The organism is Staphylococcus equorum (genome assembly GCF_029531845.1).
In the GTDB taxonomy this organism is placed as follows: Bacteria; Bacillota; Bacilli; order Staphylococcales; family Staphylococcaceae; genus Staphylococcus; species Staphylococcus equorum_C.
This window is the reverse complement of sequence record NZ_JAMBPV010000003.1, coordinates 230,687-312,000: the sequence shown is the minus strand read 5'-3', so window position 1 is coordinate 312,000 and position 81,314 is coordinate 230,687. Positions and strand designations below refer to the sequence as shown.

Sequence of the window (81,314 nt, the reverse complement as noted above, 5' to 3'; positions counted from 1 at the left end):
GCATTATAGGATGCGATGAGCCCGAGACCGAGAGGTCTCTTTTTTTATGCGTAAAAGGAGCTTAACTTCTAAAAAATAGCTGGTTTAAGAAAGCGTTTGAAGCTGACGAAATTAGCGAAAGACGCGACGAGCTTACAAGCGGTAAGTGAGTAAGGAAAATATTAAGTGTTTACAAGAGCTGCTGCTCTTGCATAAGCACTACTAATCTTGCAGGCAAGAAAGTAGTGCTTTAAAGCGCCTTAGCGCCGATGGTAGCCGACTTACGTTCCGCAAGAGTAGGACGTTGCCAGGCAGCATTATAGGATGCGATGAGCCCGAGACCGAGAGGTCTCTTTTTTTATGCGTAAAAAAGTGTAAATGGCCCCGATAGACATATATATAATTTAAGGGTTACAAGAGCTCGTGCTCTTGTATAAGAACTACTAATTTCACAAGCGAAAAAGTGGTTCTTTATAAATTAAGAAGTAGTTATTTAGAAGCTGACGAACTCAGTGAAAGATGCAACGAGATTACAAGTAGGTGCCAAAGAAGTAACTAGGTACGTGTTAAATGTTTACAAGAGCTGTGGCTCTATAAGTACTACTAATCTTGCTGGTAACAAAGTAGTGATTTAGAGATCAGGGCTTCTTTAAAATTGTCAAAGCACGAATTAGTGCTTTGGTGTGTTCCTCTAATTGTGAAAAAGGTATTCCACCAAAACCTAAAATGAATTTTACAGATTGCTGTGACTTATTATATTTGCTAAAAGGTATAATTTTTAATTTATTTTCTTCAGCGTTTTTTAGACATTGATTCATAGTCAAACCATTTTTTACAGTTAGTGTAAAGTGCATGCCTGCTAATGCACCATCAATTTCTAATTGTTCTTGGTAGGGTTTGAGGGCATCTAATATAAATTTAAGTTTGTCTCTATAAACGTTTCTCATTTTATTTAAATGCCTTTCAAAACTACCTGACTGCATAAAGCTTGCCACCATTTTTTGTATGTGTGCGGGTACTGTATTGCCTTCCTTATTTTCTAGTGCGTTATATAACTTCAGTAGCTTTTTAGGCAATACTAGGTAAGCAACTCTGCAACTTGGGAATAAAGATTTTGAAAATGTACTAATATATATGACTTTATCTTTTGTATCTAAACTTTGTAATGCAGGAATAGGTTTTCCAAAGTAACGGAATTCCGAATCATAATCATCTTCAATAATGTATCTATTTTCAAATTGCTGTGCCCAATGAATAAGTTGGGTACGCTTTTTTAAATTCATTACGTAGCCGGTTGGGAATTGATGAGATGGTGTAACATAAGCGATGTTGTTATTAGATTCATCAAAATATTCTAGTTCAATTCCTGTATTATTTACAGGCACTTGAAGATAAGTAATTTGTTTTTTGTCTAAAACTTGTTTGATCGGGGGATAGCTAGGATTTTCAATTATAAAGCGTCCTTTATTCAAAATATCAGTCAATAAATTAATGAGTTGTTCTGTAGAAGAGCCAATAATAATTTGTTCTGGATGACATGTTACGCCTCTACTGTTAAATAAGTAATGAGCTATTTCCTGGCGTAGTGTCCATTCTCCTTTGGGATTGGTATGTTGTAGTAAGTTTAATTGACTATCCTCAAAAGCATCACGTGCGTATTTTCTGAATTGTTGCATGGGAAAATATTCAGCATCGATTTCTGATAAATTAAAGGCAAACTCATATGTTTGTTGAGCCTGATTGTCGTTATTTTCTTCGTGATATGTGTTTGATGCGTGTAGATCTCTATCTCTAGCAATAATTGGTAAAGTTTCAACGTCAGATACAAAATAGCCTGATCGAGGTTTGGCATATATGTAACCCTCATCAGATAGAATTTGGTAAGCATGTTCGATTGTTGTGTTGCTCACAGAGAGATGTTGTCCTAACGCTCGTTTAGAAGGAAACTTATCTCCTGATTTATATTGACCTTCAATGATTTGTTTTTTTAGGTTCTCGTACAGGTTGATGTATAAATGTTCTTTTGTCATTATAACTGACCCCTTTAATTAATTAAGAATTGTCCCTTTTTAAATACCAGTTTATCTTTTAAAATGAATTTAATCAACTAAGCAAAGGGGTTAAATAAATATGTCTAAAGTAATTGGATCTGAAAGAGTTAAAAGAGGAATGGCTGAAATGCAAAAAGGTGGCGTCATTATGGACGTCGTAAATGCGGAACAAGCTAAGATAGCTGAGGATGCAGGCGCTGTCGCAGTAATGGCATTAGAACGTGTGCCTTCTGATATTAGAGCTGCAGGTGGCGTGGCACGTATGGCTAATCCTAAAATAGTAGAAGAAGTTATGAATGCTGTCTCTATCCCAGTTATGGCTAAAGGCCGTATTGGTCATATAACTGAAGCTCGTGTATTAGAATCTATGGGTGTTGATTATATCGATGAATCTGAAGTACTAACACCAGCTGATGAAGAGTTTCATTTACGCAAAGATACATTCACTGTACCATTTGTATGTGGTTGCCGTAATTTAGGTGAAGCCGCACGCCGCATTGGTGAAGGTGCTGCTATGTTACGTACTAAAGGTGAGCCAGGTACTGGGAATATCGTAGAAGCAGTAAGACATATGCGTCAGGTCAATTCAGAAGTGAATCGTTTAACAGTTATGCATGACGATGAAATTATGACTGAGGCTAAAAATATTGGTGCACCATACGAAATTTTAAAATCTATTAAAGAAAATGGTAAATTACCAGTAGTTAATTTTGCAGCTGGCGGGGTAGCAACACCTCAAGATGCTGCGTTAATGATGGAATTAGGTGCTGATGGAGTATTTGTTGGATCTGGTATTTTTAAATCAGAAGACCCAGAAAAATTTGCTAAAGCAATTGTACAAGCAACTACACATTATCAAGACTACGAACTAATTGGACGTCTAGCTAAAGAATTAGGCACAGCAATGAAAGGGCTAGATATCAATGAGTTGTCATTAGAAGAGCGTATGCAAGAGCGTGGATGGTAATATGAAGATTGGTGTTTTAGCCTTACAAGGCGCTGTGAGAGAACATATACGTCATATTGTACTAAGTGGTCATGAAGGTGTAGCAGTTAAACGTGTTGAACAGTTGAATGACATTGATGGATTAATCATACCAGGCGGAGAATCTACTACGTTACGTCGCTTAATGAATCTTTATGGATTCAAAGATGCTTTGCAACAATCTACATTACCTATGTTTGGTACGTGTGCTGGTTTAATTATCTTAGCAACGAACATTGTTGGTGAAGAAGGTTATTTAGATAAATTGAACATCACAGTTCAAAGAAATTCCTTTGGCCGACAAGTTGATAGCTTTGAAAGTGAATTAGATGTGAAAGAAATTGCCAAAGATATTGAGGGTGTATTTATTAGAGCACCTCATATAGAAAGTGTGCATGGCGAAGCTAGTGTGCTTAGCACTGTTGGTGATAAAATTGTAGCTGTCCAACAAGGATGTTATTTAGGTGTTTCATTTCATCCTGAATTAACAGATGACTACAGAGTCACACAGTATTTCATAGAATCAATAGTTAAACCATCCTTAACTGAAAAAGTATAAAAAAGAGCGACAAGGTCCCCAATACGCCTTGTCGCTCTTTTGAATATTAAAATTTAAATAAAGAATCCTGCAATAGCTGCAGAAATAAATGACACTAATGTAGCACCGAATAATAATTTTAGACCAAAACGTGCTACCATATCTCCTTTTTCGTTGTTAAGCGATTTGATTGCGCCAGAGATAATACCGATAGAGCTAAAGTTTGCGAATGACACTACGAATACTGAGATAACACCTTTAGCGTGTTCACTCATGTTTTTAACTTCACTTAGACTTTGCATTGCAACAAATTCATTTGATAATAATTTCGTTGCCATAATAGAACCAGCTTGTACTGCTTCATTCCATGGCACACCAACTAAGAATGCGAATGGTGCAAAGATGAAACCGATAAGTGTTTGGAAGTCCCAAGTGATACTACCACCTGAAATACCAGTGAAAATCGCACTAACTACACCATTAAGTAAAGCGATGATAGCGATGTAACCAATTAACATTGCCCCTACAATGACTGCTACTTTAAACCCATCTAAAATATATTCCCCTAACATTTCGAAGAAGGATTGTTTGCTTGTTTCACTTTTTTCAACAATTAATTTATCTTCTTTTGCATCAACTTTATATGGGTTGATGATAGAAGCAATAATGAAACCACCGAAGAGGTTTAATACAACTGCTGTAACAACAAAACGAGGTTCAATTAACGCAAAGTATGCACCGATAATAGATGCAGACACAGTAGACATTGCTGAAGCAGTTAATGTATACAGACGTTGTCTTGGAATATGAGCAAGTTCTTTTTTCAATGAAATAAATACTTCTGATTGTCCCAAAATTGCTGCTGCAACAGCATTATATGATTCTAAACGCCCCATACCATTAATTTTAGAAATAACTAAACCTAAGACATTAATGATTACAGGTAAAATACGTGTATATTGTAAGATACCAATTAATGCTGATATGAAAACAATTGGTAATAATACGTTAAAGAAGAATGGAGGATTTTCTGGATCTATGTATTGAAATCCACCAAATACAAAATTCACACCTTCTGCTGCTTGTGCTAATAAGTAATTAAAGCCGACTGAAATGCCGCCAATGACTGTAATCCCAAATTGTGTTTTTAACAAAATAAATGCCATGATAAGTTGTATTACAAGTAATAACCCAACATATTGCCATCGAACATTTTTTCTGTCGGAGCTGAAAAGAAAGGCTAACCCAATAAATACTGCAATCCCAATTAAACCGATAATAATATGCATATTTTTCATCCCTTTTAATTTTTTCTTAATACCTATAATACAATAAAAGTGATAGCACTTACATCCATAAACTAATATTTTTTAATCATATTGGTTGAAAAAGGTCAAAGTTGGTCATATAATATAGTCAAAGAAGGTCAAAAGAGGTGATAATCATGCACAATATGTCTGACATCATAGAACAGTACATTAAGAAATTATTTGAAGACACCAATAAAGACGTTGTAGAACTTCAACGTGCAAATATTGCACAGCGCTTTGACTGTGTGCCTTCTCAACTGAATTATGTAATCAAAACACGTTTTACAAATGAACATGGTTATGAGATTGAAAGTAAAAGAGGTGGCGGTGGGTACATTCGAATCACCAAAATTGAAAATAAAGACGAAACAGGTTACATTAATCACTTACTTCAATTAATAGGACCATCAATTTCTCAGCAACAAGCGTATTACATTATAGATGGTTTATTAGATAAAAAATATATCAATGAACGTGAAGCTAAGATGATTTATGCTGTCATTGATAGAGAAACACTAAAAATGGATGTATTATCGAGAGATATTATACGGGCTAATATTATTAAACGATTATTACCTGTAATAAATTATTACTAAAGCGAGGTGTTTAGTCGTGCTATGCGAAAATTGTCATTTAAACGAAGCAGAAGTTAAATTAGCAGTAAAAGGACAAGACGGTGTCAATGAAAAATGGGTTTGTTCGACATGTGCTCAGGGTGGAAACCCTTGGACACAAAATCAGCAGTTACAATCCCAAGATGATATTGAAGGTGCATTTGTTGTAAAACAAATTTTACAACACTTAGCAGCTAAACATGGTATTGATTTTGATGAAATTGCTTTTAAAGAAGAAAAAAGATGTCCTACTTGTCATATGACGTTAAAAGATATTGCACATGTTGGTAAATTTGGTTGTGCAAACTGCTATGCAGCTTTTAAAGATGACATTGTCGACATCGTGCGTCGTGTGCAAGGTGGTCAAATAGAACATACAGGGAAAACACCTCGATCTTCCCATAGAAAATTAGCGCTTAAAAAACAAATTGAAGAAAAAAATTCATATTTAAATCAGCTTATTGAAGATCAGAATTTTGAAGAAGCTGCAGTTGTTCGGGATGAAATTAAAGCATTGAAAGACGATGGCGAGGTGAAACAGGATGAGTGAAAATAATATCAGTGCATACATGAGTGAGTGGATGCGCGATAAAGAAGAAAGCCCTGTTGTGATGTCTTCAAGAATCCGATTGGCTAGAAACTTAGAAAATCATGTCCATCCATTAATGTTTCCGTCAGAGCAGGATGGCTATAGAGTAATAAATGAGGTACAGGATGCGCTTCCTAACTTGTTTATGCAGCGCTTAGATACTATGGATCAGCAAAGCAAATATAAACTCGTTGCGAAACATCTCATAAGTCCTGAATTAATCAGACAACCTGCATCAGCCGTGTTACTAAATAGTGATGAATCATTGAGTATTATGGTGAATGAAGAGGATCATATTCGAATTCAAGCTATGGGAAATGATTTGTCACTGCAAACATTGTACGAGAATGCTTCCACTATAGATGATACGCTTGATAGTGAGTTGGATGTAAGTTTTGATGAAACATTAGGTTATTTAACAACTTGTCCGACAAACATTGGTACGGGCATGCGTGCGAGTGTGATGCTACATTTACCGGGTTTAACAATTATGAAGCGTATGAATCGCATCGCTCAAACGATTAACAGATTTGGTTTTACTATAAGAGGAATATTTGGTGAAGGTTCACAAGTTTATGGTCATATTTATCAAATTTCAAATCAACTAACTTTGGGAAAAACAGAAGAAGAAATCATTGAAAGTTTAACTGAAGTTGTACAACAAATCATTAACGAAGAATTACAAATTCGCGAACGTATGAACCGTCACAATCACATTGAAACATTAGACCGAGTATATCGTTCGTTAGGAATATTAAAATATAGTAGACTGATATCTATGGAGGAAGCATCACTGAGATTAAGTGAAGTGAAACTCGGTATTGATTTAGGCTATATTGAACTAGAAAACTTCAAATTTAATGAATTAATGGTAGCAATACAATCACCATTCTTATTAGATGATGAAGATGACAGAGTAGTAAATGAAAAAAGAGCAGATATATTAAGAGAACATATAAATTAGGAGGTCATGCTATGCTATTTGGTAGACTGACAGAACGTGCACAGCGTGTATTAGCACATGCTCAAGAAGAAGCAATTCGCTTAAATCATTCAAATATTGGAACAGAACACTTACTTTTAGGTTTGATGAAAGAGCCTGAAGGTATCGCAGCCAAAGTATTAGAATCATTTGAAATTACTGAAGAAAAAGTAGTAGAAGAAGTAGAAAAATTAATTGGCCATGGTCAAGAACAAATGGGCGCTTTACACTATACGCCTCGTGCGAAAAAAGTCATTGAATTATCAATGGATGAAGCGAGAAAATTACACCATAATTTTGTGGGAACAGAACACATTTTACTTGGTTTAATTAGAGAAAATGAAGGTGTAGCAGCACGTGTATTTGCGAACTTAGACTTAAATATAACTAAAGCACGTGCACAAGTTGTTAAAGCATTAGGTAGTCCAGAGTTAAGTAACAAAAATGCGCAAGCTAATAAATCTAATAACACACCAACTTTAGATAGCCTTGCACGTGACTTAACAGTTATTGCAAAAGACGGCACACTAGATCCAGTTATTGGTAGAGACAAAGAAATTACAAGAGTAATTGAAGTTTTAAGTCGTCGTACTAAAAATAACCCAGTATTGATTGGTGAGCCAGGTGTTGGTAAAACTGCAATTGCAGAAGGCCTAGCCCAAGCAATTATTAAAAATGAAGTGCCTGAGACACTTAAAGGCAAACGCGTAATGTCACTTGATATGGGAACAGTTGTAGCTGGAACGAAGTATCGAGGCGAATTTGAAGAGCGTTTGAAAAAAGTAATGGAAGAAATTCATCAAGCGGGTGACGTTGTACTATTCATCGATGAATTACACACATTAGTTGGCGCAGGTGGAGCTGAAGGTGCTATTGACGCATCAAACATCTTGAAACCAGCACTTGCACGAGGAGAACTACAATGTATTGGTGCAACGACATTAGATGAATACCGTAAAAACATTGAAAAAGATGCAGCACTTGAACGTCGTTTCCAACCAGTTCAAGTTGATGAGCCAACAGTTGAAGATACTATTGAAATCTTAAAAGGATTACGTGATCGCTATGAAGCACATCATCGTATCAATATTTCAGATGAAGCGGTAATTTCAGCTGCTACTTTAAGTCACCGTTATATTTCGGATCGTTTCTTACCTGACAAAGCAATCGACTTAATTGACGAAGCAAGTTCTAAAGTTAGACTTAGAAGTCATACAACACCACCGAACTTGAAAGAATTAGAACAAGAAATTGAGCAAGTTAAAAATGAAAAAGATGCTGCGGTACATTCACAAGAATTCGAAAATGCAGCAAATCTTCGTGATAAACAAACGAAATTAGAAAAACAATACGAAGAAGCTAATAATAACTGGAAGAATGCACAAAATGGCGACAATACTTCTTTATCAGAAGAAGACATTGGAGAAGTTATCGCTGGTTGGACTGGTATTCCATTAACGAAAATTAATGAAACTGAATCAGATCGTCTATTAAACTTAGAAGATACACTTCATAATAGAGTCATTGGACAAAAAGCTGCTGTAACATCTATAAGTAAAGCAGTTAGACGTGCGAGAGCTGGATTGAAAGATCCTAAACGTCCTATCGGTAGCTTTATCTTCTTAGGCCCTACAGGTGTAGGTAAGACTGAATTAGCTCGTGCTTTAGCAGAGTCTATGTTTGGTGAAGATGACGCAATGATCCGTGTGGATATGAGTGAATTTATGGAGAAACATGCGGTCAGTCGTTTAGTTGGTGCTCCTCCAGGTTATGTAGGACATGATGATGGTGGGCAATTGACTGAAAAAGTAAGACGTAAACCTTATTCAGTTATCTTATTTGATGAAATTGAAAAAGCACATCCAGATGTATTTAACATCTTATTACAAGTGCTTGATGATGGACATCTTACTGATACAAAAGGACGTCGTGTAGATTTCCGTAATACAGTAATTATCATGACATCAAACGTTGGTGCTCAAGAATTACAAGATCAACGATTCGCAGGTTTCGGCGGTGCAGCAGAAGGTCAAGATTACGAAACAATTCGTAAAACAATGATGAAAGAATTGAAAAATGCTTTCCGCCCAGAATTCTTAAACCGTGTTGATGACATTATTGTATTCCACAAACTTTCTAAAGAAGAATTGAAAGAAATTGTAACAATGATGATTAACAAACTAACAGATCGTCTATCTGAACAAGACATCAATATTGAAGTTACAGAGGCGGCAAAAGAAAAAATTGCTGAAGAAGGCTATGACCCAGAGTATGGTGCTAGACCATTAATTCGTGCAATTCAAAAAACAGTAGAAGATAATTTAAGTGAGTTAATTTTAGACGGTAACCAAATAGAAGGTAAAAAAGTCGAAATTGATCATGATGGAAAAGAATTCAAATATAATATTCAAGATAGAAAAGAAAAAAAGAAAAATAAAGAAACAACAGAATCATAAATTTAATCACTAAAAGTGAGTTTTTATAGATTAAAGCGCCTCTCAAATGTGTTAGTTCGCCTTTGAGAGGTGCTTTCTGTTTAATAGTAGAAATTTTATGGAGTGCTTAAAAAATTTGGAGATGATTTTCCTTCAACAAATATATAATATTGTTGGTAGTATATATCTATGCATGGTATTTTATAAAAACAGCTCTTATGTAACTAAAGTTAGAGTAGGGTATGATTAAATGCCATTGAAAAAACCAATCATAAAGAGTGCAGTAATTTAAATAAGATTAAAATTTGTTTTTAAACAAGTAGAGGTATAAAATAGATTTGTTCAATGAAAGATGGAGGTGCAGTTGTGGCCAAGAAGAAAATTGTGTTTGAATGTATGGCATGTGGTTATCAGTCCGCAAAATGGATGGGTAAATGCCCAAATTGCGGTGGCTGGAACCAAATGGAAGAAATTGTTGAGCAAAAGGCAGCAAGTCCAAAACACGGAGTGCGCAGTCGTGATCGTGACAATGTTTCGAAAGTACAGAAGTTAAACGAAATAAAACAAGAAACGACACCACGTGTTAAAACCAAGTCAGACGAATTTAATCGTGTGCTCGGTGGCGGTATCGTCAATGGTTCTCTCGTATTGATTGGTGGGGATCCTGGTATAGGGAAATCTACATTACTATTACAAATATGTGCAGCGTTATCACAGTCGCATAATGTCTTATACATAACAGGTGAAGAATCATTAAACCAAACTAAGCTAAGAGCTGAGAGATTGGATGAAGATTCAAGCGAACTCAATGTATTTGCAGAAACGGATTTAGAAGTCATCCATGAGACAGTAAAACAATTAAAACCGGATTTACTTGTAGTTGACTCAATCCAAACGATATTTCATCCAGAAATCAGTTCAGCCCCTGGCTCAGTGTCTCAAGTAAGAGAAAGTACACAAAGCTTAATGAATATCGCTAAACAAATGAATATTGCAACATTTATCGTGGGACATGTGACGAAAGAAGGACAAATTGCCGGTCCACGTTTATTAGAACACATGGTAGATACAGTACTTTATTTCGAAGGTGATGAACACCATGCATATCGTATATTAAGAGCGGTGAAAAACCGTTTTGGTTCTACAAATGAAATGGGCATTTTTGAAATGAAACAAAGCGGATTGAAAGGTGTTAAAAATCCATCTGAGATGTTTTTAGAAGAACGTTCGACAAATGTGCCCGGCTCGACTATCGTCTCTACAATGGAAGGCACAAGACCCTTGCTCATAGAAGTTCAAGCACTTGTTACACCTACTACTTTTAATAACCCTAGACGGATGGCAACAGGTATTGATCATAACCGCTTGAGTCTGTTGATGGCAGTGTTGGAGAAAAAAGAAAATTATTTACTGCAACAACAAGATGCATATATTAAAGTTGCGGGTGGTGTAAGGTTAACGGAACCTGCTGTTGATTTAGGTATCATTGTGGCAACAGCTTCAAGTTTTAAAGATCTAACAGTAGATGGTTTAGATTGCTTTATAGGAGAAGTTGGACTGACTGGAGAAGTGAGACGTGTATCTCGAATAGAACAACGTGTGCAGGAAGCAGAGAAACTTGGATTTAAGCGTATTATTATCCCAGAATCAAATATAGGTGGATGGAAATTCCCTAGTGAAATTAAGGTTATTGGTGTGAAAAGTGTTCACGAAGCCTTGAAATATGCTTTAACCAAACATTAAATTAAATTCAAAAAACATACAGATAAAAAAAAACATTTAATATGAAAGAGTTTTTAAAGAAAGGGGGTTAGAACTTGAACATGATAAGAATCATTGTTATTTTGTGTTATGTTATTTTAGGCGCTAGTTTAGGCGTATATCTTATTCCGGAAATTGCTGCGGATACTGGATTAAGTGATTATATGTTATTAACTAATAATTATTTTAATGGCCTGCTTGGTATTGTTATTTTCTTTTTAATTTTTGGTTGGTTTATTAAAAAAGCAACGTTAACGCTGAAAGAATTAGAGCAAACCATAATGCGTCAAAGTGCTGTAGAAATTTTGTTTGCTACAATTGGACTGATGATAGGTTTAGTTATTTCTGTTATGATATCATTTATTTTTCAAATTATAGGTAATAATGTGTTGAATCATTTTGTGCCAATCATTGTTACAATCATTTTAGGTTATTTCGGTTTTCAATTTGGCTTACGCAAACGTGATGAAATGTTATTGTTCTTCCCGGAAAATATGGCACGCTCAATGTCTATCAATGCACGTAACGCAGTGCCCAAAATCATTGATACAAGTGCAATAATAGATGGTCGCATTTTAGATATTATAGAGTGTGGTTTTATTGATGGTGAAATACTCATACCTCAAGGTGTCATAAATGAGTTACAAGTTGTTGCTGACGCAAACGACAGTGTGAAACGTGAAAAAGGCCAACGAGGATTAGATATTTTGAATTCGTTATATGATACTGATCATCCTACGCGCATTATTCATCCGACGAAGTCTCATAGTGATATTGATGCAATGTTAATCAAGTTAGCGCAACACTATAGAGCGCATATTATCACCACAGATTTTAACCTCAATAAAGTATGCCATGTACAAGGCATACAGGCCTTAAACGTTAATGATTTATCCGAAGCGATTAAACCTTCAGTACATCAGGGTGACCGTTTTAACTTATTACTTACTAAAATGGGTAAAGAATCAGGTCAAGCAGTCGGTTATTTAGATGATGGAACTATGGTCGTTGTAGATAATGCTAAAAAACATATTGGTGAATATATTGATTTAGAAGTAATCAGTTTATTACAAACATCATCAGGAAGAATTATTTTTGCGAAAAAGATTAATTAAGTAAATACTAAGGGTTTTATATGGAAATGTAGCTAAAATTGTTACAGTTTCACATGAAACCTTTTTTTGATATTTGAATATTATTTTTATAAAATTTAGGGACTGCTAACTTTGAATATAAGCACAGTGATTTCATATTAAGCCTTAAAGTGCTACAATAGATAGCGAAATTGTATTACTATAAAAGGAATTGCAACTGTGCAGTATATGTGTGAAATCACACAGTTTTTTGGATAGTGATACTTTTAAAAATTATAAGCTATGGTATTATTAATAAGCGTATGAATAACAAACTTATTAATGGTTGAGCGTCATTATTATTGTTAACGACATAAAGTTAAGTTGATATACGTTCAGCTTATTTGATGTGTTTATGTGTGACTATAATAATTGAGAAAACATAAAACGCAACAAAAAACATTACTAATTAATATTAAAAACGGGAGTGAACATAATGAGTGATCGTGTAAGAGTTAGGTATGCCCCAAGTCCAACAGGTTATTTGCATATCGGTAATGCAAGAACTGCATTATTCAACTATTTATTTGCTAAACATTATGATGGAGATTTTGTAATTCGTATAGAAGATACAGACAGTAAACGTAATCTAACTGATGGAGAATCTTCACAATTTAATAATTTAAAATGGTTAGGCATCGATTGGGACGAATCTGTCGATAAAGATAAAGGTTATGGTCCTTATCGCCAATCAGAACGTGGCGAAATTTATAATCCACTTATTCAACAATTATTAGATGAAGATAAGGCGTATAAATGTTATATGACTGAAGAGGAACTTGAAGCTGAACGTGAACAACAAATTAAACGTGGAGAAATGCCACGTTATGGTGGGAAACATGCACACTTAACTGAAGAAGAACGTCAACAATTCGAATCAGAAGGTCGCCAACCTGCCATTCGTTTCCGTGTGCCTAAAGACACAACGTTCACTTTTGAAGATATGGTTAAAGGTGAAATTTCATTTGATTCAGATAATATGGGTGATTGGGTTATTGTTAAAAAAGATGGTGTACCTACGTACAATTTTGCAGTAGCTATTGATGATCACTATATGGAAATTTCAGATGTTATTCGTGGCGATGATCATATTTCTAATACACCAAAACAATTAATGATTTATGAAACATTTGGTTGGGAAGCGCCTAGATTTGCGCATATGTCACTTATCGTCAATGAAGATCGTAAAAAATTAAGTAAACGTGACGGACAAATCCTACAATTCATCGAACAATATCGTGATTTAGGTTATTTACCAGAAGCGTTATTTAACTTTATTACATTGCTAGGCTGGTCACCAGAAGGCGAAGAAGAAGTTTATTCTAAAGAAGAATTCATTAAAATCTTCGATGAAAAACGTTTATCTAAATCACCTGCATTTTTCGACAAGCACAAATTAGCATGGGTTAATAATCAATATATGAAGCAAAAAGATACTGAAACAGTATTCGAATTAGCTTTACCACACCTTATCAAAGCAGAATTACTTCCTGAAGATCCAAACGAAGCAGATTTGGAATGGGGTCGTAAATTGGTTGCACTTTATCAAAAAGAAATGAGTTACGCTGGAGAAATCGTTCCTTTATCTGAGCTATTCTTCCGTGACGAACAAATTTTAGGTGACGATGAACAAGAAATTATCGGTGGTGAACAAGTACCAGAACTAATGGACCACTTATATGGAAAACTAGAAGCACTTGAACCATTTGAAGCGGCAGAAATTAAAAAAACAATCAAAGAAGTTCAAAAAGAAACTGGTATTAAAGGTAAACAATTATTCATGCCAATACGTGTTGCTGTAACGGGTCAAATGCATGGACCGGAATTACCAAATACGATTGAAGTATTAGGTAAAGAAAAAGTGTTACTACGTTTGAAAAAATACGTTTAATAAAGCAGGTTGTGTGCGATGATATTGTTTTAAGGTGAAAATACTTGAAAAATTACATCGAACCACCTATTATTAAAATTGAAATAGCCAGAGGATTAGTAAGTGATGAAACGTGTAAAGAGAGTGTGCGGCTGCTGTGAGCACACCACTGAAATTACTGAATGCACCTTTGTGTTAATGAACTAAATAAACTTTAATGAGTGAAAATAAGTTGCTTTGATATTATTAAACCGGATTTAGGGTTAATATAATCAACTTATACTTAAAAATAAGAGTGGAACCGTGCAAAGCACCTCTAACAAGTCAGTTAGAGGTGCTTTTTTTAATAAGGAGGTAGCAACCTTGTTTAAGATATTGAAAAGAATAAAAGACGATGTAAACATGGTGTTTGAACAAGATCCAGCTGCACGTACTACATTGGAAGTTGTCACTTCTTATGCAGGTATACATGCGGTGTGGAGCCATTTGATTGCGCATGCATTATATAAAAAGAAGAAATATATATTAGCAAGATTGATTTCGCAAGTTGCGCGTTTTTTCACAGGAATTGAAATACATCCAGGTGCTAAAATAGGCAAACGTCTGTTTATTGACCACGGCATGGGTGTTGTTATTGGAGAGACATGTAATATAGGTAATAATGTCACGATTTATCAAGGTGTTACATTAGGCGGTACTGGTAAAGAACGAGGTAAACGTCACCCTGATATAGGTGATAATGTATTAATTGCTGCAGGTGCCAAAGTATTAGGTGATATTAAAATTGATTCAAATGTAAACATAGGAGCAAACTCAGTTGTGTTAAATTCTGTGCCAAGTTATTCAACAGTCGTAGGTATACCAGGTCATATCGTTAAGCAAGATGGTAGACGTATTGGTAAAACGTTCGATCACCGTAACTTACCAGATCCTGTTTATGAACAATTAAAAGAATTAGAAAAGCAACTTGAGAAAACAAGAAATGGAGAGATACAAGATGATTACATTATATAATACGCTAACACGTCAGAAAGAGACGTTTGAGCCTATTGAACCAGGTAAGGTTAAAATGTATGTTTGTGGACCAACTGTATATAATTATATACACATTGGTAATGCAAGACCTGCAATTAATTACGATGTGGTAAGAAGATATTTCGAATATCAAGGATATGAAGTCGTATATGTGTCGAATTTTACTGACGTTGACGATAAGTTAATTAAGCGTTCTAAAGAATTAGGCGAATCTGTAGAAACGATAGCAGATCGTTATATCGACGCCTTTTACGAAGATGTAGGTGCGCTAAACGTTAAAAAAGCAACGTCTAATCCACGTGTCATGAACCATATGGATGATATTATTAAGTTTATTAAAGAACTTGTAGATCAAGGCAATGCTTATGAAAGTGGCGGCGACGTATACTTTAGAACACGTAAATTTGAAGACTATGGTAAATTAAGTCATCAATCATTGAATGATTTGAAAGTAGGCGCTCGAATAGAACAAGGTGAACAAAAAGAAGACGCCCTGGATTTCACATTATGGAAACAAGCGAAACCGGAAGAAATAAGCTGGGATAGCCCATTTGGTAAAGGTAGACCAGGTTGGCACATTGAATGTTCTGTAATGGCATATCATGAACTAGGCGCAACAATTGATATTCACGCAGGTGGCACAGATTTACAATTCCCTCATCATGAGAATGAAATTGCACAATCAGAAGCACATAACCATGCGCCTTTTGCTAACTATTGGATGCACAATGGATTTATCAATATTGATAATGAAAAAATGAGTAAATCGTTAGGTAATTTCGTACTCGTTCACGATATTATAAAACAAATTGACCCTGATGTATTACGTTTCTTCATGATTAGTGTACATTATAGAAGCCCAATTAATTATAATGTAGAACTTGTTGAAGCAGCTAAGAGTGGCTTAGAGCGTGTGCGTAATAGTTATCAAGCCATTGAAGAACGTGAAGCTATCGCGACAAATATTGAAGACCAATCTGCATATATAGAAGCAATTGATGATATTTTAAAACAATTTGAAGCAGTAATGAATGATGATTTTAATACAGCTAATGCAATTACTGCTTGGTATGATTTAGCCAAACTAGCTAATAAATACATCTTAGAAAACACAACTTCTACAGCAGTGATCGAACGTTTTAAAGAAGTATATAAAATTTTCAGCGATGTGCTAGGTGTGCCACTTAAAAGTAAAGAGAGCGACATGCTTTTAGATGAACAAGTTGAAGCGCTTATAGAAGAAAGAAACAAGGCGAGACAAAATAAAGACTTTGCGCGTGCAGATGAAATTCGTGATGACTTAAAAGCACAAAATATTATTTTAGAAGATACAGCGCAAGGTGTGAGATTTAAGCGTGGCTAATATGGATAACAAATTATTGAATCCTTTGACGTTGGCATATATGGGCGATGCTGTTTTGGATCAACACGTAAGAGAATATATAGTGTTGAAATTGAAAGCTAAACCCAATCGATTACACCAAGAAGCAAAACGCTATGTGTCTGCTAAGAGTCAGGCAGAGACACTTGAATTTTTAATGGAAAACAATTGGTTTACTGAAAGTGAACAAGATATTGTTCGTCGCGGTAGAAATGCTAAAAGTTATACAAAAGCGAAGAATACAGATATACAAACGTATCGCAAAAGTTCAGGATTAGAAGCCATCATTGGTTTTTTATACTTGGAAAAAGAATGTGAACGTTTAACATCATTGTTAGAATGTATCGTAAAAAATGTAGACGAAAGGTAGTGGTACTGTGGAAGAGATAGTTATAGTCGGTCGCCATGCAGTAAAAGAAGCGATTGTCTCAGGACATACAATTAATAAAATTTTAATTCAAGATACTATCAAAAAAGGTCAAATAAATGAAATTTTAAAAAAGGCAAATAGTCAAAAAATCATTGTACAAACAGTGCCAAAATCTAAAATAGACGGGTTGTCAGAGTCACCTCATCAAGGGATTGCAGCATATATTGCACCATATGAATATGCAGATTTCGACGAATTTTTGGTTACGCAAAAGGCACAAGACAAATTATCTACAGTACTTATACTAGATGGTTTAGAAGACCCGCATAATTTAGGGTCGATTTTAAGAACGGCTGATGCCTCAGGTGTGGATGCAGTTATCATTCCTAAGAGACGTTCAGTTGCGCTAACACAAACGGTAGCTAAAGCATCTACAGGTGCGATAGAGCATATACCTGTTATCCGTGTGACGAACTTAGCTAATACGATTGAAACTTTAAAAGACAATGGCTATTGGATTGTTGGTACTGAAGCGGAAAATTCGACGGATTATAGAGAAATGGATGCAGCTATGCCTTTAGCGATTGTAATCGGAAGTGAAGGACAAGGTATGAGCCGTTTAGTTAAAGATAAATGTGACTTTTACATCAATATCCCTATGGTCGGTCATGTAAATAGTTTAAATGCGTCGGTAGCAGCAAGTCTGATGATGTATGAGGTTTACCGTAAACGTCATCAGATTGGAGATAAGAGATGAAGGATCGTTACTTAATCATTGATGGTTATAATATGATAGGACAATCGCAGGACTTAAGTCGTATAGCAAAAGATAATCTCGAGGAAGCACGCGATCAATTATTAACAGCTATAGCGAATTACAATGCTGTAATAGCTGATGAAGTGGTCTGCGTCTTTGATGCTTACGAACAATCCGGCCCGCCTTCAGAATATATGTACCACGGGGTTAAAACGATATTTACCAAAGAAAAAGAGACGGCAGATAGTTATATAGAACGTTACGTCTATGATTTATATGAGAAACATACAAGGCACATTACCGTTGTTACAAGTGATATGAGTGAACAACATGCAATATTCGGTGCGGGCGCCTATCGTGTTTCTTCAAGAGAGATGTGGAGAGATTTAAGAGAGAACGAAGTATCTGTATCTAAAGAACTTGATGGCTTCAACGAACAAAAGCCGCGAACACGAATCGAGCTTTCTCATGAGATTCTTAAAGAATTTGAAAAATTAAGACGCGGAGATAATCATAAATAACGATTTTGTACCCTTGATTTTTTTATAGCAAACTCTGTATCCTATGCTTACTTTAAGGAAAGGATAACAGACATGATTGATAGAATTCACAACAAAGAATGTACAACCTATTTCAAGAATCGATTACAAAATGAAATTGATGTAGGACAAATTATTGATGAAATCACGCCATTGATTAACAAAAGATTAAATCATTTTTCAGTTCATCCGAGTGACAAAGAAGATTTGTGCCAAGAAGTAATTTTAAAATTGTATGGTGCGTTAAGTCGTTTTGATTTTACAGAAGCTACACCCTTAGAACATTATGTCAATTGCGTCATAAAAAATGTGAAAAACGATTATATTCGCAAAAAAATGTATACGCAACACCGTCAAGAAATGCTTGTGAATGAATTTATAGTTGCTTATAATAATTCTAAATCTGAAAAACCCGTAGACAGGTACATCATTGCACGAGAAGTATCTTCGCAATTAAAACAATACTTGAAAAGGCTAACTGATTTAGAGCAACAAATTATAAGCTACATTTTAATAGACTATAAACCACAGGAAATAGCACAAATTTTAAATTTAAACATCAAAGTAGTTTACAATGCTATACATCGTTGTAAAATAAAGATAAGACGTTGTTTAGATAAATAAAAAATATGTATTGAAACCAAGCTGTATCTCGAGCTAGTATCACGAAAATAGCATATTTGAATGGATTGCTGACAATTGACAATTGACTCAGAAGTTCTGTATAGTAGATTGGTATTATAATGAGTAAGGTGAAGTCTAATGAAAAAAGTACCACTGAATTGTGAAGTCTGTGGCAATAGAAATTATAATGTTCCAAAACAAAGTAACCTTACATCTAGAATGACATTAAAAAAACATTGTCCGAGATGTAATGCGCATACGATGCACAAGGAATCAAAATAATAAGACGACATATTAAGTAATCAGTTGAGTGAATATATCTTTCCAATTAAGTTGAGAGTATTGTATTTGCTTGATTTGTTGTATGGAATAAGCAAATAAGGAATAACGAAATAATACGGAGGTCTTGTTAATGGCTAAAAAAGAAAATTTCTTCCAAGGCGTAAAGTCAGAAATGGAAAAGACAAGTTGGCCAACGAAAGAAGAATTATTTAAATACACAGTCATTGTTGTAGCTACAGTAGTATTTTTCTTAGTGTTCTTCTATGCCTTAGACTTAGGAATTGGTAGAATTATAGAGTTAATTAAATAGTTAGGAGTGACGACATGTCTGAAGAAGTTGACGCAAAGCGTTGGTATGCTGTGCATACTTATTCTGGTTATGAGAATAAAGTTAAAAAGAATTTAGAAAAACGTGTTGAATCTATGAATATGACAGAAAAAATATTCAGGGTTGTTATACCAGAAGAGGAAGAAACACAAGTTAAAGATGGTAAAGCCAAAACATTAACTAAAAAAACATTCCCTGGTTATGTATTAGTTGAATTAGTGATGACTGATGAATCATGGTATATCGTGAGAAATACACCTGGCGTAACAGGATTTGTTGGTTCAGCTGGTTCTGGGTCTAAACCTAATCCATTACTCCCAGATGAAGCACGTTTCATACTTAAACAAATGGGCATGAAAGAAAAAACAATTGATGTTCAATTGGATTTAGGTGAACAAGTAAGAGTTAAATCAGGTCCGTTTGCTAACCAAGTTGGCGAAGTTCAAGAAATTGAGGCTGATAAATTCAAACTTACTGTTCTCGTAGACATGTTTGGTCGAGAAACACCAGTAGAAGTAGAATTTGATCAAGTTGAAAAACTGTAATTGTATACAAATGCAAGAACACTTGCATAAGTGATACTAATCTTGCTAAAGCGAGAAGAGTCACTTTACATGCATAACAATATCTAATCACTAAAGTGATAAATGTTTTGCGGATTACATTAGCTAAAGCTAATGCATAAGAAGACCTAATCAATGAAATTGATAAGGTCTAGTAAAAGGATTACCTGAGCTAAAGCTCATGCATAACAATATCTAATCACTAAAGTGATAAGATATTGTTTAAAAAAGTTACACTTTACCATTGCTTTATAGATTGGGTTAATGGTATAATACTGTGGTCGCGCTCATAGAGCGTTCATTTCGTCACGAAATGTAGAAGAGTGGGAGGACAAAACTGAGTCCTGTGACCACATCACGATATCAAGGAGGTGCACATCGTGGCTAAAAAAGTAGAAAAAGTAGTTAAATTACAAATTCCTGCAGGTAAAGCAAATCCAGCACCACCAGTTGGTCCGGCATTAGGTCAAGCAGGTGTGAATATTATGGGATTCTGTAAGGAATTCAACGCACGTACACAAGAAGACGTAGGTTTAATCATACCGGTAGAAATCAGTGTTTATGAAGATCGTTCATTTACATTTATTACAAAAACACCACCGGCTCCAGTACTACTTAAAAAAGCTGCTGGCGTTGAAAAAGGTTCAGGCGAACCTAATAAAAACAAAGTAGCAACAGTAACTAAAGATCAAGTACGTGAAATTGCAAGCCAAAAAATGCAAGATTTAAACGCTGCAGACGAAGAAGCAGCTATGCGTATTATCGAAGGTACTGCTCGTAGTATGGGTATTACAGTTCAATAATTAAAATTAGTAATGAAAACATAGATTGACGATAGAAGCAGATGACAGAAAAGACAAACATGATGACAGCATTCAATATTGTCGTAATATGAGGAATAAATGTCATTTATTAAGGAAGTTCATTCCAACGATAAAATACAATTAAACCTCTCTGTTATCTGCTCTTAACTTGTGAAAACAAGTAAATGTGGGAGGGAATTCCGCTAAAACCACTGAAGGAGGAACATGAAATGGCTAAAAAAAGCAAAAGATATCAAGAAGTAGCTAGCAAAATCGATCGTGAAAAACACTACAGTGTTGAAGAAGCGATTGCATTAGCTAAAGAAACAAACATTGCTAACTTTGACGCATCAGTTGAAGTAGCATTCCGTTTAGGTATTGATACACGTAAAAACGATCAACAAATCCGTGGAGCAGTAGTGCTTCCAAACGGTACTGGTAAATCACAAAGTGTATTAGTATTCGCAAAAGGCGAAAAAGCAGCTGAAGCAGAAGCAGCAGGTGCTGATTTCGTTGGTGAAGGTGAATACGTAGAAAAAATCCAACAAGGTTGGTTTGACTTCGACGTAGTAGTAGCTACACCAGACATGATGGGCGAAGTTGGTAAACTTGGTCGCGTATTAGGACCTAAAGGTTTAATGCCAAACCCTAAAACTGGAACAGTAACTATGGATGTTACTAAAGCAGTTGAAGAAATCAAAGCTGGTAAAGTTGAATACCGTGCTGAAAAATCAGGTATCGTTCATGCATCAATTGGTAAAACATCATTTGATACTGAAAAATTAGTTGAAAACTTCAGAACTTTACAAGACGTTTTAACTAAATTAAAACCTGCATCAGCTAAAGGTACTTACTTCAAATCTGTTGCTGTAACAACAACAATGGGTCCTGGAGTTAAAGTTGACACATCAGGCTTTAAACTTTAATTTTTAATATAAAATATTTTAAGGTTGAAAGTAATGCTTTCGACCTTAAATAAATATTGACATAACACATTAAACCAGTTATATTGGTTAATGTATTATTTTACCTAAGACAGTAGGAGTTAGTGATAACTTAAAATTATATCCTGCCGAGGCTAAAATTGACTTGAACGTGAAGATTTTAGATCTTTCAAGCACTTTTTGCCACGGGTAGAAAGTGCTTTTTTTATTGAGAATGTTTAATAAAACAGCGTCTCAAGATTAAAAGCACCAAACTAAATCTATGGAGGTGTCTAAATGTCTGCTATCATCGATGCAAAACAACAACAAGTTGATATCATTGCAGAACAACTTAAAAACTCAGTATCTACAGTTATCGTTGACTATCGTGGTCTAAGCGTTGCTGAAGTAACTGAATTACGTTCGCAATTACGTGAAGCTGGTGTTGAGTATAAAGTTTACAAAAACACTATGGTTCGTCGTGCAGCTGAACAAGCTGGAATTGACGGGTTAAATGAATTCTTAGTAGGTCCTACAGCAATCGCAACTTCAACTGAAGATGTAGTTGCTCCAGCGAAAGTTATCGCGGGATTCGCTAAAGAACATAAAGCATTAGAAGTTAAAACAGGTGTTATGGAAGGCAATGTTATCTCAGCAGAACAAGTTAACACTGTTGGTACATTACCATCACACGACGGTCTTGTTTCTATGCTTTTATCAGTATTACAAGCTCCAGTACGCAATTTCGCTTATGCGGTTAAAGCAATTGGAGAAGAAAAAGAAGGAAAAGAAGAAAGCGCTGAATAATTGCGCATAAACTAATAACAATTAATGGAGGAATATTAAAATGGCTAATCAAGAACAAATCATTGAAGCAATCAAAGAAATGTCAGTTTTAGAATTAAATGACTTAGTAAAAGCAATTGAAGAAGAATTTGGTGTAACTGCAGCAGCTCCAGTAGCAGCAGCAGGCGCAGCAGCAGGCGGAGACGCTGAAGCTGAACAAACTGAATTCGACGTTGAATTAACATCAGCTGGATCATCTAAAATCAAAGTTGTTAAAGCTGTTAAAGAAGCAACTGGTCTTGGATTAAAAGACGCTAAAGGTTTAGTTGACGATGCTCCTAAAGTAATCAAAGAAGGACTAGCTAAAGAAGACGCTGAAGAACTTAAAGCAGCATTAGAAGAAGCTGGCGCTACAGTAGAAATCAAATAATTTTTGCTGTCTAACAGTTAATAATTATATATTGAAGATGATACAAGCAGCTTAATACATCGCTACTTCGGTACGCTGATTTTAAGTGAAATGTATTTAATCTGAAATCTTTGAGAAATGAAAACCCCGTTATTACTATAACGGGGTTTTATCTTATTTGATCTATATCCATGGTTCACACTGTGGTTTGACCATGATGTGGCATATACTATGGGTATAGTATTAATCTAAGAAGAATTAGATTAAAAGAGGTGTAGTCATGAGTCATTATTATGATGAAAATCCTGAAGTAGAAAGTGATGAGTTGCTTTTTACGTACTCCTACGATAACTGTAAATTAGAGCTAGTAACAGATTCGGGTGTCTTTTCAAAAGGAAAGATTGACTTTGGATCCGATTTATTAGTGAAAACTTTTTTGAAAGCATATCCTCCTGGTCCTACTAAACGCATCTTAGATGTTGGTTGTGGTTACGGCCCTATCGGTTTAATGATTGCAAAAACTTCCCCACACCATGAAGTGACGATGGTTGATGTTAATCAACGCGCACTTTCATTATCAAGAAAAAACAGAAAAAAGAACCGTATAGACAATGTGGAAATCAAAGAAAGTGATGCTTTATCACAGGTAGAAGCGGAAGCTTATGATTTTATGCTGACTAATCCGCCGATTAGAGCAGGAAAAAAAGTCGTTCACAGCATTTTAGAAGACGCATATAAGGTATTAAAGCAAGGTGGCGCGTTATATGTAGTAATTCAAAAAAAGCAAGGCATGCCATCAGCAAAGCAAAAAATGCAAGACACTTTTAACAACGTAGAAGTCTTAGAAAAAGACAAGGGCTACTACATTTTAAGAAGTACTAAAGCTTGATTTAAAAGTGTCAATCTGATATAGTAATAGAATGTAAAAATTTATGTTCAATAAGTGTGTACTTTTACGCGCAAATGGACAATGTATATGAGGTAAAATGGAAAATGGTGTCATTTGGTATGCTACCGTTTTCTTTTTATCTCATTATATTGGCTCATTTAGTAAAAGTAAACACGCAATTTTTGAGGGGTGAATCTGTTTGGCAGGTCAATTTGTCCAATATGGAAGACATCGTAAACGTAGAAACTATGCGAGAATTTCAGAGGTATTAGAATTACCGAATTTAATTGAGATTCAGACTAAGTCTTACGAGTGGTTCTTAGAAGAAGGTTTATTAGAAATGTTTAGAGACATTTCTCCGATTGAAGATTTCACAGGCAATCTTTCTTTAGAGTTTGTAGATTATAGACTCGGAGAACCGAAATATGATTTAGAAGAATCAAAAAACCGTGATACAACGTATTCTGCACCTCTACGTGTAAAAGTACGTCTAATCATCAAAGAAACTGGCGAAGTGAAAGAGCAAGAAGTATTTATGGGCGATTTCCCATTAATGACAGATACAGGTACATTCGTAATAAATGGTGCTGAACGTGTAATCGTTTCACAATTAGTTCGTTCACCATCCGTATACTTCAATGAAAAACTAGATAAAAATGGTCGTACAAACTTCGATGCAACAATCATTCCTAACCGTGGTGCATGGTTAGAATATGAAACTGATGCGAAAGATGTTGTTTATGTACGTATTGATAGAACAAGAAAATTACCATTAACAGTATTATTACGTGCTTTAGGTTTCTCAACTGATCAAGAAATCGTTGATCTTTTAGGTGAAAACGAGTACTTACGTAATACTTTAGAAAAAGATGGTACTGAAAACACTGATCAAGCATTATTAGAAATTTATGAGCGCTTACGCCCTGGCGAACCGCCTACAGTTGAAAATGCTAAGAGCTTATTATATTCTCGTTTCTTTGATCCGAAACGTTATGACTTAGCTAGTGTAGGTCGTTACAAAGCGAATAAAAAACTTCATTTGAAACACCGTTTGTTCAATCAGAAATTAGCTGAACCAATTGTTAATACTGAGACAGGCGAAATTGTAGCTGAAGAAGGTACAGTCTTAGATCGTCGTAACTTAGATGAGATTATGGACGTACTAGAAGCAAATGCAAATAGTGAAGTCTTTGAATTAGAAGGTACTGTTATTGATGAACCTGTTGAGATTCAATCAATCAAAGTTTACGTTCCGAACGATGAAGAAGGACGTACAACTACAGTGATTGGTAATGCTTTCCCTGATTCAGAAGTGAAATGTATTACACCAGCAGATATTATTGCATCAATGTCATACTTCTTTAACTTATTAAGTGGTATTGGCTTTACAGATGATATTGACCATTTAGGTAATCGTCGTCTACGTTCAGTAGGTGAACTATTACAAAATCAATTCCGTATTGGTTTATCAAGAATGGAACGTGTTGTACGTGAAAGAATGTCTATTCAAGACACTGATTCTGTTACGCCTCAACAATTAATCAATATTCGTCCTGTTATTGCATCTATTAAAGAATTCTTTGGTAGTTCTCAGTTATCACAATTCATGGACCAAGCCAACCCATTAGCTGAGTTAACGCATAAACGTCGTTTATCAGCATTAGGACCCGGCGGTTTAACACGTGAACGTGCTCAAATGGAAGTACGTGACGTTCACTATTCCCACTATGGTCGTATGTGTCCAATCGAAACACCAGAGGGTCCGAATATCGGGCTTATCAACTCACTATCTAGTTACGCGCGTGTGAATGAATTTGGTTTCATTGAAACACCTTACCGTAAAGTAGATCTTGAAACGCATTCAATCACAGAACAAATTGACTATTTAACTGCTGACGAAGAAGACAGCTATGTAGTAGCTCAAGCAAACTCTGTATTAGATGAAAATGGTCGTTTCGTAGAAGACGAAGTTGTTTGTCGTTTCCGCGGCAATAACACAGTTATGGCTAAAGAAAAAATGGACTACATGGATGTTTCACCTAAGCAAGTTGTTTCTGCTGCAACAGCATGTATTCCTTTCTTAGAAAACGATGACTCTAACCGTGCATTGATGGGTGCAAACATGCAACGTCAAGCAGTGCCATTGATGAATCCTGAATCACCATTTGTAGGTACTGGTATGGAGCACGTGGCAGCACGTGACTCTGGTGCAGCAATTGTTGCTAAAAACAAAGGCCGTGTTGAACACGTTGAATCTAATGAAATTCTTGTACGTCGACTTATTGAAGAAGATGGTCAAGAATATGAAGGCGAATTAGATCGCTATCCATTATCTAAATTCAAACGTTCAAATACGGGTACATGTTATAACCAAAGACCTATCATTTCTACTGGCGATGTAGTGACTAAAGGCGAAATTTTAGCTGACGGTCCTTCAATGGAACTTGGTGAAATGGCATTAGGAAGAAACTTAGTTGTTGGTTTCATGACTTGGGACGGTTATAACTACGAGGATGCTGTAATCATGAGTGAACGTCTAGTTAAAGATGACGTATACACTTCTATTCATATTGAAGAGTATGAATCTGAAGCACGTGATACAAAACTAGGGCCTGAAGAAATCACTCGAGATATTCCTAACGTTTCAGATAGTGCACTTAAAAACTTAGATGACCGCGGTATTGTATACGTAGGCGCTGAAGTTAATGATGGTGACATCTTAGTCGGTAAAGTAACGCCTAAAGGTGTAACAGAATTAACTGCAGAAGAACGTTTATTACATGCAATCTTCGGTGAAAAAGCACGTGAAGTTCGCGATACATCATTACGCGTACCTCATGGTGCAGGTGGTATTGTTCTAGATGTTAAAGTCTTTAACCGTGAAGAAGGAGACGACACATTATCTCCAGGTGTTAACCAATTAGTTCGTGTTTATATCGTTCAAAAACGTAAAATTCACGTTGGTGACAAAATGTGTGGTCGTCATGGTAACAAGGGTGTAATTTCTAAACTTGTTCCTGAAGAAGATATGCCTTATTTACCAGACGGTACGCCAATCGATATCATGTTGAACCCACTTGGTGTTCCATCACGTATGAATATCGGACAAGTATTAGAGCTACATTTAGGTATGGCTGCTAAAAACTTAGGTATTCATGTTGCTTCACCAGTATTTGATGGTGCCAGTGATGAGGACGTATGGTCAACAATTGAAGAAGCTGGTATGGCTCGTGACGGTAAAACGGTATTATACGATGGACGCACAGGTGAACCATTTGATAACAGAATTTCAGTTGGTGTAATGTACATGCTGAAACTTGCTCACATGGTTGACGATAAATTACACGCACGTTCAACTGGACCTTACTCACTTGTTACACAACAACCACTTGGTGGTAAAGCACAATTTGGTGGACAACGTTTCGGTGAGATGGAAGTATGGGCACTTGAAGCATACGGTGCTGCATATACACTTCAAGAAATCTTAACTTATAAATCCGATGATACAGTAGGTCGTGTGAAAACATATGAAGCTATTGTTAAAGGTGAAAATATCACTAAACCAGGTGTTCCTGAATCATTCAGAGTATTGATGAAAGAATTACAAAGTTTAGGATTAGACGTTAAGATTATGGACGAGCATGACAATGAAATTGACATGCAAGACACTGAAGATGATGATGTCGTTGAACGTAAAGTGGATCTTCAACAAAAAGAAGTGCCACAATCACAGAAAGAAATTACAGACTAATTGCATTTAAGTTTATAAAAGAATATACCAAGTTGAGGTACAATACGTCTTTGTATTTGCCTTAATCTTGGTTATTCCATTATTGATATAGAGCAATCAATCAATTTGCACAGCTAATCTAAATTGAAGGAGGTAGGCTCCTTGATTGATGTAAATAATTTCCATTATATGAAAATAGGACTTGCTTCACCCGAAAAAATCCGTTCATGGTCTTTTGGTGAGGTTAAAAAGCCAGAAACAATTAACTATCGTACTTTAAAACCAGAAAAAGATGGTCTATTCTGTGAGAGAATATTTGGACCTTCGAAAGACTGGGAATGTAGTTGTGGTAAATACAAACGTGTACGTTATAAAGGTATGGTTTGTGACAGATGTGGAGTAGAAGTAACTAAGTCAAAAGTGCGCCGTGAAAGAATGGGCCATATTGAATTAGCTGCGCCTGTATCACACATTTGGTACTTCAAAGGTATTCCAAGTCGTATGGGTCTTTTATTAGATATGTCACCAAGAGCGTTAGAAGAAGTTATTTACTTCGCTTCTTACGTTGTTATTAATCCAGGACCAACTGGATTAGAGCAAAAGACATTATTATCTGAAGCAGAATTCAGAGATTACTATGATAAATTCCCTGGTAAATTCAACGCCAAAATGGGTGCTGAAGGTATCAAAGAATTACTCCAAGAAATCGACTTAGACGGTGAACTTAAAAAGCTAAGAGATGAGCTAGAATCAGCAACTGGTCAAAGACTTACACGTGCAATTAAACGTTTAGAAGTAGTTGAATCATTTAGACATTCTGGGAATAACCCAGCATGGATGGTGTTAGACGTACTTCCAATTATCCCACCAGAAATCAGACCGATGGTTCAATTAGACGGTGGACGTTTTGCTACAAGTGATCTTAATGATTTATATCGTCGTGTTATCAACCGTAACAACCGTTTGAAACGTTTATTAGACTTAGGTGCTCCAGGCATCATCGTACAAAACGAAAAACGTATGCTACAAGAAGCTGTTGATGCGCTTATCGATAATGGTCGTCGTGGCCGTCCAGTAACTGGACCAGGTAACCGCCCATTAAAATCTCTTTCTCATATGTTAAAAGGTAAGCAAGGACGTTTCCGTCAAAACTTATTAGGTAAGCGTGTTGACTATTCAGGTCGTTCAGTTATTGCAGTTGGACCGAGCTTGAAAATGTACCAATGTGGACTACCTAAAGAGATGGCACTTGAATTGTTTAAACCTTTCATCATGAAAGAATTAGTTCAACGTGAAATTGCTACAAACATTAAAAATGCGAAAAGTAAAATTGAACGCATGGATGATGAAGTTTGGGACGTATTGGAAGATGTTATCAAAGAACACCCAGTACTTTTAAACCGTGCACCAACACTTCACAGATTAGGTATTCAAGCATTTGAACCTACATTAGTTGAAGGTCGTGCGATTCGTCTACACCCACTTGCGACAACAGCTTACAACGCTGACTTTGATGGTGACCAAATGGCTGTTCACGTACCGTTATCTAAAGAAGCTCAGGCAGAAGCACGTATGTTAATGCTTGCAGCACAAAACATCTTAAACCCTAAAGATGGTAAACCGGTTGTAACGCCTTCACAGGATATGGTGCTAGGTAACTATTACTTAACTTTAGAGCGTAAAGAATCAGTGAATACTGGTACGATTTATAACGATACAAATGAAGTGTTGAAAGCTTATGCAAATGGCTACGTACACTTACATTCACGTATTGGTGTACATGCTAAATCGTTTAATAATCCAACATTTACTGAAGAACAAAACGAAAAAATCTTGTTAACTTCAGTTGGTAAAGTTATATTCAATGAAATCATTCCAGATTCATTTGCATATATTAACGAACCAACACAAACTAATTTAGAAAATAAAACACCAGCTAGATATTTCATATCTGCTACTGAATTAGGAGAAGGCGGATTAAAAGAATACTTCGATAATCAAGAATTAATTGAACCATTCAATAAGAATTTCTTAGGAAATATTATTGCAGAAGTCTTCAATCGTTTCAGCATCACAGATACTTCTATGATGTTAGACAGAATGAAAGACTTAGGATTCAAATTTTCAACTAAAGCAGGTATCACTGTTGGTGTATCTGATATCGTAGTATTACCAGACAAACAAAAAATCTTAGATGAACACGAGAAATTAGTTGATAGAATTACTAAACAATTTAACCGTGGTTTAATCACTGAATTTGAACGTTATAACGCAGTCGTTGAAATTTGGACTGACGCAAAAGACCAAATTCAGAAAAAATTAATGGGATCACTTGATAAAACAAACCCAATCTTTATGATGAGTGACTCTGGTGCCCGTGGTAACGCATCTAACTTTACACAGTTAGCAGGTATGCGTGGTCTTATGGCTGCACCATCAGGTAAGATTATTGAATTACCAATCACTTCTTCATTCCGTGAAGGTTTAACAGTATTAGAATACTTTATCTCTACCCATGGTGCGCGTAAAGGTCTTGCCGATACAGCACTTAAAACAGCCGATTCAGGTTATCTTACTCGTCGTCTTGTTGACGTTGCTCAAGATGTTATTGTTCGTGATGAAGATTGTGGCACTGACCGTGGTCTACTTGTTTCTGATATCAAAGAAGGTACAGAAATGATCGAACCATTCATCGAACGTATCGAAGGACGTTATTCTAAAGAAACTGTCCGTCATCCAGAAACGGATGAAGTAATTGTACAACCAGATCAATTAGTAACTGCAGACATTGCTAAACAAATTACAGACGCTGGTATTGAATCAATGTATATACGTTCAGCATTTACATGTAATACACGTCATGGTGTTTGTGAAAAATGTTACGGTAAAAACCTTGCTACTGGTGAAAAAGTTGAAGTTGGTGAAGCAGTTGGTACAATTGCTGCACAATCAATTGGTGAACCAGGTACACAGCTTACAATGCGTACATTCCATACAGGTGGGGTAGCAGGTAGCGATATCACGCAAGGTCTTCCACGTATTCAAGAGATCTTCGAAGCACGTAATCCTAAAGGTCAAGCAGTGATTACAGAAATCGAAGGTGTCGTTGATGACATCAAGATTGCAAAAGACCGTCAACAAGAAATCGTTATTAAAGGTGCTAACGAATCTAAATCATATTTAGCTTCAGGTACTTCAAGATTGAAAGTTGAAGTTGGCCAAGGCGTTGAACGTGGTGAAGTTCTAACTGAAGGTTCAATCGAGCCTAAGAACTATTTATCTGTATCAGGCTTAAATGCAACAGAAAGTTATCTATTAAAAGAAGTTCAAAAAGTTTACCGTATGCAAGGTGTGGAAATTGATGACAAACACGTTGAAGTTATGGTTAGACAAATGCTACGTAAAGTACGCATTATCGAAGCTGGAGATACTAAGTTACTTCCAGGTTCATTAGTAGATATTCATAGCTTTACTGATGCAAACCGTGATGCATTTAAAGAACGTAAACGTCCAGCAACAGCTAAACCAGTCTTACTAGGTATTACGAAAGCGTCTCTTGAAACAGAAAGCTTCTTATCAGCAGCTTCGTTCCAAGAAACAACACGTGTACTTACAGATGCTGCAATTAAAGGTAAACGTGATAACTTACTCGGACTTAAAGAGAATGTTATCATCGGTAAATTAATTCCAGCTGGTACTGGTATGAGACGTTATAGAGACGTTAAATACGACACAGTTGCACCAAAAAAAGAAGTTACTGAAGAAACACATACAACTAAGATATAATTCTTTTTACTGAATAAAACAAGGTGATCGAGATATTATATTTCGATCACTTGTTTTTTATAATTTCCGAAGAATTTATCGCATTTAAAGTTGACTCAACAGTAACTAAGATGTTATTATTATTAAGGTTGATGCAAGCAGAACTTTGGAGGATATTTTAATGTCTAATGAAAAAGTTGCACGCTTTAACAAACAACATCATGTTATTGGACTTAAACAAACGCTTAAGGCTTTGAATAAGAACCAAGTTACATCATTGATTATTGCTGAAGACGTTGAAGTTCATTTACTGACTCGCGTGTTAAGTCAAATCAATCATAAACAAATACCTGTTTCATTTTTCAAAAGTAAACAAGCTTTAGGAGAATATGTAGGTATTAACGTTAATGCGACAATTGTTGCGTTATTAAAATGAGATTAGTAAGAATTATTCTTACTAAATTTTATTTGCCCTTGAAATGAACCACCTGGATGTGTGGGATTATAAATGATGAGAGGAGGAAACATTCAATGCCAACTATTAATCAATTGGTACGCAAACCTAGACAAAGCAAATCGAAAAAATACGGTTCACCAGCTTTGAACAGAAACTTTAACAGCAAAAAGAAAAAATACACTAGTTTAAACTCTCCACAAAAACGTGGTGTTTGTACTCGTGTAGGTACTATGGCTCCTAAAAAACCTAACTCCGCGTTACGTAAATATGCCCGTGTACGTTTGTCAAACAGTATCGAAATTAATGCGTATATCCCTGGTATCGGACATAACTTACAAGAACACAGTGTTGTACTTGTACGTGGTGGACGTGTAAAAGATTTACCTGGTGTACGTTATCACGTTGTACGTGGTGCGCTTGATACTTCAGGCGTAGATGGACGTAGAAAGAGCCGTTCAAAATACGGAGCTAAAAAACCTAAAGCTAAAAAATAAGTTTAAGATTGCGTAAATTTTCGCTATAAATTAAAAAATTATACTATAATAGGAAGGGAGGATTTACATTATGCCTCGTAAAGGATCAGTACCAAAAAGAGACGTATTACCGGATCCAATCCACAACTCTAAATTAGTTACAAAATTAATCAACAAAATCATGTTAGATGGTAAACGTGGGACAGCTCAAAGAATTCTTTATTCTGCTTTCGACTTAGTTCAAGAACGTAGTGGTCGTGAAGCTGTTGAAGTTTTCGATGAAGCTATCGACAACATCATGCCAGTATTAGAAGTTAAAGCTCGCCGTGTAGGTGGTTCTAACTATCAAGTACCAGTTGAAGTTCGTCCAGAACGTCGTACGACTTTAGGACTTCGTTGGTTAGTTAATTATTCGCGTCACCGTGGTGAAAAAACTATGGAAGAGCGTTTAGCTAACGAAATCTTAGATGCAGCCAACAATACAGGTGGCGCAGTTAAGAAACGTGAAGACACTCACAAAATGGCTGAAGCTAACAAAGCCTTCGCTCACTATCGTTGGTAGGATAGTAGCTTTATCCCTGAGCATGTTCCACATTGATAGTTTACTATCGAAGGCGCATGCTTAGGGCATCGCCATATTTATAGTATTTATTCGCAGTTATACTGGAAGGAGAAAAATACATGGCTAGAGATTTTAGTTTAGACAGAACTCGTAATATCGGTATCATGGCTCACATCGATGCTGGTAAAACAACTACGACAGAACGTATTCTTTACTATACTGGACGTATCCACAAAATTGGTGAAACTCATGAAGGAGCTTCACAAATGGACTGGATGGAACAGGAGCAAGATCGTGGTATCACAATCACTTCTGCTGCAACAACAGCACAATGGGATGACCACCGTGTAAATATCATCGATACACCAGGACACGTAGACTTCACTGTTGAAGTTGAACGTTCTTTACGTGTACTTGATGGCGCAGTAACAGTACTTGATGCACAATCAGGCGTTGAGCCTCAAACTGAAACAGTTTGGCGTCAAGCAACAAATTACAGCGTACCTCGTATTGTCTTCGTAAACAAAATGGACAAAATGGGCGCTAACTTTGAATATGCAGTTAGCACTATTCATGACCGTTTACAAGCTAATGCACAACCAATTCAATTACCAATTGGTGCTGAAGATCAATTTGAAGCAATCATTGACTTAGTTGAAATGAAATGTTTCAAATACAACAATAACGAAGGAACTGAAATTGAAGAAATTGAAATTCCTGAGGATCATAAAGAAAGAGCTGATGAAGCTCGTTCAGCATTAATTGAAGCAGTAGCTGAAAGTAATGATGAATTAATGGAAAAATATTTAGCTGACGAAGCAATCACTGTCGCTGAATTAAAAGATGCTATCCGTCAAGCAACAAATGATATTGAATTTTATCCAGTTCTTGTTGGTACAGCGTTCAAAAATAAAGGTGTTCAGTTATTGCTTGACGCAGTAATTGATTATCTACCATCGCCATTAGACGTTAAACCGATTGTTGGTCACCGTGCTGATGAGCCAGAAGAAGAAGTTATCGCAAAAGCTGATGACGAAGCTGAGTTCGCTGCTTTAGCGTTCAAAGTAATGACTGACCCTTATGTTGGTAAGTTAACATTCTTCCGTGTTTATTCAGGACATCTTTCATCTGGTTCATACGTTAAGAACTCTACGAAGGGTAAACGTGAACGTGTAGGTCGTTTACTACAAATGCACGCTAACTCTCGTCAAGAGCTAAACACAGTATACTCAGGAGATATTGCTGCTGCGGTAGGTCTTAAAGATACTGCTACTGGTGATACTTTATGTGGTGAGAAAAATGACATCATCTTGGAATCTATGGATTTCCCAGAACCTGTTATTCACTTATCTGTTGAACCAAAATCTAAAGCTGACCAAGACAAGATGACTACAGCTTTAGTTAAGTTACAAGAAGAAGATCCAACATTCCATGCACACACAGACGATGAAACTGGACAAGTTATCATTGGTGGTATGGGTGAACTTCACTTAGATATCTTAGTAGACCGTATGAAGAAAGAATTTAACGTTGAATGTAACGTTGGTGCTCCAATGGTTTCATACCGTGAAACATTTAAGCAATCAGCTCAAGTTCAAGGTAAATTCGCTCGTCAATCTGGTGGTCGTGGTCAATATGGTGACGTTAAAATTGAATTCGCTCCTAACGAAACTGGTGGCGGTTTTGAATTCGAAAACGCTATCGTTGGTGGTGTAGTTCCTCGTGAATACATTCCATCAGTTGAAGCAGGACTTAAAGATTCAATGGAAAACGGTGTATTAGCTGGTTATCCTTTAATTGATGTTAAAGCTAAATTATATGATGGTTCATACCATGATGTCGATTCATCAGAAATGGCCTTCAAAATTGCTGCATCATTAGCGCTTAAAGAAGCTGCTAAAAAATGTGATCCAGTTATCTTAGAACCAATGATGAAAGTAACAATCGAAATGCCTGAAGAGTACATGGGTGACATCATGGGTGACGTAACATCTCGTCGTGGACGTGTTGATGGTATGGAACCTCGTGGTAATGCACAAGTTGTTAACGCTTTTGTGCCACTTTCAGAAATGTTCGGTTATGCAACATCATTACGTTCTAACACTCAAGGTCGCGGTACGTATACTATGTACTTTGACCATTATGCAGAAGTTCCAAAATCAGTTGCTGAAGGTATTATCAAGAAAAACAGTGGTAATTCAGCAGAATAATTAAATTTATTTTGTAAGACCACAGTCTATCTGTTAATTACATGTAAAGCTTAATTATGTAGCTTACAGTTTTATCAATTGATTTTTTAGCTGAAATGCATTATAAAGGTACTATATAGTCCTTTATTACAAGTAACAAATATCCTTCTCATGATAGTGAGTAACTGTCATGAGAGATAAATTTTAAAAATTAATTTTCTAACGAATAGGAGAGATTTTATAATGGCTAAAGAAAAATTCGACCGCTCAAAAACCCATGCCAATATTGGTACTATCGGACACGTTGACCATGGTAAAACTACTTTAACAGCTGCAATTGCAACTGTATTAGCAAAAAATGGTGACGCTGTAGCTCAATCATATGACATGATTGATAACGCTCCAGAAGAAAAAGAACGTGGTATTACAATTAATACTTCTCACATCGAGTACCAAACTGAAACTCGTCACTATGCTCACGTTGACTGCCCAGGTCACGCTGACTATGTGAAAAACATGATCACTGGTGCTGCTCAAATGGACGGCGGTATCTTAGTAGTATCTGCTGCTGATGGTCCAATGCCTCAAACTCGTGAACATATCTTGTTATCACGTAACGTTGGTGTTCCAGCATTAGTTGTATTCTTAAACAAAGTTGACATGGTTGACGATGAAGAATTATTAGAATTAGTTGAAATGGAAGTTCGTGACTTATTAAGCGAATATGACTTCCCTGGCGACGACGTTCCTGTAATCGCTGGTTCAGCATTAAAAGCGCTTGAAGGCGTAGAAGAATATGAAGAAAAAATCTTAGAATTAATGAACGCTGTTGATGAATTTATTCCAACACCAGAACGTGATTCTGACAAACCATTCATGATGCCAGTTGAGGACGTATTCTCAATCACTGGTCGTGGTACTGTTGCTACAGGCCGTGTTGAACGTGGTCAAATCAAAGTCGGTGCTGAAATTGAAATCATCGGTATGCAAGAGGAATCAACTAAAACAACTGTTACAGGTGTTGAAATGTTCCGTAAATTATTAGACTATGCTGAAGCTGGCGACAACATTGGTGCTTTATTACGTGGTGTATCACGTGATGACATCTCTCGTGGACAAGTTTTAGCTGCGCCTGGTACTATTACACCGCATACTAACTTCAAAGCAGACGTTTATGTTTTATCAAAAGAAGAAGGTGGACGTCATACTCCATTCTTCACTAACTACCGTCCGCAATTCTATTTCCGTACTACTGACGTAACTGGCGTTGTTAGTTTACCAGAAGGTACTGAAATGGTTATGCCTGGCGATAACGTTGAAATGCAAGTTGAATTGATTTCTCCAATCGCTATTGAAGATGGTACTCGTTTCTCTATCCGTGAAGGTGGACGTACTGTTGGATCAGGCGTTGTAACTTCAATTATTAAATAATAAATAATTTCTATCTTTGATAGAGATTTTAGGAGCCTCCATTATGGAGGCTCTTTTTTATATAGAAGCCCTTATCACAACAAGTGATTAGTGCTTCTTAATGCAATAGCAAAGCTATTGTAAACCACAGAAACCCGAAATGGATTAGGGCGCATTAATGCAATGATCTTTGGTAGTTTTTGTGCTCGCTTTCCTGAGGCACAACCTCAGCCTGTAGTCTACGACTAGTGCTTTTTCTGTAGGAGCCGGCCCAAATAACTGCCGTTTTAAGCAAATAGTATAATTGAATTAATAAAAATAAAAATGAAAACAAACAAGCACAATGCCAAAACGGCATTGTGCTTGTTTGTATATATAGGTAGTTAGAGAAATTAATGTATCTTCAAAAGTTTATATAAAAATAAAATGCCTGTGTGTTGTAGTGGATCACATATGCTGAAGCACTACTAAAGTAACAGAGTTACGAAGTGATAAAAGTTCGCCTGCGCCAAGGCGCATGCATAAAAACCACTAACGTAATAAAGTTAGTAGTCTAGGAACGCCTGAGCTAAAGCTCATGCATAAGCGCCACTTGCTCATTTCATTCCTAAGTGGCGCTAACAATCACATTTTCGAGTTCTAGAATTTTGAGGAATTGGCTAACAGTGTATTTCATTGCCTTTTCATCAATATTGAAGTTTGGGCTGTGATGTGGATGTGTTGTATCTTTTTCTGGATTACCGCATCCTGTTAAGAATAAAGCGCCTGGGCGGACTTTTAAGTAATGAGAGAAGTCTTCACCAATCATCATTAATTCTGATTCGTTAAATCTTAAGTTAATATCGTTTGCTGCTTTTTTAACAACTTCATAACTATTTGGATGGTTATGGACAGGTAAGTAGCCCTTAATGTAATCCATCGTGTATGTAATGTCATTTGCCACAGCAAGTCCTTGTAAAAGTTTATCCATCTTAGTCATAACATGAGTTTGAACTTCTGTATCGAATGTACGTACAGTGCCTTTACAAAATGCAGTGTCAGGAATGATATTATCTGCAGATCCTGCTTGGACCATACCAAAACTTATCACTGCCTGTTTGACAGGATCAATGGTTCTTGAAACGATTTTTTGTGCACTCATAATAAATTCAGCCATAATTACTACAGGATCAATAGTTTCATGTGGTTTGGCACCATGCCCGCCTTTACCTTGAATTGTAATATTGAACTCATCAGGAGAAGCCATCATTGCACCAGCACGTGAGTAAATTGTACCTGTCGGGTAGCCGCTCCATAGATGGTTAGCGTATATTTTATCTACGTCTTGTAAACAACCATCATCTATCATTTCTTGAGAACCACCTGGCATCACTTCTTCACCATATTGGAAGATGAGCACCACGTTGCCATTTAAAAATTGCAGATGATTTTCTATAATTTCTGCTACGCCTAATAAAGTCGCTGTGTGACCATCATGACCACATGCGTGCATTGCACCTGGATTTTTAGATTTGTAATCGACTTCTGTAAGTTCCTCTATAGGTAGTGCATCAAAGTCTGCACGTAATGCTACCGTGGGTCCGTCGCCACGACCTTTAAAAGTCGCCACGATACCATTGCGACCAACTGGTGTACGTATTTCACATGACAATTGACTCAATTGATTTTGAATATAATCATGGGTATGGTACTCTTCGAACGATAATTCGGGGTATTGATGTAAGTACCGACGTACTTGTATCATTTTACTTTCTTTTTCTTGCGCTAGTTGAAACCAATCAAACAACTTCAACCCTTCTTCCTTAGTCATTTTTATCCAGTATACCATTTAAAATAACTTAACTGTACCACCAATTATTAACGTATAAATCTAATTGCGGAAAACGCTTTCCTTTTATTGTTATTCTACTTCCATGTAATTTAAAAATAGGTTATGATTAACTTAAACACAAAGACAATCCAAAGGGGGACTTGCAGTGGTACAATCACTACATGGCTTTTTAGATGAAAATATTCAGTATTTAAAGGATAACGGGTTATACAATGAAATCGATACAATTGAAGGTGCAAACGGCGCTGAAATTAAGATCAACGGGAAAAATTATGTTAACTTATCTTCGAATAATTATTTAGGACTAGCAACAGATGAAGATTTAAAACAAGCTGCGAAAGATGCAATTGATACACATGGTGTTGGTGCAGGCGCAGTACGTTCGATTAATGGTACATTAGATTTACACGATGAATTAGAAGAAACATTGGCTAAATTTAAAGGAACTGAAGCAGCAATTGCATATCAATCAGGGTTCAACTGTAATATGGCAGCTATTTCTGCTGTTATGAATAAAAATGATGCCATTCTTTCAGATGAATTAAATCACGCATCTATTATAGATGGTTGTCGTTTATCTAAAGCGAAAATTATTCGTGTAAACCACTCAGATATGGAAGACCTACGTGCGAAAGCAAAAGAAACAGTAGAGTCTGGTCAATATAATAAAGTTATGTACATTACTGATGGTGTATTCAGTATGGATGGCGATGTTGCGAAATTGCCAGAAATTGTTGAAATTGCTGAAGAATTTGGCTTAATTACTTATGTAGATGACGCACATGGTTCAGGCGTGATGGGTAAAGGTGCAGGCACAGTAAAACATTTTGGCTTACAAGATAAAATTGATTTCCAAATGGGTACGTTATCAAAAGCGATTGGTGTTGTAGGCGGTTATGTAGCTGGTACGAAATCATTAATTGATTGGTTGAAAGTACAATCAAGACCATTTCTATTCTCAACATCATTAGCGCCTGGAGATACTAAAGCTATCACTGAATCAGTGAAAAAATTAATGGCTTCTACAGAATTACATGATAAACTTTGGGATAATGGTAATTATTTAAAAGCTGGGTTAAAAGAACTTGGATTTGATATTGGTAACTCAGAAACACCAATCACACCAGTAATTATTGGCGATGAGAAAGAAACGCAAGCATTTAGTAGCCGTTTAAAAGACGAAGGCATCTATGTGAAGTCAATTGTCTTCCCAACGGTCCCGAAAGGCACAGGACGTGTTCGAAACATGCCAACAGCTGCACACACGAAAGAAATGCTAGACCAAGCATTAGCTGCGTTTGAGAAAGTAGGTAAAGAGCTAGGAATAATTAAATAGTAATTATTTAAACTAGAGTTTGAGGCATTAATATGTGGCTCAGACTCAACCGTTATAGTGGTAGTAGATGTCTGATACCTAACCAGTATTATGAGAGCAGAACAGAAATCAAATTTTGATTTCTGTTCTGCTCTCGTTTTTTTTATGAATTGAAAGGGAATAAATTGAGTATAACTAAAGTAACCAGGGTTTTCATCGTTATTTAAAGTCCTGTTTTAGACTTTAAACGTTTGCGTGTTTGTTTATTTTGGATAAATGGGATTGTGAACCATAAGATATGAAGCATACTTGCTAGTATGACAAGTACAATTGGAATAAATATTTCAACAATACTAATATCTACTACGAATGATGCCAGAATAAACGCAGTAATTGATGGTACTGCACAAATAATGACTACAGTTAACAGCACAAATTGTAATACTTGTGTTGCGATAGGACTATATATATCAAGTACTAAGGTAGCGACATAAAATAATGTGATGAAGACAAGTAGTACAATAATCCAACCGAGTGCCAAACCATTTTTAGATTCAATATAATTTTGATAAGGTGCTAAGATTGGCAGAATGAATAAAATCATTACTGATAACCATGACAGTACACCAAAAAACAGAAATAACTTTTTAGATCTATTATGAGTCATAGTAAAAACCTCCTTAAGATACCAAACTCATGTCATTTTATAGTTAAGAGATGTGTTTTTTACTAGAGGTAATTCTAAATGTCTAAGCACAATATAATTCATCCAATACTTTCACTTATCCATATACCCTTAAAATGGTATTTTTACACTATAAACTAATGGTCTTTCTATTAACAGAAAAGTAATTTTAAATGTTAATTTAAAATTACTGCTAATATTTAAGTAATGACTTAAAAGCATAAATGTACTTTTATAAAGTGTTGGAAATTTTAATTAATTAGCGCTAAGTTATAAAGCGTAGTGAAAGATACGCTTTCATGGTGAAAAATGTTATAGTTTAGATAACAGATGGCGGTATGAAGGGGATTTTAGATGACAAAAAATTTAGGGTTGCATTTTACTACACAACGCCTTATCATTAGACCGTTGGAAGAAAATGATTATGAAACATGGTTGCGTGGTTTTGTAAACCGTAAGCCATCTCAATTTAAATATGATAAGGGCCAAGTAGATATGTCACATTCGACTGAACCCTGGTTTGCGGCACTTATAGTAAGGCAGCAAGAAGCCATTGAAACAGATGATTTATATATCTTTGGGATTTTTGATAAAGATATGAATCATTTGGGGATGCTTGATATTAAAAACTTAAGCCGAGACAATTTTCAGTGGGCTGAAATTGGTTATTTTATTCATAATCAGTACTGGAATCAAGGCTTTGCTTATGAAGCAGTGACAGAATTAGTTAAACAAGCACGAGATACACTGCATTTTCACAGACTTGAAGCACATATCAACGTAGATAATGTGCCTTCAATCGGTTTGATTGAGAAAGTGGGCTTTCAATTCGAATGTGTGCGCAAAGGTTTCATATTTGAGAATGGTAAATGGACAGATCATTATGTGTACTATTTAAATACACACAACGAAATCATAGATGAGTAATTACTTAGAAGGAAGGAGTGTCAACATGGTTGAATTTAGAGAATTAACAATGGGTGACGAAGCATTATATTGTGATTATATGAGAGAATGGATTGATCATGATGAGAAGGTAGTGCCCGAGATTACGAACATTACGAAATATAGTAATTTTGAAGAAATAGTTCACGAATTAGCAGATAACAAGTCACACGATGAATCTGTAGATAATACGACATTGTTTTTAATAGATGATGATGAAATCATCGGTGCTGCCAATATTCGTCATAACTTAAACGATAGACTGAAAAAAGTCGGCGGCCATGTTGGCTACGGCATTCGCAAAAAATACCGTGGTAAAGGTTTTGGCAATAAGTTGTTGAAGAAATCATTAGACTACTTATCAAGAATTGGTGTTCAAGAAGCTTTGATTACTTGTGATCAAGATAATGAAGTTTCCGTAGCAGTAATTAAACATAACGGTGGCGAAGAAATCGAACCATCTACATTAGATGATGGTACAGTAATACGCCGTTTCCAGATTGAGATAGCATAAAAAACAGAATAACGGTTAGAGGGAAGAGAACGTAATTTATTACGTTCTCTTTTTTTAATATTGAAAAAAATATAGTTATGAAGTTCATTGATTACGCGTTTTTTTGAGTATTCATAATAAATAATATTTTTGTATGTAATGATAACTTAATCTGAATTTTATTTAAGGATTATAGCTTTAAATATTTTAGTACATTATAATGGACGTAGTTTTTATATGAACGCTAAGGGAAAATGACGACTTAAATTACAGTTGAGCAAATGGGGAATATTGAGTGAATGAAAGGTGAGGTAATGAATATTAATATTTTGGGACACAATATTTTTGCCAAAGGAGGAACATCAAGAAGTAACATAAATTTGATAAAATCATTTTTAGAAAATGGACATCACATAAATTATTTCAATAAATTAGATTTTAAAGATGATGAAATAACACGATTAATTATTCATGAAAACATTGATAATACGAATTTAAATATATTGAAATTTGATAAAATAGATGATATAGCATACGGAGATTTGTTGATTATAACGAGAGAAGAATTATTTGTTTGTGCAAAAGACGTCAAGAACAAAAACCAGGACATTAAAATTATTGGGGAAATACACGGTCCGTTAGAGTATATTGATGAAACATTAGATTTATCTTTAGATGTTATTGATAGTATTAGAGTTAGTACTGAAGGCATAAAAAATAAATTTATTAATAAATATAATTATGAGTCAGTATTCTATCAATATGTTAATGCAGAACATATTGATATTAAAGAAAAACCGATTAATACTAAAAGAAATTTATTAATTAAAGCTAGATTTGAAGATAGTATTAAGGATATATCATATGTGATTAAACTGATGAATTATATCGTTAAGAATACAAACAAAAATGATATACAACTATATATTATAGGTTATGGTCCATCAGAGGTATTATATAAAAACCTTGTGAAGTATTATAATTTACAAAGCAACGTTCATATAAATGAGAAAGAACCGTTTAACTATATTTATATATCTTCATCTCCTTATGAAACACTAGGTTATTCTATTTTAGAAACAATTGCTCATGGGAATAGAGCATTAGTTTACCCTGGTAATGATAATGTATTACAAGATGTTTATTCAAAATACTATGCTGTTCGATTTTTAGAAAAAAACATTATAGAAGATAGTGAAATATTAATATCATTGATTGACAGTAAATATACGCAACAAGAAAGAGATATTGATTTTGATAATTTAAATAAAGAATTTATTGATAGTGAATATAGCGAAAAATATATAGCTAATTTTAACCAAGTTATAAAAGGTCATTCATTAGCAATAAAAAACTATAAGGGCAAATATACTTTCAAACCTAAAAATAAAATAGAAAAACTAAATAGTGGCAAAATTTTATATAAAAAGTTAAAAGAAAAGCCTTTTTTAAGTAGAATCTTTAAAAATGAATTTTTCTTCCGAGGATTTAAAAATTATTATAAAAAAAGAAAAGAAAATCTAAATAAAAAAATACTGGATAACATTACACCACAAGAGAACAAAGTGTTTATTGAGTCATTTCATGGTAATAATTTTAGTGGAGACCCTAAATATATTGCCTTAAGTATACAGAAACATTATAACGAAAAAGAAATTTTTGTGAGTTCTTCTAACTCATTAGTAGATATTGAAATTAGAAATTGTGGGTTCATTCCCATACGATTCGGTACTCAAAATTATATTGAAAAATTTAGAAATTGTAAGTATATCTTTATGAACGGTAATTCATGGGATAAAGTTTATAAGCATAATAATCAAGTGTTTATTCAAACATGGCATGGTTTTCCGTTGAAAAAAATGGTCAACGATTTAAGTGACGAAACTGAAAAGACAACCCAAGTGATGCAATTTAAACCTCGTATGATGAAATGGGACTATTTAATTACTTCTTCGAATACTAATACAATGCTTCTCAAATCTGCATTTCCGTTGAAAGAAAATCCAAATTTAAACATTTTACAGCATGGTGCACCTAGAAATGAATATTTAATTGAAAATAATAATTATGAAGAAAGAAAGAGATTACAAAGAAAATACTTATTTACAGTTAATGACGATAAAAAATATGTCTTGTTTTGTCCTACTTGGAGAAAAGATGAAAGAGAGCATCTGACGAGTATTGATTTAAAAAAATTACTGAGTTATTTGCCTGAAGAATATGAAATTATCATTAAACTACATCCTAATGAAGGCATGTTGAGAAGTAAATATAATGATTTAGATGCTAGAATCCACTGTTTTTATAATGAATTTGTAGATATACAAGAGCTTTATATATTGTGTGAATCTATGATAACAGACTATTCATCAACAATTTTTGATTTTGCACATTTAAATAAACCGATATTACTTTTACAAGAAGATGCGGAAGGGTACCAAAAAGATATTGGTTTTTATTTTGATATTTTTGAGTTAGGAAATTTCCCAATTGCATCGTTAGATGAATATAAACTAGGGCTTCAAATTAAAAGTATTAGCCACATCGATTATTCCACTTTAATTAATCGCTTAATGACGAACGATAAAATAGGTAGCGGACAAAATATATTGGCTGAAGTATTTAGTGATTCTACTGGTATTACAGATAATCAAAGTGAAAAGTAATTTTAACTATTTAAATAACCTCGTTTAAACAATAGAATGTTTCGATGTTATTTATCAAGGATTGGTCTGATATTTATATCAGGCTGATTTATTACATACTATATAACGAAAGTAAGTGAAAAAATGACTGTAAAAATAGCAACTATTGGTTCATGTATTACAAGAGATAATTTTAATACAAAATTCAATCCTAATTATAAAGGCTACTTTGATGTTATAGCACATCAAAACCAAACAACACTTCCGAGTTTAATGTCTAATGAGTTAGAATTAAATGTCAATAAAACGTTTTTAGATAAATCACCATATGTGCAAAGTTTATTATATAAGGAATATAGTAAAGAATTCTTATCAATACTAAAAGAGAAAGCTCCAGATTATTTATTAATTGATTTAGACCCAGATGTTAAATTTGGGCTAATTAAAATAGAAGATAATCAATATATAACCGCTAACCCAAACTTTAAAGATTTACCTCAATTTAAAAATCTAGAGAGTATCAATATAATTGAAAACTATAAGGCATACATTAATATCTGGAAAGAAGCAGTGGCTAAATTCTTTAATTTCATGAAAACAGAAGTGCCCAACTGTGAAGTCATATTAGTGAAGGCTAGATTCTCTGACTTGTTCGCAGATGGTACTTCATTAACAAAAATGAGAGAAGAAAAAGGAATAGCATTGCAAGAATTTAGTAAGATGAATGAAGTGTGGAATAGCTTAGATGATTATATTATTAATAACTATGATGTCTCTGAGTTAGATATGACTAAAAAACAATACTTTCTAAATAAAGACCATTTGTGGGGGCCATATTACTTACACTATGAAGACAAGTTTTATAATGCATTTTTAAATAAACTAATTAAAACTGTGGAAAATCATAAAGGAAAAGATGCAATTTTAAAAGAAGGCCATAAAACGATCCAAAGAATGTATTTAGATGATGAATATGAAATTTTAAATACTAAAGTTGTTGAAGTTATTTTAAATTCCGAGAAAAATATAATTGAATTAGCTAGGAAAAATGAAGTTGCTTATAATCTATATAAAGATTTATTGGCAAATGATTATATTTTGTATTTTCACACCGAAGGTATTTCTAAATTATACAAGAGAAACTATGTAAAGGAATTGTGGAGAAGAAATGATTTAATTCAACAAGGTAATAGTTTTTACACACTAGATGAACCAAAAGATAAAAAAGATAATAGGAGCGAAGATAATAAAAAATTACTTGTTATTTTCACATGTATGCCAGCTGCAGATGTATATGATAACTACTTAATGACGGACAGAATGTTTCCAAAATTTTTTAACGGTATAGAAAGAAGCTTAGTGAAGAATGTTCATACTATGAGAATTATGGATTTAAATTGTTCACATGGCTCACATTATATAAATAGTACTAATAATCATAATTTAGAAATGGATATTTCAAATGCAATTCACCGTGTAAAAGATGAATTACGTATTGAAGAAGACGATATAGTATTATATGGAGCATCAAAAGGCGGTACAGGCTCGTTATATTTTGGTTCTAAATTAGATTTGAAATGTTTAGCAATAGATCCGATTATAAGTTTAGGCGAGTATAACGTTAAAGACGACCACTTCTTAAAAGGATTAAGAAAAGAAGATATTAGCGAAGATATTAATAATAATTTATCAAAACAGAGTACAAAAGAAAAATATATAATTGGTTCTGAAAATGTTCCATTTAATTTTTCTATGATTTCTAAGATTCAAGGGAATAATATTAATAAAATCAATAGAGTCGATGAGCATATTAAAAGTCATCCAGATGTTTCTAGAAATAGTATACCAGAGCAGTTAATGTTATTGAATAAGATGTTATTAAATAAATAAAATATAGCAATTATAGTAAGGATAGATAGGTAGCCATTATCAGGCTGCCTATTTTTTATTGTTAATTGAACTACAAATATAAATGTAACCGCAAACATAAATAAAAGACTTCCCTAGAACTTTCAAGTATAATCGTTTTTAGTACTAGGTGTTAAAACAATAGATAGAAATGAGGTTTATTTATGTCGAAAGTAATTAATGATATACATACAGCATTCGATGGACTAGAGGATGGCATGACTGTGCTTGCTGGTGGCTTCGGTTTATGTGGCATACCAGAACACGGTATCGAAGCAATCCGCACGAAAGGCACGAAAGCTTTAACAGTAGTAAGTAATAACTGTGGTGTAGATAATTTTGGCTTAGGCCGTTTATTAGAGAAAAAACAAATTGCTAAAATGATTAGTTCCTACGTGGGTGAAAATAAAATATTTGAACAACAATTAATTAATGGTGAATTAGATGTAGAATTAACACCACAAGGTACATTAGCTGAGAAATTACGTTCAGGTGGCGCTGGGATACCTGCTTTTTATACAAAAACGGGTGTAGGCACGTTAATCGCTGAAGGTAAAGAGACGCGTGAATTTGATGGTGAAACTTATGTCATGGAACGTGCGATTAAAGGTGATTTCGGTATTGTAAAAGCACAAAAAGCAGACACCTTCGGCAATTTAGTATTTGAAAAAACTGCGCGTAATTTCAATCCCTTATGTGCAATGGCTGCCACAACGACTGTCGTTGAAGTTGAAGAATTAGTTGAAGTTGGAGAAATCGATCCGGATGAAGTACACATGTCAGGCGTATACGTAGACTATATTTATTTAGGAGAGCATTTTGAAAAACGCATTGAAAAACGTACAGTGAAGGAGGCTAATCATGGATAAACAATTACAACGTAAGAAGATTATTCAACGTGCTGCCCAAGAGATTAAAAGCGATATGGTGATTAATTTGGGCATCGGTATGCCTACGCTTGTGGCAAATGAAATCAATAATCACGTAGAGAATGTTTTTTTCCAATCTGAAAATGGTTTGCTAGGTATCGGACCCTATCCAACAGACGCAGAAGTGAATCCAGACTTAATCAATGCTGGTAAAGAAACGGTAACTGCTGCGAAAGGTGCCTCTTATTTTGATAATGCGGAATCCTTCGCTATGATTCGTGGTGGACATATCGACTTAGCAATCCTTGGAGGTATGGAAGTCTCACAAACAGGAGATTTAGCCAATTACATGATTCCAGGTAAATTAGTTAAAGGTATGGGTGGCGCGATGGATTTAGTAGTCGGCGCACAAAAGGTAGTCGTTATCATGGATCACATGAATAAACATGGGGCATCTAAAATTAAAGCACAATGTGAATTACCACTTACTGGTGCGGGTGTCGTTAACACATTAATTACAGATTTAGCAGTATTTCAATTTGAAAACGGAGTGATGAAGCTTGTTGAATTACAAGATGGCGTCACTTTGGAAGACGTTGAAGCGAATACAGAAGCGCAATTTGAAAATCATTTGAAGTAGGTGGTTAGAATGGTCAAAGATAAAGTAGTAATTATTACAGGCGCGGCAAGTGGCATTGGTTTAGGAATCGCTAAAGTATTTTTAGAAAATGGTGCTAAAGTTGTGTTAGCTGATTTAAATAATGAAAAATTGGCTCAAGAAACACATGATTTGAAAGACCAAGGTTACGATTGCATGCCAGTTCAAGTAGATGTCACTGATGAAGCTGCTGTTAAGAATATGATTGATGTCACTGTAGCAAAGTATGGTCGTTTAGACATTTTATTTAATAACGCAGGCTTACAACATGTTGAAAGTATCGAATCGTTCCCAACTGACAAGTTCAGACAAATGATTGATATCATGTTAACTGGCAGTTTTATTGGTATAAAATATGCATTACCGATTATGAAAGAACAACAATGTGGGCGTATTTTAAATATGGCTTCAATTAATGGCGTGATTGGTTTTGCAGGCAAAGCAGCGTATAACAGTGCTAAACATGGCATTATCGGTTTAACAAAAGTCTCGGCTTTGGAAACGGCTACGGAGGGCGTTACAGTCAACGCGATTTGTCCAGGTTACATAGATACGCCACTTGTACGAAATCAAATGGAAGATTTAGCTAAAGATAGAGGCGTCGAGGTAGATCAGGTGTTAGAAGACGTATTATATCCACTGATTCCACAAAAACGCTTATTAGATATTAAAGATATCGCAGGTTATGCATTATTCTTGTGTAGTGATAGCGCTAAAAGTGTCACCGGACAAGCCATCTTAATAGATGGCGGCTATACTGTTCAATAATTTTAAAAAATAAAAATAATATTTAATTATAAATCAGTGATAATTTTCAATAAAAATATGTTACGTTATAGATAACTTAATATATTGATGACTTGAGGGTGAAATACTGATGAAAGGTCCAGACGCAAATGATACAAGTTGGGTGGCTGTTATTTTTGCTATCGCTTGTATCACAATGTCAGAAATACTAGAAAATAGTTTATATAATAAGCTCCTCACTGCAATTATGCTTTTAATGCTTATTTTCGTCGTAATTCGAGGATTGAAAACCACTTTATATGATATACAAACACAAGATTCAAATATAAACACATTTATTAGTGTTAAAGCTGACTATTGGATTTTATTCATTAAAAATATGATTGCTTATGGGTTGATGGCAGCGATCTTTTTTGACTTTATATTTATAAAAAATAGTTTGGCTTGGCTTATATTATTAATAATAGTCATTTTATTTGGACTCTTAATACTATTTGAGAATAAATTTGAGAAGAAAACCGACATTCTTGAAATAAATGATACGGAATAGGGGTGTTTTATGCTTTTTATAAATGCAGAAGAACAAGCACAATTATTAGATATGGAAGAAATTGTTGAAGCGGTATCGGAATCTTTACGTGCGTATTCAGAAGGTAAGACTGATACACCTTTGCGCTATTCGTTACCTTTTAATGAAGATAACCGTTATCTCGTGATGCCGGCGTTGTCAGATGAATTGAAAATTGTCGGGCTTAAAACAGTAACCATGGCACCAAATAATACTAAAGTGGACAAGAAGACCATTGTAGGTTCTGTCATTTTATCTGATTATGAAACGGGTGAAACGTTAGCGGTACTTGAAGGGTCATATTTAACGAAGATACGTACAGGTGCAATATCAGGTGTGGCAACGAAATACCTTGCACGTGAAGATGCTAAAACATTATGTGTAATAGGCACAGGCGATCAAGCGGAAGGTCTTATTAAAGCAGCGCTTGCTGTAAGAGCGATTGACCGCATACAGTTGTACAATCGCACATATGAAAAAGCTGTGACCTTTGCTAAACAAGTGAAAAGTGCATATCCAGACCTAGATTTAACAGTATTTGATAATGTAGACGATGCCATAGAAGGCGCAGATGTCATCATAACTGCTACCAATGCTTCAGAACCAGTATTTCATAAACGCTTAGCGCCAGGTGTTCATTTAAATGCTGTCGGTTCATTTAAACCTGATATGCAGGAAGTGCCATCTCAAGCGATTGCCAGTGCAGACAAAGTTGTTGTAGAAGCAGTAGAAGCGGCAATGGAAGAAACAGGAGATTTAATTAATCCTGTAGCAGAAGGTGTATTTAAAGCAGATAGTTTATACGGAGAACTCGGGAACATTGCTTCTGCAAAATTAGAGGGCAGAGTATCAGAAGACGAGATTACGATTTTTAAATCCGTAGGCGTAGCCATTGTTGATATCGTAGTAGCCAATTACTTTTATCAAAAATTATTAAAACAACAAAGTGAATAAGTTAAAAATGACTATCATTAAATTGGTAGTCATTTTTTTGCTAGTCACACTATTATCCCTTTTTACTTCAACCTAATACACACATAAGGTATGATATTTATTATTAATAATAAATACATTCCAAAAATGGAAAGGAAATTTATATGAAATCAATTTTACTAATAGGACAGTCTAATATGGCAGGTCGTGGCTTTGTTGATAGTGTGAAACCTATTATAGATGAGCGCATTCAAGTGTTGAAAAATGGGAGATGGCAAATGATGGACGAACCGATACATAGTGATCGTTCTGTTGCAGGTATAGGCCCCGCAGCATCGTTTGCTAAATTGTGGTTAGATGATCATCCAGATGAAACAATTGGCTTAATTCCGTGTGCAGATGGTGGTACATCGATTGATGATTGGGCAGAGGATCAAGTGTTAACACGACATGCGATTTCTGAAGCTGAATTTGCAATGGAAAACAGTGATCTCATCGGAATATTATGGCATCAAGGGGAAAGTGATAGTTTAGACGGCAAACATCTTGACTACGAAACTAAGTTAAATCAAGTCGTGGATCATTTTAGACAAGCACTTAATGTGCCTCAATTACCGTTTGTAATGGGCTTGCTAGGAGATTTCTTAGGACAAGAAGCATTTGGTCAAAGTGCAATAGAGTACACCCAAATTAGTGAAGTGATTAAAACTGTAGCAGAAGCAAAAGATAATTGTTTCTATGTAACAGCAGAAGGCTTAACAGCCAACCCAGATGCGATTCATATCGATGCCCAGTCTCAGCGATTATTAGGTATGAGATATTATGCAGCATTTTCACAAGGTGACAACATTAGAAACCCATTAGCTGAAGAAAAAGAAGCGGATAATTTATTATATAAAAAAGAATATACAAAGAACGAACAAATGTATATGTTAATAGCACGATTATCTAAGAATGAAATAACTTATCAAACGTTTACAGCAGAAATGGCCAAGATGTATTAAAGCTATTACCCAGGAAATTTTAAAAACAATACAAAAACACCCCAACAATGCACACACTTTTTCATGTGATGATATTGCTGGGGTGTTTTTAATGCGCTACTATCAAAAAACTACTCAACACGACCGTGTGTAATCTGTGTTAAACCTTCATTTATAGTGAAGATTTTTGCGTTGATTTCAGTCACACCCATAGCGTTCAAACGTTTACTATGCATATCCAAGTAACCTTCAGCATGTGCTTTACTGTCGAAAGCGTAAATGCCACCTGCTTCTTTGGCTGATTCGTTTTCAGTCCAAATTTTCCATAAAAATCCTGGTTCCTCATTAATTGATTTTGCTAAATCCTCGAATTGTTGTGCCATTTCATCTCCAAACGGGCCATCTAAAGGAAAATCCACTTGTAAAATATGTACCATAAAATATCATCCTTTCAAAGTTTATAATCATATATTCACTATACATGGTTAATCCATATACTGATAAAATTTTAACTTTTTAGAATATGACTTTCTAATAAACAAAAAATGTAACAATGCTCCAAATACCAATGTTATAGCGCTTAAAGCTTATAAAAAATATAATTTAATTTCGATAATAATTTTAATGAATAAAAGAGATAATTCTTGCAATTAGCATAAATTGGAGTATGATAAAGGTGAATAATTACACTTGTCAAAAAGGAAACTACAAATTAGGGGTGATTTATTATGAATAAAGTAGTAAAGTTACTATCTTCCACAGTCATAGTATCAACACTTGTCGTAGGTTCTTCCGCAGCGTATATCACGAGTAATAATCAAGAAGTCCAAGCGCAGTCAGAGCAAGTACAGAAATGGGGGCACGGTGAAGGTGGCGCTAGCGGTGCCAACACTGAAAGTAGTGCAGGGTTAAAAGCTGAAACACCATGGTATAATTACGAAGGTTATACAACATATGATGCATCATTTACACAAGATTATAACTTCGTTCGTGCGTTAAAATATGATAATGTATCAATCGATGGCTATAAAGTAGATACAAGTCTAGACGATAATTTTGATCACACTAAGCAAGTTTATGATACAACCGTAGAATTTAATAGTGATAATGAAGTTATAGGAATTTCTTTCTTAACTAAACCAGACTCAGTATCTAAAGCAACTTTTAAAAAAGCACATACGTCTAATAAAATAATTGATGAAGGTGTCACTAATGGTGGTGAACAGGGTGACGGCACATTTGTGAAATATGCGACGAATGATGGTTCATATACAGCGTACTTTGACAAAGATAACAAATTGATGCAAATGAATATTGGCTAATAGCTTGATATGAAAATTACATGTGAATATGAAATATATTTATGGTTATAGTCATCAGTTTAGTAGCATAATTTTTAAATTCTAAGCCAAAAGGGAAACTACAAAATAGGAGTGATTTATTATGAATAAAGTAGTAAAGTTACTATCTTCCACAGTCATAGTATCAACACTTGTCGTAGGTTCTTCCGCAGCGTATATCACGAGTAATAATCAAGAAGTTCAAGCGCAGTCAGAGCAAGTACAGAAATGGGGATATGGTGAAGGTGGTGCTAGTGGTGCCAACACTGAAAGTAGTGCAAGTTTAAAAGCTGAAACACCATGGTATAACTACGAAGGTTATACAACATATGATGCATCATTTACACAGGATTATAACTTTGTAAGAGCATTAAAATACGATAATGTATCAATCGATGGCTATAAAGTAGATCCAAAAGCAGACTCCGAAGTTGAGTATAACGAAACAGTTTATGATACAACAGCATCATTCAATAAAGATGATGAAGTTGTTCAAACAACTTTCTTCACTAAACCAGATTCAGTTTCAAAAGCTACATTTAAAGATGCGCACAGTTCTAATGAAATATCTGAAGAAGGGAAACTGGGTAACGGAGATGGTACGTTTGTAAAATATAAAACAAATGAAGGTAGCTACACAGCGTTCTTTGACACAAAAGATAATTTAATGGAAATGACTATAAGCCAATAGACGTATAGAATAATCAGTTATAGTAATTATAAAGCAAGCCAAGATTGCTCCTCATTGTTAGTGATTATGACAATGAGGGGTTTTTAATGCAAAAAATAGAAATTAAAAGATTTATAAATAATTGTACTTTTGCAATATTATAATTATAGTTAACATAAGCATAGTGAATATTTAAATAAAGTGGAGGGGAAATTATGAAAAGAATTATATTTAGTGTCATCTTAGGAATAGTATGTTTATCCTTAAACAATGGCACAGCATCAGCGAATGAGTTTGATAAAATAGAAAAAGATAATAACACAACAGTTGGGGTATATGGAATTAATACTGAGAATGGTAAAAAAGTTCAACACAATGCGAATGAACGGTTTGCATTTGCTTCTACTTTTAAAGCCATCGCGAGTGGTGTTTTATTAAATAATTATTCAGAAAAAGATTTGAATAAAAAAATAACAATCAATGAAGCAGATATCGTAGAATATTCACCTGTAACTGAAAATTACATAGGCAAAGAGATGACGCTTAAAGATTTAATCAAAGCATCTATGTTACAAAGTGATAATACGGCTAATAATAAAATAATGGAAGAAATTGGTGGCGTAAAGGCCTTTAAACATGAGTTGAAGCAATTAGGTGACAATATTTCTAATCCGCAACGATTAGAACCGGAGTTAAATCTCTATAATCCAAATAGTACAGCTGATACTACAACACCTAGAGCTGCAGCAAACACATTAAATTCAATTTTGACTAGTGACCAAATAAGTGACGGAAACTTAGATTTATTGAAACAAGTGATGATTGAAAATGAAACGGGCGATACTTTAATTAAAGCAGGTGTACCAGACAACTATATCGTTGGAGATAAAAGCGGTCAGGGCTTAACATATGCTACGCGTAATGATTTGGCGTTTATCTATCCAGATAAGCATAAAAAACCAATCATTCTTGCAATTTATACAAAACAAGATGATAAAGATGGCCAGCCAGATGATAAAGTCATCGCAGATGCTGCTGAAGAAGCAATTGCACAATTACGCTAAGTTAATCAAACAATTATAGGGCTATTCAGAGGAGCAGAAAATGGAAATAAAACAAATGAAATATTTTGTGGAAGTTGTGAGAAACGGTGGAATGACACAAGCTTCAGAACATTTATATATCGCACAGTCTACAATTAGTAAAAATATTAAAAGCATTGAAAACGAATTTGATATTACTTTGTTTGATAGAAGAAAAAAACATATTATTCTAACGGATATAGGACAAATTTTTTATGATAAATGTGTTGAAGCATTAGCAGTGTTGGATGATTTATCTTTAGAAATGGGTGACGTCACGAATTTAGAAAGAGGTCATATCCGCATTGGTATATCAGCAATTATGAATGTGAGATTATTTACGGAAAGTTTAAATCAGTTTCATTCCAAGTATCCGAATGTGACCTATGAAGTCATTGAAGGTGGCGGAAAAGCGGTTGAATTTTATCTGAACAACGACGAAATTGACGTCGGTATTACAACTTTACCAGTCGATGATGATATCTATCATGCGGTGCCTTTATATAAAGAAAAGTTATTACTTATCGTGGATAAAAATTCTGAGTTAGCGCAACAATCCTCCATCTATTTAGGTGATTTGAAAGATGAAAGCTTTATCATGTTTCATGATGACTATTACTTGAAAGATCAAATTATAGAAAGCTGTAGGAAAGTAGGCTTTCATCCTAAAACAGTAGCTAAAATGTCTCAAATTACTTTTATAGAAAATATGATTCGTGATGGTATTGGTGTGAGTATATTACCTGAAAGCATCGTCAACATTTTAAATGACGGTGTGGTCGGTATTGAAATAAGTGGTGCTGACGTAGCGTGGAATTTAGGCGTTATATGGAAGAAAGAAAGTTATATGAATCACGTTACGCATGAATGGATTAATTTTTTGAAGGATTTGAAATAAAAAGAATCATTAAAGTTAAAGTATTCCACTAGGGAATGTCATATATTCCAACTATGTATTTTAATCATAGATAAAGGAGTAATATAATAGAAGCTGTAGAGGGTTATGAGTACTGATTAACTGATCATTGCAAGATGGTTATAAGTTGAGTTTTCAATATGTATGAATATCCACGTACAATCAATATATGATAGCTTTTATAATAAACGATAATTCAACTCAGGACTCATAACGGCAGAAGATAACTAAGGGAGTCCTCAAATTTTATAAAAATGGTAAGCATAACGTACTAATCAGAGATGAAAGTAGGATTAGATACGTGATGCATTTGTAATATAGATACAGATGCATCGTATGTTACCCAATGTTTGCACAGTAACGTGTTTTAGAAAAAAGTTTAAACCAATATAATTCATCAGTTCTCCCATTTAAAAACTGAAAACAATCCCGCTCCCCCTAAATTAAATATTGGATAACTTTTTTCTGTACAGACAAGATGCGTTGTAACACATGACCTGCAAGCAATATATAAAGCGCGCGTTATATTAACGGCATTTCAGCAAGTAGAATGTCATTATATTAGAAAGTTGATAGGTGTATGCTATGTTGTATAACAGACAACAAGCTAAGCACAACGCAACTTTATAATGACATTCCTAGATTATAAAAATCACTTGCTAGATGTCTTCATATAGTTAAGAAAGCTTATGCTTCAGTTGAAGTAATTTTAAAAAGTAATAACCCTCTAGATAAATATCTCTCAAACAAGTGCGACCCTAACTACACTGTCCAATGTAGTTAGGGTCGCTTTGTTAATTTGATGAAAATTGCATGTATTAAATATTATTCTGTAATGTTGGATGTAAATGATATGCTGCATCGGTTGGTTCATTTTTAATGACTTTATCTAATGTAGTCACGATTTTTTGAGCAATTTCAGATGTAGGCACACCGATAGCGTTGACAGGATAATCTAATTTTTTAATTTGTGGAATATTATCGTAAGAGTAAATCATTGGTTGGTTTTGAGGTCCAATGGCATTGATGGTTCCTACAGCAATATCGTAACTTCCGCAAATCACACCAGGAGAAAGTGATTTGGTTTTCAAATATTGTTTCACTGATGCTTCGGCTTCTATAGCATTCAATCCTCGAGAGTCGATAATACGATAAGCAATATTTTGTTCTTTACAGTAATTAATAATCGCATCTTTTTTAGCGATTTGACGGGCGTCATTGGTATTAATATCGCCTATGTAATCAATCATCTGGATACCTTGTTCTAATAAGGCGTTGATGGCCATAATCATCGCTTCTGCGTGATTAACATTGATAATAGGATAAGGAATGTCTCTGTCTACGCCGTAAGCAACAACCGGAACGTTATTATAAATTTCAGGTGGTAAGTTTGAATTGTCGCCTTCATCAAAGATAACAATGCCATCACAGCCAAATTCAACAAATTTCTTTGAAGCGGCCGCAACATCGTCAATCGAAACGAACATGACATAACCGAGCGATTTAATGACTCTATTAATTTCTGAAATAAGATGTGTTACGGCAACACGATCTACGGATGGCCAGATTAATCCAATCGTGCCACTTCTTTTAGAAACGAGTGCTCTAGCTGAGTGATTGGGTATGTAATTCATTTCAAGCGCTTTTTGTTGGATTATTTGTTTTGTTTTTGGTTTAACGAGTTGGGAATTTTTCAATGCTTTACTGACCGTGGAATAACTGACACCACAGGCTTCGGCAACATCTTTTAAAGTTACAGCCATAAAAGTTCTCCTTGAAATAGATTGATTTAAGTTAGAATTAATTATACCATAGAGATAAGCGTTAGAATATTTTTTTGAATCTCAATAACAACGTTGTTATTTTCAGGAGCCAAACACAAAAGATGAAATTTATAAGGAGATGTAAAGATGAATTCAAGAGATACAATGAAGTATATTCAAGAAGGTCAACATATTGCAGTAATGCGTACAGACAACCCGGAGACATTTTTAGATATTTCGAATCTAATTATAGAACAAGGGCTTAATATTATCGAAGTAACGTTAACGACGCCAAATGCGATAGAAATCATTGCTGAATTATCTAAAAGAGAAGATGCACTTATTGGGGCAGGTACTGTGCTTGATAGTGTATCAGCACGTACAGCGATTTTAAACGGTGCTAAATTTATTGTAAGTCCATCTTTCGATAAGGAAACAGCTAAAATAGCTAACTTGTATGACGTTCCTTATATTCCAGGGTGCATGACGGTTAAAGAAATGGTTGAATCGTTACGCTATGGTTGTAAAGTATTGAAGCTATTTCCAGCAACACAGTTCTCACCTAAATCTATTAAAGATTTCAAAGGTCCATTACCACAAATTGAGATTGTTCCAACTGGTGGCGTGGGCAAAGACAATCAAAAAGAATGGTTAGACGCAGGTAGTTTTGCAGTAGGCATTGGCAGTGAAATTACAAAAATTTATCAACAACAAGGAAAAGAAGCTTTAGTGCAATATATTTCTGAACTAAAAAGAGAGGTATAACTATGACGGTATTTGGATTTGGAGAAGTATTACTACGCTATACTCCACCTGATTACAAACAACTGAAAGATGCCAATACATTTGGTGTTAATGTTGGAGGTGCAGAATTAAATGCGCTCGTGACCCTATCTCAATTTGGTCACGCGACTGAAATGTTAACAGTATTACCACAACACGCATTAGGCAATTTAGCTATGAAAAAGATGTATCAGACTCAAGTAGGTACAACATGTGTGAAATATCATGACGGTAGAATAGGCACATATTATATGGAAGAGAGCTTTGATTTCCGAAGTGGTAAAGTCATTTATGATCGCGAACATTCAACTTTCGCAGAACATGGGGAAAGCGTCATCGATGGCTTACCAATACAAAGTGGTGATTACTTTGTATTGACTGGTATTACATTGGCAGTTAACAAAGTAGTACGACAACACATCGTTGATACACTAGCTAAATTGAAACAACAAGGCGTTAAAATCGTATTTGATATTAATTTCAGAAGTAACCTGTGGTCTAAAGAAGAAGCTGTACCAGTAATCAAGTCTGTTCTGCCACTTGTTGACGTACTCTTCTTTGGTAAAAAGGATGCGACGCATTTACTTGAGACAAATTCAGAAGAAGATGATATGAAGACATGTGCTGAAACGATTCAATCACAATATGAGATCCCATTAATGGCTTCCAGTAATAGAGATATTGGTCAAAGTACATTACAAGGTATTATGTTATCACAGCAAAACTATATTGAAGGCCAGGCTTATCAATATACGGTATTGAATCGCATTGGAGCCGGTGATGCATTTATGGCTGGTGTCTTACATGGATTGATTCGTAATTGGCAATTAGACGAGACTATAGATTTTGCGACGAAATGTTCAGTCTTACAACATACAACAAACGAGGATGCATTAAGTGTAGACGAAAGTGATGTGCATAATTTATCCTCTCATTTCGGGGAGCTTAGTCGATAGAACCTTAAACAAAGGGGCGTAAGACACATATGAAAAAATTTTTAACATCGTTTGTAAGCGCATTCTTTATAGTGGGAATGTTAGCTATATCACTTCCTCATACTTATATTAATGCGGAAGAGAAGAAAAAAGAAATTATGCTAGCACATAATCAACCAACGAGCCATCCGGTTCATAAATCTCTTGAGATTTTTAAAGAAAGATTAGAGAAAACATCTCATGGGCAAATCAAAGTTAATATTTATCCGAATGGTCAATTAGGTAGTGAGCGTGAAGCAATTGAGATGACACAGACGAATGCAATACAAATGACTAAAGTGTCATCGGCTGCATTGGAAAGTTTTTCTCCAACATATTCATTGTTTAACATGCCTTATCTATTTGAATCAGAAGAGAATTATCGTCATGTTATGAAAAAACAAGAAGTACAAGATGCGTTTTTTAAATCCACTGGAGATAAGGGGTTTCTAGGGATTACATACTATGACGCTGGCGTGCGTAATATATACACGAAGGATAAAAAAATTGAAGATAATAGTGATTTGGAAGGTTTGAAAATAAGAGTTCAACCAAGTAAAACGAGTGTCGATTTAATCAAGTCATTAGGCGGCACACCAACACCAATGGATTACGGTGAAGTATATACAGCGATACAATCAGGTGTGATTGATGCAGCTGAAAATAATGAAACTTCACTTACAACAAATAACCATGGTGAAGTTGCTAAAAATTATCATTATACGGAACACGCAATTGTTCCAGACATCTTAATTATGAACAAAGAAACGTATGATGACTTAACGAAGCAACAACAAAAATGGTTAAAAGATGCAGCGGCTTATTCTACTGAGAAACATGAAGTGATTTGGGATAAAGAAGTGAAAGAAGCTAAAAAGACAGCCAAAGAAGACATGGGTGTGAAATTCCATAACGTAGATAAAACTTCTTTCAAAAAAGCTTCGCAACCTCTACAAGATGAATTTAAAAAGAATCCAGATACAAAAGATGATTATAAATTAATCGAGAAGGAGGAGCAACTTTATGAAGAAAGCAAAAAAGATCATTGATAAACTGCTCCTCACGTTAGCTGGTATTGCACTTTTTGTAATGGTTATATTATCGGTTTATCAAGTTGCCACACGTTTTATTTTTAATAGTCCAAGTACAATGAGTGAGGAAATCGTTAGATTCTTATTGATATGGTTTGGTTTGCTTAGTGCAAGTTATGTATTTGGTGTAAAACAACATATAGCGATTTTATTTATTCGAGAAAGGTTTTCTAAAAAAATACAACTTATTATGGAAAAAGCCTCAGATATTATCATAATTATCGTAGCACTTGTGCTCATGATTTGGGGTGGCTATGAAGTTGTGAATTTAACATGGTCACAAATTGCACCATCTACAGGATTGTCTATGGCAGCCATGTACGGCGCACTTCCTGTTTCAGGCGTCTTTATCATTTTCTACGCAATCTATAACTTGTTAGATAAAGGAGAACTTGAAGCGGTTAAAGAAGGCAATCAAGAAGATGGAGGTGAGCGTGTATGACAGTTGCAGCAGGTTTAGTATTGTTCATCACATTCTTCGCTTTCTTGATATTCGGCTTGCCTATCGCCTTGGCGATTATTTTGAGTTCTATCATAACGTTATTAATGATATTACCATTCGATGTAACGATTATAACGGCAGCACAGCGTATGGTCACAGGTATTGATGATTTTACAATGCTTGCCATTCCGTTATTCGTCTTGGCAGGGATCATTATGAATAACGGCGGTATCGCTTTTAGATTAGTGAACTTTGCCAAAGTGTTAGTAGGTAGGTTACCTGGCTCACTGGCACATACGAACATTGTAGGTAATATGTTGTTCGGTTCTATTTCAGGTTCTAGTGTCGCTGCGGCGGCCGCGATGGGACGTATTATGGGACCTATGGAAGAAAAACAAGGTTATAAAAAAGAATACTCTGCAGCAGCGAATATAGCATCTGCACCATCTGGATTACTTATCCCACCAAGTTCACTGTTGATTGTTTATTCACTTGTAAGTGGCGGAACATCAATTGCAGCATTATTTATAGCAGGCTATATTCCAGGTATCTTATGGGGCATTGCTTGTATGATTGTGGCTTACGTTATGGCGAAGAAACAAGGCTATAAAGTATCGGAACGCATTAGTTGGAAGGATAAATTATTTTTAACATTAGATGCTTTGCCAAGTCTGTTTTTAATTGTTGTAGTAATTGGCGGGATTGTGTCAGGTGTCTTCACGGCAACAGAAGGTGCAGCAGTAGCAGTGTTATACGCTACAGTATTATCGCTGATATATAAAAGTCTGACGCTCAAACAAATACCTAATGTAATCAAAGAAACAGCCGAAATCAGTGGTATGATTCTGTTCCTTATTACTGCTTCTGCACTATTTTCACTCGTGATGAGTTATACAGGATTACCTGAAGCCATTTCAAATGGCATCCTTTCAATGACAGATAATCCAATCCTTTTACTACTGATGATTAACTTAATTTTATTAGTCATCGGAACATTTATGGATATAACACCAGCAGTATTGATTTTCACACCTATCTTCTTACCTATTTCAGAAGTTTTAGGTTTAGATCCAATTCACTTTGGTATCTTGATTGCATTTAATTTATGTATTGGTAATATCACGCCACCAGTTGGCAGTGCACTATTTGTTGGGGCAAGTGTCGGCGGTGTTCGCGTTGAATCTGTATTTAAATATTTAGTGCCTTACTTTATCGCACTTATTATTTTACTGTTAATCGTAACGTTCATTCCGCAAATTTCATTATTCCTTCCTAAATTATTAGGATTATAGAAAAGGGGCAATAACATGGCATTAATTAATGACAATTTTTTATTAAATAATAAAACAGCAGTTAAGTTATATCAAAAGGTTAAAGATCTACCTATTTATGATTTTCACTGTCACTTAGATCCAAAAGAAATTTATGAAAATAAAAACTATGAAAATATCACACAATTGTGGTTAGCCGGAGATCATTACAAATGGCGCTTAATGAGAGCATACGGTTTAGAAGAAGGATTAATTACAGGCGATGCAGATGACTTTGATAAATTTGAAGCATTTATGAACATGCTACCTTATTCAATCGTTAACCCAATGTACCACTGGTGTTCACTTGAATTAAAACGCTATTTTGATGAAGACACAGATTTAGATAAAGTGAATGTTAAAAAGTTATATAAATCTTTGAATCGTAAATTAGCAAAATCATCGCATACACCACAAAACTTAATTAAACAAAGTAATGTATCTGTAGTTTGTACAACGGATGATCCATGTGACGATTTGGAATATCACAAATTATTAAATCAAGATAAAAAAGTAACGTTTAAAGTGATTCCTACGTTCAGACCAGATAGCTACGTATTCTTAAGTGAAACAACGGTTAAAGACAAGATTAAGCAGCTGGATCAAAAAATTGACGGTGAAATTAAAGATTTAAACAGTTATATCGAAGCACTTAAAACACGCGTTCATTATTTTAATAGACAAGGCGCAAGAAGTTCAGACCAAAGTTTTGAAAAAGCACCATTGATGTATGCGACAACAGAAGAAGCTACGTCAATCTATGACTCCATGATGAAGGGTGAAGCAGTTTCTGAAACGCAACAATACGAATTAGCGGGTTATATATTAACTGAAATTAGTAAAGTATATAACGAATTAAATTGGGTCGTACAATTCCATTTAGGCCCAACTAGAAATAATAATTCGAAAATGTTGAAAGTAGCAGGCACAGATAGTGGATTTGATAGTGTAGGTGAACAACTGAGCGCTAAAACATTGAATGCGATGTTAGACCACCTTGAACAAAACAAGGCATTATCAGATACGATTATTTATCCTAATAATGGTAATGACCACCTTATGGTACAAGCCACAGCTGGTAACTTTACCAACAGTGAACATAAAGTTCAATTAGGTGCAGCATGGTGGTTTAATGACACGAAAGAAGGCATGGAACAGCATTTAGTAGATTATGCCAACGTCGGTTTATTGGCTAAATTTGTAGGTATGCTTACAGATTCGCGTAGCATGATTTCTTATACACGCCATGAGTATTTCAGAAGAATTTTATGTAATTTCCTAGGAGATAAGATTGAAAAAGGTGAGATTGCATTATCAGATGCAACAATTGAACAAATGTTAAAAGATATTTGCTATAACAATGCAGTGAATTTATTCAAAATAGAAGGCGTTAAGGAGGTATAACGATGGAATTATCATTTCGTTGGTACGGTGAAGATGATCCAGTAACATTAGAGAATATCAAACAAATTCCAGACATGAAGCATATCGTTTCTGCAATTTATGATGTACCTGTAGGTGAGGTTTGGACAAAAGAAAGAATCGCAAAATTAAAACAAACAATCGAAGCGGCAGGATTGAAATTTGAAGTCGTTGAAAGTTTACCTGTAAGTGAGGAAATTAAATTAGGTACTGAAAAACGTGATGAACTGATTGAAAATTATAAGACATCATTAGTGAATTTAGCAGAAAATGGTGTTAAGACAGTGACATATAACTTTATGCCTGTCTTTGATTGGACACGTTCACAATTAGACTATGAATTAGCTGATGGCTCTAATACATTGATTTATAAACATGATCAGTTAAAAGATATTGACCCATTAACAACAGATTTAAACTTACCAGGTTGGGACGAAAGTTATTCAAGAGAAGAAATGAATCATTTGATTACATCTTATCGTGAAACATCGGACGAGCAATTGTGGTCGAACTTGAAGTACTTCTTAGATGGTGTATTACCAACTGCAATCGAACATGATATTGATCTGGCGATACATCCGGATGATCCACCATGGCCTATATTTGGTATCCCACGTATCATTAAAAACAAAGATAGCTATGAACGTTTACTATCAATAAATGATAGCAAAAATAATGGTATTTGCTTCTGTACGGGATCTTTAGGTTCATTAGCAGAAAATGATTTACCAAGCATGATTAGAACGTTTGGCGAGCATATCCATTTCGTGCATATGCGTAATGTGAAACGATTAGATTCACATTCATTCTTAGAAACAGGTCATTTATCGAAACATGGCTCGGTAGATATGAAGGCTGTAGTAGAAGCACTGAAAGAGGTTAACTTCAAAGGCACAATCAGACCAGATCACGGACGTATGATTTGGGGTGAAACAGGTAAAGCAGGTTACGGATTGTTCGACAGAGCATTAGGCGCAACTTATATTAACGGTTTAATTGAAGGAGTGAGTAAATAATGACAAGACAATTTGAAGGAGTCAATGTAGTAATCACTGGTGCAACAGGTGTTATTGGATCAACGTTTGTCAAAGGACTGGTAGAAAAAGGTGCCAACGTAGGTATTTTAGGACGTTCTGAAGATAAAATTGTTAAATTACAAGATGAAATAGATAAAGAAAGAAAACAAACAGTCGCATTAGTGGCAAATGTGTTAGATAAAGATGCTTTAACACATGCAAAACTAAAATTTAACGATACATTTGGCGCAGTTACAATTCTCATTAATGGTGCAGGTGGTAATAACCCGAATGCTACAACAAATGATGAAATGTATGATGAAAATGGTGATAAAACATTCTTTGATTTAACAGAGGATGGTATTGATAAAGTATTTAAATTAAATTATACAGGTACATTTTTACCGTCCCAAATATTTGGTAAAGATGTTGTCACATCTGAGACAGGCACAATTATTAACATTTCTTCAATGAATGCATTTACACCACTAACTAAGATTCCAGCATACAGTGGCGCGAAAGCATCCGTGAGTAACTTTACGCAATGGTTGAGTACTTACTTTGCTGGTCAAATTCGAGTGAATGCAATTGCACCTGGATTCTTTGAAACAGCTCAAAATAAAGCGTTACTTAGAAATGAAGATGGTTCTTATTCAGAACGCGCTTCAAAAATTCTATCACAAACACCAATGAACCGTTTTGGTGTACCAGAAGATATCCTAGGTACACTTTATTGGTTAATGGATAAAGAATTAAGTGGCTTTGTTACAGGTATCATTGTTCCTGTAGATGGCGGCTTCTCATCTTACTCTGGCGTATAAAATAGATGTAAATTTTAAAATAAACTCCTTAATTCAACCTTGATTAAGGAGTTTATTTTTTGTTGTTATTTTATATGGTAAAGATGAAAAGGAATGAAATAAAAATTTATTTGAGTGTTATAAATTTATTTTTACAAATGTCACGAATATTAGTTGAATGATATTGATAATCTGTATCAATTAATCCATAATATAAATCATGTGTGAGGGATTAAGTTATAGAATAGGTGGGACGTTGTGAAAGCATTTTTTAACTACTACAAACCATATAAAGGTTTGTTTTTCTTAGATTTTGGATCGGCAATTATTGTTGGTTTGTTGGAATTAATTTTCCCGCTTATTACAAGTTTATATATTGACCGTTTATTACCTACAAATCAATGGAACCTCATAGTGATTTTTGGAGTTGCATTATTGTTTGTGTTTGCAATCGAAGCGGTGCTTAAATTTATCGTGACATATTGGGGACATAAGTTAGGTACAAATATAGAGCGTGATATGCGCAATGATTTATATAGTCATATTCAGAAATTGAATTTTAAGTATTTTGATAACCAAAAATCCGGAAAACTCATTGGCCGACTGACGAATGATTTGATGGATATTGGTGAAGCTGCACATCATGGCCCAGAAGATGTATTTCTATCTATCATGACGCTTATTGGTGCATTTGTCATTATGTTAACGATTGATGTGAAATTAGCGCTCATTACATTTTGTGTGGTGCCAATTGTTTTTATCTTGGCCATATTTTTCAGCCAAAAAATGTCTCGTGCATTTAAGAATTTATTTACAAATGTGTCACGTTTTAATGAATTAATCGCAGATAATGTGGGTGGCATAAGACTTGTACAGGCTTTTACAAATGAAAATCATGAGCAAACGAAATTTAGAAATATAAACGATAATTTTAGAGCTACAAAATTAAAAGCATATAATTATATGTCTTGGAATATTACAATCAGTCATATTGCCCAAAAACTGACATTAATTATTGTTTTAGTAGTCGGAAGTTATTTTGTGTTGAATGGTGATTTATCTTATGGTGGTATCGTTGCATTTATCATGATTACGAATGTACTATTTAAGCCATTACAACAAATTAATATGATTATAGAGCTATTTCCTAAAGCGATTGCAGGATTTAAAAACTTTAGAGAAATATTAAGTATTGATCCAGAAATACAAGATGCGCCGGACGCAGTCGGAATGCCGAATGATCCTAAAGTGATTCAATATAAAGATGTAACATTTGGGTATGGCGAAACACCGATTCTAAAAAAACTGAATTTAGATATTCAGCAAGGCGAGAAGATTGCCTTAGTTGGGCCGAGCGGTAGTGGTAAAACGACAATCAGTTCTCTATTACCAAGATTCTATGAAGTTGATGATGGTGATATCTTAATTAACGGGCGAAGCATCAAATCGATTCAATTAGCATCACTACGTGCAGAAATTGGTGTCGTACAGCAGGATGTATTCCTATTCTCTGGTACTTTAAGAGACAATATCGTATATGGTCATTTAGAAGCTGATGAAACTGCAATATGGGACGCAATTAAAAATGCGCAATTAGAAACATTTATCAAAGACTTACCATTTGGTTTAGATACACTTGTGGGTGAGAGAGGTACGAAATTATCTGGTGGACAAAAACAACGAATTTCCATTGCTAGAATGTTTTTAAAAGACCCATCTATTATTATTTTAGATGAAGCTACAAGTGCATTAGATATAGAAACAGAAAATAAAATTCAATTGGCATTTAAAAAACTATCAGAAAATAGAACGTCGCTCATTATTGCGCATCGTCTATCAACGATTAAAGACGTAGACCGTATTATCTTTATCAAAGATGGTGAAATCTTAGAAGAAGGTAGTCATGAAGTCTTGATGCAGCAAGATAGCCATTATAAACAACTTTATTTATCTCAGTTTAATGAAGTTGAGACGTTTTAAATTGTTTTAGTGTGACAATGATAATAAGTATTATGGGGGGCGGGAATACGAAATCAAATTTTGATTTCTATCCCGCTCTCTTGTATTTTTATAGAATCTTAATTATGATTTAAGAAAGCGTTTTCTGAAATGTAGAAAGATCTGGAGGGTTAAAGTATGGCTTACAGTATAGGTATAGATTTTGGAACAGGTTCTGGGAGGGCCTTCCTTATAAATACAGAGAATGGTGAAATTGTAGAACAATTTATTAAAGCGTATACGCATGGCACGATTGAAGGAGAACTTGATGGTCAAAAACTACCTCAAAGTTTCTCACTACAAAATGCGAATGATTATATGGAAGTCATTGAAGAAGGCATTCCAGCTATTTTAGCAAAAACGCAAATTGCGCCAAACGAAATCGTCGGCATCGGTATAGATTTCACATCGTCTACTGTGGTATTTGTGGATGAAAATATGGAACCCATTCATAATAAGGAAGGATTTAAAGATAATCCACATGCTTACGTCAAATTATGGAAGCATCATGGCGCGCAAGATGAAGCAGATGTATTATTTAAGACTGCGTTAGAAGAAAAGAATCGTTGGTTAGGCTACTATGGCTTTAATGTGAGTAGTGAGTGGATGATCCCTAAGATTATGGAAGTGAACAATAAGGCGCCTGAAGTTATAGCAGAGAGTGCGTATATCATGGAGGCGGGTGATTGGATTGTCAATCGGCTTACTGAGCAAAATGTCAGATCAAATTGTGGCTTAGGCTTTAAGTCGTTCTGGGAAGCGGAGACAGGGTTCCATTACGATTTGTTTGATAAAGTGGATAATAATTTATCTAAAATTGTAAGAGATAAAGTGGAGGCACCTGTCGTTAATATTGGTGAAACTGTAGGTAAGGTTAGTCAGGCAATGGCAGAAAAATTAGGACTTTCACCAGAAACGCAAGTAAGTCCTTTTATTATTGATGCACATGCGAGTTTATTAGGAATAGGTTCAGAAAGAGATAAAGAAATGACTATGGTCATGGGCACAAGCACATGTCATTTAATGCTTAATAAAGAACAACACAAGGTGCCTGGTATTTCTGGTTCAGTTAAAGGTGCCATTATTCCAGAGCTTTATGCGTACGAGGCAGGTCAAACAGCTGTAGGAGACTTATTCGAGTACGTGGCGAAACAAACGCCGTATGATGACGTCAAAGAGGCGAAGACACGTGATATTTCAATTTTTGAATTATTAAATGAAAAGGCAGCTAAACTATATCCCGGTGAAAGTGGGCTCATTGCACTAGATTGGCATAACGGCAATAGAAGTGTACTCAGTGATAGTCATTTGAAAGGTTGCTTATTTGGCATGGGATTACATACAAGACATGAAGAAATTTATCGTGCTTACATGGAGGCAACTGCATTTGGTACTAAAATGATTATGCAACAGTATGAAGGATGGAACATGGAAGTGGATCATGTATTTGCTTGTGGTGGCATTCCTAAAAAGAATACATTACTCATGGATATCTATGCAAATGTGCTCGACAAACGCGTAACAGTTATTGATAGTGACTATGCACCAGCAATTGGCGCAGCTATTCTAGGCGCAATATGTGGTGGGGCGCATACAGAGTTTAGTGAAGCGGTAAAAGCAATGAAAGAACCCGTCTTATACACTGTCGAACCTCAACCCAATAAAGTGAAAATCTATAAAAAGTTATTTGACGCATATCAATCATTACATGACATCCATGGCTATAAAAAAGCGAGCATTATGCGTGATGTTGCGCAATTGATGTAAGAGAATTAACGGTATAATTAAAAAACCCAGAAACAATATATCAGTGATGATACGTTGTTTTTGGGTTTTCGTCATTTTTTATTATGAATTTATCCTGAAACGAAAGTTGTTATGGCATCAATAAGACTATAGATACCTAAGAAGGAAACAGTTAAGACAACGAGTCCTCCGATAATATTGAGCCAAAGTGTATTTGCAAAACGGCCCATTAAATTTTTCTTATTAATAATAATAAAGATAAGTATTGCAACAAGAGGTAAGATCATACCATTTAATGCTTGAGCAATAAGTAAGACTTGAAGCGGTTCGAAACCAAGTGCTGAAGTAATGATTCCAATAATGATAATCACAACAAAGACAAGTTTGTACTTCTTACTTTGCATACCGCCTTTCCAACCAAGTAAACTACTAATCGTTGCAGCGGCACCAGTTGGAGAAGCAATTGCTGATGACAGACCTGCAGCGAATAACCCTATACTAATCGCTATTGGCGCAGCATCACCAAGTACAGGTTCTAACGGACCGGCAAGTTGAATGACACTTGTTACTTCTTCGCCTTTAATTAAAGTTGCCGCTGAAATTAATATCGCGGCTGAAATAACTCCACCGATTGTGATTGAAATAATCGTATCCCAACGTGCGAACTTCAATTCTTTAACTCCGCTAAAACGTTCATGCACAGCTGTTGAATGGATGAAAAAGTTATATGGCACAACTGTTGTGCCGATTAGAGCAATAACAGTAAGAATAGAACCATCTGGTATTGTTGGAATAAAGGCACCTTTTAAAATGCCCATAACATCTGGTTTTATAGCAATCATCGTAGTGATAAATATAACACCCATAATAACCATGAGTACAAGCATAACTTTTTCTAAAAATTTATAGTTACCAAATAATCCAATAAGTAATATTATGACACCAATAACTGGAGCAACCCAGTTTTCAGGTAAATTAAGTAAGTAAGATGCACCAAGTGAAGTTCCAATCAAGTCACCACTAATATAGGCAGCACACCCAATGGTGACAGCAATAAGCGTGAACCACACGATGATCAGCTTACCGATTTTATTAGAAAATAAATCTTGAATCGCTTCACCTAAACCTTCACGTGTAACGAGAGATAACCGGATAATCATTTCTTGTAACACGATAGTGGCGATGATTGAAAAGGCAACTGCCCATAATAAGCTATAGCCAAAGCTTGCGCCGCCTTGAGTCATGGTTGTTACTGTACCAGGGCCAATAAATGAAGCAGTGATAATCATCCCTGGGCCAAGTGATCGTAAAATCTTACCCGTGTTTTTAAACATTTAACCACTCCTCAAATTATTTTAATTTATTTAAATAAGCGACGTGGCCAGCAAGTACATATAATACTGCTGTAGAAACGAAATGGGCAGAATTTTGATTGGCATCTTTCATAGGGTAAACTTCTACATAATCCATACCACATAGGCCGAGTGCACCAAATTCGTGGATCATCGTTAATAATTCATAGGACGTTAGACCATTGCCATCGACAGGGCCACCTGGATTATAGGCAAAATCCAATACGTCACTACATATCGTTAAATATACGACATCTACACCGGCACTTGCTTGAGCGTAGATATCACGGGCAAATTGTTTTATGTTATTTGATTCACGAATATCGTTGATTGTTATCGTCACTGCACCAGCTTCTTCAGCGTAACGTCCTGTTGCTGGATGATTTCTCGGGCCGTGAATACCTGTGTGAATAATACTTTCGTTACGTACACCTTCTGTTTCATAAAGTCTCATGAAAGGTGTATTACGGGCATAAGCTTCACCTTCATAATCTGGCATATTATCATAATGTGCATCTAAATGGATGATGCCGACTTTTTTACCAGTTTCTGTTAATGATTTAAGAATGGGGTAAGTGACTCCGTGTTCGCCGCCAAAGCCAACTAAGAATTTTTCACTTTCCCACAATTTTTTTGTAAAATCTGTAATGTTGTCATAGCTTTCTTTATTGTCATGAGCCACAAATGGCACATCACCGACATCCCCCATAGATAAATGTTCACTAATATCAATGTGGTTTAATTCAGGTAGGTATTGACTGTAACGTGCAGAGGACAGTCTAATTTGCTTTGGACCAAGCTCTACCCCTGTGTAATCTCCCCAAGTGCTTTCGCCTTCAAAAGGTACCCCATATACAATTACATCAGTATCTAAAGTATTTGATTGATTTAAATTTTTACTATTTAAAAAACATGGTGTATTACCATAAATATTATTATTCATAATTTATATCCTCCCCTTTATTGTAAATAATTATATAGAGTATTTTTTTATTTTTCAAATAAATCAGAAAATTCAACTATTTAATAATTGAAAATATATATGAAATAGGGGGTTAGTGATAAATTTTTTGTCAGAGAATTAAGTCGAAATGGGGGATGAAAAGTTTTAGGAAGTGTTTTTTGAAAGGTGTATAGATAAATATAATAATAAAAAAGCCACACCAATTAAGGTGTAGCTTTGAAAATAAAATATTTATCTAATCAGTACAATATGAAAAATTATGCCCAACCACGGAAACGTGTAGCTTCAGCTGTACGTTTGATACCTACAACATAGGCAGCTAAACGCATATCCAATTTTCTACTTTCAGCTAAGTCATAGATTTTATTGAATGCTTCTACCATTTTTTCGCGGAGTAGACTGTTTATTTCTTCTTCGGACCAATAATAACCTTGATTATTTTGTACCCACTCGAAGTAAGAAACAGTTACACCACCAGCACTTGCAAGTACGTCAGGTATAATTAAGACACCACGTTCTGTTAATATACGCGTAGCTTCTTTTGTCGTGGGGCCGTTTGCTGCTTCTGCAACGATGCTTGCTTTAATGTCGTGTGCGTTTTCTTCAGTTATTTGATTTGATAATGCAGCTGGTATAAGAATATCACAATCGACTTCAAATAATTCTTTATTAGGGATAACGCCCTCAAATAAGTGTGTAACACGTCCATGTTTTTCTTTAAGCTCTACAAGCTCGTCAACATCTAAACCATCTGGATCGTGTAAAGCGCCAAAACTTTCAGAAATAGCTACAATTTTTGCACCCATATCATGTAAGATTTTGGCGATAAAACTACCAGCATTACCAAAACCTTGAATCGCAACACGAGACCCTTTGATATCAATATTTCTACGTTTAGTCGCTTCTTCAATAGTAATAACAGCACCAAGAGCAGTGGCACGGTTACGACCTTCAGAACCACCTAAAGAAAGTGGTTTACCTGTAATGAAAGCAAACGCATTTGAACGATTGATTTTACTATACTCATCCATCATCCAAGACATGATTTGTGGATTTGTATAAACATCTGGTGCTGGGATATCACTCGCAGGACCTACGAATTGTGATATAGCTCTAACAAAACCACGAGATAGACTTTCAAGCTCTTGATTACTCATTTGACGTGGGTCACAGATGACGCCGCCTTTACCGCCACCAAATGGTAAGTTAGTAATACCACATTTCATCGTCATCCACATTGCAAGTGCCTTAACTTCTTCTTTATTTACATCAGGGTGGAAACGTACGCCACCTTTGGTAGGACCAACAGAATGATTATGTTGCGCACGGTAACCGGTAAAAGTTTTAACGGTACCATCATCCATGCGGACGGGTATACGGACTTCTAGTATTCTTAAAGGTTCTTTGATTAAATCATACATGCCATCGTCAAAGCCTAATTTATGTAATGCTTCTTTTGTAATTTCTTGGGTAGATTTCACTAAGTCGTTATGTTCTGTCATTTATTTTTTCCCCTCTATCTATTACTTATTATATTTATACTTACTTATCTATAAATGTTATAGACTTTACGACTGAAAATCAATACTAGAGATTGAATTTTTATAAAAATTTGAAAATTCAGTGAATAATTAGGTGAAATTTTCTTTGAAAATTAAAAAATTGGTAAAGTTAATGCATGAAAGAGCAAGGAATTGACGATGATTGTATTGACTAAATTTTCAGAAATCAATAGAATGAATAATTATATTTAAAATGAGTAGAACTTGAAGATAAGGAGAACATTAATGGAACAACCATCATTTAAACGTGCAATGAAACAACGTCATCTTATGTTACTTAGCTTTGGTGGTGTTATTGGAACAGGATTATTTTTAAGTTCTGGATATACTTTGCAACAAGCAGGTCCATTTGGAACGGTACTATCTTATTTAATTGGTTCGATTTTAGTTTATCTCGTTATGTTATGTCTAGGTCAATTAGCAATCAAACATCCTGTTACAGGTGGATTTCATACATATGCAAGTCTTTACATTCATCCATCTGTTGGATATATCGTAGCATGGTTTTATTGGTTAACTTGGACCGTAGCATTAGGTTCTGAATTTACAGCAGTGGGTATTTTGATGCAGAAATGGATGCCTGAAACCCCCGTTTATATTTTTGCGACTATTGCAATTATATTAATTTTATTATTTAACATTATATCGACACGTTTTTATGCAGAAGTTGAATTTTATTTTTCTTTAGTAAAAGTTATTGCGATTATCGTATTTATTATTTTAGGTCTTTTGGTAATTATCGGATTTATTCACTACGATGGTTATGAAGGTTTAAACACAATTACACATAGGTATACGAATCCTACTTTTCCTAATGGTATAGGTTCTGTGTTTTTAACAATGCTAGCTGTGAATTATGCATTTAGTGGCACTGAATTAATCGGCATAGCTGCTGGTGAAACAGAGAATCCTGAAAAAGTAATACCAAAAGCGATTAGAGCAACGTTATGGCGTCTTATTGTCTTTTTTATAGGTACAATGGTTATTATTTCTATTTTAATACCAAGTTATCAAGGGAAGTCATTAGAAAGTCCATTTGTTGTTATTTTTCAGAAAATGGGAATTCCTTATGCGGGTGACATTATGAATTTAGTGATTATAACAGCTTTGTTATCTGCAGCTAATTCAGGATTATATGCTGCGAGCAGAATGATTTGGAGTTTATCGAATGAAGGTGTATTTCCTAAATGGTTTGGAAAGCTAAATAAACATCATATGCCAGTAAATGCAACATTATTTAGCATGATTGGTGGCTTATTGGCTTTATTTTCTAGCGTGTATGTAGCAGATTCATTATATGTAATTCTAGTTTCAATTGCTGGTTTAGCAGTTGTTATCGTGTGGATGAGTATCTGTATTGCATATTTTAATGCTAAAAAAATTGACCAAAGCTTAAAAGTACATAAATCGATTCCGATTATTGGGTTTATATTATGCTTAGTTTCTTGTGTTGGAATGCTTTTTGATTCTAATCAAGCACCTGCACTTTATTTCGGGCTACCGTTTGCAGCGATTGCGTTAATTTATTACTTTATTAAATTTAATAAGAAAAGAGGAGTATAGATGAGAATGTTAGAAAAAGTAAAAACACAATCTCCAATTGTCTTAGATGGCGGACTAGCAACTACATTAGAACAAGCTGGTTGTAATTTGAATTCTTCGTTATGGTCTAGTGAAGTGCTTAGACATCAACCAATTAAAATAAAGCAAGCACACCAAGATTTTACACATGCGGGTGCCGACATTATTTTAACGAGTACATATCAAGCTAGTTACCAAACATTTAAAGACATAGGAATGCAGAATGAGGAAATTGATGACCTTTTTACAGTAGCGGTAGAGCAAGTTATGGATGTAACAAATAATAATCAAGTGGTTGTAGGTAGTTTGGGTCCATATGGTGCATATTTAAGCGACGGCTCTGAATATACAGGGAATTATGAAATAAGTCGAGAATCCTATTTTAAGTTTCATGAACAACGTATAAACGCTTTGATTTCAAGAGGAATAAATGATTTTGTGTTTGAAACTGTTCCTAATTTTGAAGAGATTCAAGCAATCGTAGAAAATATTATACCGAGTTACACAGAGGAGCAAACATTTTGGCTTTCTGTAACTGTTGATGACACAGGAAATTTATCAGATGGGACAGAATTCGAGAAACTAATCGATTATATAAAAAAGAAGGGCACTATTATTCCAATTTTTGGTATTAATTGTTCTTCGGTTGAAGGAATCAATCGATCATTAGACAAAGGATTAGCTAGTTTGAGTCAGACAATTGCGTTGTATCCTAATGGAGGTTCTCATTATAATGCGGATAGCAAAAAATGGGAAAATGATGCTCACAGTGATGAAATTATTGAACAAGTTCCGAAGTGGTTAGTGGAAGGTGTTCAAATTATAGGGGGATGTTGTCAAACAACACCCGAGGACATTAAAAAGATTAAATATAGCATGAGGTAACCAAAATTGAAGCTTCAGAATAAGAAAAGGAGAAGTGCTTGGGTTAACAAGCATTTCTCCTTTATTGTCTATTTGAATATTAAACGATTATAAAGTTTGTTTATTTCTAAGTGAAAATTCTTTAAAAGTTATAAAACGTTTATGACTTTTATCATATAATTTGAATTTTAATGATGTTAGACTTTCTCTTAGCGTAATAGATGTCGCATGATGCAGAGGTGTAACAGTTTCATGTGTTTCCTCTAATGAGTAGTTAGGAATTCTAGGGTTCAAATGATGTACATGATGATAACCTATGTTTCCTGTAACCCAATGTAGTACTTTTGGTAATTTATAGTACGAACTACCATCGATTGCTGCTTTTACATAGTCCCACTCAGAAGATTCTTCGAAATAAGAATCTTCAAATGTGTGTTGGATGTAAAATAACCAAATACCTAACATGCCAGAAATAAAGAGCATTGGTGCAAATACTGCAAAGAAATGACCTGCACCTAATAGATAAATTAGACCGCCGTAAACGACTATTAATAAAATATTGTTCATCCAAGTATTGATACGTTCTTTCTTTTTAGCGTCTTTAGAATTAAATCGATTAGAAATAAAGACTAAGAAGAACGGTCCTAATACAAACATCACAAGTGGATTACGATAAATTCTATACGTTAGACGTTGGAATTTAGATGATTCTGCATACTCTTCTACCGTCATAACCCAGATATCACCGATACCACGTTTTTCTAAATTACCACTACCAGCATGGTGAATTAAATGTTCTCTACGCCATTTTCTATAAGGGAACAGTGTAAGGAAACCAGTAACATTTCCGAGTAAATCATTGTGCTTTTGTTTTTTTAAATATGATCCGTGACAAGCATCGTGAAAAATGATGAATGTTCTAATTAAAAATATAGATGCGAATATACTACTAATAATTGCTAATGACCAATGCACATTATATAAAAGTCCGCTTACTACTAAAATTGCAATAAGGGGAAGTAATGTATTTATAATTTGTATTGTACTTTTCGTGTAGTTAGTTTTAGCGAAAGGCTTTACCATTTTGTTCAACATCTTTTTCTTATCTTTTTCCATATACACCTAACTTTCTTTTACTGAATAAGTTAAAAACAGAGTACACACTCTCACCAGTATTTCACTAATTGTATATAAATATAGAGGGATTTACAAACATTTATACTAAAAAATTGAAAAATTAAAAATAATAAGAAATTTGAAAACACAAAAGATGCGTCTAATAAGGGATTGAAGAGAAATTATAGGAAAATCAATTTCTCTGTTGTAGTTGATTAAATAGTCATCAATACCGCCATTTCAGTTCATATTGATTATATTGAATTTCATTAATATATATATAATGAATACATGTAATTTAGAAATAATTCATAACGAAGAAGGGTAAAACATACTAATATAAGTCTAGGTAAAATAGCAAGAAAGATCGCAAATTCAAATTTTTCCTAGCTATGCTTTAATTTGAGAGGAGAATTTTAAATATGGAAGTACAATACTCAAAAGATGGACACGGTGTTTATCAAACATTGAAAATAAATATAGATGCAGATAAGGAAGCAATATTTAAATATCTGAGTACAACTGAAGGAATACAACAATGGTTTCCGCAATTGTCATTTGAAACACGAGGAGTGAATGGAAAAATCTACTTCCATTTAGAGAAACAAGACGATTTAGAAATGACAATTACATATTTTAAAGAAAATAAGACGATTGGTTTCACGTGGGATATCGGTACTGTGAAGTTTGAATTAAACAACAAAGTTCAGCAAACAGAACTTACATTTATTGAATATTTACCGTCTGAATTTCCACATATCATCTTAGATTTTGCAGGTTGGCAATTTCATATGGAAAGTATAAAAAGTATTGCAGAAACGGGGAAGCCGATAAATTCTCAAGACTATGACTTTGATAATAAAAATGAAGCTATTGAAGCGCAATTAAAGCTAGAAAATGAAATGTAAAAAGAGTTGTTTATTGCATATAAAAAGACGATCTTATGAACAAAAGGTCGTCTTTTTATATATATTTGGATAGTTAAATAATTTTAAGTTTATATAAATGAACCTACATTGCTATTAGAATCCAAATAATACCTATTAAAACGAGTATACTGAAAACAAGTAACACAATGCCTAAAGTTAATACTTTGTGTGATTGTTGTTTTACACCTATTCTTTCGTTTTCATTACGCTTCGCTTGTTTACTTTGGTCAATTTCAGCTTTACTTTCTTTAAAACAAAAATAACTTAAAATTAATGACATGATTAAAACAGCGAATAAAATAATGATTAAATAAGTCATTATGTCATCCCTCTCACTGCATATTTATTTGTTAATAATATCAGTTATTCTCCAAGATATACATTAAAGTACTTATTATTGAGTTGAATTTTGTGAAAGATGTATAGGTGACCAAGGTATTTATATTATCAAGATACTAAACACCAGGTTTGTATAGCTTATGTACGGAGCTCAATTATACGTGCGTTAAATCCAATAATATAGGCTATAGAATGCTTGTATTTTCATTGACTAAGGTATTTAAACAATATTACTATAAGTTTCGTGCATTGATGTACCAATCCCCTCGCTATTAATGGTAGCGAGGGCCTTTTTACGTTTGAAATAAATTTGTTCTAAGTGAAATGAGCTTTTGTGACCCTAAAATAAGCATTTTTTTAAAGTGAAAATAATAAAATATATATATAATGTACGCTCAATGTATACAATAAAGCGCTTTTATTGTATAATTTAGATGAAAATATGGATTGTGTATATATGAGAAAAACATTGCAGTTTCTGTAATGCACAAGGGGAGATAAAAATATGAAAAAAATTATGATTACAGGTGCGTTAGGACAAATTGGAACCGAACTCGTAGTGAAATGTAGAATGTTATATGGAAATGATAATGTTTTAGCTACAGATATTAAACAGCCAGAAACAGATTCAGCGATTGCAGATGGGCCATTTGAAATACTAGATGTTACGGATAAAGAGCGTATGTTTGAGTTGGTTGAGACATTTAAGCCAGATACATTGATGCATATGGCAGCACTATTGTCAGGAGTTGCTGAAAAGAATCCATTATTTGCTTGGGATTTAAATATGGGTGGTTTAATGAACGCTTTAGAAGCAGCACGTGAACACAAATTACAATTTTTCACACCAAGTTCAATTGGCGCATTTGGACCTTCAACTCCTAAAGTAAATACACCACAAGTGACTATTCAACGACCAACATCAATGTATGGTGTGAATAAAGTTGCTGGAGAGTTGTTATGTCAATATTACTTCGACAAATTTGGTGTCGACACACGTAGTGTTAGATTCCCAGGTTTAGTTTCTCATATGAAAGAACCAGGTGGCGGTACGACAGACTATGCTGTAGACATTTATTTTAAAGCTGTGAGAGAAGGTCGTTATGCTAGCTTTATCGAAAAAAGCACATATATGGATATGATGTATATGGAAGATGCAATAGATGCCATTATTCAACTTATGGAAGCAGACGGCGTTAAATTAATTAATCGTAATGCATATAATTTAAGCGCAATGAGTATTGAACCAGAAATGGTGAAAGAAGCGATTCAAGAATTTTATCCGGAATTCCAATTGGAATATGATGTAGATCCAGTAAGACAGTCGATTGCTAATAGTTGGCCAAACAGTATAGATGTTAGTTGTGCACGTGCAGAATGGGGATTCAATCCACAATATGATTTAACTAAAATGACTCAAACGATGCTAAAGGCTATCGAAGATAAAGAAAAAGTAAGATAATATAACTTAAAGCCCTCACTCATGCAGTAGTGAGGGCTTTAAGCATGTAAACAAAGTCTTTTGTTGGCAGTTTTTTGTGTACGCTTTCCGCGGGCACAGCCTGTATTCTTCGGCTAGCGCTTTATTAACTAGTCAGGGGTCGGCCCAAATTACTGCCGTTTTTAAAACAAAACATATAACAAATCATTGTTGGTATAAGGGTAATTCGTAGTCATATAGGCATATTTTTAATAATAAAATGGTTTTTAAAATTAATAGTTGATAATTTTAGTATATTTGAAATTGTTTGAAAATTATTGAACAGCGGCCTGTGGATTGGTATAATTTAAAGTAATACTTAAGGAAATAGCATTAGGAGGAAAAAATCATGTCAGAAAAAATTGAATTTGTACAACGAGAAACACTTAAAGAAAAACCGGATCCAAGTGGTTTAGGCTTTGGAAAATACTTCACAGATTATATGTTAAGTTTCGACTACGATATTGATCAAGGATGGCATGATTTAAAGATTGTGCCTTATGGTCCAATTGAACTTTCCCCAGCAGCTCAAGCACTTCATTATGGGCAAGCTGTATTTGAAGGCTTGAAAGCATATAAGCATGATGGCGAAGTTGATTTATTCCGTCCATCTGAGAACTTTAAACGTATTAATAACTCTTTATCACGTTTAGATATGCCGAAAGTTGATGAAGAAGTTGTATTAGAAGGTTTGAAACAATTAGTAGATATCGAACGTGATTGGGTACCAGAAGGCGAAGGCCAATCACTCTACATACGTCCATACGTTTTCGCGACTGAAGGTATATTAGGCGTACGTCCTTCATATTCTTATAAATTACTTATCATTTTATCACCATCAGGCTCTTATTACGGTGGCGAGTCATTAAGCCCAACTAAGATTTATGTAGAAGATGAATATGTACGTGCTGTTCGTGGTGGCGTAGGTCACGCCAAAGTTGCAGGTAACTATGCAGCAAGTTTATTAGCACAGACAAATGCTTCAGCACAAGGTTATGATCAAGTACTTTGGTTAGACGGTGTAGAGCAAAAATATGTGGAAGAAGTAGGTAGTATGAATATCTTCTTCGTAGAAAATGGCAAACTTGTAACACCAGAATTAAACGGTAGTATTTTACCTGGTATTACACGTAAAACAGTCATTGAATTAGCTGGAAATTTAGGCTATGAAGTAGAAGAACGTCGTGTATCTATCGATGAATTGATTGAATCACATAATAAAGGTGAGTTAACTGAAGTATTTGGTACAGGTACTGCAGCAGTTATTTCTCCAGTAGGTCAATTGAAATATGGTGAAACTGAAATTGTGATTAATAACAATGAAACTGGTAAAATCACGCAAGACTTATATAACAACTACACTGGTATCCAAAGTGGTAAACTTGAAGATCCACAAGGTTGGAGAGTCGTAGTACCAAGATATTAATAGTTAACCAAAAGGCGCTTCTTTTTTTAAAGAAGCGCCTTTTATATTTTATATATTTAGTAACTCAAATTGCTTTATCTGTTTTTCAATATTTACTGAAGTGGTGTATTCTTTTTCAGCCATGTTCATATCCTTATGTTCTTCAATATGTGATGTGTTCGTGTCAGCCATAATTGGAAATCTTCTTTTTGGCTCCATTTAGATACAACAAAATATGATATTTTCGCATTTTCCTAAACAAACTATATTGTTAGACGGATTCTAAAATAACGACTACACTTATTAAACTAATATAGAGGGGTGTATAAAATGGATATAAAAAACAACACAATATTAATTACTGGTGGCGCTTCTGGTATAGGACTCCAGTTTACTAAAAAATTTTATGAAAATGATAATAAAATTATTATATGTGGACGTAATACTGAAAAATTAAAAAGTATTAAAGAACAATTTCCAGAAGTAGTAACGAAGAAATGTGATATATCTAGTGCTGAAGAACGCTTGGGTTTATATAATTGGGTAAGCCAAAATTATTCGGATATTAATGTACTCGTAAATAATGCTGGTATCCAAAACCGCTTTGATATTTTAAAAACCAATGCTACAACGAATTGGGAGAGCTTAAATACAGAAATAAAATCCAATTTTGAAGCAACGGTCCAACTTTCAACATTATTTAGCCAATACTTTTCTGAAAAGACAACAAATTCAAATATAATTAATGTTTCTTCAGGACTTGCTTTCTCACCTATGGCAATTGCGCCAATATATTCAGCGACCAAAGCTGCAGTACATTCATTTACAGTTAGTTTAAGACATCAATTGTCGAACACAAACACAAGTGTTTATGAGGTTATTCCTCCTGCAGTAAATACTGATTTAGGCGGGGAGAATATTCATACTTCTGGTGCGAATCCTGTTGATTTTATTAATGAAATTTTTGATGGTTTAGTTCAAGGAAAAAATGAAATTGGATATGGCTCATCCAAAAAACGCCTTCAAATGTCAAAAGAAGCGTTAGATGATTATGCAGAAGAGATGTATCATACTTTGAAAAATACAATATAACTTTAATTTATACAAAGATATCAAATAACAGTTAATGCTTATTACTTTTACGAATAAAGGGTAAAGAACATGTGTAAAACATAGAAGTATATAAAAATGTAATTAAGCATATAAATAGAAATGGTGAGCTATTTTTTAATTTTGAGGGGAGGAAAATTTTATGAAATTTCGCGAG

General features: G+C 34.7%; 75 protein-coding genes and 1 other annotated feature (1 of these 76 cut by a window edge). Of the genes, 63 read left to right on the top strand and 12 right to left on the bottom strand.

Going from position 1 to position 81,314, the window contains the following annotated elements; genetic code table 11:
* Positions 1–491 precede the first annotated feature (491 nt).
* Positions 492–614: a hypothetical protein gene (locus M4L39_RS06185; protein WP_277581245.1), complete on the top strand. Its 123-nt coding sequence runs from the start codon at positions 492–494 to the stop codon at positions 612–614.
* 3 nt (positions 615–617) lie between these two features.
* Here M4L39_RS06185 and M4L39_RS06180 read toward each other — a convergent pair whose 3' ends face one another.
* Positions 618–2,009, bottom strand: coding sequence for a PLP-dependent aminotransferase family protein (locus M4L39_RS06180; RefSeq protein WP_277581244.1), 1,392 nt, complete (start codon positions 2,007–2,009; stop codon positions 618–620).
* 100 nt (positions 2,010–2,109) lie between these two features.
* On the opposite strand from M4L39_RS06180, the gene pdxS reads away from it, so the two are divergent.
* Together pdxS and pdxT are read left to right on the top strand one after the other, a co-directional pair.
* On the top strand, positions 2,110–2,997 hold the full coding sequence (gene pdxS / locus M4L39_RS06175; protein ID WP_277581243.1) for a pyridoxal 5'-phosphate synthase lyase subunit PdxS: 888 nt from the start codon (positions 2,110–2,112) through the stop codon (positions 2,995–2,997).
* Position 2,998: 1 nt separating this feature from the next.
* Complete coding sequence (gene pdxT / locus M4L39_RS06170) at positions 2,999–3,574, top strand: pyridoxal 5'-phosphate synthase glutaminase subunit PdxT (protein ID WP_277581242.1); 576 nt, start codon at positions 2,999–3,001, stop codon at positions 3,572–3,574.
* Between the two features lie 53 nt (positions 3,575–3,627).
* Here pdxT and M4L39_RS06165 read toward each other — a convergent pair whose 3' ends face one another.
* Positions 3,628–4,842 carry a NupC/NupG family nucleoside CNT transporter gene (locus M4L39_RS06165; protein WP_277581241.1) on the bottom strand — a complete coding sequence of 405 codons (1,215 nt, stop codon included), beginning with the start codon at positions 4,840–4,842 and terminating at the stop codon, positions 3,628–3,630.
* 155 nt (positions 4,843–4,997) lie between these two features.
* Between M4L39_RS06165 and M4L39_RS06160 the strand changes: the two genes are divergently transcribed.
* The 28 genes from M4L39_RS06160 to tuf all read left to right on the top strand — a co-directional run bounded on the left by M4L39_RS06160 (position 4,998) and on the right by tuf (position 36,543).
* Complete coding sequence (locus tag M4L39_RS06160; RefSeq protein ID WP_002508589.1) at positions 4,998–5,459, top strand: CtsR family transcriptional regulator; 462 nt, start codon at positions 4,998–5,000, stop codon at positions 5,457–5,459.
* A 16-nt stretch (positions 5,460–5,475) separates the two neighbouring features.
* On the top strand, positions 5,476–6,027 hold the full coding sequence (locus M4L39_RS06155) for a UvrB/UvrC motif-containing protein (RefSeq protein ID WP_277581240.1): 552 nt from the start codon (positions 5,476–5,478) through the stop codon (positions 6,025–6,027).
* Positions 6,020–7,030 (top strand): protein arginine kinase, encoded by a 1,011-nt coding sequence (locus M4L39_RS06150; RefSeq protein WP_277581239.1) that lies wholly within the window; start codon positions 6,020–6,022, stop codon positions 7,028–7,030. The genes M4L39_RS06155 and M4L39_RS06150 overlap by 8 nt, the downstream gene beginning before the upstream one ends.
* 11 nt (positions 7,031–7,041) lie before the next feature.
* Complete coding sequence (locus M4L39_RS06145) at positions 7,042–9,504, top strand: ATP-dependent Clp protease ATP-binding subunit (protein ID WP_277581238.1); 2,463 nt, start codon at positions 7,042–7,044, stop codon at positions 9,502–9,504.
* Positions 9,505–9,849: 345 nt separating this feature from the next.
* The gene (gene radA / locus M4L39_RS06140) at positions 9,850–11,226 is read left to right on the top strand and encodes a DNA repair protein RadA (protein ID WP_277581237.1); all 1,377 of its coding nucleotides are present in this window, start codon (positions 9,850–9,852) and stop codon (positions 11,224–11,226) included.
* A gap of 74 nt (positions 11,227–11,300) precedes the next feature.
* The gene (locus M4L39_RS06135; protein WP_277581236.1) at positions 11,301–12,359 is read left to right on the top strand and encodes a PIN/TRAM domain-containing protein; all 1,059 of its coding nucleotides are present in this window, start codon (positions 11,301–11,303) and stop codon (positions 12,357–12,359) included.
* A gap of 454 nt (positions 12,360–12,813) precedes the next feature.
* The gene (gltX, locus tag M4L39_RS06130; protein ID WP_277581235.1) at positions 12,814–14,268 is read left to right on the top strand and encodes a glutamate--tRNA ligase; all 1,455 of its coding nucleotides are present in this window, start codon (positions 12,814–12,816) and stop codon (positions 14,266–14,268) included.
* Between the two features lie 351 nt (positions 14,269–14,619).
* Positions 14,620–15,261, top strand: a complete 642-nt coding sequence (gene cysE, locus M4L39_RS06125) for a serine O-acetyltransferase (protein ID WP_277581255.1) — start codon at positions 14,620–14,622, stop codon at positions 15,259–15,261.
* Positions 15,245–16,645 (top strand): cysteine--tRNA ligase, encoded by a 1,401-nt coding sequence (gene cysS, locus M4L39_RS06120; protein ID WP_277581234.1) that lies wholly within the window; start codon positions 15,245–15,247, stop codon positions 16,643–16,645. The genes cysE and cysS overlap by 17 nt, the downstream gene beginning before the upstream one ends.
* Before the next feature lies 1 nt (position 16,646).
* On the top strand, positions 16,647–17,033 hold the full coding sequence (locus tag M4L39_RS06115; protein ID WP_277581233.1) for a Mini-ribonuclease 3: 387 nt from the start codon (positions 16,647–16,649) through the stop codon (positions 17,031–17,033).
* A gap of 7 nt (positions 17,034–17,040) precedes the next feature.
* Complete coding sequence (gene rlmB / locus M4L39_RS06110; protein ID WP_277581232.1) at positions 17,041–17,790, top strand: 23S rRNA (guanosine(2251)-2'-O)-methyltransferase RlmB; 750 nt, start codon at positions 17,041–17,043, stop codon at positions 17,788–17,790.
* Complete coding sequence (locus M4L39_RS06105) at positions 17,787–18,311, top strand: NYN domain-containing protein (protein WP_277581231.1); 525 nt, start codon at positions 17,787–17,789, stop codon at positions 18,309–18,311. Before rlmB ends, M4L39_RS06105 begins: the two co-directional genes overlap by 4 nt.
* 72 nt (positions 18,312–18,383) lie before the next feature.
* Positions 18,384–18,953: a sigma-70 family RNA polymerase sigma factor gene (locus M4L39_RS06100; protein WP_277581230.1), complete on the top strand. Its 570-nt coding sequence runs from the start codon at positions 18,384–18,386 to the stop codon at positions 18,951–18,953.
* A 138-nt stretch (positions 18,954–19,091) separates the two neighbouring features.
* Entirely contained in the window at positions 19,092–19,235 is a 144-nt protein-coding gene (gene rpmG / locus M4L39_RS06095; RefSeq protein ID WP_277581229.1) for a 50S ribosomal protein L33, read from the top strand.
* Between the two features lie 130 nt (positions 19,236–19,365).
* Positions 19,366–19,545: a preprotein translocase subunit SecE gene (gene secE, locus M4L39_RS06090; protein WP_002484168.1), complete on the top strand. Its 180-nt coding sequence runs from the start codon at positions 19,366–19,368 to the stop codon at positions 19,543–19,545.
* Positions 19,546–19,559: 14 nt separating this feature from the next.
* Complete coding sequence (nusG, locus tag M4L39_RS06085) at positions 19,560–20,108, top strand: transcription termination/antitermination protein NusG (RefSeq protein WP_002508575.1); 549 nt, start codon at positions 19,560–19,562, stop codon at positions 20,106–20,108.
* 398 nt (positions 20,109–20,506) lie between these two features.
* Positions 20,507–20,929 carry a 50S ribosomal protein L11 gene (gene rplK, locus M4L39_RS06080; protein ID WP_056935249.1) on the top strand — a complete coding sequence of 141 codons (423 nt, stop codon included), beginning with the start codon at positions 20,507–20,509 and terminating at the stop codon, positions 20,927–20,929.
* Between the two features lie 230 nt (positions 20,930–21,159).
* On the top strand, positions 21,160–21,855 hold the full coding sequence (rplA, locus tag M4L39_RS06075; RefSeq protein WP_069817721.1) for a 50S ribosomal protein L1: 696 nt from the start codon (positions 21,160–21,162) through the stop codon (positions 21,853–21,855).
* Between the two features lie 85 nt (positions 21,856–21,940).
* Positions 21,941–22,088 (top strand) — a sequence feature (ribosomal protein L10 leader region).
* A 61-nt stretch (positions 22,089–22,149) separates the two neighbouring features.
* Positions 22,150–22,659 carry a 50S ribosomal protein L10 gene (gene rplJ / locus M4L39_RS06070; RefSeq protein ID WP_057511705.1) on the top strand — a complete coding sequence of 170 codons (510 nt, stop codon included), beginning with the start codon at positions 22,150–22,152 and terminating at the stop codon, positions 22,657–22,659.
* A gap of 40 nt (positions 22,660–22,699) precedes the next feature.
* Positions 22,700–23,068, top strand: coding sequence for a 50S ribosomal protein L7/L12 (rplL, locus tag M4L39_RS06065; protein ID WP_277581228.1), 369 nt, complete (start codon positions 22,700–22,702; stop codon positions 23,066–23,068).
* Between the two features lie 259 nt (positions 23,069–23,327).
* Entirely contained in the window at positions 23,328–23,936 is a 609-nt protein-coding gene (locus M4L39_RS06060; protein ID WP_277581227.1) for a class I SAM-dependent methyltransferase, read from the top strand.
* 199 nt (positions 23,937–24,135) lie between these two features.
* The gene (gene rpoB / locus M4L39_RS06055) at positions 24,136–27,687 is read left to right on the top strand and encodes a DNA-directed RNA polymerase subunit beta (RefSeq protein ID WP_277581226.1); all 3,552 of its coding nucleotides are present in this window, start codon (positions 24,136–24,138) and stop codon (positions 27,685–27,687) included.
* Between the two features lie 168 nt (positions 27,688–27,855).
* A complete protein-coding gene (gene rpoC, locus M4L39_RS06050; protein ID WP_277581254.1) occupies positions 27,856–31,452 on the top strand; it encodes a DNA-directed RNA polymerase subunit beta' in 3,597 nt (1,198 codons plus the stop codon).
* Positions 31,453–31,612: 160 nt separating this feature from the next.
* Positions 31,613–31,867: a ribosomal L7Ae/L30e/S12e/Gadd45 family protein gene (locus M4L39_RS06045; RefSeq protein ID WP_277581225.1), complete on the top strand. Its 255-nt coding sequence runs from the start codon at positions 31,613–31,615 to the stop codon at positions 31,865–31,867.
* A 95-nt stretch (positions 31,868–31,962) separates the two neighbouring features.
* Positions 31,963–32,382: a 30S ribosomal protein S12 gene (rpsL, locus tag M4L39_RS06040; protein WP_277581224.1), complete on the top strand. Its 420-nt coding sequence runs from the start codon at positions 31,963–31,965 to the stop codon at positions 32,380–32,382.
* A 70-nt stretch (positions 32,383–32,452) separates the two neighbouring features.
* Positions 32,453–32,923 (top strand): 30S ribosomal protein S7, encoded by a 471-nt coding sequence (gene rpsG / locus M4L39_RS06035; protein ID WP_002508565.1) that lies wholly within the window; start codon positions 32,453–32,455, stop codon positions 32,921–32,923.
* Between the two features lie 119 nt (positions 32,924–33,042).
* Positions 33,043–35,133: an elongation factor G gene (gene fusA / locus M4L39_RS06030; protein ID WP_277581223.1), complete on the top strand. Its 2,091-nt coding sequence runs from the start codon at positions 33,043–33,045 to the stop codon at positions 35,131–35,133.
* A gap of 222 nt (positions 35,134–35,355) precedes the next feature.
* Positions 35,356–36,543: an elongation factor Tu gene (gene tuf / locus M4L39_RS06025; protein ID WP_277581222.1), complete on the top strand. Its 1,188-nt coding sequence runs from the start codon at positions 35,356–35,358 to the stop codon at positions 36,541–36,543.
* 586 nt (positions 36,544–37,129) lie between these two features.
* Here the strand turns inward: tuf and M4L39_RS06020 are convergent.
* Positions 37,130–38,308 (bottom strand): M20 family metallopeptidase, encoded by a 1,179-nt coding sequence (locus tag M4L39_RS06020; protein ID WP_277581253.1) that lies wholly within the window; start codon positions 38,306–38,308, stop codon positions 37,130–37,132.
* 190 nt (positions 38,309–38,498) lie between these two features.
* Between M4L39_RS06020 and M4L39_RS06015 the strand changes: the two genes are divergently transcribed.
* Positions 38,499–39,689 (top strand): glycine C-acetyltransferase, encoded by a 1,191-nt coding sequence (locus tag M4L39_RS06015; RefSeq protein ID WP_277581221.1) that lies wholly within the window; start codon positions 38,499–38,501, stop codon positions 39,687–39,689.
* A 202-nt stretch (positions 39,690–39,891) separates the two neighbouring features.
* Here M4L39_RS06015 and M4L39_RS06010 read toward each other — a convergent pair whose 3' ends face one another.
* The gene (locus M4L39_RS06010; RefSeq protein WP_277581220.1) at positions 39,892–40,335 is read right to left on the bottom strand and encodes a hypothetical protein; all 444 of its coding nucleotides are present in this window, start codon (positions 40,333–40,335) and stop codon (positions 39,892–39,894) included.
* A gap of 372 nt (positions 40,336–40,707) precedes the next feature.
* Here M4L39_RS06010 and M4L39_RS06005 point away from each other — a divergent pair, with 372 nt between their 5' ends.
* The 10 genes from M4L39_RS06005 to M4L39_RS05960 all read left to right on the top strand — a co-directional run bounded on the left by M4L39_RS06005 (position 40,708) and on the right by M4L39_RS05960 (position 51,123).
* Positions 40,708–41,280: a GNAT family N-acetyltransferase gene (locus M4L39_RS06005; RefSeq protein ID WP_277581219.1), complete on the top strand. Its 573-nt coding sequence runs from the start codon at positions 40,708–40,710 to the stop codon at positions 41,278–41,280.
* 25 nt (positions 41,281–41,305) lie between these two features.
* On the top strand, positions 41,306–41,812 hold the full coding sequence (locus M4L39_RS06000) for a GNAT family N-acetyltransferase (RefSeq protein ID WP_277581218.1): 507 nt from the start codon (positions 41,306–41,308) through the stop codon (positions 41,810–41,812).
* Between the two features lie 293 nt (positions 41,813–42,105).
* Positions 42,106–44,457, top strand: a complete 2,352-nt coding sequence (locus M4L39_RS05995) for a CDP-glycerol glycerophosphotransferase family protein (RefSeq protein WP_277581217.1) — start codon at positions 42,106–42,108, stop codon at positions 44,455–44,457.
* A 123-nt stretch (positions 44,458–44,580) separates the two neighbouring features.
* Positions 44,581–46,326, top strand: a complete 1,746-nt coding sequence (locus M4L39_RS05990) for an accessory Sec system protein Asp2 (protein ID WP_277581216.1) — start codon at positions 44,581–44,583, stop codon at positions 46,324–46,326.
* A 182-nt stretch (positions 46,327–46,508) separates the two neighbouring features.
* Positions 46,509–47,213 carry a CoA transferase subunit A gene (locus tag M4L39_RS05985; RefSeq protein ID WP_277581215.1) on the top strand — a complete coding sequence of 235 codons (705 nt, stop codon included), beginning with the start codon at positions 46,509–46,511 and terminating at the stop codon, positions 47,211–47,213.
* Positions 47,206–47,853 (top strand): 3-oxoacid CoA-transferase subunit B, encoded by a 648-nt coding sequence (locus M4L39_RS05980; RefSeq protein ID WP_277581214.1) that lies wholly within the window; start codon positions 47,206–47,208, stop codon positions 47,851–47,853. Before M4L39_RS05985 ends, M4L39_RS05980 begins: the two co-directional genes overlap by 8 nt.
* Before the next feature lie 9 nt (positions 47,854–47,862).
* Complete coding sequence (locus M4L39_RS05975; protein ID WP_277581213.1) at positions 47,863–48,639, top strand: 3-hydroxybutyrate dehydrogenase; 777 nt, start codon at positions 47,863–47,865, stop codon at positions 48,637–48,639.
* A gap of 109 nt (positions 48,640–48,748) precedes the next feature.
* Complete coding sequence (locus M4L39_RS05970) at positions 48,749–49,168, top strand: hypothetical protein (protein WP_277581212.1); 420 nt, start codon at positions 48,749–48,751, stop codon at positions 49,166–49,168.
* Between the two features lie 9 nt (positions 49,169–49,177).
* Positions 49,178–50,140 (top strand): ornithine cyclodeaminase family protein, encoded by a 963-nt coding sequence (locus tag M4L39_RS05965; RefSeq protein WP_277581211.1) that lies wholly within the window; start codon positions 49,178–49,180, stop codon positions 50,138–50,140.
* A gap of 143 nt (positions 50,141–50,283) precedes the next feature.
* Complete coding sequence (locus tag M4L39_RS05960) at positions 50,284–51,123, top strand: sialate O-acetylesterase (protein WP_277581210.1); 840 nt, start codon at positions 50,284–50,286, stop codon at positions 51,121–51,123.
* Positions 51,124–51,233: 110 nt separating this feature from the next.
* On the opposite strand, the gene M4L39_RS05955 is transcribed toward M4L39_RS05960, so the two are convergent.
* A complete protein-coding gene (locus M4L39_RS05955; protein ID WP_277581209.1) occupies positions 51,234–51,539 on the bottom strand; it encodes a monooxygenase in 306 nt (101 codons plus the stop codon).
* A gap of 291 nt (positions 51,540–51,830) precedes the next feature.
* Between M4L39_RS05955 and isaB (M4L39_RS05950) the strand changes: the two genes are divergently transcribed.
* The 4 genes from isaB (M4L39_RS05950) to cidR all read left to right on the top strand — a co-directional run bounded on the left by isaB (M4L39_RS05950) (position 51,831) and on the right by cidR (position 55,092).
* Complete coding sequence (gene isaB, locus M4L39_RS05950; RefSeq protein WP_277581208.1) at positions 51,831–52,424, top strand: immunodominant staphylococcal antigen IsaB family protein; 594 nt, start codon at positions 51,831–51,833, stop codon at positions 52,422–52,424.
* A gap of 121 nt (positions 52,425–52,545) precedes the next feature.
* Positions 52,546–53,133: an immunodominant staphylococcal antigen IsaB family protein gene (isaB, locus tag M4L39_RS05945; RefSeq protein WP_277581207.1), complete on the top strand. Its 588-nt coding sequence runs from the start codon at positions 52,546–52,548 to the stop codon at positions 53,131–53,133.
* A gap of 194 nt (positions 53,134–53,327) precedes the next feature.
* Positions 53,328–54,176, top strand: coding sequence for a class A beta-lactamase (gene bla / locus M4L39_RS05940; RefSeq protein WP_277581206.1), 849 nt, complete (start codon positions 53,328–53,330; stop codon positions 54,174–54,176).
* A 40-nt stretch (positions 54,177–54,216) separates the two neighbouring features.
* Positions 54,217–55,092, top strand: a complete 876-nt coding sequence (gene cidR / locus M4L39_RS05935; RefSeq protein ID WP_277581205.1) for a cidABC operon transcriptional activator CidR — start codon at positions 54,217–54,219, stop codon at positions 55,090–55,092.
* 836 nt (positions 55,093–55,928) lie between these two features.
* On the opposite strand, the gene M4L39_RS05930 is transcribed toward cidR, so the two are convergent.
* Complete coding sequence (locus tag M4L39_RS05930; protein ID WP_277581204.1) at positions 55,929–56,873, bottom strand: LacI family DNA-binding transcriptional regulator; 945 nt, start codon at positions 56,871–56,873, stop codon at positions 55,929–55,931.
* A gap of 147 nt (positions 56,874–57,020) precedes the next feature.
* Here M4L39_RS05930 and eda point away from each other — a divergent pair, with 147 nt between their 5' ends.
* The 10 genes from eda (at position 57,021) to M4L39_RS05880 (ending at position 68,476) form a co-directional block, all read left to right on the top strand.
* Positions 57,021–57,638 (top strand): bifunctional 4-hydroxy-2-oxoglutarate aldolase/2-dehydro-3-deoxy-phosphogluconate aldolase, encoded by a 618-nt coding sequence (gene eda / locus M4L39_RS05925; protein WP_119627546.1) that lies wholly within the window; start codon positions 57,021–57,023, stop codon positions 57,636–57,638.
* A gap of 2 nt (positions 57,639–57,640) precedes the next feature.
* On the top strand, positions 57,641–58,612 hold the full coding sequence (locus tag M4L39_RS05920) for a sugar kinase (protein WP_277581203.1): 972 nt from the start codon (positions 57,641–57,643) through the stop codon (positions 58,610–58,612).
* A 29-nt stretch (positions 58,613–58,641) separates the two neighbouring features.
* Positions 58,642–59,679, top strand: a complete 1,038-nt coding sequence (locus tag M4L39_RS05915; protein ID WP_277581202.1) for a TRAP transporter substrate-binding protein — start codon at positions 58,642–58,644, stop codon at positions 59,677–59,679.
* The gene (locus M4L39_RS05910) at positions 59,654–60,163 is read left to right on the top strand and encodes a TRAP transporter small permease (protein WP_277581201.1); all 510 of its coding nucleotides are present in this window, start codon (positions 59,654–59,656) and stop codon (positions 60,161–60,163) included. The genes M4L39_RS05915 and M4L39_RS05910 overlap by 26 nt, the downstream gene beginning before the upstream one ends.
* Complete coding sequence (locus tag M4L39_RS05905) at positions 60,160–61,455, top strand: TRAP transporter large permease (RefSeq protein WP_277581200.1); 1,296 nt, start codon at positions 60,160–60,162, stop codon at positions 61,453–61,455. Before M4L39_RS05910 ends, M4L39_RS05905 begins: the two co-directional genes overlap by 4 nt.
* Positions 61,456–61,470: 15 nt before the next feature.
* On the top strand, positions 61,471–62,877 hold the full coding sequence (uxaC, locus tag M4L39_RS05900; protein WP_277581199.1) for a glucuronate isomerase: 1,407 nt from the start codon (positions 61,471–61,473) through the stop codon (positions 62,875–62,877).
* A 2-nt stretch (positions 62,878–62,879) separates the two neighbouring features.
* A complete protein-coding gene (locus tag M4L39_RS05895) occupies positions 62,880–63,911 on the top strand; it encodes a mannonate dehydratase (protein ID WP_277581198.1) in 1,032 nt (343 codons plus the stop codon).
* A complete protein-coding gene (locus M4L39_RS05890) occupies positions 63,911–64,732 on the top strand; it encodes an SDR family oxidoreductase (protein ID WP_277581197.1) in 822 nt (273 codons plus the stop codon). The genes M4L39_RS05895 and M4L39_RS05890 overlap by 1 nt, the downstream gene beginning before the upstream one ends.
* A 237-nt stretch (positions 64,733–64,969) precedes the next feature.
* Entirely contained in the window at positions 64,970–66,691 is a 1,722-nt protein-coding gene (locus M4L39_RS05885) for an ABC transporter ATP-binding protein (RefSeq protein ID WP_277581196.1), read from the top strand.
* A 156-nt stretch (positions 66,692–66,847) separates the two neighbouring features.
* Positions 66,848–68,476, top strand: a complete 1,629-nt coding sequence (locus tag M4L39_RS05880; RefSeq protein ID WP_277581195.1) for a ribulokinase — start codon at positions 66,848–66,850, stop codon at positions 68,474–68,476.
* An 89-nt stretch (positions 68,477–68,565) separates the two neighbouring features.
* Here M4L39_RS05880 and M4L39_RS05875 read toward each other — a convergent pair whose 3' ends face one another.
* The 3 genes from M4L39_RS05875 to M4L39_RS05865 all read right to left on the bottom strand — a co-directional run bounded on the left by M4L39_RS05875 (position 68,566) and on the right by M4L39_RS05865 (position 72,273).
* Complete coding sequence (locus M4L39_RS05875) at positions 68,566–69,789, bottom strand: Nramp family divalent metal transporter (protein ID WP_277581194.1); 1,224 nt, start codon at positions 69,787–69,789, stop codon at positions 68,566–68,568.
* Positions 69,790–69,805: 16 nt separating this feature from the next.
* On the bottom strand, positions 69,806–70,750 hold the full coding sequence (locus M4L39_RS05870) for an agmatinase family protein (protein ID WP_277581193.1): 945 nt from the start codon (positions 70,748–70,750) through the stop codon (positions 69,806–69,808).
* A gap of 278 nt (positions 70,751–71,028) precedes the next feature.
* Entirely contained in the window at positions 71,029–72,273 is a 1,245-nt protein-coding gene (locus M4L39_RS05865; RefSeq protein WP_277581192.1) for a Glu/Leu/Phe/Val family dehydrogenase, read from the bottom strand.
* A 285-nt stretch (positions 72,274–72,558) separates the two neighbouring features.
* Between M4L39_RS05865 and M4L39_RS05860 the strand changes: the two genes are divergently transcribed.
* Both M4L39_RS05860 and mmuM read left to right on the top strand, forming a co-directional pair.
* Positions 72,559–73,896 (top strand): amino acid permease, encoded by a 1,338-nt coding sequence (locus tag M4L39_RS05860; RefSeq protein ID WP_277581191.1) that lies wholly within the window; start codon positions 72,559–72,561, stop codon positions 73,894–73,896.
* Positions 73,897–74,799, top strand: a complete 903-nt coding sequence (gene mmuM / locus M4L39_RS05855) for a homocysteine S-methyltransferase (protein WP_346816943.1) — start codon at positions 73,897–73,899, stop codon at positions 74,797–74,799.
* Between the two features lie 87 nt (positions 74,800–74,886).
* On the opposite strand, the gene M4L39_RS05850 is transcribed toward mmuM, so the two are convergent.
* Positions 74,887–75,894 (bottom strand): fatty acid desaturase, encoded by a 1,008-nt coding sequence (locus tag M4L39_RS05850; protein ID WP_277581189.1) that lies wholly within the window; start codon positions 75,892–75,894, stop codon positions 74,887–74,889.
* 422 nt (positions 75,895–76,316) lie between these two features.
* Between M4L39_RS05850 and M4L39_RS05845 the strand changes: the two genes are divergently transcribed.
* On the top strand, positions 76,317–76,802 hold the full coding sequence (locus tag M4L39_RS05845) for an SRPBCC domain-containing protein (RefSeq protein WP_277581188.1): 486 nt from the start codon (positions 76,317–76,319) through the stop codon (positions 76,800–76,802).
* Positions 76,803–76,905: 103 nt separating this feature from the next.
* Here M4L39_RS05845 and M4L39_RS05840 read toward each other — a convergent pair whose 3' ends face one another.
* A complete protein-coding gene (locus tag M4L39_RS05840) occupies positions 76,906–77,142 on the bottom strand; it encodes a hypothetical protein (RefSeq protein WP_277581187.1) in 237 nt (78 codons plus the stop codon).
* Positions 77,143–77,667: 525 nt separating this feature from the next.
* On the opposite strand from M4L39_RS05840, the gene M4L39_RS05835 reads away from it, so the two are divergent.
* Both M4L39_RS05835 and M4L39_RS05830 read left to right on the top strand, forming a co-directional pair.
* Positions 77,668–78,624: an NAD-dependent epimerase/dehydratase family protein gene (locus M4L39_RS05835; RefSeq protein ID WP_277581186.1), complete on the top strand. Its 957-nt coding sequence runs from the start codon at positions 77,668–77,670 to the stop codon at positions 78,622–78,624.
* Positions 78,625–78,991: 367 nt separating this feature from the next.
* The gene (locus M4L39_RS05830; RefSeq protein ID WP_046465042.1) at positions 78,992–80,068 is read left to right on the top strand and encodes a branched-chain amino acid aminotransferase; all 1,077 of its coding nucleotides are present in this window, start codon (positions 78,992–78,994) and stop codon (positions 80,066–80,068) included.
* A 48-nt stretch (positions 80,069–80,116) separates the two neighbouring features.
* On the opposite strand, the gene M4L39_RS05825 is transcribed toward M4L39_RS05830, so the two are convergent.
* Positions 80,117–80,239 (bottom strand): hypothetical protein, encoded by a 123-nt coding sequence (locus M4L39_RS05825; protein WP_277581185.1) that lies wholly within the window; start codon positions 80,237–80,239, stop codon positions 80,117–80,119.
* A gap of 138 nt (positions 80,240–80,377) precedes the next feature.
* Here M4L39_RS05825 and M4L39_RS05820 point away from each other — a divergent pair, with 138 nt between their 5' ends.
* Positions 80,378–81,139 carry an SDR family oxidoreductase gene (locus M4L39_RS05820; RefSeq protein WP_277581184.1) on the top strand — a complete coding sequence of 254 codons (762 nt, stop codon included), beginning with the start codon at positions 80,378–80,380 and terminating at the stop codon, positions 81,137–81,139.
* Positions 81,140–81,299: 160 nt separating this feature from the next.
* Positions 81,300–81,314: the 5' portion of an aldo/keto reductase gene (locus tag M4L39_RS05815; RefSeq protein ID WP_277581183.1), read on the top strand. Its footprint extends 969 nt past the window's final position; only the first 15 of its 984 coding nucleotides appear in the window; its start codon is at positions 81,300–81,302; its stop codon lies beyond the right edge, outside the window.

What these genes read in the sequence shown, in the direction of transcription:
- M4L39_RS06180 (WP_277581244.1), bottom strand. Translation starts at nt 2,009, where the DNA reads ATGACAAAAGAACATTTATACATCAACCTGTACGAGAACCTAAAAAAA.
- pdxS (WP_277581243.1), top strand. Translation starts at nt 2,110, where the DNA reads ATGTCTAAAGTAATTGGATCTGAAAGAGTTAAAAGAGGAATGGCTGAA.
- pdxT (WP_277581242.1), top strand. Translation starts at nt 2,999, where the DNA reads ATGAAGATTGGTGTTTTAGCCTTACAAGGCGCTGTGAGAGAACATATA.
- M4L39_RS06165 (WP_277581241.1), bottom strand. Translation starts at nt 4,842, where the DNA reads ATGCATATTATTATCGGTTTAATTGGGATTGCAGTATTTATTGGGTTA.
- M4L39_RS06160 (WP_002508589.1), top strand. Translation starts at nt 4,998, where the DNA reads ATGCACAATATGTCTGACATCATAGAACAGTACATTAAGAAATTATTT.
- M4L39_RS06150 (WP_277581239.1), top strand. Translation starts at nt 6,020, where the DNA reads ATGAGTGAAAATAATATCAGTGCATACATGAGTGAGTGGATGCGCGAT.
- M4L39_RS06145 (WP_277581238.1), top strand. Translation starts at nt 7,042, where the DNA reads ATGCTATTTGGTAGACTGACAGAACGTGCACAGCGTGTATTAGCACAT.
- gltX (WP_277581235.1), top strand. Translation starts at nt 12,814, where the DNA reads ATGAGTGATCGTGTAAGAGTTAGGTATGCCCCAAGTCCAACAGGTTAT.
- cysS (WP_277581234.1), top strand. Translation starts at nt 15,245, where the DNA reads ATGATTACATTATATAATACGCTAACACGTCAGAAAGAGACGTTTGAG.
- M4L39_RS06115 (WP_277581233.1), top strand. Translation starts at nt 16,647, where the DNA reads ATGGATAACAAATTATTGAATCCTTTGACGTTGGCATATATGGGCGAT.
- M4L39_RS06105 (WP_277581231.1), top strand. Translation starts at nt 17,787, where the DNA reads ATGAAGGATCGTTACTTAATCATTGATGGTTATAATATGATAGGACAA.
- M4L39_RS06100 (WP_277581230.1), top strand. Translation starts at nt 18,384, where the DNA reads ATGATTGATAGAATTCACAACAAAGAATGTACAACCTATTTCAAGAAT.
- rpmG (WP_277581229.1), top strand. Translation starts at nt 19,092, where the DNA reads ATGAAAAAAGTACCACTGAATTGTGAAGTCTGTGGCAATAGAAATTAT.
- secE (WP_002484168.1), top strand. Translation starts at nt 19,366, where the DNA reads ATGGCTAAAAAAGAAAATTTCTTCCAAGGCGTAAAGTCAGAAATGGAA.
- nusG (WP_002508575.1), top strand. Translation starts at nt 19,560, where the DNA reads ATGTCTGAAGAAGTTGACGCAAAGCGTTGGTATGCTGTGCATACTTAT.
- rplA (WP_069817721.1), top strand. Translation starts at nt 21,160, where the DNA reads ATGGCTAAAAAAAGCAAAAGATATCAAGAAGTAGCTAGCAAAATCGAT.
- rplJ (WP_057511705.1), top strand. Translation starts at nt 22,150, where the DNA reads ATGTCTGCTATCATCGATGCAAAACAACAACAAGTTGATATCATTGCA.
- rplL (WP_277581228.1), top strand. Translation starts at nt 22,700, where the DNA reads ATGGCTAATCAAGAACAAATCATTGAAGCAATCAAAGAAATGTCAGTT.
- M4L39_RS06060 (WP_277581227.1), top strand. Translation starts at nt 23,328, where the DNA reads ATGAGTCATTATTATGATGAAAATCCTGAAGTAGAAAGTGATGAGTTG.
- rpoC (WP_277581254.1), top strand. Translation starts at nt 27,856, where the DNA reads ATGAAAATAGGACTTGCTTCACCCGAAAAAATCCGTTCATGGTCTTTT.
- M4L39_RS06045 (WP_277581225.1), top strand. Translation starts at nt 31,613, where the DNA reads ATGTCTAATGAAAAAGTTGCACGCTTTAACAAACAACATCATGTTATT.
- rpsL (WP_277581224.1), top strand. Translation starts at nt 31,963, where the DNA reads ATGCCAACTATTAATCAATTGGTACGCAAACCTAGACAAAGCAAATCG.
- rpsG (WP_002508565.1), top strand. Translation starts at nt 32,453, where the DNA reads ATGCCTCGTAAAGGATCAGTACCAAAAAGAGACGTATTACCGGATCCA.
- fusA (WP_277581223.1), top strand. Translation starts at nt 33,043, where the DNA reads ATGGCTAGAGATTTTAGTTTAGACAGAACTCGTAATATCGGTATCATG.
- tuf (WP_277581222.1), top strand. Translation starts at nt 35,356, where the DNA reads ATGGCTAAAGAAAAATTCGACCGCTCAAAAACCCATGCCAATATTGGT.
- M4L39_RS06010 (WP_277581220.1), bottom strand. Translation starts at nt 40,335, where the DNA reads ATGACTCATAATAGATCTAAAAAGTTATTTCTGTTTTTTGGTGTACTG.
- M4L39_RS06005 (WP_277581219.1), top strand. Translation starts at nt 40,708, where the DNA reads ATGACAAAAAATTTAGGGTTGCATTTTACTACACAACGCCTTATCATT.
- M4L39_RS06000 (WP_277581218.1), top strand. Translation starts at nt 41,306, where the DNA reads ATGGTTGAATTTAGAGAATTAACAATGGGTGACGAAGCATTATATTGT.
- M4L39_RS05995 (WP_277581217.1), top strand. Translation starts at nt 42,106, where the DNA reads ATGAATATTAATATTTTGGGACACAATATTTTTGCCAAAGGAGGAACA.
- M4L39_RS05990 (WP_277581216.1), top strand. Translation starts at nt 44,581, where the DNA reads ATGACTGTAAAAATAGCAACTATTGGTTCATGTATTACAAGAGATAAT.
- M4L39_RS05985 (WP_277581215.1), top strand. Translation starts at nt 46,509, where the DNA reads ATGTCGAAAGTAATTAATGATATACATACAGCATTCGATGGACTAGAG.
- M4L39_RS05980 (WP_277581214.1), top strand. Translation starts at nt 47,206, where the DNA reads ATGGATAAACAATTACAACGTAAGAAGATTATTCAACGTGCTGCCCAA.
- M4L39_RS05975 (WP_277581213.1), top strand. Translation starts at nt 47,863, where the DNA reads ATGGTCAAAGATAAAGTAGTAATTATTACAGGCGCGGCAAGTGGCATT.
- M4L39_RS05970 (WP_277581212.1), top strand. Translation starts at nt 48,749, where the DNA reads ATGAAAGGTCCAGACGCAAATGATACAAGTTGGGTGGCTGTTATTTTT.
- M4L39_RS05965 (WP_277581211.1), top strand. Translation starts at nt 49,178, where the DNA reads ATGCTTTTTATAAATGCAGAAGAACAAGCACAATTATTAGATATGGAA.
- M4L39_RS05960 (WP_277581210.1), top strand. Translation starts at nt 50,284, where the DNA reads ATGAAATCAATTTTACTAATAGGACAGTCTAATATGGCAGGTCGTGGC.
- M4L39_RS05955 (WP_277581209.1), bottom strand. Translation starts at nt 51,539, where the DNA reads ATGGTACATATTTTACAAGTGGATTTTCCTTTAGATGGCCCGTTTGGA.
- isaB (WP_277581208.1), top strand. Translation starts at nt 51,831, where the DNA reads ATGAATAAAGTAGTAAAGTTACTATCTTCCACAGTCATAGTATCAACA.
- isaB (WP_277581207.1), top strand. Translation starts at nt 52,546, where the DNA reads ATGAATAAAGTAGTAAAGTTACTATCTTCCACAGTCATAGTATCAACA.
- bla (WP_277581206.1), top strand. Translation starts at nt 53,328, where the DNA reads ATGAAAAGAATTATATTTAGTGTCATCTTAGGAATAGTATGTTTATCC.
- cidR (WP_277581205.1), top strand. Translation starts at nt 54,217, where the DNA reads ATGGAAATAAAACAAATGAAATATTTTGTGGAAGTTGTGAGAAACGGT.
- M4L39_RS05930 (WP_277581204.1), bottom strand. Translation starts at nt 56,873, where the DNA reads ATGGCTGTAACTTTAAAAGATGTTGCCGAAGCCTGTGGTGTCAGTTAT.
- eda (WP_119627546.1), top strand. Translation starts at nt 57,021, where the DNA reads ATGAATTCAAGAGATACAATGAAGTATATTCAAGAAGGTCAACATATT.
- M4L39_RS05920 (WP_277581203.1), top strand. Translation starts at nt 57,641, where the DNA reads ATGACGGTATTTGGATTTGGAGAAGTATTACTACGCTATACTCCACCT.
- M4L39_RS05915 (WP_277581202.1), top strand. Translation starts at nt 58,642, where the DNA reads ATGAAAAAATTTTTAACATCGTTTGTAAGCGCATTCTTTATAGTGGGA.
- M4L39_RS05910 (WP_277581201.1), top strand. Translation starts at nt 59,654, where the DNA reads ATGAAGAAAGCAAAAAAGATCATTGATAAACTGCTCCTCACGTTAGCT.
- M4L39_RS05905 (WP_277581200.1), top strand. Translation starts at nt 60,160, where the DNA reads ATGACAGTTGCAGCAGGTTTAGTATTGTTCATCACATTCTTCGCTTTC.
- uxaC (WP_277581199.1), top strand. Translation starts at nt 61,471, where the DNA reads ATGGCATTAATTAATGACAATTTTTTATTAAATAATAAAACAGCAGTT.
- M4L39_RS05895 (WP_277581198.1), top strand. Translation starts at nt 62,880, where the DNA reads ATGGAATTATCATTTCGTTGGTACGGTGAAGATGATCCAGTAACATTA.
- M4L39_RS05890 (WP_277581197.1), top strand. Translation starts at nt 63,911, where the DNA reads ATGACAAGACAATTTGAAGGAGTCAATGTAGTAATCACTGGTGCAACA.
- M4L39_RS05880 (WP_277581195.1), top strand. Translation starts at nt 66,848, where the DNA reads ATGGCTTACAGTATAGGTATAGATTTTGGAACAGGTTCTGGGAGGGCC.
- M4L39_RS05875 (WP_277581194.1), bottom strand. Translation starts at nt 69,789, where the DNA reads ATGTTTAAAAACACGGGTAAGATTTTACGATCACTTGGCCCAGGGATG.
- M4L39_RS05870 (WP_277581193.1), bottom strand. Translation starts at nt 70,750, where the DNA reads ATGAATAATAATATTTATGGTAATACACCATGTTTTTTAAATAGTAAA.
- M4L39_RS05865 (WP_277581192.1), bottom strand. Translation starts at nt 72,273, where the DNA reads ATGACAGAACATAACGACTTAGTGAAATCTACCCAAGAAATTACAAAA.
- M4L39_RS05860 (WP_277581191.1), top strand. Translation starts at nt 72,559, where the DNA reads ATGGAACAACCATCATTTAAACGTGCAATGAAACAACGTCATCTTATG.
- mmuM (WP_346816943.1), top strand. Translation starts at nt 73,897, where the DNA reads ATGAGAATGTTAGAAAAAGTAAAAACACAATCTCCAATTGTCTTAGAT.
- M4L39_RS05850 (WP_277581189.1), bottom strand. Translation starts at nt 75,894, where the DNA reads ATGGAAAAAGATAAGAAAAAGATGTTGAACAAAATGGTAAAGCCTTTC.
- M4L39_RS05845 (WP_277581188.1), top strand. Translation starts at nt 76,317, where the DNA reads ATGGAAGTACAATACTCAAAAGATGGACACGGTGTTTATCAAACATTG.
- M4L39_RS05840 (WP_277581187.1), bottom strand. Translation starts at nt 77,142, where the DNA reads ATGACTTATTTAATCATTATTTTATTCGCTGTTTTAATCATGTCATTA.
- M4L39_RS05835 (WP_277581186.1), top strand. Translation starts at nt 77,668, where the DNA reads ATGAAAAAAATTATGATTACAGGTGCGTTAGGACAAATTGGAACCGAA.
- M4L39_RS05830 (WP_046465042.1), top strand. Translation starts at nt 78,992, where the DNA reads ATGTCAGAAAAAATTGAATTTGTACAACGAGAAACACTTAAAGAAAAA.
- M4L39_RS05825 (WP_277581185.1), bottom strand. Translation starts at nt 80,239, where the DNA reads ATGGCTGACACGAACACATCACATATTGAAGAACATAAGGATATGAAC.
- M4L39_RS05820 (WP_277581184.1), top strand. Translation starts at nt 80,378, where the DNA reads ATGGATATAAAAAACAACACAATATTAATTACTGGTGGCGCTTCTGGT.